Consider the following 113,925-nt stretch of genomic DNA (forward strand, 5'->3'; position numbering starts at 1 on the left):
GCGCACCACCCTCTACGGCCAGGTCCCCGCCGAACGCCGCGCCGCAGCCCTCGCCTCCGACGGACACCTGCCGGAACTGCTGCCGCTGCTGGAGGGCTGAACCGCAGGTCCGCGGCCCGGCCCCGCGCGCCCGGAGCCGGCCGCTGTCCGCATGCGTAGACCTGTACGGCCCCCGCACCGCTCTTCGCATACAGTTCCGCGGGGGCGGCGGCCGCCGGCGGGCCGCGCTGGACGAGGAGGCATCCGACCGTGCAGGCACTCTGGTCGCGCGCGCAGGAGCAGGACTTCCGCAGCAGGGTGCGCGGATGCCTGCTCGGCGGTGCGGTCGGCGACGCCCTGGGTGCGGGGATCGAGTTCGAGTCGCTGGCCGCGATCCGCGCGGCGCACGGCCCGGCGGGCGTCACCGGCTACGTGCCCGCCTACGGGCGGCGCGGCGCGGTCACCGACGACACCCAGATGAGCCTGTTCACCGTCGACGGCCTGATCCGGGCGCACGTGCGGCGCGACAGCGGGGTGTGGCACCCGCCGACCGACGTCCACCGGGCGTACCTGCGCTGGGCCGCCACCCAGCGCGACTGGGGGCCCGACGAGCGCCGCCCCGACCTGGGCTGGCTGGCCCGCGAGGAGTGGCTGTACGCGCGGCGGGCGCCCGGCCAGGCCTGCCTGTCGGGCCTGGAGGACGGCCGGATGGGCACCCTCCAGGACCCCCGCAACCCGCACTCCAAGGGCTGCGGCACGGTGATGCGCTCCGCGCCGTTCGGGCTGCTGGTCGGCTGGGACCCGGTCCTCGTCCTCCAGCTCGCCATGGAGTGCGCCGCCCTCACCCACGGCCACCCCACCGGCTACCTGTCGGCGGGCGCCCTCGCCGTCGTCGTCCACACGGCGGTGCGCGGCGGCACCCTGGAGGAGGGCGTCCACCTGGCGCTGGCGCTGCTCTCGGAGCGGCCCGGCCACGAGGAGACCACGGCGGCGCTGCGCGGCGCGCTGGACGCGGTGCGGGCCGGGCCGCCGTCGGCGGAGCGGGTGGAGTCGCTGGGGGAGGGCTGGGTCGCCGAGGAGGCGCTGGCGATCGCCCTGTACTGCGCCCTGGTGGCGGAGGACGTCCGCTCCGGCCTGCTGCTGGCGGTGAACCACTCCGGGGACAGCGACTCCACCGGGGCGGTCTGCGGCAACCTGCTGGGGGTGCTGCACGGGGAGACGGCGCTGCCGCCGGAGTGGCTGGGGGAGCTGGAGGGCCGCGGGACCCTGCTCACCCTGGCGGACGACTTCGCCCTGGAGATGACCCACGGGCCGGAACTGCACGGGCCCGGCGGCGCGGACGGCTCCTGGGCGCGGCGGTACCCGGCGGCCTGAGCGCCCGGCCGGTGCGGCGGCGGGGCCCCCGGGGGCCCCGCCGCCCTCACGCGTAGCGGTGCTGCAGCGACTCCCGCTCGCTCCGCCGCACGTCCTCCAGCGTCAGCCCCGGCACGTCCAGCTGGGCCAGCGTCACCTCCGCGGAGCTCGGCGCCGCGTCCGCCGGCAGCCACTGCTCCGGCTTCCACGCCGCGCCCCGCAGGAAGGCCTTCGGGCAGTGCGGGTAGACCTCCTCCGCCTCCACCACGATCGCGCTGCGCGGCGGCTTCCCGACGGGGGTGAGCGCCGCGAGCAGCTCCGGGTCGGCGGAGACGCAGGCGCGGCCGTTGAGCCGCAGGGTGGTGTCGCGGCCGGGGACGACGAAGAGGAGGCCGGCGCGGCCGGTCCGCACGATGTTCTGCAGGGAGTCGATGCGCCTGTTCCCGGTGGCGTCGGGGATCGCGACGGTGCGCCCGTCGAGGACGGAGACGAAGCCGGGCGGGCCGCCCCGGGGGCTGACGTCGCAGCGGCCCTCGGCGTCGGCCGTCGCCACCAGGACCAGGGAGGCGCAGCCGACCAGCCGCCGGGCCGCGTCGGTGAGGAAGGAGGTCTCCTTGCGCCGGGCGGCGTCGCCGGGGGCCTCGTAGAGGGCGCGGAGGCCGTCGGCGTCCCGGACGGCACCCGCCTGCAGCGCTTCGAAGGAGCCGCCGGACTCCGGTGCGATCGTCATGCCGGAGAACCTACCGGTGAGCGCGGACCCCTGACGTCCCGGCAGCAGTCAGCCCCTCCGGCCGCGGTCCGCTGCGGCCGGAGGGGCGTGCCGGCCCCGGTTGCTCAGGCGGCGTCGAAGGAGCCGCGGCCGACCGCCGCGACGAAGGCGGACCAGGCCTCGGGGGAGAAGGCCAGCGACGGTCCCCCGGGATCCTTGGAGTCGCGTACGGCCACCGTGGAGACCTGCGGGACCGCGACCTCCACGCACTGGCCGTTGGCGCCGCTGTAGCTGCTCTTGCGCCACACCGGAGCGCTGCTGTTATCCGCGTTCATCTTGTGCGTACTCCCTCGCGTACCTGGCTATCAGCGACCGGGTATCCGTGACGCCGAGCGCCGCGGCCATCAGGTGGTCGTAGAGACCGGTATAGCGACGGACGTCGGCCTCCTTCTCCAGGTAGAGGTCGCTTGTCACTCCTTCGAGGTAAACAACAGCCGTATCTGCTGACTCAGGGAACTCAAGGATGGAGAATGCCCCGGTCATTCCGGGGTGGGCCCCCTTGGCGAACGGGATCACCTGCAGGTTGACATGCGGCTCCTCGCACAGCTCGGCCAGCCGCTCCATCTGGGCGGCCATCACCTCCCGGCTGCCGACCACCCGGGCCAGGGCGGCCTCGTCGACCACCGCCCAGAAGTTGTCCAGCCGGTCCGGCCCCTGCACCCGCCGCTGGCGCTCCATCCGCACCTCGACCCGGCGGCGCACCGCCTCGGCGTCGGTGTCCGGCTGGATCCCGGTCACGACCGCCTGGGCGTACTCCCGCGTCTGGAGCAGGCCGGGCACGAAGGACGACTCGTAGTTGCGGACCGCCGAGGCCTCCGCCTCCAGGCCGATGTAGACGCTGTAGGGGATGTCGCCGAAGGCGTGCCACCACCCCCGCTGCCGGGACTCCCGCGCCATCGCCATCAGGGACTCGCGCATCCGCTCGTCCTCGACCCCGTACACCTCGCACAGGTCGCGGACGTCGCGCTGGCTGATGCTGCGCCGCCCGTTCTCGAGCCGGCTGATCTTCGACTGGGAGACCATCAGCCGGCCCGCCACCTCCTCGGCGGTCATGCCCTTCTGCTCGCGGAGGCGGCGCAGCTCGGCGCCGAGCCTGCGGCGGCGCACGGTCGGATTGATGCTGGCGGACACGGCGACCTCCGGTGGGTCTCGGATTCGTTCCAACCACCTCGACAGGACGAGCATGCCACCGTGGATCATCCGGTGCCGGGGAATCGGTCCGGCTCATCGGATCGGGTGCGCCGCGGACATGCCGGAGGGCGGCCGACCGGCACACTCCCTGCCGATCGGCCGCCCTCCGGACCGCTCCGGCCGTCCCGTTCCGGGACCGGCTCCCGCGGACGCCCCTTCCGGCGGGGCCCCGCCGCGCTAGCGCGCCACCGCGTGCGCCATGCCGGGGCCGACGGCGGCCGCCGCCCCGCGCCCGGGCCGCCCGACGGCCGTCCGCGACCCCGGGCGGCTCGGCCCGCCGGCACCGCGCTGCGCCTGCGCCGGAAGGCCGTTCTGCACGTCCATCACCGCATGGGCCACCATCCCGCCCAGGGGGTCGTACCGGATCAGGTCGCGCAGCCGCGACCTGGACGACCGGCCCTCGTTGCCCGGGTAGAGGTGCTTGCCCAGGCCCACGGCGTGCGCCAGCGCGGCCAGCGCGGCCGTCCGCGGGTCCGGTGGCACGCCCGTCCTGATGGCCGTGTCCAGACGCTGCTTGATCGCACCGTTGGTGCACTCGTCGGACGCCTGGTAGCGCGTCGTCGGCAGCACCCCGCACACCTGGCCCGGCACCGCCGTCACCATGCCGCACCGTTCCAGGTGCGCCAGGTACGTCTGACGCAGCCCCAGCCGGGGCCCGCCGATCCAGTGCACGGCACGCACCGCGCTGCCACGCCTGCGCAGCAGCTCCAGCGCGTGGTCCAGGGTCGGGTCACCCGTCGGCCGCGGCAGCACCACGGCGATACGATCTCCGTCCGGGACTATCCGTCCGGCCAGGGCCAGCTCGACGAGCTGTGCCCCGGCGAGTCCGAGGTCAAGGGTCTGCGGCTGCGCCGTGGTACCCGTGGCCGGGTCCAAAGCGAGCAGCAGCAGTTCCTCGGGAATTGTTCTGCGGCTCCTGCCCATCCAAGCCTCCCCGCGTGGATGAATGACAGAGTGACGCCTCTCACACCCTGCTGTCGAGACCGCCTCTGAATCGTGACCCGGGAACCGGTGTCCGCCCGGGTCTCGTCACCCACGTGTCCGGGGTGTCGGACCCGGGGAAACGCCGGTCGGACGGGGCTTGGACGGGCGACATCATGTTCGTGGCGGAGACTGTCCGCTGTGGGGCGGGACGCCGGTGCGCAGGGCGTTCCGCCAGGTGTGTGAGGAGGTTGGGTCACGTGGGCGAGTCCCCCGGCACGGTCGAGCGCGACGAGGAGCGGCGGCGCGCCGATCCGGACGGTGAGTCTCCGGGCGGTTCCGCCGAGGGCGGTGCGTCACCGGCGGCGGACGCCCGGGACGGCGCCGGCGCGGAGCAGCAGGCGGACGGCGGGACGGCCGTCCGGGCCGAGTCCACCGTGCAGCTGCGGGTGCGGGGCACGGACAGCCCCACCACCATGCTGCGGCTGCCGGCCGACAGCCCCACCCGGACGCTGCGCCTCCCCGCCGGTGCGACGGCCGTCCCGGACCGGGAGGAGCCCGCGGAGGGCACGGAGCCCGCGGAGGGTGCCGCGCGGGGCGCCACGACGGGGGCCGGGGCCGCGGCGGCGGACGACGCCGGGGCCGGGACCGGGACCGCGGGCGGCACTGCGGTGCCGGACGACCCGCGCCTCGCCCTGCGGGCCGACGGGGCGCCGTCCCGTGCCGGCCGGTCGTCCGGTGCCGCCACCGCGAAGGGCGGGACCGGGAAGGCGGGATTCGGGAAGGCGGGATTCGGGAAGGCCGGCGCCGGGAAGGACGAGGAGGCCGGAGCCGGAGCGGAGGCGCCGGAGGAGGCCGGAAAGGCCGAACGGCGCGTCGGCAGTGCCGTGGTGACGGCAGATCCGGAAACCGGGACGGAAGAGGCGGGGACAGAGGCAGGCGCAGAGGCAGAGGTGGAAGAGGGGAGGACCGGCACCGGGACGGAGGCCGGCGCCGCGGGGACCGCGGACCGGCCCGGGACCCCGGCCGGACGGAAGGCCGCGGCCGGTGCCGAGGCGGACGGGGGCACCCCCGCACCCGGCGACGCACCCGGGACCGGGGACGCCCCGGTGACCGAGGTGCCGCTGCCGAAGGTTCCTCAGGCCGCCGCCACCGGGACCACCCCCGCCGGGACCACTCCCACCGGGACCACTCCCACCGGGACCGCCGCCACGGCCGCCGCCGGAGCCACGGCCGCCGGTGCCGTGCCCGCCGGGGCCACCGCCGCCGGTGCCGCACCCGCGCCCGCAGCCGGGTCCGCGCCCTCCGCGCCCGTCTCCGGCGCCTCCGCGTCCTCCGCCGTCCGGCCGGTCTCCCGGCCCGTGACCCGGCCGCAGCCGCACCCCGTCTCCCCGTCCGGGCCCGGGCAGGGCCCGGACGCGGAGCCGGAGCCGCCGCGGACCCCGGAGACCACCTCCGAGGCCATGGAGGTCCTGGCCTCGCTCAGCGCGCGCCCGATGACGCCGCTGCGCCGCGCGGTCCGGCGGATCACGGTCTGGAGCGTCTTCCTGGCCTTCGTCCTCGCCGTCGTCTGCGTCGTCCAGCTGCTGCGTCCGCTGCCCGGCCCCGAGGTGAGGTCCACCGGACCGGCCTCCTACGCGTTCCCCGGGAGCAGGCCGGACCTGCCGTGGCCGACCGACGGCCAGGCCGTGGCCGAGGTCTACGGCCTGGGCGGCCTCGGCGGGTCCGGGGCGGCCGCCCCCGCGCCGATGGCGAGCGTCACGAAGGTGATGACCGCGTACGTGGTGCTCCAGGACCACCCCCTCAAGCCCGGTGAGGACGGCCCCGTGCTCACCGCCGACAAGCAGGCGGTGTCCGACTACTCCAAGGGCGTCACCGAGGGCGAGTCGGTGGTGAAGGTGACGGAGGGGCAGAAGATCAGCGAGTACGAGGCGCTGCAGATGCTGCTGATCCCGTCGGCGAACAACATCGCCCGGCTCCTCGGCCGCTGGGACGCGGGCTCCCAGGAGGCGTTCGTCCAGAGGATGAACGACACCGCGAAGCGCCTGGGCATGACGAGGACCGTCTACACCGACCCCAGCGGCCTGGAGGCGTCGACGAAGTCCACCGCTGCGGACCAGCTGAAGCTGGCGGAGCGGGTGATGCAGGACGACGTCTTCCGGCAGGTCGTGAGCACGCAGAACGTGGTGCTGAGCGACGGCCAGCGGATCTTCAACAACAACCAGCTGCTCGCCACCGGCGACCACGTCATCGGCGTGAAGACCGGTTCCAGCACCCCCGCCGGCGGCTGCCTGATGTGGGCGGCCGAGAAGCAGGTCGGCGGCACCACCCAGCTGATCATCGGCGTGGTGATGGGCCAGCAGGGCGCGGGCATCCTGCAGAAGGCGCTGGACGTCAGCGGCGGCATCATCGCCGCCGCGCAGAAGAGCCTCACCGACCACACCGTGCTGCGGAAGGGCGACGTCGTCGGCTACGTGGACGACGGCCTGGGCGGCCGGGTCCCGGCGGTCGTCTCCCGGGACGTCACGGTCGTCGGCTGGTCCGGCCTGAAGGTGGGCATCGGCCTCGACCCGGTCGGCTCCCTCCCGCACACCGCCGGGGCGGGCACCCGGGTGGGCACCGTCACCGTCGGCAGCGGCCAGGGCGAGGTGAAGGTCCCGGTCGTGCTGCGGGACGCCCTCGCGCCGCCGTCGATCGGCTCGCGCCTGACGCGCCTGCTGTAGGGGCGGGGGCGCCCGGGCCGGAGCGCACGGGGCCGGACGGCACTGCCGTCCGGCCCCGTTTCTGTCTACATTCATGTAGTAGGTTGCCCGGGACCGGCCGCCAGGACCGGCTCACTCCCCGGAAGGACCGTCCCGTGAGTCTCGAGATCATCAACGGGCTGCCCGCCCACGTGCTCTTCGTGCACGCCGTCATCGTGCTCGTCCCGCTGACCGCGCTCGTCCTCGTCGTCGCCGCGCTGCTTCCCCGCGCCGCCCGCCGCATAGGCGTCGCGCTGCCCGTCCTCGCGCTGGTCACCCTGGGCTTCGTCCCGCTGTCCACCCACGCCGGAGAGTGGCTGGAGCGGCACGTCGACAGCGACCCGCTGGTCCGCCGCCACGCGGAGCTCGGCGACGGGATGCTCCCCTGGGCGGCCGGCCTCGTCGTCCTCGCCGCCGCCGTGTGGTGGACGACCCGCCGCTACGCCGCCGGTACCGCCGCCGCCCCGGCCGCCGGCGACGCCGCTGCCCGCCCCCGCACGGCCCCCGTCGCCCTGCGCGCCGTCGTCGCCGTGCTCTGCCTGGCGGTGGGCGCCGGCGCCGTCGTGGACGTCTACCGGATCGGCGACTCCGGGGCGAAGGCCGCATGGCACGACGGCTTCTCCCAGAAGGCCGCCGAGGGCGGCGAGGACGGAGAGGGCTGACGCCGCCGGCCGGCCGTGCCCGCGGCACGGCCGGCCTCCGCCGCCCTCGTCCCCGCCTCCGGCGGAGGCGTCACAGGCGCCTGCGGCGCATCGCGCGGCGGGCCAGCAGCAGCGCCACCAGGATCGCCGCGAGCACCAGGACCAGCACGACCACGAGGACGACACCCGAGAAGAAGCCGTGGCTCCGGCGGCTGCGGTGCCGCTTCCTGATCTTCACCTTGGCGGGCAGGGCCGCCCGGACCGCCTGCGGGGCCCGGTCCGTCCGCACCGCGCCCGTCCGCACCGCGCCCGTCCGCGCCGCCGGGTCCGCGCCCGCGGCCGCCCCGCCCCCCGGTGCGGCGCTGCCGGCCACCGCCGCCCGGACCGGCGCCGGCGCGGCGGAGGCGGCGGTCCCGGCCGCGACCCCTCCCGCGGCCAGCGCCAGCGACAGCAGGACTCCCGTGACAGCCGATCTCATGCTGCTCCCCCTCCGGCCGAGCCGCCCCCGGAACCTCCGGCGGGCGAACGGCTCCTGCCCGCCCTCTCCCGCCGCCGAAACCCGGGCGTCCGTTCCCGGCCGGCGCCCGCGTGCGCCCGCGGACGCCCGCCCTGCCCGTCCGCACCGCGGACACCCCCTGGTCCACTCCGCGGACAGCCGCCACCATGGGCGCATGGCACACGTCCACGAGGGGATCGGCGAACGCCTGCGGGCCTTCGTCGAGGAGCAGTCCGTCTTCTTCGTCGGCACCGCCCCGCTGGCGCCGGACGGGCACGTGAACATCTCCCCCAAGGGCGCCAGGGGGTCGCTCGCCGTCCTCGACGAGCGCACGGTGGCCTACCTGGACTTCACCGGCAGCGGCGCGGAGTCCCTCGCGCACCTGCGGGAGAACGGCCGGATCACCCTCATGTGGTGCTCGTTCGGCGCGACGCCCAACGTGGTGCGGGTCCACGGCCGCGGGGAGCCGGTGTTCCGCGACGACCCCCGGTGGGACGGCCTGATCGGGCACTTCCCGCAGGTGTCGGGGCACCCGGGGGCCCGCGCCGTGGTGCTCGTCCACGCCCAGCGCGTCAGCGACTCCTGCGGGTACGCCGTGCCGTTCCTGGAGTACCGCGGCGAGCGCGACCTCCTCGTCCGGTACTTCGGGCGCCGGGACGAGGCGTTCCACGCCGACTACGTGGAGCGGAAGAACGCCGTCTCCATCGACGGCCTGCCCGCGGTGCCGCTCCCGCTCCCCCCACGCACCTCCTGACGCCGCGTCCGGCCCGCGCCCGGCCCTGCGCCCGCGCCGCACGGTCCCTCCGCATCCTCCGGCCCTCCGGGCCGCCCTCAGCGGACGCGGTGCAGCAGCGCCCGCTCGTCCATGCTCTCCGCCGCCGCGCGGCGGGGCGTGGCCGGCCCCTGGGGGCCGTAGCCGACGCGGACCAGCATCTGCGGGCTGCACACCGCGGCGCCGGGGTCGCGGAGCAGCCAGCGCAGGTCCGGCCACTCCAGTGCCTGGTGCAGCAGGGAGGCGCGCAGGCCGTGGGCGGTCAGCAGCAGCAGGACGTGCTCCAGCGCCTGGCCGGCCCGGAGCCAGTCCACGGGGTGGTCCTGGCGGGTGGTCAGCACCGCGAGGTGCGGGTGGGACTCGAAGTCGGCGGTGGGCAGGTGCCGCCGCAGCGGCCGCCCGGAGAAGTCCCGCATAGGCACCCGGGCCTCCGCGTCCTGCGGGCCCAGCGCCGTGGCGGGGATGCCGTACGGGCCCCCGTCCGGGCCGGTGATCCAGGAGCGGCTCTCCACCCGGCGGGCGGGCTCGCCGGTGTTGCGCTGCTCCGCCTCGGTGGTCAGCGCGAGCAGCCGCACCGACTCCTCCGCGCCGGGGAAGCGCAGGTCCGCGCCCTCGGTGCGGGCGGCGGCGGTCAGCGCCTCCGGCAGCCCCTCCGGCAGCGGCCGGTCGCTGAACGGCATCCGGCTGGAGTGCCGCTGCCAGATCGCCTCGTACAGGCCCTCCCAGCGGGGCCGCGCCGCGTCCGCGGGGCGGGCGGCCCGCGGCGGGCCGGCCAGGCGGACCGCGGCCAGCAGGGCCGGGTCGGCCGGGCGGGGCAGCAGGGCGAGGACCGGCTCCCAGCCGAAGTGGGCGGCGGCCACCCGCAGGTTGAACACCGCCCCGCCCACCGAGACGTGCAGCGCCCGCCCGGTGGGGTCGGCCAGCCGCAGCGCCCGCTCCGGCGCCGCGTACACCTCGACGGCACGGGAGGCGGGGTCCAGGCGGAACCGCCAGGGCTGGGTGTTGTGGATGGAGGGGGCGGCGACCGCGGCCGCGACCAGCGTCTCCAGGGTTCCGGCGTCGAGTACCGGCGTGGTCATGGCCATCCCCTCCTCGGGGCTGTCCGCAGCATCAGGTCACGCCACCAGCGTGCCTCCGGCCCCTCGCGCGGCGCAGGGCCCGGCGGTCCCGGGCGCCAGGGCCGAACGTCACCCCGGCGCCGCCGGCCGGCTGCACCCCGCCGACCGGGCGCACCCCGCCGGGCTGCGGACTGTCGGCCGGCGGCGCGGGGCACGGCGGGCCGCGGGCCGGCGGGCGTGCGGGGCGGCCTCCCCGGTCCCGGGCGGTGCGCCGCGCGTCCGCCGGCGGGCCGGTCCCCCGATTGCACTACGCAGTGACGTGACTACTCGAAGTTGTCGGTGCCGCGTGCCATCGTGATCCGGTCGGACCGCTGTCGACCGCGAGGGAGTGTCCCGGTGACCACGACGGACAGAGCGGGCCGCGTCGGCGCGGAACCACCGCGCGCGGAGCGGACCAGTACCGGAAAGGTGATCGTCAAGTGGGTGACGACCACCGACCACAAGACCATCGGCACGCTGTACCTCTTCACCTCGTTCGCCTCCTTCCTGATCGCCGGGGTCCTGGCCCTGGTGATGCGGGCCGAGCTGGCCCGTCCGGGCACCCAGATCCTCTCCAACGAGCAGTACAACCAGGCGTTCACGCTGCACGGCGGCGCCATGCTGCTGATCTTCGCCACGCCGCTCTTCGCGGGCTTCGCCAACTGGATCATGCCGCTGCAGATCGGCGCGCCCGACGTGGCGTTCCCCCGGCTGAACATGTTCGCCTACTGGCTCTACGTCTTCGGGTCGCTGATCGTGATCTGCAGCCTGCTCACCTCCCAGGGCGCGCCCGACTTCGGCTGGTTCTCCTACACCCCGCTGTCGGACGGCGTCCGCACGCCGGGCATCGGCGCCGACATGTGGATCATGGGCCTGGCCCTCTCCGGCTTCGGCACGATCCTCGGCTCGGTCAACTTCATCACCACGATCATCTGCATGCGCGCCCCCGGCATGACGCTCTTCCGGATGCCCATCTTCACCTGGAACGTGCTGCTCACCGCGGTGCTGGTCATCATGGTGTTCCCGGTGCTGGCGGCCATCTTCTTCGCGCTGGAGGCGGACCGGAAGTTCGGCGCCCACGTCTTCGACGCCGCCAACGGCGGGCCCATCCTGTGGCAGCACCTCTTCTGGTTCTTCGGCCACCCCGAGGTGTACATCATCGCGCTGCCGTTCTTCGGCATCATCACCGAGATCATCCCGGTCTTCGCCCGCAAGCCGATCTTCGGCTACTCCGGCCTGGTGGCCGCCACCATCGCCATCGCGGGGCTCTCCGCGACCGTCTGGGCGCACCACATGTTCGTCACCGGCCAGGTGCTGCTGCCGTTCTTCTCCTTCATGACCTTCCTCATCGCGATCCCGACGGGGGTGAAGTTCTTCAACTGGATCGGGACGATGTGGAGGGGCTCGCTGAGCTTCGAGACGCCCATGCTCTGGGTGGTGGGCTTCCTGGTCACCTTCCTCTTCGGCGGCCTGACCGGCGTGCTGCTGGCCTCCCCGCCGATCGACTTCCACGTCTCGGACTCCTACTTCGTGGTGGCCCACTTCCACTACGTGGTCTTCGGCACCGTCGTCTTCGCGATGTTCGCCGGCTTCCACTTCTGGTGGCCGAAGTTCACCGGCCGGATGCTCGACGAGCGCCTCGGCAAGATCACCTTCTGGACGCTCTTCGTCGGCTTCCACACCACCTTCCTGGTGCAGCACTGGCTCGGCGCCGAGGGCATGCCCCGCCGGTACGCCGACTACCTGGCCGCGGACGGCTTCACCACGCTGAACACCGTCTCGACCATCGGCTCGTTCCTGCTCGGCCTGTCGATCCTGCCGTTCCTCTACAACGTCTGGAAGACGGCCCGGTACGGCGAGAGGGTCACCGTGGACGACCCGTGGGGCTACGGCCGCTCGCTGGAGTGGGCGACCTCCTGCCCGCCGCCGCGGCACAACTTCCTCACCCTGCCGCGGATCCGCTCCGAGTCCCCGGCGTTCGACCTGCACCACCCCGACATCGCCGCCCGGTCCTACTTCGCCGAGCACGGCCTGCCCCTGGAGACGGTCGGCAGCCGGCGGACGATCGGCGAGACGGAGGGCCCGGACCGGTGAGGCGGCCCGGTCCGCGGGGGGAGAGCGACCGGGGGATCCACCAGCTGGAGGGCTACCTGCTCTGGCAGGGTGAGACCGCGGCGGCCCGGGAGCAGGCGGAGTCCTTCGCCGACCGGCTGCCCTGGCTGACCGGGCCGCAGCGCGAGGACGTGGTGCGGGTCTACACGGCCGACCGGCTGGAGGTCTCCCGCGCCACCGTGCGCCGGATCGCCGACCGGGCCCGGGAGCTGCGGCACGAGTACACCGCCCGGTACCGGGCCCTGCGGCTCAGGCTGCTGGCGCTCTCCCTCCTCGGGGTCGCCTGCGCCGCCGGGGCCGCGGCCCTGCTGGGCCTCCTCGGCGACCCGGGCTGACCCGCGCGGCGGCCCGGGGCGCGGGGCGCCGTGCCGGGGCGGCGCCGCCCGCCGTCACTCGGCGTCGGTCAGCAGCACGGCCAGGACGGCGGCCTGGCTGTGCTCGACGTCGCGGGTCGCCGTCAGCAGGGTCAGCCCGCCGTGCTCGGCGATCTCCCGCAGGTGCTCCAGGGCCTGCCGCCGCTCCGGGTCGCGCAGCTCGGCCTGGTAGCGGCGGCGGAACTCGGCGAAGCGGTCCGGCCGGTGGGCGTACCAGTGGCGCAGGTCTGCCGAGGGGGCCACGTCCTGCAGCCACTCGTCGAGGCGGGCGTCCTCCCGGCGCACCCCGCGCGGCCAGATCCGGTCCACCAGCACCCGCACCCCGTCGCCGGGCGCGGCCTCCTCGTAGATCCTCCGGCAGGTGATGCTCTTGGCCATGGCAGCGCTCCTCGGGCCGCCGGACATCGGACCCGTCCATCGTACGTTCGGCGGCCCGCCGGGGCTCAGCGGGACCGCGGCGGTCCGGGGCCGCCGCAGGCCGCCCGGCGGGACGGGGACACCGCCCGCCCGGCCCCTGCCGTCCCGCCCCGTACAACCCCCGCCGTCCCGCCCCGTACAGCCCCGCATGACCGGACCGTCCGCGGGTACCCCCGGCCCGCACGGCCCGCCCGGCCCGTACGGGGGTGCCCCGTACGGCCCTGGCGGCCCCGTCCGCGGACCACCAGGCTCGAGGCGGCGGCTGCCCCGGCGGGCGCCGACGAGCGACGCACTGCGACCGGTCCAGCGACCCCGCGAAGGAGCAGCCATGCACGACGTCCGACCCCCCGCCGGCCCCCCCGTCCTCGCCGACGAGGAGCTGGCGGCCCTGGACGCCCACTGGCGCGCGGCGAACTACCTCTCCGCCGGCCAGATCTACCTGATGGCCAACCCCCTGCTCACCGAACCCCTCCGCCCCGAGCACGTGAAACCCCGCCTGCTCGGCCACTGGGGCACCTCGCCCGGCCTCAACCTGGTCCACACCCACCTCAACCGGGTGGTCTCCGCCCGCGGCCTGGACGCCATCTGCATCTGGGGCCCGGGCCACGGCGGCCCCGCGGTCGTGGCCAACTCCTGGCTGGAGGGCAGCTACACCGAGACGTACCCGGACGTCACCCGCGACGCCGAGGGCATGGCCCGGCTGTTCCGGCAGTTCTCGTTCCCCGGCGGCATCCCCAGCCATGTCGCGCCCGAGACCCCGGGCTCCATCCACGAGGGCGGCGAGCTCGGCTACTCCCTCTCCCACGCCTACGGCGCCGCCTTCGACAACCCCGGCCTGCTGGTCGCCTGCGTCGTCGGCGACGGCGAGGCCGAGACCGGGCCGCTGGCGGCCTCCTGGCACTCGAACAAGTTCCTCGACCCGGTCCGCGACGGCGCGGTCCTGCCGATCCTCCACCTCAACGGCTACAAGATCGCCAACCCCGCCGTCCTCGCCCGCATCCCCGAGCGCGAGCTCGACGAGCTGCTGCGCGGCTACGGGCACCACCCGATCCACGTCACCGGCGACGACCCCGCCCAGGTGCACCGCGCCATGGCCCACGCCATGGACACCGCCCTCGACCACATCGCCGTCATCCAGCGCACCGCCCGTGAGGAGGGCATCCCCGACCGGCCCCGCTGGCCCGTGATCGTGCTCCGCACCCCCAAGGGGTGGACCGGCCCCGCCGAGGTCGACGGCGTACCGGTGGAGGGCACCTGGCGGGCCCACCAGGTCCCGCTCGCCGAGGTCCGCACCGACCCCGGCCACCTGCGGCAGCTGGAGCAGTGGCTGCGCTCGTACCGGCCGGAGGAGCTCTTCGACGCGCAAGGCCGCCCCCGCCCGCAGGTCCTCTCCGGCATCCCCGAGGGCCCGCGCCGCCTGGGCGCCAACCCGCACGCCAACGGCGGCCTGCTGCTGCGCGAGCTGCCCCTGCCGCCGCTGGAGCGGCACGCCGTCCCGGTCGACAAGCCCGGCGGCTCCGTCCACGAGCCGACCCGCGTCCTCGGCGACCTGCTGCGGGACGTCATGGAGGCCACCTCCGACCGCCGCGACTTCCGCCTGGTGGGCCCGGACGAGACCGCCTCCAACCGGCTCCAGGCCGTCTACGACGTCACCGGCAAGGCGTGGGAGGCCGACACCCTCCCCACCGACGAGCACCTGGCCCGCGGCGGCCGCGTGCTGGAGATCCTCTCCGAGCACACCTGCCAGGGCTGGCTGGAGGGCTACCTCCTCACCGGCCGGCACGGGCTGTTCTCCTGCTACGAGGCGTTCGTCCACATCGTCGACTCGATGGCCAACCAGCACATCAAGTGGCTGCGCACCTCCCGCCGGCTGGGGTGGCGGGCGCCGATCGCCTCCCTCAACTACCTGCTGACCTCGCACGTCTGGCGCCAGGACCACAACGGCTTCTCCCACCAGGACCCGGGCTTCGTCGACCACGTCCTCAACAAGAGCCCCGAGGCCGTCCGGGTCTACCTGCCGCCGGACGCCAACACCCTCCTCGCCGTCGCCGACCACGTGCTCCGCAGCCGCGACTACGTCAACGTCGTCGTCGCCGGCAAGCAGCCCTGCTTCGACTGGCTCGACCTGGAGCAGGCCCGGGCCCACTGCGCACGCGGCGCCGGGATCTGGGAGTGGGCGTCCACCGACGGCGACGGCGAGCCGGACGTGGTGCTCGCCTGCGCCGGCGACGTGCCCACCCTGGAGGTGCTGGCCGCCGCCGACCTGCTCCACCGCCACCTGCCCGACCTGCGGGTACGGGTGGTCAACGTGGTGGACATCGCCCGGCTGATGCCGCAGGAGGAGCACCCGCACGGCATGCCGGACCACGAGTACGACGCGCTGTTCACCCGGGACAGGCCGGTGGTCTTCGCGTACCACGGCTACCCGTGGCTGATCCACCGCCTCACCTACCGGCGGGCCGACCACCCGCACCTGCACGTCCGCGGGTACAAGGAGGAGGGCACCACCACCACACCGTTCGACATGGTGCTCCGCAACGACCTGGACCGCTACCGGCTGGTCATGGACGTCATCGACCGGGTGCCGGGGCTGGCGGTGCGCGCCGCGCACGTGCGGCAGGCCATGGCCGACGTCCGCTTCCGCCACCACGACTGGATCCGGGAGCACGGCACCGACCTGCCCGAGGTCGCCGACTGGTCCTGGACCCGCTGACGCCGGCCGGCCCGCGCCGTACGCCGCACCCCGCCCCCGGGCGGCCCGGACCCCGGGCCGCCCGGGGGCGGGCCCCGCACCTCCCGCCCGTGGCCGTGCCTGTGCCCGGGTCCGTACGTGTGCCCGGGTCCGTGACCGTGGTCGGCCGCCGGCTCCCCGCCCGGATCAGGCGGCGCGGGCCGCCAGCGGGACCCGCCACACCAGGCGGGTGCCACCGCCGCGCGGCGTCTCCACCAGCAGGGCGCCGCCCAGCTCCTCGGCGCTGCGCGCGAGGTCCCGCAGGCCGCCCCGGCCGTCCCCGGGGCCCCCGCCGTCCCCGCCGTCCCCGGGGCCCCCGCCCCCGTCGGCGCTCCCGCCGGCACCCTCTTCCGCGGGCAGTCCCGCGCCGTCGTCCTCGACGGTGAGGGTCACCAGGTCGGCGCCGGCCTCCAGGACGACGTCCACCCGGCGGGCCCGGGCGTGGCGGGCCGCGTTCGCCAGCGCCGCGGCCAGGGCCGCCGCCGCCGCCTCGGCCGCGGCCGGCGGCACGGCGGTGTCCAGCAGCCCCTCCATGCGCAGCCGGGGGGCGAAGCCCAGCGCCGACGCGGCCTCGTCCACCAGCCGGGCCGCACGGGCGCGCAGGCCCCGGCCGGAGCCGCGCTCCCGCGCCCGCAGTCCGAAGATCGCCGACCGGATGATCCTGATGGTCTCGTCGAGGTCGTCGACGGCGCGCATGACGCGGTCGGCGGCCTCGGGGTGGTCGATGAAGCGGCCCGCGCTCTGCAGGGTCATGCCGGTGGCGAAGAGCCGCTGGATGGCGAGGTCGTGCAGGTCCCGGGCGATGCGGTCGCGGTCCTCCAGGATCGCGAGCTGCTCGGCGTCCCGCCGGTGCGCCGCCAGCTCCAGCGCCAGCGCCGCCTGGCCCGCGAACCCCAGCAGCGGCCGCACCTCCTCCTCGGTGAACGGCTGCTCACCGGGGCGGCGCGCCAGCATCAGCACCCCCCGGGTGCGCCCCGCCGCGGTCCCCATCGGCACGGCCACCGCCGGGCCCAGACCGGAGCCGCCCGGCGGACCGGCGGTGAGCCGCGGGTCGCTGTGCACGTCGGGGCTGCTCACCGGGGCGGCGCCGGTCAGGGCGGCTCCGGTGAGGGTGCCCTCCAGGGGCAGCACCAGCCCCTCGCGGCCCGCCGCCCCCTCCCCGGCCGCCAGCTCCACGACCAGGTCCCCGGTGCCGGGGAGCGGCACGGCCACGTCGGCGACGGCGGCGCCGGTGATCTCCCGGGCCCGCTCCGCGATCAGGCCCAGGACCTGCCCCTGCGGGCTGCCGGACAGCAGGCTGCCGATGACCTCGCCCCCGGCCTGCAGCCACGCCTGGCGGCGCCGGGCCTCCTCGTACAGGCGCGCGTTGTCGACCGCCACGCCCGCCGCCACCGCCAGGGTGGCCAGCACCACCTCGTCCTCGGCGTCGAACTCGCCGCCGCACTGCTTCTCCGCGAGGTAGAGGGTGCCGAACACCTCGCCGCGGACCCGGATCGGTACGCCCAGGAAGGTCCGCATCGGCGGGTGCCCCTCCGGCAGCCCGTACGCGGCCGGGTGGGCGGACATGTCGGCCAGCCGCAGCGGCCCGGGGCTGCGGATCAGCTCCCCCAGCAGGCCCCGGCCCGAGGGCGGCGGGCCGAGGGCGGCCGCCTCCTCGCCGCCGATCCCGACGGTCAGGAAGCGCGACAGGGTGCACCCGTCGGGTCCGACCACGCCGAGCGCGGCGTAGCGGGCGTCGACCAGGGCGGCGCCGGCCTCCACGACGCGGCGCAGGGCCTGGTCGAGCTCCAGCTCCCGGCCGACCGACAGGACCGCCTCGAAGAGGCCGTGGATCCGGGTGCGGGTGACCCTGGCCGCGTCGACGCGGGCCTGGAGCTCGTCCAGCAGCTCGTCCAGCCGCGACTGCTCGCGGGACCGCGCGGAACGGCCGGGGGTCCGTTGCGGGGGAGCGCTGTCCATGGCTGCCTCGGGGTGGGTACGGGCCGTCCGCACGTGGGGCGGCGTGGCGGGCGCCGTCGCGGCCTCCGCGGGACCCGCGGCGCGGCGACGGCCCGGCACCGCGGGACCGCGGGCGAGTGGCCCGGGCGGTTCCGCGGCGGCCCTGCCATTCCACCGGCGGCGCGGCCGCCCCGCTGGGGCCGAAGGGCCCCGGCCGCCCCTCCGCAGGTCCTTCGCCCGTCCGGTATCGGGTCGTCCACCGGTCCGGGTACCTTGGGAGCGCGGGCGGCCCCACGGCCGCCCGGGACCGAGGAGGACCAACGTGGGCCGCGACGCCGGCGCCGCCCGGCTGCCGCAGATGCGCCTGGACGAGCTCCTCGAGGAGCTCCAGGCCCGCATCGACGCAGCCAGGGGCACCCGTGACCGGGTGCACAGCCTGCTGGAGGCCGTGCTGTCGGTCGGCCGCGAGCTGGACCTCACCCAGGTGCTGCGCACCATCGTGGAGGCCGGCGCGACGCTGGTCGACGCCCGCTACGCCGCGCTCGGCGTGATCGGCCCGGACGGCCGCACCCTGTCGCAGTTCCTCACGGTGGGGCTGTCGCAGGGCGAGGTCGACCGCATCGGCCCGCTGCCGTCCGGGCACGGCCTGCTGGGCGAGCTGATCCGGCACCCCGAGTCGCTGCGGATCGAGGAGCTGTCCCGGCACCCCGCCTCCTACGGCTTCCCGTCCGGCCACCCGCCGATGCGGACCTTCCTGGGCGTGCCGATCCGGGTCCGCGGCGAGGTGTTCGGCAACCTCTACCTGACCGACAAGCAGAGCGGCGCCCAGTTCGACGCCGAGGACGAGGCGGTGATCTCCACCCTGGCGGTGGCCGCGGGCGTGGCGATCGACAACGCGCGCCTGTACGAGGAGGCGCAGCGCCGCCAGGCGTGGCTGCGGGCCAGCTCCGAGATCACCAGCAACCTCCTCTCGGGCGGCTCGCAGGCGCAGGTCCTGGAGCTCATCGCCGAGCGGAGCCTCGAGTTCACCGCGTCCCAGCTGGTCGACATCGCGATGCCCGGCGCCCCGGGCGAGCTGGCCGTGCGGTTCTCCGCGGGGGAGCACGCCGAGCACCGCCGCGGCATGGTGCTGCCGTTCGAGGGGACCCTCTCCGGCGCCGCGTACACCACCGGCGAGCCCGCCTTCAGCGCCGACATCGGCCACGACCCGCGGGTGACGGCCGGTCCGCCGCGCTTCGCGGGCCTCGGCCCGGCGGTGGCCGTGCCGATGGGCACCGCGGAGAAGGAGGTCCGGGGCGTGGTCCTGCTGGCCCGGGGCAAGGACGAGCAGCCGTTCACCGAGGAGGAGGTGCGGCCGCTGCTGGGGTTCGCGGGCCAGGCGGCGCTGGCGCTGGAGCTGGCGGCGCACCGGCGGGACGCCGAGCAGCTCGCGATCCTGGAGGACCGCGACCGCATCGCCCGGGACCTGCACGACCTCGCCATCCAGCGGCTCTTCGCCACCGGCATGACCCTGCAGAGCGCGGGCCGCTTCATCGACCACCCCGAGGCCGCCGACCGCGTCATGCGCGCCGTCGACGACCTCGACGAGACCATCAAGATCATCCGGTCGACCATCTTCGGGCTGCGCGCCCGCGACTCCGCCGGCGAGGCCAGCCTGCGCGCCCGGGCCGCCCGGGCCGCGGAGGAGGCGGCTGCGGCGCTGGGCTTCGCCCCCCGCCTCAGCATGGAGGGGCTGCTGGACACCGACGTGCCCCCCGCCACCGCCGACCACGTGGTGGCCGTGCTCCGCGAGGCGCTCAGCAACGCGGCCCGCCACGCCCGGGCGAACCGGGTGGAGGCCGACCTGCGCGCCACCGACTCCGAGGTGGTCCTGACGGTGACCGACGACGGGGTGGGCATACCCGGAGACGGACGCCGCAGCGGCCTGCGCAACCTGGCCGAGCGTGCGGAGCAGCTGGGCGGCACCCTGCTGCTGGAGGTCCCCCAGGGCGGGGGCACCCGGCTGGTCTGGCGGGCCCCGCTGCAGCGCGCCTGACCGGGGACGCACACCGGCCCGGACCGGGCGCCGCCCCCGGCGGCACCGGTCCGGGCCGGTGTGCGTCCCGTGTGCCCAGTGCGTTCCGCGCGCTCTGTGCGTTCCGGGCGCCCCCGCGGCACCCGCCGCCGGCGTCCGGCTCAGCGCCGGGTGCGCCCCGGCGCCCCGGCGCGGTCCTCCGCGGCCCCGGACGCCGCCTGCGTGGCGATCACCGCGGCCTGGACCCGGCGCTCCACGCCGAGCTTCGCCAGCAGCCGCGAGATGTGGTTCTTGACCGTCTTCTCCGCCAGGTAGAGGCGCTGGCCGATCTGGCGGTTCGTCATGCCCTCGCCGATCAGGGCGAGGATCTGCCGCTCACGCTCCGTCAGCCCGGACAGCAGCTCCTCCTCCGGCTCCGGGTGCTTCTCGTCCCGAAGCCGCGCCATCAGGCGGGTGGTCGCGCCGGGGTCCAGCATCGACTGGCCGGACGCCACCGTGCGCACCGCCGTCACCAGGTCGGTGCCCTTGATCTGCTTCAGGACGTACCCGGCCGCACCGGCCATGATGGCGTCCAGCAGGGCCTCCTCGTCGTCGAAGGAGGTCAGCATCAGGCAGGCCAGTTCCGGCATCTGCGAGCGCAGCTCCCGGCAGACGCTCACCCCGTCGCCGTCCGGCAGCCGCACGTCCAGCACCGCGACCTGGGGGCGCAGCGCGGGGACGCGGGCGAGGGCCTGCGCCGCGGTGGCGGCCTCGCCCACCACCGTCAGGTCGGGCTCGGCGTCCAGCAGGTCGTGCACCCCGCGCCGGACCACCTCGTGGTCGTCCAGGAGGAAGACCCTGATCGGTCCGGACCCGGCGGAACCGCCGTTCTCCGCCATCGCATGCTCCGCCTTCGCCTCGTCCCTGTCCGGCGCACGCCGCGCGGACCCCACGGGGGCATCCTGCCCGCCGGTACGCCCGGCAACCAGGGCCGACCGGCCCCACCGCGCCGGGACCGGGGGCCCGCGGAGGCGCGCCCGGAGCGCGGGGCGGGGCGCCGGGGCGCGGCGCCGGGGTGCGCGGGCACGGCCGGCGGGCCGCCCCCGCGCCGGGCCCCGCGCCGGACCGCTGCTCGGGCGTCCGGCTCGGGCGTCCGGCCCGGGCTTGAGGTTCGGGTGCCAGGCTCAGGCGTCCGGCCCGGGGGTGCGGCTCAGGGGTGCGGCACCACCGCAACAGGGCACCGCGCGTGGTGCAGCACCGCGTGCGCCGCCGGACCCACGTGCATCCCCAGCGGCGAGGAGCGCACCCGCCGGCCCACCACCACCAGCGACGCCTCCCGCGAGGTCTCCGCCAGCACCTCCCCGGCCGAGCCCAGCAGCACCTCCTCCACCGCCTCCACCTGCGGGTACTTCTCCCGCCACGGCCGCAGCACCGCCGCCAGCCCCTGTGCGGCGTCGGCCGACAGGCTCGCGGTCAGGTCGACGCCGAGGGGCGCCGCCGCGTAGCCGTACGTCGACGGCAGGCTCCAGGTGTGCACCGCCCGGACCCGTGCGGAGCGCCGGGCGGCGGTCCTGAACGCGAACTCGACGACCTCCTCGCACGGCCGGTCCAGCTCCACGCCGACCACGACCTCCCGCGGGTCGCCCGCCCCCCGGGCCTCGACCCCCTCCCCGGCCCGCACCAGCACCACCGGGCAGGCCGCGCGCGCCAGGACCTGCAGTCCCACCGACCCCACCAGGAACCCGGCCAGCGCCCCCAGCCCCCGCGATCCCAGCACCAGCAGCCCGGCCTCCCCCGCGGCGGCCACCAGCACCTCCGCCGGGTGGTCGGCGATCCGCTCCGAGGTGATCCCCAGGCCCGGGTGCCCCTCCCGCAGGCCCGACTCGACCTCCTGGAGCATCTCCTGCGCGAGGCCCGTGTCGGAGTCCTCGGCCTTCGGCGGCGCGTTGAACAGCCAGGGCCACGCGAGGACCAGCCGCAGCGGCGCCCCGCGCAGCGCGGCCTCGCCGGCCGCCCACTCGGCGGCGGACAGGCTCTCCGGGGAGCCGTCGACGCCGACGGTGACACTGCGCTCCATGCTGACCTCCGAGGACGAGGGGGTGACGGGGGACGGCCCGGGCTGACGGGGTGTGCCGGGGCCGCCGGCGGGCACGCACCCGGTCCAGCCTGCCGCCTTCCCGGCCGGCGCGCCAGGGACACCCGGCCCCGTCCGCACGACCCGCCGGCCCTTACGCCGGACGGCCGGACGTTGAAGACTTGTGCACATTCGGAGATCCTGAACATCCGGAAGGACGGGAGGGCCGATGGGTGCCTTCGACGAGGAACTGCGCCGGCAGATCGACGACGCCCGGCGCGAGCTCGCCGCGGCCCGCGCCGCCGGCGACGACGACGGCGTCCAGGCCTACGTCGGACGGGTGGCCGGACTGCTCCGGCTCGCCGCCGTCCACGGCGTCAGGGTCCCCCACGAACCGGAGGAAGAAGGAGAGGGCTGACGTGCCCGTCCCGCTGTACCAGGCCAAGGCGGAGTTCTTCCGCACGCTCGGCCACCCGGTCCGCATCCGTGTGCTGGAACTGCTCCAGGAGGGGCCGCGGCCCGTCCGCGACCTCCTCGCCGACCTCGACGTCGAGGCCTCCAGCCTCTCCCAGCAGCTCGCCGTGCTGCGCCGGGCCGGCCTGGTCGGCGCCACCCGGGAGGGCAACACCGTCGTGTATGCGCTGAGCACCCCCGACGTCGCCGAACTGCTGCGCGCCGCCCGCCGCATCCTCACCGAGATGATCACCGACCAGGGCGGCCTCCTCGCCGAACTGCGCGGGTCCGGGGCCCGCGCCGGCTCCCGGACGGCACCGGTATGAGCGGCCCCGGCACCCCCGCCGGGGCACCGCGCGCCACCCCGCCCCGCGGGCCCGGTGCGGCCGGTGCGGTCCCTGCGGCCGGGGCGCCCCTCACCCCCACCCCCACCCCCGACGCCTCCGCCGAGCGGAGCCGCAGGCGCGGCACCGCCGTCCGCGTCTTCGTCCACGTGGCCGTCACCCACCTGTGGGCCGCCCTGCTGATCGCGATCTCCGCCGTCGGCCGCCGCTGACCCCGCCGCCGACCCCGACCCCGACCCCGGCGCCGGCCCGCCGCCGGCGCCCGCACCCCGGCCCCCGCCCCCGGGCGCCCGAACCGCCCCGGGGCCGCACCGCGGAGGAGTGGTCCCGTTGCCGCAGTCCACCTGGGAGTACGAGGGCTGGGACCCGGCGCAGGAGCGGCTGCGCGAGGCCCTCTGCGCCCTCGGCAACGGCCGCTTCGCCACCCGCGCCGCCGCCCCCGAGGCCGCCCCCGGCCCGCTCCACTACCCCGGCACGTACGCCGCGGGCGTCTACAACCGGCTGGAGTCCACCGCCGCCGGGCGGCAGATCACCAACGAGGACCTCGTCAACCTCCCCAACTGGCTGCCGCTGCGCTACCGGGTCCGCCCCGACGGCGCCCCCCACGGCCGCTGGCTCGTCCCCGGCGGCCCCGGCACCCGTGCGCACCGGCTCGTCCTCGACCTGGAGGAGGGCGTCCTGACCCGCACCACCCGGTACGCCGACGACCGCGGCCGCGGCCTGCTCGTGGCCCACCGCGTCCTCGTCCACATGGGCGACCCCCACCTGGCGCTGCTGCGCACCGAGTTCACCGCCGACGGCTGGAGCGGCACGGTCGAGGTCCAGTCCGCCCTCGACGGCCGCATCGCCAACACCGGCGTCGAGCGCTACCGCGCCCTCGCCGGACAGCACCTCACCCACCTCCACACCGGCACCGCCGACGGCGACCCCGGCACCGTCTGGCTGCGCTGCCGCACCACGGCCTCCGACATCCGCGTCGCCCTCGCCGCCCGCACCCGCACCCGCCCCGACCCGGCCGCCGCCGACACCTCCCTCACCGGCCGCCGCGCCGCCCGCCTGCTCACCCTCCCCCTCGCCCCCGGCCGCCCCGCCGTCGTCGAGAAGACCGTCGCGCTCTGCACCTCCCGCGACCCCGCCATCTCCGACCCCCTGCACAGCGCCCTCGACCGCGTCCGGCAGGCACCGGACGCCGACGCGCTCCTCGACTCCCACCGCACCGCCTGGCGGCACCTGTGGCGGCGCGCCGAGCTCGACGTCCCCGGCGAGGCCGGGCGCATCCTGCGCCTCCACCTCTTCCACGTGCTGCAGACCCTCTCCCCGCACACCGCCGACCTCGACGTCGGCGTCCCCGCCCGCGGCCTGCACGGCGAGGCGTACCGCGGCCACGTCTTCTGGGACGAGCTGTTCGTGCTGCCCTACCTGAACCTGCACTTCCCCGAGGTCTCCCGCGGCCTGCTGACGTACCGCCACCGGCGGCTCCCGCAGGCCTGCCTGAACGCCCGCGCGGCCGGCCTCCGGGGCGCCCTCTACCCGTGGCAGAGCGGCAGCGACGGCCGCGAGGAGACCCAGGAGATCCACCTCAACCCGCGCTCCGGCCGCTGGCTCCCCGACCGCTCCCGGCTCCAGCACCACGTCGGCTCCGCCGTCGCCTACGACGTGTGGCAGTACTGCCAGGCCAGCGGCGACACGGAGTTCCTGCACACCCGGGGCGCCGAGATGCTGCTCCAGATCGCCCGGTTCTGGGCCGACCGCGCCGTCCCCGACCCCGCCACCGGCCGGTACCGCATCCTCGGCGTCGTCGGCCCCGACGAGTACCACGACGCCTACCCCGGCGCCGACCGGCCCGGCGTCGACGACAACGCCTACACCAACGTCACCGCCGCCTGGGTGCTCTGCCGCGCCCTGGAACTTGTCCGCTCCCTGCCGCCGTTCCGCCACGACGAGCTGCTGGACCGGACCGCGCTGCACCGGCCCGAGCTGGAACGCTGGGAGGACGTCTCCCGCCGCCTCACGGTGCCGTTCCACGACGACGTGATCAGCCAGTTCGACGGCTACGGCGACCTGCAGGAACTCGACTGGGACGGCTACCGCGCCCGCTACGGCGACATCCGCCGCCTCGACCGCATCCTGGAGGCCGAGGGCGACAGCACCAACCGCTACCAGGCGTCCAAGCAGGCCGACGTCCTCATGCTCGGCTACCTCTTCTCGCCCGCCGAACTCGCCGCCCTGCTGCGCCGCCTCGGGTACGACCTCGACGACCACACCTGGAACCGCACCGTCGACCACTACCTGCGCCGCACCAGCCACGGCTCCACCCTCAGCGGGCTCGTCCACGGCTGGGTCCTCGCCCGCGCCCGCCGCGCCGACGCCTGGCGGTACTGCCAGGAGGCGCTGACCGAGGACGTCGCCGACATCCAGGGCGGCACCACGGGGGAGGGGGTCCACCTCGGCGCCATGGCCGGCACCCTCGACCTCGTGCAGCGCGGCCTCACCGGACTGGAGACCCGCGAGGACGCCCTCTGGCTCGACCCCGTCCCGCTGCCCCCGCTCTCCCGCTTCGGCTTCCGCGTCCGCTACCGCGGGCACTGGGGCGTGCGGGTGCGGATGCACCCCGGGCAGTTGCGCATCGGCGTGCCCGACTCGGACGAGTCGCCGATCCGGGTGGAGATCGGCGGCCGGTCGGCCCTCGTCCACCCGGGGGAGGAGCGGCGCTTCACCGTGCCCCCGGGCCGCTGAGGGCCGCCGGACTGGCCGCCGCTCCTCCCACGCCCCGCCGTGCCGTGCCCCGCGCCCGCCCCGACCGGCCCCCGCCGCCTCCGCCGCCTCCGCCTCCTCCGCCGCCTCCGCCTCTTCCGGCTCCCCGCCTTTTCCGGCTCCCCGCCTTTTCCGGCTCCCCGCCTTTTCCGGCTCCCCGCCGCCTCCGGCCCGTCCGCCGAACCGTGTTTCCGCACCCGCCACCGGGGCAGCGATTCCGGCATGGCGGACATCGTGGCGTACGGCGTGCTCACCGACGAGCGCCCCCTGCTGGAGAAGGCCTTCGCCGGGCAGCACGACCTGCGCTGCCTCGACCTGCTGCTCAACCGCGACACCGCGCCCACCGCCGCCGGGTACGGGATCGTCTGCAGCAGCGTCAACGACGTCCTCGATGCCGAGGTGCTGCGCACCCTCGCCGCCGGGGGCACCCGGATGATCGCCCAGCGGTCCACCGGCTACAACAACATCGACCTCCACGAGGCCCGCCTGCTGGGCCTGACCGTCGCCCGGGTCTCCTGGTACTCCCCGTACTCCGTCGCCGAGTTCGCCTGGGCGCTCGCCCTCGCCGCCGACCGCCGGGTCGTCCGCGCCGTGGGCCGCACCCGCGAGTTCGACTTCCGCCTCACCGGGCTCCTCGGCCGGGACTTCCACGGCCGCACCGCCGGGGTCCTCGGCACCGGCCGGATCGGCACCGCCTTCGCCCGCATCGCGGCGGGCTTCGGCATGCGCCTCCTCGGCTGGGACCTCGCCGAGAACCCCGAGTGCACCGCCCTCGGCATGGAGTACGTCGACCGCGACCGCCTCTTCGCCGAGTCCGACCTCGTCAGCCTGCACCTGCCGCTGACCCCCGCGACGCACCACGTCGTCGACACCGCCGCCCTCGCCCTCATGCGCGACGACGCCCTCCTGGTCAACACCAGCCGCGGCGGGCTCATCGACGCCGCCGCCCTCGTCGAGACCCTGCGCGCCGGGCGGCTCGACGGCGTCGGCCTCGACGTCTACGAGGAGGAGGCGGGGCTCTTCTTCTTCGACCGGTCCCTGGAGGTCATGACCGACGACGTGCTGGCGCGGCTCATGAGCTTCCGCAACGTCCTCGTCACCTCCCACCAGGCGTACTTCACGCAGGACGCCGCCGTGCAGATCGCGGCGGCCACCGCCCGCAACGTCGCCGACCACCTCGCCGGCCGCACGAGCGAGAACACCCTCGTCCCGCCGCCCGGAGCCGGGGGCCGCCCGTCACCCCCGCCGCCCGCCCCGAACCCGTGAGCGCCGTCGTCACCTGGCGCGTGCGGCCCGGCCGCGAGGACACCTTCGAGGAGTGGGCCCGCGGCATCACCCGCGCCGCCTCCCGCTCCTGCGCCGCGACCGGGGCGTCACCTGGCTCCGCCCCCGGGACGGCGGGCGCGACCACCACGCGGTCCTGCACTTCCGCGACGCCCGGCGGCTCTCCGACTGGATGGACTCGCCCGAACGCGCCGCCTGGCACGCCCGCATCTCCGACATCGCCGTCCCCGCCGACGAGCAGCGGCGGCACACCGGACTCGACACCTGGTTCCCGCTGCCGCCCGGCGCCGAGGAGCAGATGCCCCGATGGAAGATGTGCGTCGTCACCTTCTGCGGCGCCTCCCCGTTCTCCCTGCTCTTCCAGGGCCTCGCCGTCCACCACATCGCCGGCTGGCCCTCGCCCTGCGCGCCGCCGCCTTCCCCCCTCCTCCTCGTCCCGCTGCTCACGTACCTGGTCCTGCCGGCCCTCAACCGCCTCCTCCGCCGCTGGCTCTACCCCCTCCCCCCACCCCCACTCGCCGGAACCTGCCGCCCGCCCCGTCCCCCACACCACCCCGGCGACCCGGTACGCTAGCCCTGGCCGTCCCACCGGCGGCCGCGCCTCAGTAGCTCAGGGGATAGAGCACCGCTCTCCTAAAGCGGGTGTCGCAGGTTCGAATCCTGCCTGGGGCACACAGCGCGACCAGCACCAACGCCCCGGAGCCGAGAAGGCCCGGGGCGTCGTCGTGCCGGGTGACATCACCAGGTGACATCAACGAGGGCGGCGCTCGAGCAGCCGGTCCATATGGCTGATCGCCTCCCGCTGAGTGTCCTGCACCACGTGCGTGTAGACATCCATGGTGATGCTGATCTGGCTGCGCCCGAGGATCTCCATCACCACGCGGGGCGCGACCCCGGCCGCGGTGAGCAGGGTCGCGCAGCCGTGCCGGGCGTCGTGCAGCCGGATCACCCGCAGGCTGGCCCTCTCGGCGACCCGGGTGAATGAGCGGTACAGGTTGCGCGGCTCGACCGGTCGACCGGTCCGTGTGGTGAAGACGTAGCCCGACTCCTCCCATGCCCGCCCGGCGCGGTTCCGGATGGCTGCCTGCCGCATGCGATGCCAGCGCAGGGGCGCGATGCACATCGCCGGGAGCGGTACGGCCCGACGACGGCGCCCCTTGGGGTCGTCCTCGTACAGCACACCCCGACGCTGCTGGGTCTGCTTGCGCACCAGCAGGACGCGCTTCTCCAGATCGATGTGCTCCCAGCGCAGACCCAGGATCTCTCCGCGCCGCAGGCCCATCGCGATGGCGAGGACGAACGCGGCGTACAGCGGGTCTTTGCGGGATGCAGCGAGGAAGTCCAGGGTCTCATCCAGCGACCACGGACTCAGCTCCCGCGACTCCGGCCGAGGCGGCTCGACCAGCTTGGCCACGTTACGGGCGATCGGGTCTGACACGAAAATAAAGGGAAGCAGCAGTTCAGGCGGTTGCTAGGGGCTCGAATCGGATGGTGAGTCCGAGGCTGTTCGCCTCCTTGGTCATGCGGCGCATGGCACGTTCGGGATCACGCTTGGCGAAGTAGTCGGCTCCCAGGTCGCGGTACGGGGTCTTGTCGCGCAGTGCGTGCCAGATAGCGATAGCGATCTTGTGCATGACGGCGACCATGGCCCGTCTGCCGCCCCTGCGGGCGGAGATGCGGCGGAAGAACGCGGCCAGGTAGGAGGTCTTGTCCCGGACTGCCGCCATCGCGGCTGTTCCCAGTAGGCGTTTGAGGTTGCTGTTGCCCGGGCGGGTGCGTCCGGACCGGCTCACCCCGGCGGATTCGTTCTGCCCCGGGCAGACGCCGATCCAGGAGGCAAGGTGCTGGGCGGAGGCGAACCGGGTCATGTCCCCGCCGGTTTCGGCGATGACGATCTCGGCGGCGAGCCGGCCGACACCGGGGATGGTGTCCAGGTGGTCCAGGTCCTGTTTGCGGTCGGCCAGTAGTGCGGCGATCCGGGTGTCGAAAGCAGCGGCAGCGGTGTTGAGGCGGTCGATCTCGTCCAGGTAGTGGCGCACCATGAACGCGTGGTGGTCGGTGAACTCGCCGTCCAGGGCCTCGATGAGCGCCGGGATCTTATTGCGGGCCTTGCCGCGGGCCAGGTCTGCCAGGCGTCCAGGGTCGCGTTCTCCGGCGATGAGGGCTTCCAGGATGGCACGCCCGGTGACGCCGACGACGTTGCTCAGCACTGAGGTGATCTTCATCCCGGTGTCCTCGAGTTCCTTCTCCAGCCGCTGAGCCTCCCACCCGGCTGCTCGGGCGATCCCGGTCCGGCGCCGGGTCAGGTCCCGCAACTCGCGGATCTCCCGCTCCGGGACGAAGGAGCCCATTGCCATGCCGGACGCGCCGGCCCGAGCCAGGAAGGCCGCGTCGCTCGGGTCGCTCTTGCGGCCCTTGATCCCCTTCAGGTGAGCGGGGTTGACCAGCATCAGGTTCAGCTGCGGCTGGAGCATGTAGTAGACGCTTCGCCAGTAGTCCGAGGTGGCCTCCATAACGACCACCTCGACGCGGGCTTCGACCAGCCAGGCCAGCAGCCTGCGGATCTCGGCTCTCGTGGTGCCGAACCGCTCGGTCTCCAGGCTCCAGCTTCCCGGGCGGGTCGGGCTGGGGGTGCGGGTGCAGGCGAGCAGGAACCGCTTGCCCAGGTCCACTCCCGCCGACCTCAGGTGGATGACCTCGTCCTTCACGTCCTGCCGGGCCATGGCCCACTTCCTCCCCATCGGCGTGACGGTGCCGGCGGGTGTCCCGGAGGGGCCGGGGAGAAGACGGATTCTGACACGCGTGCTCCGGGCAGCAAGGCTGCCGTGGCGACAAACCGTGGTTCCCTGGTCGGCCCCCATGGCCATCCTGTACGACGAGCTCACTGGCATCGCAGACCCATCGGCTGACCGGGGCACCCGGGCTGATTTTCCTGTCTCCGAGGTGATCAGCGCAGCGTTTCCGGCCTCCCTGTACGGTCTTCGGTGTAACTCCCGGGACCCCGTCCCGCGGACAAGACCGCGGCTCTGGCGCTGGCCGCTGAGCGGCTGGCCGAGGTGCCCGTACTGGTCCCGGTGTTCTCTCATCGGTTCCTGCCCGCGTTCCGGGGAACGACGGGCGATCCGGTGCTGTCCGTGTACCAGACCGACATCATCTACTCCGGTGCGGACCTTGCCGGCTACCTGCTCCGCGAGTTCGGGCCGACGGGGCGCTCCCGCGAAGTCGAGAACGCCAACCGGATCCCCTTCTGGTCGTTCTTCCTGGAGGATGCCGATCCGGTCCCCGAGTACCCCTGCCCGAGCCGTGAGGGATGACGGCCCGAGCTGTCGCGGCAGCGATGGACGCCCCTCGGGGCGGAAGCCCTCCTCGGCGGACGCCGGCCGGCCACGCTGTGGGGGAGCGGGGATCGCGAGGACGTGAAGAGGCCTGTGGCCCGAGGTCGCGACTTGTGCTGCACCGCTCGTCACGGCTACTTGAGCAGGAGGGGGACCCCGCTGTCGCCCTGCAGGTAGGGCCACAGGCCCGCGTCGTCGACGGGGTGGAGGGTGCGGGCGACAGCGGCGAGGTCCGGACGGTGGCCCGGCGAGTTGACGGAGAGGGTGACCAGGACGCCGTCACGCCGCAGTGCGTAACCGCTCCAGGCGCCGTGGGCCAGGGCCCAGGAACGCGCGCCGGTGCGGACGCACCGCTCCGGCCTGGCGCCGACGATGCTGCCGGCGGGCGCCCCGGGACGGTCGTGGGAGGCGAGCTCGGCCAAGGTCGCACAGGGGTCGGTGGCGGGCGGGGAGACGGTGACGACGCCTCCCTGGCCGATGTCGTCCCCCAGGTACCTGACGGTCGTGCGGGCGCCGAACGGGCCGGTGGCCAGGTGCAGTTCCGGTGCGGCGCCGGGCCAGTCGACCGTGGCCAGCAGGGCGCGGTCGACGCCGGGATGGCTGCTCAACCAGCTGCGGACGACAAGGCGCTCCTGCGCGTCGCGCAGCGGTACGGCGGTGCCGGCCACGACCAGCGCCGTCGCCGCAGTGACGATCATCGGCCCCCGGCGGCGGGCCTCGATCAGCAGGTAGGCCAGCGGGTAGGGGACGGTGAGCAGCAGCATGGTCAGCGAACCGAAGGCAGGGCGGGCTCCCCCGGGTGTGACGGCGTTGCTCAGCGCGATGACGCATCCGCTGCCGAGGAGCAGTGTCCGGATGCTCGTGCGGGCCGAGTACTGCGGCAGGGGCGAGAGCCGGAAGAGGCCGTAGTGCAGCAGCCCGAGCGCAGCCGCGTTGCAGAGCACCCACACGCCGAGGGCGATCCCGAGGTGGGCGAGCCCCCAGGTCCGTCCGCTCGGTCCGAGGTCCGCGATCGCCAGACCGGTGATCTCGGCGCCCAGGGCGGAGAGGACGCCCGCCGCCCACACGACGGGCAGGGCGAAGCGCAGCGCTGTGGCCGAACTGCCTGCTTGTCCCTCCTGCACGTCTCCCCCTCGGTCCGAGCGGCTCGCGAGGAGTGATCATGCCATGCGCGGTCGGGGAGCGTACCCCCGGAGACGAGGTGCGGCGTGACCGGCGGCCGACCGCCTCGGTGATCGGGCGCAGCCCCGCACAGCGGTCGTCGGACAGGTGACGTCGGGACGGCCGCGGAGCGCCGGCGACGGTGCAGGCGGCCCGCCCCGGGACCGAGGGGACGCGGCCGTCACGGCGGGGTCCGCCGTACGCGTCGAGGGGACGCCGGACGCCGTGACCACCTCCGGGTCCCTCCACGTCATCGGCCCGAGGGGGCAGCCCGCCGCGGCCGTGCAACCTTCCCGCCGCCCCACGGGTCTTCGCGCTGTACGTCCCTGCCCGCACAAGCGCGAAAGGCCCCCGTGCACCAGAAGAGATCCGTCGCCGTCCTGACCGGCGGCGCTCTGTCCGCCGTCGCCCTCGGCGGTCTGCTGGCCGCCGCCGCCCCGCAGGCGGCGGCCGCCGCCGCCTGCTCGGCCAACGTCTACCAGCGGACGTTCTACAAGAACACCGCGTTCTCCGGCTCCGCGGTGCGGACCGACTGCGACGACGTCATCAGCCAGAGCTGGTCCGGCAGCCCGGCCACGGGTGTGTCGTCGGACAACTTCGGTGTCCGCTGGTCGGTGACGCGCGACTTCGGCTCCGGCGGCCCCTTCACGTTCACCGCCTCCGCCACCGACGGCGTCCGCGTCTACCTGGACGGCGTCCGCAGGATCGACCTGTGGACGGGCACCGGCGACACCGCCCGCTCCAAGGGCGTCAACCTCACCGTCCCCTCCGGCCGGCACACCCTGCGCGTCGACTACGTGAACTGGAGCGGCGCCGCCAAGGTCGCGTTCACGTACACGCCCCGGACGTCGGCCGCGTACGACAGCACGAAGCCGCTCGCCCCCACCGGTGTGAGGACCGCCTACGACACCAGGACCCGCAGGACGACCGTCTCCTGGTCCGCCAACAAGGAGATGGACCTGGCGGGCTACTCGCTCCACCGGCGGCCCGTCGGCTCCGGCACCTGGACGACGGTCGCCACGACCGCCGCCCGCAGCTCCACCGACCCCCTGGTCAACCCGGACGACCGCACGCCCTATTACTACGAGGTGCGCGCCAGGGACAAGGCGGGCAACACCTCGTCGGGCAGCGTGGACACCATCGTCCGCCCCCTGCCCGTGGTGACCTCCCTGACCGGCACGTACGACAGGGCGACCGGCAAGGTCGCCCTGACGTGGCCGCTCAACACGGAGCCGCACTTCGACCACTACACGGTCCTCAGCAACGACAAGGTGGACGGCTCCTACAGGTGGGTCCCGCTCGGCACCACCCGGGGCAGCACCTGGACCGCCGGCCCCGTCGCCGCCGACGGCGAGACCCGTCACTACCGCGTCCTCGTCACCAACGACGGCGGCACCACCACCTACAACCCCGACCGGCTCGACGCCACCGCCGCCAACGAGCTCTGGCTCGGCATCCCCGACGGCATCGCCCCGGTCCGGGCCCCCGAGCTGTCCCTGGGCTCCTGCACGGGCGGCATCCGGGCGACCGCGACCGACGACACGCCGTCCCCGATCCGCGACTTCGCCGGATTCGAGATCGAACGCCGCGAGGCCGGGACGGACACCCGGTCGGTGGTCCTGCACAAGGCGTACGACCCGCGCCTCGACCCCGCCGCCGTCACCGTCTGCGACCCGCTGCCCGCCGACGGGCGCACCTACGAGTACCGGGCCCGCACCTATGACGCGGCCGGCAACTACTCGCCGTACAGCGAGATCCGGGCGTCGACCGCCGGCTGACGGCCACAGGGGGCGGTGCGGCCGGACGGGCCCGGAGGTGATCACGGCACCGCCGGGGCCCCGGTCCGCGCCTCCCGTCCCGTTCCCGCGGGTCTCCCGGCCCCCGCCGGGCACGTCACGGGGACGGGGGCCGGGGAGACCCGTCGCGGGACCGCGGCAGTGCACGCCGTCGGCCCGCGACGGGTCTTCCCGGCTGCCCGGCCGGAGGGTCCGGCGTCCGCCGCGCCGGGAGCCGCAGGACCGCACCGCACCGCACCGTGCCGGCCGGCCGGCTGCCCGTCCTGCACGAAGGTCCCGGGCGCCCCGCTCCGACGCGCTCGTACGGATCGGGGCGGGCGCCGACCGCCGGGGCCGTGCGCCGGCGGCCCTACGACCGGGCGCCCCGGCCGGCCGGCCCGCTCCTGGGGCGCCATCCGGGCGGCGGGTCCTCGCCGACCCGTCCGTCCACGGCCTCGCGGAGCAGATCGGCGTGCCCGGTGTGCCGGCCGTACTCCTCGATCAGGTCGCAGACGAGTCGGCGCAGGCCGGCACGGCGGCCGTCGGGCCAGGTCAGGTGGACGAGCCGGTCGAGCCCGCCGTCGGCCAGGGCCGCGTCGAGCCGCGCGCGGGACCGCTCGACGGCGCCGTCCCACAGCGCGTAGAGCTGCTCGGGGGTGTCGTCGGCGGCGGAGGCGAACGTGAACTCCCAGTCGCCGCTGCCGTCCCAGCCCATGGCGTCCCACGGCGCCCCGATCGGCTCCCCGCTCAGCCGGATGGTGAAGAGGTGGTCCTCCGCGGCGGCGAGGTGCTTGAGCAGGCCGCCGAGGGTCAGCGAGGAGGCCCCGACACGGGCCCGCAGCCCGGCCGCGTCGAGGTCGTCGGCCTTCCAGCGGAAGGTTGTGCGCAGCCGGTCGAGCGCACCGGTGAGGTGCTCGACCTCGCTGCCGGCCAGGGGCGGTTCCCACGGGCGGTCGCTGTCGGTCATGCGTGCCACCGTAGACCCGGCCACCGACATCCGGCCCCGGAAACCGTACGACGGGGGTACGGCGGCGAGGACGCCGACGGCGACGGAGCCGTACCGGCGGGGACCCCCGGCGGCTCCCGGTCCGGCGGCTCCCGGTCCGGCGGCTCCCGTGCTCCCCGGACAGGCGCCGCGCGTCCCCCCGGCGTCGCGGGAGCCGGGCCGTCGGCGGGGGAGGCGGCGGAACCGGAGCCCGGCCCGCCGCCGTCGGCGGGCCCGCCCGCCGCGCACGCACCCGAGGCCGCGCGGTCGGCCCGGAAGCGGGTGAGAATGAGGAGCGGACCGGCGGAGGCGCCGGCCGCCGCAGCCGCGGGACTGTGGAGGTCTCATCGTGCCGGGCCGGGGTCGTACGGCGCGCTGGTGGAGGAGGCGTTCTCCCAGTGCCACCTCCCGGTGGCGATCTACGACCGGGACCTGCGCACCCTGCGGGCCGGCCTCGGCATGGCCCGGGTGCTGGGCGTCCGCGAGGACGGGATGCTCGGCAGGCGGCTCAGCGAGATCATGCCCGGCCCGCTGTGCGAGGGTGCGGAACAGGCCATGGCCGGGGTCCTCGCCTCGGGGGCGCCGACGACGCTGCGGGTGCTGGGGGCCGCCCGCTCCGGCGGCCGGCCCCGGGTCTGGTCGGTGACCCTGTCGCCGCTGCGCGACGGGAGCGGGCGCACGTGCTGGGTGCAGCTGACCGCGCTGGACACCACCGACCAGTACTGGGCCCGGGAGCGCCTCGCCCTGCTGAACGAGGTCAGCGCCCGCGTGGGCACCACGCTGGACGTCGTGCGGACCGCCCAGGAGATGGCCGACGTCGTCACGGGCGGCCTCGCGGACCTCGTCACCGTCGACCTGCTGGAACCGCTCTTCCACGGCGGCGAGCCGGACACCCGGCCCCCCGGTACCGGCCTGGTGCTGCGCCGGGCCGCCCACCAGTCCGTCCTGCCCGGCGTGCCCGAGACGGTGACCCGGGTGGGCGAGGTCGACCACTACCCGGAGTGCGCGCCGCCCGCCCGCTGCCTGGCCACCGGCAGGGCGTCGCTGCACCCCGTCCTCGACCGGGAGATCCGGGACTGGGCCGCGGGCGACCCGGCCCGGGGCAAGCTGATGCGCATCCACGGGGTCCACTCGGTCATGGTCGTCCCGCTGGCCGCCCGCGGTACGGCGCTCGGCGTCGCCGTCCTGGCCCGCCACCGGCGCGCGGAGCCCTTCGACGAGGACGACCTGCTGCTCGCCGAGGAGGTCGGGGCGCGCGCCGCCGTGGCCGTGGACAACGCCCGGCGCTACGCCCGCGAGCACGCCACCGCCTTCGCCCTGCAGCGCAGCCTGCTGCCGCACCGCCTCCCCGCCAGCCAGGCGGTGCAGGCGGCCTCCCACTACCTGCCGGCGCGGAGCAGGGCCCGCGTCGGCGGCGACTGGTTCGACGTCATCCCGCTCTCCGGGGCCCGGGTCGCCCTGGTCGTCGGGGACGTCGTGGGCCACGGGCTGGGCGCGTCGGCGACCATGGGCCGGCTGCGCAGCGCCGTGCGCGCCCTCGCCGACGTCGACCTGCCGCCCGACGAGCTGCTGGTCCACCTCGACGACCTGGTCACCCACCTGGCCGAGGAGGACGCCGGGGCCGACACCGGTCCCGAACCCGGCATCGTCGCCACCTGCCTGTACGTGGTCTACGCCCCCGTCTCCTGCCGCTGCACCGCCGCCAGCGCCGGGCACCCGCCCCCCGTCGTGGCCGGACCCGGCGCGGCCGCCGAGCTGCTCGACCTGACGCCCGGACCGCCGCTCGGCGTGGGCGGCCTGCCGTTCGAGACCACGGAGCGGGAGCTCGACCCGGGCAGTCTGGTGGTCCTCTGCACCGACGGGCTGATCACCGCCGGCGGGCGCCACGTCGACACCGGGCTCGACCGGCTCCGCGCGGTCCTGGACCGCCCCGCCGCCACCCCGGAGGAGGGCTGCGACGCGATTCTCGCCGACCTGCTCGCCGAGCAGCCCACCGACGACGTGGCCCTGCTCGTCGCCCGCACCCGCGCCCTGGCCGCCGACCAGGTCGCCACCTGGGACCTGCCCTCGGACCCGGCCGCCGTCGCCCCGGCCCGCGCCCGGGCGGCGGACCGGCTGGCCGCCTGGGGGCTGGAGGAGCTCGTCTTCACGGCCGAGCTGGTGGTGAGCGAACTGGTCACCAACGCGGTCCGGTACGGGGGCGCGCCCGTCCGGCTGCGCCTGATCCGCGACGCGACGCTCATCTGCGAGGTCTCCGACAGCAGCAGCACCTCCCCGCACCTGCGGCGCGCCCGCACCCACGACGAGGGCGGCCGCGGCCTCCTGCTGGTCGCCCAGCTCTCCGCACGCTGGGGCACCCGGCACACCCCGTCCGGCAAGACCATCTGGGCGGAGATCGCCCTGCCCGGCGGGGATCCGGTGTGACGGCGGCGCGGTCCGGCCCGCCGAGGACCTCCGGCGGACGGCGGCGCCGGCCCGTCCCGGGCGGCGGCGGTCAGATGCCGCCGGCCACCCGGAGGATTGCGCCGGTGGCGTAGGACGCGTCGTCGGAGAGCAGCCAGGAGACCGCCCCGGCGATCTCCTCGGCCTGCCCCGGGCGGCCCAGCGGGATGGTGCCGGCGAGCTTGGCGGGCCGCTCGGGGTCCTGGTGGAACCCGGTCCGGATGATGCCGGGTGCCACGCAGTTGACCCGGATGCCGTCGGCGGCGACCTCCTTGGCGAGGCCGACGGTCATGGCGTCCACGGCGGCCTTGGTGGCGGCGTAGTGCACGTACTGGCCGGGGCTGCCGAGGGTGGCGGCGGCGGAGGAGACGTTGACGACGGCGCCGCCGCCGGTCCGCGCCATGTCGCGGACGGCGCGGCGCGCGCAGAGCAGGTAGCCGGTCACGTTGACGTCCACCGCCCGCCGCATCCCCTCCGCGTCCGCGTCGGCGAGGCGGCCGTTGGGACCGCTGACGCCGGCGTTGTTGACCAGGCCGGTGACGGGGCCGAGCTCCGCCGCGGCGGTGGCGAAGAGGCGGTCCACGGCGGCCTCGTCGGCGGTGTCCACGGCCACGGTCACGCAGCGCCGGCCGGCGGCGCGGACGGCCTCGGCCGCGGCCTCGGCGGCGGCCGCGTCGGCGCGGTAGCCGACGGCGACGTCGTGCCCGTCGGCGGCCAGCCGCACGCAGACCGCCGCGCCGATGCCGCGGCTGCCTCCCGTGACGACCGTGACACGCTGCCGCTGCTGCTCCATGGGTGCCTCCTGTCAGGGGCGGGTCGTCCGTAGCCTGCCACGCGGCGGCGCGGGAGGGGCGTGCGGCCGCCGCACGGCGGGCGCCGGCGGTCCCCCGTCGTCACGGACGGGACCCCGGCACGTGCGGACCCGTCACGGGCGGACCCGTCACGGCCGCATCCCTCACGGGCGGATCCGTCACGGGCGGACCTGGACGACGGCGTGGCGGCCGCTCGTGCGCCACCGGGGGTCGGCGGCCTCCAGGCGGTGGGCGACGGCGGGGTCGAGGCCCGCCGCCACGTCGGACTTCAGGGTGCGCAGGGCCGCCACCGGCGCCGGGAAGTGGGCGGTGAGGCCGGCGAACGGGGCCGTGGCCGGCCAGTGGCGGTCGCCCACCAGGCGCCGGTAGTTGAGGTCGCCCTTGACCACCGCCACCACCGCCTCGGCGAGCTCGGCCCGCAGGTCGTCCGGCATGGCCTCGAAGGGCAGCGGCGCGCAGAGGAAGGGGTGGGTGCGGATCTCCAGCCGGCCCCCGGTCAGCGCCTGCCGCAGGCGGCGGCCGACCGCCCCGGCGGCGCCGGGCGCGGCGAGCAGCCGGCCGGCGGCGGCGAGCACGTCGGCCGTGGTGGCGTCGGAGACGAAGGTGGGCTGCGGCTTGACGTACAGGCGGGCCGAGGCGGCGCGGCCGGTGTGCAGCAGGTGGTCGAGGAGGACCAGGTCGGGCAGCAGCTCCCGGCCCGCGTTGTCGGCGAGCAGGGCGACCGTGCCGGGGGGACCGGCGGCGAGGAGCGCCCGGAACCGGGGGCCGTCGTCGTGGACGAGGCCCCCGTCGTCCTCCGCCGTGCCCTCCCTGCCGGGGGTGAGGCGGAAGGAGAGGTCGGCGCGGTTGCCCCACAGGGCGGAGCGCAGCAGGGCGTCGTCGCGCCGCTCCTCGTCGAGGCGGGCGAGTCCGTCCAGGGCCGCCAGCTCCCCGTCCACCGCCGCGCTGCCCAGCTCGGCGGCCTTGACCGGCCCGAACGGGTCGACGCCCTGCCACGGCCCCGGCCCGAACCAGCCGACCGCGGCGAGCAGCCGCCGGTAGAAGTAGCCCTCCGCCCAGAGGAACGGCAGGTCCGTCCAGCGCTCGCCGAGGCGGCCGGGCAGTCCCCAGGCGTCCCATGCCGCGGCGTCGGGCGCCCCGTCCTCCAGGGGGCCGACCACCCCGTCGGTGCTCTCCTCCAGCAGCCGCTGGACGGCGGTCCGCTGCGCGGGCCCGTACGGGAGGCCGTCCAGGACCTGCCGCAGCAGCACGGGGTGGCGCTCGTGGAAGACCCGCCACGGGAACGAACCCGGGCCGCCGACCGTGATCACCGGCGGCCGGGCCGTCTGCGCTGGGGGCATGGGTGCGACTCCTCGGGGTGGACTGCGTGCGGCCGCCGTCTGCATGGTGCCACGGGCCCTGCCGGGCCGGTGCCGGGGCGCGTCCCGGCACGGGCCCGGCAGGCCGCACCGCCGCACCGCCGCACCGCCGCACCGCCGCACCGCCGCACCGGCCGCGTCCGTCCGGCCGGCGGCCCGGCCCGGCGGTTCAGCCCAGGGGGTCGGCCAGGCGGCGGCCCTCGGCGAGCAGCGCGTCGACCGCCTGCAGGGCGCGGCGCAGCCGGGCGTCCCGGTCGCCGCGCACCTCCAGCCACGGCGTGCCGGACGCGGCCAGGACCTCCCGGAACCGCCCGGTCATCCAGGGGCGCAGGTGCTCCCCGTCGCGCAGCCCGTCGTCGTGGAACGGCACGCCGGCGTCGTCGGTGAGCAGGTACAGGGAGCGCGGCGGCATCCGGTCGGCGGCGGCGCGGACGGCGGGCGTGGACCGCCCGCGGTAGCGCTCCTGCCAGACGGTGGTGGCGAGCGCGTCGGTGTCGCAGACCAGCACCGGCCCGCCGGCCCGGGCGGCGGCCTCCTCGTCGGCGCACTGACGGCGGGCGACGGACTCGAAGTCGGCGTCGTCCCAGTCCAGGTCGGAGACGGCCGGTTCGGGCGCCCCGGCGAGGGCGGCCCGGGCGCGGGCGACGGCGAGCTTGGCGACGGTGACTTCGCGCCCGTACTCGGGGACCCAGCGGGTGAGGGCGTGCGGCCCGCCCCGGGAGCGCAGCGCCGCGGCCAGGTCGCGGGAGAGCGTGGTGGTGCCGGTGGACTCGGCCCCGACCACGGCCACCCGCAGCGCGAACCAGGCCCGGACCGGCGGCTCCAGCGCGTCCCAGAAGGCGGCCGGGTCGGCGCGGACCGCGGTGCCGGAGACGGTGAAGGTGGCCCGTCCCGGGTCGAGCCGCACGTCGGCGGCGCCGAACCGGCGGGCGAGCTCGGCGCCGTAGGGCTCGGAGGTGAAGACGGCGTCCACGGGCCGGGCGCGGTGCGGCCCGGCGGCGACGGCTTTGCTCATCAGGGCGGTGTGCCCGTCCCAGGCCGCGCCGCTGCCGTAGTCCACCGCGAGGTTGTCGGTGACGCCGGTGACGGCGACGTGGGGGCGGCCGGCGTACGCCTCGCGCAGCCAGGCGACCCGGTCGGCGAGCGGCACCGACTCCGCGTCGGCGGCCATGGCGACGACGGTGACCCGGCGGCAGGTGTCGGCGGCGGTGCGGATGAGGAAGTGGTGCCCGGCGTGCGGCGGGTAGAACTTGCCGATGACCAGGCCGTGGTCGAAGTCCCGCCCGGGTCCGGTGCCGGTCCCGGCCGCGGGGACGGGAGCCGCGGCGGGGGCGGGGACGGGGGTGCCGCTCATGCGCGCACCGCCGTGGGGGCGGCCGCGGCCCGGTCCGGCTGCCGCCGCCACGCGCGCAGGCCGGCCGCGCACATGCCGAGGAAGACGACGTACACGGCCGAGGTGAGGACGAGGTCCTTGGCGAGGTAGAGCGGGATGTAGACCAGGTCGGCGGCGATCCAGAACCACCAGTTCTCGTACGCCTTGGTGTTGAGCAGCCACTGCGCGGCGAGGGAGAGGGCGGTGGTGAGCGCGTCCCAGAAGGGGGCGGTGTCGTGGGCGCGGGCGAGCACCGCGGTCAGCGCCCAGGTGGCGGGGACGAGGAGCAGCAGCAGGACGGCCAGGGTCCGCGGCGTGGCCCGCCCCATCGGGCGGGCGGTGCGGTGCTCGCCGCCGCGCAGCCAGGTCCACCAGCCGGCGGCGGCCAGCAGCAGGTAGACGACCTGGAGCAGGGCGTCCGCGTACAGGCGGGCGCTCCAGAACAGGACGAGGAAGAAGAGGTTGTTGGCGATGCCGACGGGGAAGTTCGCGACCTTCGCCCTGACGGTGAGCCAGACGCAGGCGGCGCCGGTGCCGAAGCCGAGCAGCTCGGCCCAGGTGACGGCGTCCGCGCCGGCGTGGAACAGCACGGCGTTGAGGGGTGCGACGAGGTCGGCCAGCGCGTCGCTGACGGCCATGGCGGGCTCCTTGCTCGATAAACGTCAGTTTGACGATAACTGGTCGGCCGACCCCTGCCAAGACCCGCGTGTCAGCCCCGGGCGCCGGGCGGACGCGGCGGGACCGGCCTAGGGTGGCGGGCATGAGCGGACACTTCGACGTCGTCGTCCTCGGTGCCGGTCCCGGCGGGTACACCGCCGCCGTGCGCTGCGCCCAACTCGGCCTCAGCGCCGCCGTCGTGGAGGAGCGCTACTGGGGCGGGGTCTGCCTCAACGTGGGCTGCATCCCCTCCAAGGCGCTGCTCCGCAACGCGGAGCTCGCCCGCATCGTCACCCACGAGGCCGGGACCTTCGGCATGCGGGTCGAGGGCCGGGTCACCTTCGACTACGGCGAGGCGTACGCGCGCAGCCGCCGGGTGGCCGACGGCCGCGTCAAGGGCGTGCACTACCTGATGAAGAAGAACGGCATCCGGGAGTACCACGGCACCGGCCGCTTCACCGACGACCGCACGCTCACCGTGACCGGCGCCGACGGCTCCACCGAGACCGTCACCTTCGGCCACTGCATCCTCGCCACCGGCGCCTCCACCCGGCTGCTGCCGGGCACCTCGCTCAGCGAGCGGGTCGTGACCTACGAGGAGCAGATCCTCAGCGACCGGCTGCCCGGGTCGATCGTGATCGCCGGGGCGGGCGCGATCGGCGTCGAGTTCGCCTACGTGCTCCACAACTACGGCGTGCGGGTGACCCTGGTGGAGTTCCTGGACCGCCTGCTGCCGCTGGAGGACGAGGAGGTCTCCGCCGAGCTGGCCCGCCGCTTCCGCAAGCTCGGCGTGGACGTCCTCACCTCCACCCGGGTCGAGTCCGTCGACGACTCCGGCGGGACGGTGAAGGTGCACGTCTCGACCGGCGGGCAGCGGCAGACCCTGGAGGCCGACAAGGTCATGCAGGCCATCGGCTTCCAGCCGCGGGTCACCGGCTACGGGCTGGAGAACACCGGGGTGCGGCTGACGGAGCGCGGCGCGGTGGAGGTCGACGGCCGCGGGCGCACCGGCGTGCCGCACATCTTCGCCATCGGCGACGTCACGGCGAAGCTCATGCTGGCGCACGCCGCCGAGGCCATGGGGATCGTCGCCGCCGAGACCATCGCGGGGGCGGAGACGATGGAGCTCGACTTCGTGATGATCCCGCGGGCGACCTACTGCCAGCCGCAGGTCGCCAGCTTCGGCTGGACGGAGGCGCAGGCCCGGGAGAAGGGCTTCGACGTCCGGGTCCAGAAGTTCCCCTTCACGGCGAACGGCAAGGCGCACGGCCTCGGCGACCCGTCCGGCTTCGTCAAGGTCCTGAGCGACGGGCGGCACGGGGAGCTGCTCGGCGCGCACCTCATCGGGCCCGAGGTGACGGAGCTGCTGCCCGAGCTCACCCTGGCCCAGCAGTGGGACCTCACCGTCCACGAGGTCGCCCGCAACGTGCACGCCCACCCGACGCTCGGCGAGGCGGTCAAGGAGGCCGTCCACGGGCTCGCCGGACACATGATCAACATGTAGCGGGCCGGTCGGCGGCCGTGTGGGATGCCCCACAGGGCGCCCTTCCGGGGCGTCCTGTCCGCCTATGTTGGGCTTTGGGCGTTCAGCCCGGAATGCGCGTCCGCGCGTTCGCACGTCCGACGGAAGGCGGTCCCGCCCATGGGTGAGCATGTCCACGTACGCGTCAACCGCGGCCTCTCCGTGACCGAGGACGGGCAACTGGTCGAGCTGTCCCGGTGCCCCTGCGGCGAGTCGTGGACCAGGTCCTACCGGCCCGACGAGGGCGCCCCCGAGCGCTGAGCCGCAGGTCCGGCGCGGCCGGCCCGGACCCCCGTCCGGCCGGAGCGGCCGTGCGGGCCCGGCCCGCCGCCTCAGGACCAGTCCACCACCAGCCGGCCGTCCTCGACGGCCACGGCGGTCCCGAACTCCGAGCACGCCCGCGCGAACCGGTCGTGCACCCACTCCCACGCCTCGCCCCGGGCGGCCTCCGTGCGGCCGGTCCCCAGCACCAGCGGCAGCGCCTCCAGCCGCACCGGGCGCGCCCGGACCCCGGGCGCCCGGCCCGGCGCGGCGGTGCCGGCCGGTGCGCCCCCGGCCAGCGTGACCAGGAACAGCAGCCCCAGGTCGTTGCGGAGCACGGGGTGGACGGCGTAGTCGTCGGCGAAGTCGCCCATGTCGTGCAGCACGCCGTGCGCCACCCCGTGGAAGACGTGCGCCGAGTGGCCCGCGACCAGGGCGGCGCCCGCGTCCAGCAGCCCGCAGGCGGCCCGCCGCACGTACCGGGGCGGGCGGGCGGTCATGTTGGGCCCCCAGTGCGGCGTCACCAGCACCGCGTCGGCCGCCGCCGCGGCGCGCCCCACCTCGGCCTCCAGCCACTCGGGCACCCCGGACCGCAGGTCGGCGAGGGCGGTGCCCGGCCGGTCCGGCGCGGCGGCGAAGTCCGGCGGGTGGTCCGCGACCCCGACCACCGCCAGCCGCACCCCGGCCGCCTCCAGCACCTCGAACCGGCGCGCAGCCTCCAGGCCGGCGCCCGCGCCCACCGTGCGGATCCCGGCGGCGGCCAGGTGCGCGAGGGTGTCGGCGAGGGCGGCGAAGCCGTAGTCCAGCGCGTGGTTGTTGGCCAGGGTCACACAGTCCACGCCCAGCTCCGCCAGGATCCCGGCCGCGGCCGGAGGGGCGCGGAAGAAGAACAGCTTGCCCGGCTCCGGCCACGGCTCTCCCCGGTCCGAGACGCAGCACTCCAGGTTGAGCACGAACAGGTCCGCCGACGCGGCGGCGGCCCGCACCTCCGGCCCGAACAGCTCCCGGGCCCGGTCGCCCGCCCCGATGCGGGCGGCGACGCCCCGCCCCAGCATGGTGTCCCCTGCCAGTGCCACGGTGACGGCCATCACCGGTCACCCCGTCCCGTTCCCGCCGCTCGCCCCACCTCCCAGCATGCGGCCCGCGGCGCCCGCCGTCACGCGGCGGCCCGCCGCCGCGCCGCCCCCTCGCCGCCGGCCGGCGCCGCGGGCGGCCGGGGCGCCCCGGGGATACGTTGTCCGGGAACGGCCGTCCAGGAGGCGAGGTGGCGGGGCGCATGGTCCGCAGGCGTGTGGTCGTGACCGGCCTGGTGCAGGGCGTCTTCTTCCGGGACACCTGCCGCAGGACGGCCGTCGGGCACGGCGTGGCCGGGTGGGTGCGCAACCGCGCCGACGGGGGCGTGGAAGCGGTCTTCGAGGGGCCCGCCGAGCGCGTGGAGCAGCTGCTCGCCTGGGTGCGCCACGGGCCGCCCGCCGCCCGGGTGGACCGGGTCGAGGTGGCGGAGGAGGAGCCGGCCGGAGCCGTCGGCTTCGCCGTGCTGCCCACCCGCTGAAACCTGCGCCCGGGCCGCCGTGCGCCGGTGCGCCCGCCCGCGGGTGGTGCGCGCGCCGGGACCGGCGCACCCTGGAAGGGTCAGTGCTCGGAGGTGATTGCCGTGCAGACGCGGACGCAGACCAGGGACCCGGCGCAGACGATCGTCGGGTGGCACGTCGAGATGGAGTTCCGCGAGGAGGGCGCCCGGACCCGGGCCGCGGCCCTGCTCCGGTTGCAGGACGGGTCGGAGCTGAGGGCCCACGGGCACGCGACCCGGCACCCCGACGACCCGGAGCAGCAGCGGGTCGGCGAGGAGGTGGCCGCGGCCCGTGCGCTGGGCGACCTGTCCCGGCAGCTGCTGGCCAAGGCGGGAGGCGAGATCGAGGAGACCACCCACATGCGGGCCCATCTGGCCATGTGAGGCCGGGCCCGGTCGGGCGCCGGGGCGCGGTGCGCGGTTCCCGCCCGGGCTGCGCCCGTCGCCGGGGCCGTGACGCGGGGTGCGTGCGGGCCGTGCCGTGCGGCGTGCGCGAGCCGGGAGGCGCCGTCCGGGGTGCCGGTACGGGTGCCGGCGCACGACGGCCCGCTCCGGACGGCCGGTACGGCGATGTGATCGGGGTCACGCGGAAAAGTCGTCAGGGGCATGTAACCCGGCACCCGCCGGGCTGCGTAGAGGGGGCAAGTCACCAGCCCACGCCCCTGGAGCCGAGCCCCCATGCGCGCTGCAACCCGCACCCCGAAGCACCTCGCCGTCCTCGCGATCGCCGGTGCCGCGGCCCTGAGCCTCTCCGCCTGCAAGTCCGGCACGCCCGCCGCCGCCGGCCTGCCGACCCCGGCGGGTGCGGCCGCCGCCCTGCCCTCGCCCTCGGTGAGCGTCCCCGCCGGCCTGCCCTCCCTCCCGGCCGGGCGCGGCGTGAAGCTCCCCTCGGGCGCGGCCTCGCTGCCGGCCTCCGTCGACGCCGGCAAGGCCGTCGGCACGGTGGGCGGCGTCGCCGGCTCCGCCGCGGGCAGCGTCAAGGGCGCCGCCGGCCGTGCGGTCGGCAGCGCGGTCGGCAGCGCGGTCGGCACCGCCGGCGGCGCCGTCGGCTCGGTCTGCGCCCTGAAGGACCTCAAGGGCTCCGTCGTGGCGCCCGCCGCCACCTCCGGCATCGACGTGGGCAATCTGCCCGCCGACGTCGTCACCACCGTCGTGAAGCTGGTCAACACCACCACCTCGTCCTGCGTGCTCGACGGCTGGACCGGCATCACCCCCCTCTCCGTGGGCGGCCCGCTGGAGGGCGTGAAGCAGACCCGTGTCGGCACCGCCCCCGGCCAGGTCACCGTCGCCGCCGGCGGCAGCGTCTACGTCGGCGTCCGGTTCGTGACCGGCACCGCCTGCCCCGCGCTGGACGGCCTCGACCTCGGCATCCCCGGCCAGAGCGGTCTGCTCCGCCTCCCGGTGCACACCTCCACCGGTGCCGACAGGCCGCTCAACGTCTGCCCGGGCATCCTCCGCACCGGCCCGGTCTCGACCGACGCCCAGAAGGCGCTGAAGGTGCTGAAGGCCGCCGGCTGACGCCGGCGCACCCGAACTCCTCCCGGCGGACGCCTCCCGGCCGGGAGTGAGCACCCTCCCCCGGTCCGGCCGCGGCGCCATCCCCTCGATGCCGCGGCCGGGCCGGGGGAGGGCCCCGCCCGATCCGGCCCCGCCGCTCCCCCTGCCGCGGGACCGGGCCGGGCGGGGCACGGGCCGCGGGGGAGGACCGGGACCGGAGCCGGCGGGGACAGGGCCGCCGGCCCGGCCCCCGGACCGCCCCCGCGGCACACGCACCGGGCCGCCGCCGGCCGGGTCCCCCGCCCGTCCGGGGCGGGGCGCGGACCGGCCGGCGGCGTGCCGGGCGGGGGGACGTACCGGGCAGGGACAGGAAGACGTGGCGGATAGAGTGCGGCACCGGTGCCGCCCCTCGCGGGGCGGCGGCCGCCCCGTGCGCCGGACCCCGGGCGCGCCGGGGCACGGCGGCGCGCGCGTCGTCCGGAGGAGGCCGCACCGGCCGGAGCAAGGAGCGGGGACGCTTGGCGCCTGACGAGTTCGACGCCTTCTACAGCAGGAGCTGGCCACGCCTCGTCGGCCAGCTCTACGCCATGACCGGGAACCTGGCCGACGCGCAGGACGTCGTCCAGGAGGCCTTCGTGCGCGCCTGGGACCGGCGCGAGGAGCTCTCCTCCGCCCACGCGCCCGAGGCCTGGGTCCGCACCGTCGCCTGGCGGCTCGCCGTCAGCCGGTGGCGCCGGGCCCGCAGCACCCTCATGGCCTGGTTCCGCCACGGCGCCCCCGGCGACGTCCGCGAACCCGGACCGGAGCACGCCGCCCTGGTGGCGGCGCTGCGGAGGATACCCGAGGAGCAGCGACGAGCGGTGGTGCTCCATTACCTGTGCGACCTGCCGGTCGCCGAGGTCGCCGCGGAGACCGGTTCGCCGGTCGGCACCGTGAAGGTCCGGCTCTCCCGGGCCCGCGCGACCCTCGCCCGACACCTGTCCGACGACCTCCTGGGAATCTCCGCGCGATGAACGGTTGGGATCAGCAGTTCCGGGACGCCCTGCAGGGCCTCGCCGAGTCGGCGGAGCGCGACGCCGCGCCGCCGCTGCACCCCGCACGGCTGCGCCGCCGCACCGAGCAGTGGCGCCGCAGGCGGATCGTCCTCGTGCCGTCGGCGGCCCTCGCGGGCCTGCTGGCGGGCGGCACCGCGTACGGCCTCGCCGGGGGGTTCCGCGATACGCAGGCGCCTCCCGCCCCCGGGCCCGTCCGCCCGGCGGCCACCGCACCGGCGGTGCCCGCACCCGCGGACACCGGCCCCGGCGCCCCGGCGCCCGGCCGGACGTCCGGGCCCGCCGCCACCGGGTCCGCCTCCGCCGGCCCGTCCCGCGACACGGGCGTGCCCGCCCCGACGGCCGGGTCCCCGACGGCCGGAGGGCCGGCCGGCACCGCGACGGCGCTGCCGCTGCCGCCGCCCACGGCGCAGGCCTCCTGTGCGGCGGCGGGCGCCCGCACGGTGCTGATGCGGGTCCGGGGGATCACCCTGCGCCAGGACCCGCTGCGCGGGCTCGCCGCGGCGGTCGAGGCGGTCCCGCTCTCCTGTGCGGCCGACCCGTCCGCTCCCGGCGGCACCACCCTGGCGCCGTCCGGCGCGGTCCGCCGGATCCCTGTCGCGCCCACGGCAGCGGTCACCACCACCGCCCCGCTCAGCACCGGCAGCCGGCCGGCCGTCGCCTCGCTCGCCGAGCTGGCCGCCGGACTGGCCCGCCACCCCGGCCTGCTCTTCGCGGTCCGGCAGGACGCCGGGGGCCGCGTGGTGCGGATGGACCAGGTGTACGAGCCCTGAGGCGCACGGACCGCGCGCCCCGGACCCCGGGCGTGCGGGGTCCGGGGCGCGGGGGCCCACAGCAGGACCGCCCGGGCGGGGCCGCAGCCGCCCGGGCGGTCCGCCCGGCCTGCGGCCGGGCCGCCCCGGGGGACCGACCGGCACGGCCGCCGGTCCGGGGGCGACGACGCCGGCCGCGCACCCCCGTCGGGGGACGGTGTGTGCGCGGCCGGTGCGACGGGCCGGGCGCCCCGCGGGGCGCCCGGCCCGTCGTCTCACTCGACGACGAGCTCCACGGGGATGTTGCCGCGGGTCGCGTTGGAGTAGGGGCACACCTCGTGCGCCTTCTTGACCAGCAGTTCGCCGGTCTCGCCGTGCAGCTCCTCCGGCAGCTCCACCCGGAGGACGACGGCCAGGCCGAAGCCCTCGCCGACCTTGCCGATGGAGACCTCGGCGGTCACGGAGGCGTCCTTGGTGTCGACCTTGGCCTGCCGGCCGACCAGGCCGAGGGCGCTGGCGAAGCAGGCGGCGTAGCCGGCGGCGAAGAGCTGCTCGGGGTTGGTGCCCTGTCCGTTGCCGCCGAGCGCCGGGGGCATGGAGAGGGGCAGGTCCAGCTGGCCGTCCGAACTGACGGCCCGGCCCTCGCGGCCGTTGGCGGTGGCGACAGCGGTGTACAGCGCGTCCATCGTGCGCGTCCTTCCCGTCCGGGATCCCGTGTGTCCGGGATCCCGCATCTCTGTGGTCCTGCATGTCCGGTGTTCCTGCGTGCGGACATAACTGAAGCACGCAATTGAGTTGTGCGCAACTCTATGGCGCGCTTCAGGCCGCTACCCTGGAGGCATGAGGACCAAGCACGAGGAAGCCCTGCGGCTCGACAACCAGGTCTGCTTCGCCCTGAATGCCGCCGACCGCGCCTTCGGCGCCGTCTACCGCGTCCTGCTCAGGGACCTCGGCCTCACCTATCCCCAGTACCTGGTGATGATGGTGCTCTGGGAGCACGGCGGGACCACCGTCAAGGGTCTCGGCGAGGCCCTCCGGCTGGACTCGGGAACCCTCTCGCCGCTGCTCAAGCGGCTGGAGGCGGCCGGCCTCGTGGAGCGCCGCCGCAGCCCGGAGGACGAGCGGTCCGTCACGGTCACCCCCACCGCGGCGGGGGACGCCCTGCGCGACCGGGCCTGCGAGGTGCCGCTGCGGATCGCCTCCGCCACCGGGATGGGCCTGGAGGAGATCGCCGACCTGCGGACGCGCCTCGACGCGCTCACCCGCGGGCTGGACGCCGCCGCGCTGGCCGTCGGGGCGGAGGCCGGGCCGAGGACCGGGAAGGCGGCCCGGGCGGGGACAGCGGCCGGTGCCGGGACCGCGGCCCGGACGGACAGGGCGGCCCGGATGGACGGGGCGGCCCGGACGGCCGCCCCCGACGAGGCCGCCGCGCCGCCCGGGGAGGGCTGACACCGCCCGAGGGGGCCGACGCCGCGCCCGGCCGGGGCCGGACGCGGCGTGGGGGGACGTGCCCCGGTGCCGTCAGAGCAGTTCGAGGACGGTGGCGTTGGCCATCCCGCCGCCCTCGCACATGGTCTGCAGGCCGTAGCGGACGCCGTTGTCCCGCATGTGGTGCACCAGCGTCGTCATCAGCCGGGCGCCGGAGCCGCCCAGCGGGTGCCCCAGGGCGATCGCGCCGCCGTGCGCGTTGAGCAGCGCCGGGTCCGCCCCGGTCTCCTTCAGCCACGCGAGCGCCACCGAGGCGAACGCCTCGTTGACCTCGAACGCCCCGATGTCGCCCAGCGACAGCCCCGCCCGCTTGAGGACCTTCGCGGTCGCCGGGATGGGCCCCTTGAGCATCGTCACCGGGTCGGTGCCGACCACCGTCGCCGTGTGCACCCGCGCGATCGGCCGCCAGCCCTGGCGGGCCGCGATCTCACCCGTGGTGACCAGCAGCGCGGCCGCGCCGTCGGAGATCTGCGAGGCGTTCCCGGCCGAGACCACCCCGTCCGCGCGGAACGGGGTCCTCAACCCGGCCAGCTGCTCCGGGGTGGAGCCGCGCCGCACGCCCTCGTCGGTGGTGAAGAGGCGCTCCTCGCCGTCCGGGCCGGCGACCGGCACGGGCGCGGTCTGGTCCCGGAAGAACCCCTCGTCGATCGCACGGGCGGCCCGGGCGTGCGACTCCAGGGCGTACGCGTCCAGCTCGGCGCGGCCCAGTCCGTACTCCTCGGCGATCATCTCGGCGCCGACGCCCTGGTTGAACTCGACGCCGCCGTACCTGGCCCGTGCCAGCGGCCCGTACGGCTCCCCGACGGCGCCGCCGCCCCAGGAGGAGCCCATCGGCACCCGGGTCATCGACTCCACGCCGCCGGCGACCGCGATGTCGTACTGGCCGGAGACCACCCCGGCCGCTGCTTGGTGCACCGCCTGCTGCGAGGAGCCGCACTGCCGGTCCACGGTGACGCCCGGCACCTCCTCCGGCCAGCCGGCGGCGAGCACCGCGTACCGGCCGATGCAGGCCGTCTGCTCGCCGACCTGGGAGACGCAGCCCCAGACCACGTCGTCGACCAGTGCCGGGTCGAGCCCGGTGCGGGCGGCGAGGGCGTTCAGCACGTGGGCCGAGAGGTCGGCGGGGTGGATCCCGGCCAGGGCGCCGCCGCGCCGGCCGACCGGGGTGCGCACGGCGTCGACGATCACTGCGTCGCGCATGAGGGGTCCTCCTCGTGGGTTCCCCGCGGCCTACAGGCCGAGGGACTTGGCGATGACGGTCTTCATGACCTCGCTGGTGCCGCCGTAGATGCGGGTCACCCGGGCGTCCGTGTAGAGCCGCGCGATGGGGTACTCCAGGATGTAGCCGTACCCGCCGTGCAGCTGCAGGCACTTGTCGACCACCCGCGCGGACACCTCGGTGCAGAACAGCTTCAGCTTGGCGGCGTCGGCCGGGGTCAGCTCGCCGGTCTCGTGCAGCTCCAGGGCGCGGTCGACCATCGACTGGGCGGCCTCGACCTCGGCGGCGCACTCGGCCAGCACGAACTTGGTGTTCTGGAACTCGGCCACCGTGCGGCCGAAGACCTGCCGTTCCTTGACGTACTGCACGGCGAAGCCGACCGCGGCCTGCGCCGAGGCGTAGCCGCCCACCGCGATGGCCAGCCGCTCCTGGACCAGGTTGCGGGTGAGGTAGGAGAAGGCGCGGCCCTCCTCGCCCAGCAGGTTCTCCACCGGGACGCGGACGTCGGTGAAGGACAGCTCCGCGGTGTCGGAGGTCCGCAGGCCGATCTTCTCCAGCTTGCGGCCCACCGCGTAGCCGGGGGACCTCGTGTCCACACAGAGGATCGACAGGCCGCCGCGCCGGTCCTCGGGGCCGGCGGGGGAGGTGCGGCAGACCACCAGCATCAGGTCGGCCTGCACGCCGCCGGTGATGAAGGTCTTGGCGCCGTTGAGGACGTAGTGGGTGCCGTCGGCGGAGAGCTCGGCGCGGGTGGTGATGCCCGCGAGGTCCGAGCCGGTCCCGGGCTCGGTCATGGCGATGGCGGTCATGACCTCGCCGGAGACGAAGCCGGGCAGCCAGCGCTTCTTCTGGTCCTCGCTGCCGTACTCCAGGATGTAGGGCAGCACCAGGCCGGTGTGGACGCCCGCGCTGCCGAGGCTCACCCCGGCGCGCATCGTCTCCTCGGTGACCACGGCCTGGTACTTGAAGCCGCCCATGCCCGCGCCGCCGTACTCCTCCGGCACCTCGATGCCGAAGACGCCGAGCTCGCCCAGCCTGCGGTAGAAGTCGCGCGGCGCGTGGCCGGCCTTCTCCCACTCCGGGTAGACCGGCACGACCTCCTTGGCGATGAACTCGCGGACGGTCGCCCGGAAAGCCTCGTGGTCCTCGCTGAAAACGGTGCGGCGCACGACGTGGTCCCTTCTGGTGGTCGAACGCTTGTTAAGCTAACCATCGGTCCGGGGGCTGTCCAGAGCCCTTCCTGCCCTCTCCTCGCCTAGAATGCTGAACGTTCGATCAGCTGTCGACCTCGGGGACGGGAAGCGCCCATGGACCTCGACACCCTGCGGCCCGCGGGCCACCGGGCCCTGCTGGAGGCCGCCCGCCAGGAGTTCGCCGAGCGCGGGTACGGCTCCACCTCCATCCGCGACATCGCCCAGCGCGCCGGGGTCAGCCTCTCCGCGCTGTACCACTACTACGGCGGCAAGCAGGAACTGCTCCACGCGCTGCTCGACGAGGGCATGGACCGCTACCGCCGCGCCTGCGACACGGCCCTCGCCGGGGCGGGCGACGACCCGGCCGAGCGGCTGGAGGCCCTGGTCGAGGCCACCGTCCGCTTCCGGGCCGGTCAGCGCGACCGCAGCGCCGTCGAGCTGACCGAGGACCGCAGCCTCAACGACGAGCAGCGGGCGCACTTCCACCGCAGGCGGGCCGAGGCCACCCGGATGTTCCAGGACGTGGTCGAGGACGGCCGGGCCCGCGCGCTCTTCCTCACCCCGTACCCCGACGACGCCCGCCGGGCGGTCATCGCCATGTGCAACGCCGTCGCCCAGTGGTACCGGCCCGACGGCGAGCTGACCGTCGACGACCTCGTCGAGCGGTACGTCTCCCTCGCCCTCACCCTGGTCGAGTACCGTCCGCGCCGCGCCCGGCGGTCCGGACCGCCTGATCGGCTCGCCTGACCGGCCGCGCCGCCTGTCCGCCGACCCGCCTGTCCGCGTGCGCCGCCTGCCTGCGCCGCCCGACCGCCCCCGCCGCGACCCCGGCCGGAGCGGCGGACGTCCCGCGGTGCATGGACCGTCCGGTGCCGGTGTCGAGGCCGTCCGGTGCCGGGGCCGTGCGGTGCCGTGCGGCGGCCCCCGCGCGGGTAGGCTCGGCCCGTGGCTGAGGCAGCGGGCAGCGGACAGGGCTTCGAGTACGGCATGGACGGTCCCAAGACCATCCTGGCCGGGGTGGACGGTTCCGACTCCTCCTGGCGCGCCGCCGCCTACGCCGCGGGCCTGGCCCGCCGACAGGGGGCGCTGCTGGCCCTGGTCTACGTCCAGCCGGTGGCGTCCGCGGTGGCCGCGGGCGTGGGCGGCCCGCTCCTGGAGGCCGGCCGGCAGGTCGCCGACGACCTGCTGCAGTACATCCGGCAGGCGGTGGCGCGCTTCGGCGACCCCGACCACTTCCGCTGGGAGTTCCACACCTTCCCGGGCGACCCCTACACCGGCATCGTGGCGACGGCCGACCGGCTGAAGGCGGACGCCGTGGTCGTCGGCGCCTCCGAGCGGGCCGGGCACCGCATCGTCGGCTCGGTGGCGGTGCGACTGGTCAAGGCCGGGCGCTGGCCGGTCACCGTCGTCCCCTGAGCCGCCCCCGCCGCCGGGCTTGCGCCGCCCGGCGGAGAAGCCCCGTCCGTCCCTACGGGGTCCGGGGCAGCGGCAGGTAGGCTCACACCGATCACCATTGCCGCACGAGGAGCTCGCGACCCATGAGCCTGCGCCTGAGCACCATCAGCCGCGAGGAGCACCTGGCCTACATCCAGAGCCTGCCCTCCGCCAGCCACATGCAGGTGCCCGCGTGGGGCGGCGTGAAGGCCGAGTGGCGTCCGGAGTCCATCGGCTGGTTCGACGAGCAGAACCGCCTCGTCGGCGTCGGCCTGGTGCTGTACCGGCAGCTGCCGAAGCTCAAGCGCTTCCTGGCCTACCTGCCCGAGGGCCCGGTGATCAACTGGTTCGACCCGGATCTGGAGCGCTGGCTGCAGCCGATGCTGGCGCACCTGAAGGCGCAGGGGGCCTTCTCGGTCAAGATGGGACCCCCGGTGGTCATCCGCCGCTGGAACGCCGAGACCATCAAGCAGGCCATCGCGGGCAAGACCGCCAAGCGGCTGCGCGACGTCGAGGCCAGCGCGTACGAGCCGCGCGCCTTCGAGGTCGTCGACCGGCTGCGCCGCATGGGCTGGCTGCAGAACGACGACGAGGACGGCGGCGGCTTCTCCGCCGGCCAGCCCCGCTACGTCTTCCAGGTCCCGATGGCCGGCCGCAGCATGGACGACGTGCTCAAGGGCATGAACCAGCAGTGGCGCCGCAACATCAAGAAGAGCGAGAAGGCCGGCGTCCAGGTCCACCTGGGCCGCTTCGAGGACCTGCCGCTCTTCCACGAGCTCTACCGGGAGACCGGTGAGCGGGACCACTTCATCCCGCGCCCGCTGTCGTACTTCCAGGGCATGTGGAAGGCCATGAACAGCGAGACCCCCGACAGCATGCGGCTCTACCTCGCCTCGCACGAGGGGGAGGTGCTGGCGGCCACCACCATGCTGCGCACCGGCAGCCACGTCTGGTACTCCTACGGCGCCTCGACCAGCCGCAAGCGCGAGGTCCAGCCGAGCAACGCCGTCCAGTGGCAGATGATGCGCGACGCGCACGCCATGGGCGCCCACGTCTACGACCTGCGGGGCATCAGCGACACCCTGGACGAGGACGACCACCTCTTCGGCCTGATCCGCTTCAAGGTGGGTACGGGCGGCCAGGCGGCGGAGTACCTCGGCGAGTGGGACTTCCCGCTGAGCAAGGTCTTGCAGAAGGCCTTCGACATGTATATGACGAGTCGAGCAGTCGCCCGCTGACGGCCGGCGGTCCCGCACCCCGTCTCCCCGCACCCCGTCTCCACCGCAGGAAGGCACACCAGGATGGCGCTCTCGCTCTACGTGGAAACCGCCCGCTGGCGCGCCCACCAGCAGTCCGTGCTGCAGGCGTTCCCCGGCCTCGTGCCGGTGGCCAAGGGCAACGGCTACGGCTTCGGCAACCGCCGGCTGGCCGAGGAGGCCACCCTGCTCGGCGCACCGATGCTGGCGGTCGGCACCGCCTACGAGGCGGCCGAGGCCGTGGAGTACTTCGGCGGCGACGTCCTGGTGCTCACGCCCTACCGGATCGGTGAGGACCCGGTGCCGCTGCCCGGCCGCGTGGTGCGGACCGTCGGCAGCGTCGCCGGGGTGCGGGCGCTGGTCGGCCGCCGGGCCGTGGTGGAGTGCATGACCAGCATGCGCCGCCACGGCATCGGCGAGGACGACGTGGCCAAGCTGGCCACCGCCCTGGACGACGTGCGGCTGGAGGGCTTCGCCCTCCACCTGCCGCTGGACCGTCCCGACGACTACGACCCCGTGCAGGAGTGCTCGGACTGGGTCACGCGGCTCTCCGCCGCCGGACTGCCGATCCCCGCCGTGTACGTCAGCCACCTGTCCGCCGACGAGATCGGCCGGCTGCGCGGACTCCACCCGGGCCTGGACTTCCGTCCCCGTATCGGCACCCGGCTCTGGCTGGGCGACCACGACGCGCTGGACTGCCGCGGCACCGTGCTGGACGTCACCCCGCTGGCCAAGGGCGACCGCTACGGCTACCGCCAGCTCAAGGCGCCGGTCGACGGCCACCTGGTGGTCGTGGCGGGCGGCACCGCCCACGGCGTGGGCCTGGAGGCGCCGAAGTACATGCAGGGCGTCACCCCGCGGGCCAAGAACCTCGCCCGCGCGGGACTCGCCACCGTGAACCGCACCCCGTCGCCCTTCACCTGGGCCGGCCGCAAGGCGGCCTTCGCCGAGCCGCCGCACATGCAGGTCAGCCTCCTCTTCGTGCCCGGCGAGACCGCCCCGCCGACCGTCGGCGAGGAGCTGCGGGCCACCCTGCGCCACACCACGACGCACTTCGACCGCATCGTCGACCGCTGACACCCCGGCCACCGGCCCCCCGTCCGCCGGGAACCAGGCGTACGGTGGGCCGGCCGCCGGTTCCCACGCCGCCGGTTCCCCGGCTGCAGGCATGCCGACCGCCGACGGCGGGCAGCCGCTCGGACCGCCACGCAGACCGGACCGCCGCTGCGGCGGTCCGCAGGAGGAGAGGTGGGGGAGCCCATGCCCGGACTGGTCCTGGGGCCGCTGCTGCGGTACGTCGACCGCGACTCGGCCACCGTGTGGGTGGAGACCGCGGGGCCCTGCGAGGTCGCCGTCCGTACGGACGGGGCGGCCGGGCCCGGGGAGGGCCCCGGGGCCGGGAGAGCGGCGGGACCGGAGGGGACGGCGGGACCGGAGGAGGCGGCCGGGCAGCGGGCGCGGATCGGCGGCGCGGCCGCCGGAGCCGTGACCGCGACCGCCCGCACCTGGGAGGTCGCCGGCCACCACTACGCCCTCGCCGTGCTCCGGGGCCTGCGCCCCGGCACCACCAGCACCTACCGGGTCGAGCTGGACGGCGTGCAGGTCTGGCCGCCGGAGGACTCCGCCCTGCCGCCCAGCCGGATCCGGACCCTGCCGTCCGAGGGCGCCGACCGCCCGCTCCGCCTCTCCTTCGGCTCCTGCCGCTGGGCCTCCCCGCCGAGCACGGACGGCTCCCGGCTCGACCCCGACGCCCTGGACACCCTGGCGCAGCGCCTCGCCGCCCGTCCGGACACCGCGGACTGGCCCGACGGCCTGCTGCTCCTCGGCGACCAGGTGTACGCCGACGAGACCTCCGAGCCCACCCAGGCGTGGCTGGCGGGCCGCCGCGACCTGGCGAAGCCCCCGCACGGCCAGGTGGCGGACTTCGAGGAGTACACCCACCTCTACTACGAGAGCTGGCTCGACCCGGACATCCGGTGGCTGCTCTCCACCGTCCCCAGCTGCATGATCTTCGATGACCACGACATCGTCGACGACTGGAACACCTCCGCCTCCTGGCGCCGCGACATGGCCGCCACCGACTGGTGGGCGGAGCGGGTGACCAGCGGCCTGGCCTCGTACTGGATCTACCAGCACCTGGGCAACCTCGCCCCGGACGACCTGGAGGCGGACGAGCTGTACGCCGCCGTCCGCTCCCACACGGGCGACTGCGCGGAGCTGGTGCGCGCCCACGCCCGCCGGGCGGACGGCGAGGCCGACCTGCCCGACGAGGAGGGGGCCAAGGGCCGGGTGCGGTGGAGCTACCGGCGGGACTTCGGACGCACCCGGCTGCTGATGATCGACTCCAGGGCGGGCCGGGTGCTCACCGAGGGCGACCGCGGCATGGTCGGCCGGGAGGAGCTGGACTGGATCGCCGAGCAGGCCGCCGACGGGGAGTGCGACCACCTGCTGGTCGGCGCCTCCCTGCCCTGGCTGCTGCCGCCCGCGGTCCACGACGTCGAGTCGTGGAACGAGGCCCTGTGCGCGGGCGTCCGCGGACCGTGGTGGGCGGCCCGGTCCGAGACCCTGCGGCGCGCGGGGGACCTGGAGCACTGGGCGGCGTTCCGCCGCTCCTTCGACGCCCTCGCCGGCCTGCTCCTCGAACGGGCCGACGCCGCCGACGGGCCGGCGAGTGTCTGCGTGCTCTCCGGGGACGTGCACCACGCCTACCTCGCCGAGGCGTTCCCCCGGAGCGGCCCGGCGCCCCGGGCCCGGATCCTGCAGCTCACCTGCTCGCCGGTGCACAACAGCGTCCCGACCCCGATCCGGCTGGCCTTCCGCTTCGGCTGGAGCCGCACCGCCCGCCGCATCGGCGCGCTGCTGGCCCGGCACGGCCGGCTCGCCCCCACCCCGGTCCGCTGGGACCGCCTGGCCGGGCCCTACTTCGGCAACCAGGTGATGACCCTGTCCCTGCGGGGCCGCAGCGGAAGGCTGCTCCTGGAACGGGCCCGGCGGGGAGAGGGCGGCGAGCCCCGCCTGGAGCGGGTGACGGCCGCCGACATCGGGGAGCCGATCGGCGGTCGGGAGCCGGACGGCGGCCGGTAGCCGGTCGGTTGCGGGGGCCGGGCCGGCCCCGGGGAACCCGGGGACGGCGCCCGGAGTTGCGCAGAGACCGGCCCCCGCACCCCGCCGACGGGCCCCGACCCCGCAGGGGGAGACGTGCTGCTCGCCGAGGCCCGCGCCCAGGTCGTCCGCCATGCCCGGCGGCTGCGGCCCGACGGCCTGGTCGTCGGCACGGCCGGGAACCTCTCGGTCCGCGAGGGCGGACTGCTGGCGGTCACCCCCAGCGGCGTGGACTACGACGACCTGACCCCCGGACTTGTCGGCGTCCACCGGCTCGACGGGAGCCCCGTGGAGGCACCGCTGCCGCCCAGCAGTGAGCTCCCCTTCCACCTGGCCGCCTACGACGCCACCGGCGCCGGGGCGGTCGTCCACACCCACTCGCCGGCGGCCACCGCCGCCGCCTGCCTCGACGGGCTCTCGCAGCTGCCGCCGGTGCACTACTACACCGCGATGTTCGGCGGCCCGCTGCAGATCGCCCCCTATGCGGTCTACGGCAGCCCCGAACTCGCCGCCGGGGTGGCCGCGGCGCTGGCAGGCGGGCGCCGCGGCTGCCTGCTGGCCAACCACGGCGCCGTGACCGCGGCGGCCGGCCTCCCCGAGGCGTACGGGCTCGCGCTCCAGCTGGAGTGGCTCTGCGACGTGTACCTGCGCACCCGCGCCGCGGGCCTGCCCCGCACCCTGGACGCCGGGCAGTTGGAGGAGGCGGCCGCGAAGCTGGCGGACTACGGCCGCGACCCGTCCGGAAGCTGACGTGCGGTGAGGGCGCCGGGGGTAGGCGCCCCGCGCGGGACGGATCCGGTCGACCGATCGTGAGCGGAAGGTGACTCCGCGTCCACCTTTCCGAGGGAAACCGGCAGCATACTGCATCTCCCCGGGGAATCGGGAACGTTGGGAATGATGTCCGGATTCTGCTCGTTGAATCGTTACGTCGACGCGGGGCCGGGACCGGTCCGCGCCGTCACAGGAAGGCAAGCAGGCACCGGAAGCAAGGGAGTACGCATGGCCACCCGTGCCGTCGTTCGCGACAAGGCCGACCGGGCGCGCACCGCCCGCCCGGCCAACAGTGAGGCCGACCGCGATCTCGTCGGCATGTACCTCGACGAGATCGCCCGGACCCCTCTGCTCGACGCCGCCCAGGAGGTCGAGCTGTCCCTGCGCATCGAGGCCGGCGTCTACGCCGAGCACCTGCTCGACGCGGGCGTCCTGCCGGAGGGCGTCGAGGAGGACGAACTGCGGGCGATAGCCGAGGACGGCGACCGCGCCAAGGACGTCTTCATCCGCTCCAACCTGCGCCTGGTCGTCGCGGTCGCCCGACGCTACCCCCGCAGCGGCCTGCCCCTGCTGGACCTCATCCAGGAGGGCAACGCCGGCCTGGTCAGGGCGGTCGAGAAGTTCGACTACGCCAAGGGCTACAAGTTCTCCACCTACGCGACGTGGTGGATCCGCCAGGCCATCACCCGCTCCATCGCCGACCAGTCCCGCACCATCCGGCTGCCCGTCCACCTGGTGGAGGAGCTCGGCCGGATCCGCCGGGTCCAGCGGGAGAAGTCCAAGGAGCTGGGCCGCGAGGCGGAGCCCGCCGAGGTGGCCGCCGAGCTGGGCTCCACCGAGGAGCGCGTCAAGGACGTGCTGGACTGGGCCCGCGACCCGGTCAGCCTCAACATGGCGGTCGACGACGAGGGCGAGACGCAGTTCGGCGACCTCGTCGAGGACACGGCCGCCGTCTCCCCGGAGGACGCCGTCCTGGTGATGCTGCGCCGGGAGGAGCTGGACGACCTCATCGGCCGCCTCGACGACCGCACCGCGTCCATCATCCGCTCCCGCTACGGCATGGAGGACGGCCGTGAACGCACCCTCACCGAGGTGGGCAAGCAGCACGGCCTCACCCGCGAGCGCATCCGGCAGATCGAGAAGCACGCCCTCGCCGAGCTCAAGCGGATGGCCCACCACTCGGGCTTCGAGGCAGCCTGACCGCCCTGCGGAGAGCCCCGGTGCGCGCCCCGCGCACCGGGGCTCCGCGCTGTCCGGGGCGAGGGGGCGCCTAGGCTGGGGAGCGGAGGGGCCGGGGTGCCCGCGGCGGGCGGCGGCGGGGCGGCCCGCACCGGCGGCCCGGCCCGTACGGGCGGCGACGGCGGTGGTGGGGACGGCACGGACAGCATGGACGACACGAACGACACGAACGGGACCGGCAGCATGAGCGACGACCGCGGCGGGGACGGACAGCAGGGGCAGGAGGAGGCACGGGCGCGCCGGGAGGACCGGTCGCGGCCCCGTCCCCCGGCCGGCCTGGTCTTCGACGACCCGCTGGACCGGCAGACCTCCGACGACACGGACGCCGGTTGGGGCGAGTCGGCCCCGCGCGCCTCCGGCGGCCGCGACCTGGAGTGGTACCTGAGCCAGAAGCCTCCGCACCACGGCGGCTGACCCCGCCCCCGGGGTCCGGAGGGCCCGGACCGCACGACCGGCCGCACCACCCGCCGGCCTCACCGGCGGCCGCCGTCGTGGACGGACCCCGGCGCGGGAGCGCAGGGGGTTCCGCCGCCCGGCGCCGCCGCCCCGCACGGTGCGCCGGACGCCAGGGCCGCCGCCGTGGCGAGCAGGCCGGCCGCCAGCGGCGCGGGACTGCGGCGCACGGCCCGCCCCAGCCGGTACAGCCCGCCGCAGCCCGCCCGGACCGGCGGGAAGCGCGGTACGGGGCGGCGGGGAGGCACCTCGGACGGGGGCCCGGGCACCCCGCTGCGGACGCCCGCGTGGCGCGGGGACGCGGGGAACGTGCCGTGGAACGCGGTCATGGGCCGTCACACCACCTGTTCGCGGGAGGAGCCGGTCCGGGAGGCCGGGCCGGGCGGCCGGTGACGACCGCCCCGCCACCGTGGCCCCGATCGAAGGCCCCCGCATCCCCGTCCCCGGAGCCTGTGGACAGACCCGGGGTGTGGACGACCCGCCTCACCCCTGAGGGTGAGGTGTGGGCCTTCCACTTGACAGGCGTCCCCGAAGGGGAGGCTGGAAGGCCTCGCCGTCCGCCCCGGACCCGGAGCCGCCGGTCCCGAGCCCCGAGCCGCCGGCCCAGCCCCGAGCCGCCGGCCCAGCCCCGAGCCGCCGGTCCGAGCCCCGAGCCGCCGGCCCAGCCCCGAGCCGCCGGTCCGAGCTCCGGCCCCGGAGCCCCGCCCCCGGAGCCCCGGGCTCAGAGCCCCAGGCCGGTCTCCAGCCCGTCCAGCGCGTGTGCGCAGATGCAGTCCCGCGCCGACGGCAGGCCCCTGACCACCTCGGCGAGCACCGTCCGCAGCCGCCCGAGGTTCTCCGCGAAGACGGCCAGCACCTCCTCGTGGGTGACGCCCTCCCCGGTCTCCACCCCGGCGTCGAGGTCGGTGACCAGGGCGATCGAGGTGTAGCAGAGGCCCAGCTCGCGGGCGAGCACGGCCTCCGGGTGCCCGGTCATGCCGATCACCGACCAGCCCTGTCCCGCGTACCAGCGCGACTCGGCACGGGTGGAGAAGCGCGGCCCCTCGATGACGACCAGGGTGCCGCCGTCCACCGGCTCCCAGTCCGAGGCGCGGGCCGCCGCGAGCGCGGCCGCCCGGCCGGCGGGGCAGTAGGGGTCGGCGCAGGAGACGTGGACCACCCGCGGGACGGTGCCGTCGGGCAGCGGCACGCCGTCGTAGAAGGTCTGCAGCCGGCCCGAGGTGCGGTCCACGAACTGGTCGGGGACGACGAGCGTCCCCGGGCCGTACTCGGGACGGAGGCCGCCCACCGCGCAGGGGCCCAGGATCTGCCGTGCTCCCAGGGAGCGCAGCGCCCACAGGTTGGCGCGGTAGTTGATGCGGTGCGGCGGCAGGTGGTGGCCGCGCCCGTGGCGGGGGACGAACGCCACCCGGCGCCCGGCCAGCTCGCCCACGAAGAGGGAGTCGCTGGGCGGTCCGTAGGGGGTGTCGACGACCACCTCGGTGACCTCGTCGAGGAAGGCGTAGAAGCCGGAGCCGCCGAGGACGCCCACCTCGACGGGGGCGATGTCCGCGGGGCGCGCCGCGGCTGTGGGGGTGCTGCTGGTGTCCGCCATGGCGGGAAGCCTATCCGGACGGGCCAGGGGCCCCGCACCGCCCCGGAGGGGGTGCGGGGCCTCGGAGTGCCTGCCGCGCGTGCGGTCCCCGGGCGTGCCGGGACCGCCGTGCCGTGCCGCCGCTCAGGCCGCGGAGGTGCTGCCCGCGGAGGAGGCGCCGGACGCCGGGGTGCTGCTCGCGGCGGGCTTGGCCGCCGCCTTGCCGGACCCGCCGGAGTCGCCGGAGGAGGCCGGCGTCGAGGTGGACGCGGAGCTCACCGAGGAGCTCGACGACGAGCGGCTGTCCGTGCGGTAGAAGCCGGAGCCCTTGAAGACCACGCCCACGGCGGAGAAGACCTTCCGAAGGCGGCCCTGGCACTGGGGGCACTCGGTCAGCGCGTCGTCGGTGAACTTCTGCACCGCCTCCAGGCCGCTGCCGCACTCGGTGCACTGGTACTGGTACGTCGGCACTTGCTTCCTCCTGGCACTCTTACCTGGTGAGTGCTAACGACCCTCAATGATGCGGCATTCCCGGCGATCAGTCCAGCGCGGCAGGTGTGAGCTGCGTCGTGCCGGTGCCCGCGGCCCCGGCGCCCGCCCTGCCGGCCGGCCGCCCCCCGGCACCCGTCCCGCGGGCAACCGTGCGGCCCGGCGCCGGTCCCGGCTCCAGCAGCCCGCGCAGCACCAGCAGCACCGCCAGGGCCGCCCCGGTGCCGGCCACCGGCACCAGGAACCCGGCCCGGGCGCCCACCGCGTCGACCAGTTGCCCGGCCGCCGTCGACCCGGCCGCCAGGCCGAGCCCGATGGCGCCGGTCAGCCAGGTGAAGGCCTCCGTCTTGGCGCCGGCCGGCACCAGGGACTCCACCAGCGTGTAGCCGGTGATGAGGTTCGGGGCGACCGTCAGCCCGCAGACCAGGACGCCCGCCGCGAGCGCGGTGAGGTCCGGCAGCGCCCACAGCGCCGAGCAGCCCAGCACCATCGCCAGGTAGGCGGCCGGCATCCGCCGGTGCGGCGGCCGCCGCCACGGCACGGCCCCGTAGAGGACCCCCGCCAGCATGCTGCCGACCGCGAAGACGCCGTAGACGGTCCCGCTCATGCCGGGCCGCCCCGCCTCGCCCGCCGAGGCCGTCACCGACACCTGCACGGCGCCGAAGACCGACCCCACGCCGAGGAAGGCCAGGACCAGCAGCCGCACCCCGGGGACCGCGAGCGCGGAGGCCCGCCGGCCGCCGCCCGCCGGACGCGGGTGCCGGGCGGGCGCGGAGCGGCGCAGCGAGGCGAAGGCGAGGCCGCCCGCGACGGTGAGCGCCGCCTCGGCGGCGAGCCCGGCGGCCGGGGCGACGCCGGTGCACAGCGCGGTGGCGAGCACCGGGCCGACGACGAAGGTGAACTCGTCCGTCACCGACTCGAAGGCGAAGGCGGTGCCCAGCAGCGGGCCGCCGTCCAGCCGCGCCACCCACCGGGCGCGCACCATGGCGCCGATCTGCGGCACGGTCGCGCCCGCGGGGGCGGCGGCGGCGAAGAGCGCCCACACCGGCGCGCGGCCGAGGGCCAGCGAGGTCAGCGCGGCGGTGGACGCGGCGTGCAGCAGCACCCCGGGGACCAGCACCGCGGCCTGCCCGTACCGGTCGGCCAGCCGCCCGGTCTGCGGCCCGGCCAGGGCCTGGGCGACGGCGGCGGTCGCGGCGACGCCGCCCGCGGTGCCGTAGGAGCCGTGCGTGCGGTGCACCAGCAGCACGACGCCCATGGTGAGCATCGCGTAGGGGAGCCGGGCGGCGAACGCGGGGACGAGGAACGCCCAGGCGCCGGGGGTGCGCAGCAGCGCGCCGTAGCCCGTCCTGCCCGCGCCGTCCGGGGTGCCCGCGCCGTCCGCAGGGCCCGCGCCGCCCGTCCTGTCGACCGTTCGGCGAACCGTCACGGTCGGTCCTTCCTGCCGCCTGGTAGTACGCCCCGGACCCGCGCACGGCGAACCCCCGGGGCGCACCGAGAGCCGTCCTCAGGTGCGTCGACCGGGGTAGATACCGGATCCGTCGAGCGGACCGCGGCCGCCGGGCGGTCGCGCCGGCTCTGCATCAGGCGGATGTTGCAGAGTCCAGTCGTGGTCGTACGTCGGGCCATGGTAACGAACCGCCCGGCCGGGCACGGCCGCCGGTCGGCTGCGGAAGCCTGTGAGCTGCGGTCACCGGTCAGATGCGGACGCCGAGCCAGCCCGCCAGCTTGCCGCCCCGGTCCACGGCCCGCAGCCGCCGCTCGGCGGCGTCGCGGACCTGGTCGGTGGTGACCACGAGCAGCTCGTCCCGGGGGGCCAGCACGGTGGTGCGGCCGGGGACGAAGCTCTGCCCGCCCCGGACGACGAGGGTGACGGCCGCCCCGGTCGGCAGCCGCAGCTCGCCGACCTCGACGCCGACCATGCGCGACCCCTCGGGCAGGGCCACCGACAGCAGGTGGCCGTGCAGCTTCTCCAGCGGTGCGGACTCGATGCCGAGGTCGCGGCCGAGGGTGTCGTCGGAGATCCGCAGCCGTGCGGCGACCCAGGGCAGCGTCGGCCCCTGGAGCAGGGTGAAGACGACGACCAGGATGAAGACGACGTTGAACACCCGCCGTGCGCCGGGCACGTCCGCCACCAGCGGGATGGTGGCCAGCACGATGGGCACCGCGCCCCGCAGCCCGGCCCAGCTGAGCAGCGCCTGCTCGCGCCAGGGCGTGCGGAACGGCGCGGTGGACAGCACGACGGACAGCGGCCGGGCGGCGAAGACCAGCACCAGGCCCACCACGAGGGCGGGCACCACCGCGTCGCGCATGGTGTGCGGGGTGACGAGCAGTCCGAGCAGGACGAACATGCCGATCTGGGCGACCCACGCCAGCCCGTCGGCGAAGCCGCGGACCGCGGGGCCGTGCGGCAGCCGGGAGTTGCCGAGGACCACCGCGGCGACGTACACGGCGAGGAAGCCGGAGCCGTGCAGCAGGGCGCCGCCCGCGTACGCGAGGACCACCAGGGCCAGCACCGCGATGGGGTAGAGGCCGGAGGCGGGCAGGGCGACGTGCCGCAGGCCGAGGGCGCCGAGCCGGCCGACGGCGAGGCCGACGGCGAGGCCGATCGCCAGCTCGGCGGCCATGGTGCCGAGCAGGACGTACCAGGGCTCCAGGGGCTCGGTGGTGGCGAAGGCGACGACCAGGATGACCACGGGGGCGTCGTTGAAGCCGGACTCCGCCTCCAGCAGGCCGGTGACCCGCCGGGGGAGCGGGATGCGCCGCAGCACGGAGAAGACCGCCGCGGCGTCGGTGGAGGAGACCACCGCGCCGATGAGCAGCGCGAGCCGCCAGTCCAGGCCGACCAGCCAGTGCGCGCCCGCCGCCGTCACGAGGACGCTGACGCCGACGCCCGCCGTGGCGAGGACGCCGGCGGCGGGCAGGCTGGGGCGTATCGCCTGCCAGGTGGTGCCGAGGCCGCCCTCCGCCAGGATCACCACCAGCGCGGCGTAGCCCAGGACCTGGGTGAGCGCGGCGTCGTCGAAGCGCACGCCCAGTCCGTCCTGCCCCATCGCGACGCCGATGCCGAGGTAGAGCAGCAGGCTGGGCAGGCCGGTGCGGGTGGCCAGCCGGACGGCCGCCATCGCGACGATCATGATGGCCGCGAAGACCAGGAGCAGCAGGTTGAGGCGGTCGACGGTCACGCAGTGGCACCCCGCTGGTTGTCGTGGGTGTGGGCGGAAGGGCACGCCTGGGAAGAGGATCGTTATACAGCCTAACAGTTTACCTTTCCTTGGCGAAGGGAGGAGTGGTCACGCGGGCCCGGTAGCCTCCCTCTGACCCCGCGTGCGTACCGGTCCGACCGCCCCGCCTAGGGTGGCCCCTGTCCGGCACGCCCGGACGGTACGCCGAAGAGGACCTCTGCCAAGGACACAGATGCCCCGCTCGAAGAAGTTCCGGCGCGCCCGCCTGATCGTGATCGTGCTGGTCCTGCTGCTCGTCGCCGGACTCGGCGCCGGCGGCTGGTTCGGCGTGCGGACCGTCCGCGCCTCGTACCCGCAGGTCTCCGGCAGCGTGCCGGTCCCCGGCCTGTCCGGCCCGGTCGACGTGGAGCGCGACGCCCACGGCATCCCCCAGCTCTACGCCGACAGCCCCGAGGACCTCTTCCGCGCCCAGGGCTACGTCCACGCCCAGGACCGCTTCTGGGAGATGGACGTCCGGCGCCACATCACCTCCGGCCGCCTGTCCGAGATGTTCGGCAAGGGCCAGGTGGACACCGACGCCTTCCTGCGCACCATGGGCTGGGCCCGGGTCGCGAGGGCCGAGTACGACACCAAGCTGTCGGCGACGACCAAGAAGTACCTCCAGGCCTATGCGGACGGGGTGAACGCCTGGCTGGCGAAGCACCCCGGCGGTTCCTCCGCCTCCCTGGAGTACACCCTGCTGGGCGCGGTCAACGGCAGCTACACGCCGGAGAAGTGGACGCCGGTGGACTCGGTCGCCTGGCTCAAGGCGATGGCCTGGGACCTCAGCGGCAACATGCAGGACGAGATCGACCGCTCGCTGCTCAGCCAGGACTTCACGGCGGACCAGATCAAGCAGCTGTACCCGGACTACCCGTACCAGCGCAACGGCACCATCCTGAAGACCGGCACCGTCTCCGCCGACGGCCGGTACCTGCCGCCGGGCACCTCCGCCGGGTCGGAGGCCGGGACCGGGACCGGGGGCGCCACCGGGTCGGCCGGCACCGCCCCGGGCGCGGCGCCGACCGGCACCGCCGGGCAGGGCGCCTCCGGGCAGGGCACCTCCGCGACCGGCACCTCCGCCGCCGGCGCCGCGTCCCGCACCCCCCGGACCCGCACCACCCAGGCCCGCGCCGAGGTCTCCGGCCTGCTCACCTCGCTCTCCGGCGCCGCCGACCGCCTGCCGCAGCTCCTCGGCCCCGCCGGCCAGGGCATCGGCTCCAACTCCTGGGTGGTCTCCGGGAGGAGGACCACCACCGGCAAGCCGCTGATGGCCAACGACCCGCACCTCGGCCCCGGCATGCCGTCCGTCTGGTACCAGATGGGCCTGCACTGCCGCTCGGTGGACGCCTCCTGCCCCTTCGACACCGCCGGCTTCACCTTCTCCGGCATGCCCGGCGTCGTGATCGGCCACAACCAGAGCATCTCCTGGGGCTTCACCAACCTCGGACCCGACGTCACCGACCTCTACCTGGAGAAGATCACCGGCCCCGGCACCTACCTCTACGACGGCAGGGACAGGCCCTTCACCGTCCGCCGGGAGGTCATCAAGGTCGCCGGCGGCAAGGACGTCGAGATCACCGTCCGGGAGACCAACAACGGCCCGCTGATCTCGGACCAGAGCGAGTCCGACCAGAAGGTCGGCAAGTACGCCCCCGTCGGCGACGCGGCCCCCGACCGCGGCGTCACCGGCTACGGCGTCGCCCTGAAGTGGACGGCCCTCACCCCCTCCAACACCATGGACGCCGTCTTCGAGCTGGACCGGGCGCAGGACTTCGCCCAGTTCCGCGCCGCGGCGAAGGACTTCGCCGTCCCCGCGCAGAACCTGGTCTACGCCGACACCCGGGGCAACATCGGCTACCAGGCGCCGGGCCTCGTCCCGATCCGCGCCAAGGGCTTCGACGGCACCTACCCGGCCCCGGGCTGGGACCCGGCCTACAGCTGGAAGAAGGACGCCCGGCAGCAGGACGCCTGGATCCCCTTCTCCGCCCTGCCGTGGGCGGAGAACCCGCCGGAGGGCTACATCGTCACCGCCAACCAGGCCGTGGTCGACCCGACGTACCGGTACCGGCTCACCGAGGACTGGGAGTACGGCACCCGCGCCCGGCAGATCACCGACCTGATCGACGGGAAGCTGAGGAACGGCGGCCGGATCTCCCCGGACGACATGCAGGACATGCAGCTGGACAACACCAGCGTCATGGCCCGCACCCTCGTGCCCTACCTGCTGCGGACCCGCGTCGGCGACTCCTACGTCCGCGAGGCCCAGGACCTGCTCAAGGACTGGAACTACCACCAGGACGCCGGTTCGGCCGCCGCCGCCTTCTACAACGGCGTCTGGCGCAACCTGCTGCTGCGCGCCTTCGGCGACAAGTTCCCCGCCGACCTGCGGGCCGAGGGCGACTGCCAGCTCGTCGAGGAGAAGTCCGACCAGAACCTCCCCGACGACGCCGTGGGCGGCAAGCCCAAGCTCGTCCAGGAGTGCGGCACCCGCGAGCCCTCGCAGGCGCAGCCCGACGGCGGCGACCGCTGGACGGAGGTCGTCCGGCAGCAGCTGAAGAACCCGGACAGCCCCTGGTGGGACTACACCGACGTCTACGGCCGGGTCCACCACGGCCGGGACGCGCTGCTGCTCCAGGCCATGACCGACGCCCGCCAGGAGCTCACCTCCAAGCTCAGCAAGGACGTCTCCACCTGGAGCTGGGGCCGCCTGCACACGCTGACCCTCAAGGAGCAGACCCTGGGCAGCGACGACTCCTCCGTCGCCTCCGGGCTGGTGCACCGGCTGCTCAACCGCGGTCCGTACGAGCTGTCCGGCGGCTCCGCCGCGGTGGACGCGGCCGGCTGGAACGCCGCCGCCGGCTACCAGGTGGACTGGATCCCCTCCATGCGGATGGTGGTCGACCTCAGCAACCTCGACGCCTCCCGCTGGATCAACGTCGGGGGGGCCTCCGGCCACGCCTTCCACCCGCACTACAACGACCAGACCGAGCTGTGGAAGGACGGGCAGCTGCTGCCCTGGGCCTTCTCGGCGGACGCGGTGAAGAAGGCCGCCAAGGACCGCCTGGTCCTCACCCGGGGCTGACGGCCCGCCCGCCCGACCCGCCCGACGCCCGTGGGGGCCCTCCGCCGGAGGACCCCCACGGGCGTCCCCGCCCGGTCCCGGGTCAGCCGAAGGCGTGCACGCCCGACGGCGTCACGGCCGCGTCCACCGCCCGGTCGTGCGGTTCGGCCGGCACCTCGTCCAGCACCTCGCCGTCGTACAGCAGCACCACCGCCCGCGCCCGCGACCCGGACGCCGCCAGCCGGGCCAGCACCCGGTCGTAGCTGCCCCCGCCGCGGCCCAGCCGCAGGCCCCGGCGGTCCACCGCCAGCCCCGGCAGCAGGACGGCCCCGGCCCCGCACACGGCCTCCGGGCCCAGCCGCAGCCCGGCGGGCTCCACCAGGCCGCGCCCCGCCGGGAGCAGCCCGTCCGGTCCGTCGTACAGCGCCCAGTCCAGGTCGTCGTCGGGCAGCAGCACGGGCAGCAGCACCCGCACCCCCCGGCCGCGCAGCGCCTCCAGCAGCAGCCGGGTGCCGGGCTCCGTCCCCGCCGAGGCGTAGGCCGCCACCGTCGGCCGCCTTCCTGTCCCCGCCGTCCCCCCGCCGGCCGCGTCCGCCGCGGCCAGCAGCTCCGGCACCCGCTCGGCGAACGCCCGCGCCGCCGCGCCGCGCTCCGCCGCGGGGATCGCGCGGCGGCGAGCCAGCAGCCGTGACCTCAGGGCGGTCTTCTCGTTGTCCATGGATGGTCCGGTGCTCCTCACCGACGTCCGGGCGTCGTCCGGGCCCAGTCTGCCGCGCCGGCCCGTACGCGGGTCCGTGCGCCGGACGGCCGGTCGGCCGGTCGGCCGGTCGGCAGGCCGACCGGTCTGCCGTTTCGGCGGTACGGCTGCGAAGACGGGGTAGGGGCATCACTCTGGTATGAGCACGACAAGATAGGGCGACTCCGGGAGGCGGCGGTATGAGCACGGCAGTGCTGGTCCAGGCCCTGGCGGCACTCAGCGTGCCCGCGTGCGCCGCCTCCGCCGCCCTCGCCGGGACCGCGCTGCGGCTGCGCCGCGGCCAGCGCCGGGCCGCCGCCCGCACCGCCGAGCTCGGGCGCCGGGTGCTGGACCTGGAGTCCGCCCGCGCCGCACTGGAGCGCACTGCCGCCACCGACCCCCTCACCGGCGTGGGGAACTACCGCCACCTGCAGCTCACCCTCGACCGCGAGATCGACCGCCACCTGCGCAGCGGCCGTCCGATGGCGCTGGTCCTGCTCGAGGTGGGCGGCTTCGGGGCGATCAGCGAGGCCCACGGCCACCCCCGCGCCCACGCAGCGCTGCGCGACCTCGCCCAGCGCCTCGCCGTGGAGGTCCGCCGCACCGACACCCTGGGTCGCTACGGCGGCGAGGAGTTCCTGGTGCTGCTGCCGGACACCGGCAGGGAGGGGGCCGCCCAGGTCGCCGAGCGCCTCTGCTGGACGGTGCGCCGCCACCGGCTCCCCCTCCCCGGCGGCCCCGGCGGCGGGGCCCCCGGGGCGGCCCCCGTCCGGACCGCCGACGGCTCCCCGGGCCGGCCCGGCGACCTCTCTGCCGACGGCCTGTCCGCCGACGGCCCTGTCGGCCGTTCCCGGCTGGGCGGCAGCGGTCTCACCGCCGTCGCCGGCGTCGCGGTGCTGCCGGGTGACGGAGATCACGCCGCGACCCTGCTGCGCGCCGCCGACCGGTCCCTCGCCGGGGCCAGACGTGCCCCCGGCGGTCGCAGACGCCCCCTGCCGCCCACTCCGGCGCCGTCCCGGGGGGGTCTCGCGACCACGGACGGGCACACTCTCATCACAAAATCAGACCATGCTCATCTGGGTGTTTCCGCACCTCAGTAGAGTCTCCGCATGACCAACGCCCGCCCTCACATCACCAAGGCCGTGGTGCCCGCCGCCGGAATGGGTACCCGCTTCCTCCCCGCCACCAAGGCGACCCCGAAGGAGATGCTGCCGGTCGTCGACAAACCGGCCATCCAGTACGTGGTCGAGGAGGCGGCGGCCGCCGGCCTCTCCGACGTCCTCATGATCACCGGTCGCAACAAGCGCGCCCTCGAGGACCACTTCGACCGCAACTACGAGCTCGAGGAGCAGCTCACCCGCAAGGGCGACGAGGCCAAACTGGAGCGCGTCCGCGAGTCCAGCACCCTCGCCACCATGCACTACGTCCGCCAGGGCGACCCCAAGGGCCTCGGCCACGCGGTCCTCTGCGCGGAGCAGCACGTGGCGGGCCAGCCCTTCGCCGTCCTGCTCGGCGACGACCTCATCGACCCGCGCGACCCGCTGCTCTCCCGCATGATCGAGGTGCAGCAGGCCCTCGGCGGCTCCGTCGTCGCCCTGATCGAGGTCGACCCCGAGCAGATCCACCTCTACGGCTGCGCCGCGGTCGAGCCCATAGGGTGGCAGGGCTCCGGCGAGGACGGCGAGGTCGTCCGGGTCACCGACCTCGTCGAGAAGCCCGACACCGCCGACGCACCCTCCGGCTACGCCGTGATCGGCCGCTACGTCCTCGACCCGGCCGTCTTCGAGGTGCTGCGCGAGACCGAGCCCGGCCGCGGCGGGGAGATCCAGCTCACCGACGCCCTGCGCACCCTCGCCGCCCGCAGCGCGGACACGGGCGGCGCGGTCCACGGCGTGCTCTTCAAGGGCCGCCGCTACGACACGGGCGACCGCGCCGACTACCTCCGTGCCATCGTCCGGCTGGCGTGCGAGCGTGAGGACCTGGGCCCCGACTTCCGCGCCTGGCTCCGGGAGTTCGCCTCCACCGAGCTGCAGGCGTGACGGGCCCGGCCCGGCCCCCGGTGCGGGGCGGGGCGCGGGGCGCGGCGCGGGGAGCGGCAGGTCCGCGCGGGACGAGGACGAAGGCATGACGGGCGGCGGGAGCGGCGAGGCGATGACAGGGTCCACGGACGGAACGGCAGGCGCGGCGCACGACGGCCCACGGGGCGGGCGGCAGGCGCGGCGGGACCGGACCGACGGACAGGACCAGGCCCCGCACGCCGCTCCCGCCACCCGCATGTGGTCGGTCGACGAGCACCTCGCCGACGTCCTCGCGTCCGTGCGGCCGCTGCCGCCCGTCGAGCTGCCGCTGCTCGACGCCCAGGGCTGCCGGCTCGCCGAGGACGTGGTGGCGGCGGGCGACCTGCCGCCGTTCGACAACAGCTCCATGGACGGCTACGCGGTCCGCAGCGCCGACACCGACGGCGCCACCGACCGCTACCCGTCCGTGCTCTCCGTCGTCGGCGACGTCGCGGCCGGGACCGGGGAGCTCCCGGCGGTCTCCTCCGGCCGGACCGTCCGGATCATGACCGGCGCGCCCCTGCCGCCCGGTGCGGAGGGCGTCGCCCCCGTGGAGTGGACCGACGGCGGCAGCGGCGGCCCGGAGGCCGCCGACCGCATGGCGGCCGGCCTCTCGGCCGAGGTCCAGGTCTTCCGCCCGGTGCCGCCCGGCGCCCACGTGCGCCGCCGCGGCAGCGACGTGGCGGCGGGCGAGACCGTCCTCACCGCGGGCACCGTGCTCGGCCCCACCGGGATCGGCCTGCTGGCCGCCGTGGGCCGCGCCACGGTCCGCGTCTGCCCGCGGCCCCGGGTGGCGGTGCTGTCCACCGGCAGCGAGCTGGTGCCGCCCGGCGAGCCCGTCGGCCCCGGGCAGATCTCCGAGTCCAACAGCTACGCCCTCACCGCCGCCGCCCGCGAGGCCGGCGCGGACGCCCGCCGCGTGGGCGCCGTCCCCGACGACCCCGCCGCGCTGCGGGCGGTCCTGGAGGAGCTGGCGGGCAGCGCCGACCTGGTCGTCACCAGCGGCGGGGTCAGCGTCGGGGCGTACGACGTGGTCAAGCAGGTCCTCGCCGAGTACGGCGAGGTCGACTTCCGGCGGCTGCGGATGCAGCCCGGCAAGCCGCAGGGGTTCGGCCGGATCGGCCCCGGCGCGGGCGTGCCGCTGCTGGCGCTGCCCGGCAACCCGGTGAGCGCCTACGTCTCCTTCGAGCTCTTCGTCCGGCCGGCCATCCGCACCCTCATGGGCGCCGGCCGGGTGCACCGGCCGGTCGTGCGGGCCGTGACCACGGCCGCGCTGCGCTCGCCCGCCGGCCGCCGGCAGTTCCTGCGCGGCAGCTACCGGCCCCCGGCCGACGGCAGCGGCCGGCCGGGCACCGTGACGCCGGTCGGCGGCGCCGGGTCGCACCTGGTGGGCGCCCTCGCGCGGGCCGACTGCCTGATCGTGCTGGACGAGGGGACCACCTCCGCCGAGGCGGGCTCCCTGCTGGACGTGGTCCTGCTGGAGGAGCCCGCGGATTCCGGCGCCGGAGGCCGGGTACGGTAGCGCCCGCACCCCGCGCGGCCCCGCGCGGGGCAGGACAGGCGCCCCACCCCGCAACCGGAGAACCCGTGACCGCGAACCCGCCCGACGGCCGCCCGGCCGACCGCCTCACCCACGTCGACGACGCGGGGGCGGCCCGCATGGTCGACGTCTCGGAGAAGGCCGCCACCGTCCGGACCGCCCGGGCGTCCGGCCGCGTGCTGGTCTCGCCGCGCGTGGTCGAGCTGCTGCGCGGCGAGGGCGTGCCCAAGGGCGACGCCCTCTCGGTGGCGCGGATCGCCGGGATCATGGGCGCCAAGCGCACCCCCGACCTCGTCCCGCTCTGCCACCCCATCGCCGTCTCCGGCGTGGAGGTGGACCTCGCGGTCGCCGACGACGCGGTGGAGATCACCGCCACCGTCCGCACCGCGGACCGCACCGGGGTCGAGATGGAGGCCCTCACCGCGGTCGCGGTGGCCGGGCTCACCGTGGTCGACATGGTCAAGGCCGTCGACCGGGAAGCCGTCATCGACGCGGTCCGGGTCGAGTCCAAGACCGGCGGCCGCAGCGGCGACTGGCACCGCGGCGGCAGCCGGTGAGCGCCGGGCCGGCGGGTACCGGGACGGGCGCCGGGGGGCCCGCGGGCGAGGCGCGGGGGACCGCCGGACGGGCCCTCGCCGTCACCGTCTCCAACCGGGCCTCGGCGGGCGTCTACGCGGACCGGGGCGGCCCGCTGCTCGTCGAGGGCCTCACCGCGATGGGCTTCGCGGCCGACGGCCCCCGGGTCGTCCCCGACGGCGAGCCGGTGGAGGCCGTGCTGCGGGAGGCCGTGGCGGCCGGGTACGACGTGGTGCTCACCACCGGCGGCACCGGCATCTCGCCCACCGACCTCACCCCCGAGATGACCGCCCGGGTGATCGACCGGCCCGTCCCCGGCATCGCCGAGGCGGTCCGGGCGTACGGGCGCGAGAAGGTCCCGACGTCGGTCCTGTCGCGTGGCCTGTCCGGACTGGCCGGACGTACGCTGATCGTCAACCTGCCGGGGTCGACCGGCGGCGTGCGCGACGGCCTGGCCGTCCTCGCGCCGCTCCTCGCGCACGCCGTGGACCAGGTGCGCGGGGGCGACCACCCCCGCCCCGACCGGGACGGGCGGCACCGGCACCACTCCCAGCCCAGGAGCACCCCCTGAACCCCGTCTGGCCCGTGACCCTCGACGAGGGGGACGTCGGCCTGCGGCCGATAAGGGTCCGGGACCAGAAGGCCTGGCGCGAGGTCAGCAGCCGCAACCGGGACTGGCTGCGGCGCTGGGAGGCCACCACGCCGCCGCCCCCGCCCGGCCGGCTCGCCGGGCCCCGGCCGACCTTCCGGCAGATGGTCCGCTACCTGAAGGCGGAGGCCACGGCGGGCCGGATGCTGCCGTTCGTGGTCACGTACCGCGGCCGGCTGGTCGGCCAGCTGACCGTCGGCGGCATCACGTGGGGTTCCATGTGCTCCGCCAACATCGGCTACTGGATCGACCAGGCGGTCGCCGGCCGGGGCATCACGCCCACCGCCGTCGCGCTCGCCGCCGACCACTGCTTCGGCGCCCTCGGACTGCACCGCATCGAGATCTGCATCCGCCCCGAGAACACGCCGAGCCGGCGCGTCGTGGAGAAACTCGGATTCCGCGAGGAGGGGCTCCGCCCCCGCTACCTCCACATCGACGGCGACTGGCGCGACCACCTGGTCTACGCGCTGACCTCGGAGGAGGTGCCGGAGGGCCTGCTGGGCCGCTGGCGGGCCTCCCGTGCGGGCCGACCGGCGAATTGAATAAGCGTTCGAAATCGATCCCGAAGGCCCGCAAAGGGAACGTCATTCCGTCATGCGAGCCCACAAAATAGTCGGAGAATCAGCTTGATCATGCGACACACCGGCAGTAAACGGCGACAGGCGCCGCTTCCCACCCCTACGGTGTGACACGTGAGCAGTAGTGGCCTCATCTACGCGGCGATCGTAGGGGCCTGGGCTGCCTACCTGGTGCCGATGTGGCTCCGCAGGCAGGACGAGCTCAACGAGGCGCGCCCGACGGAACGCTTCAGCACCGCCATCCGCCTCCTGTCGGGGCGGGCGGCGATGGAGCGTCGCATCACCCGGTCCCTGGACGGTCGGAACGACGACACCGGCGCCCCCGGCGCCGACGCTCCCGACGACGGCGCCCCCGGCGCGGACGGCCCCGGCGCGGACGGCCCCGGCGCCGGCGCCGCGGCGGACGGCGCGCCCGCCGTGACCCGTGCGTCCGCACACGACCGGATGCCCGCCCCCCGCACCCCGGCGCCCGCCCCCCGCACCCCGGCGCCCGCGCCGCGGTCCACCCGCGCCGAGCGCGAGGCCCGCGCCGGAGCCCGCCGCCGGGCCCGGCTCCTCGCCCGCCGCCGCCGCATCGTCACGGCCCTCTTCGCAGCCTTCACCCTCGGCACGATCGCCGCCGCCGTGGGCGGCCTGTCCCTGCTCTGGGCGCCGGCGGCCCCCGCCGTGCTGCTCTCCCTCTACATCGGGCGCCTGCGCCGCCAGGAGCGCCTGCGCTACGAGGTGAAGCTCGACCGCCGCCGCGCCGCCGAGGCCGCACAGCGGCTGCGCGAGCGCCAGGGCCACCAGGGGTACCGGGGCCACCACCGGTCCGAGGCCCGCCCCGCGGCGCCCCAGGCCACCGCCCGCCACCCCCAGCCGGGCCCGGCCCGCCGCCCCGCGGCGCCGGACCGCCCCGCCGCACCCGGCCACCGGGACGGCGCGGGACACCGGGACGGTGCGGGCCACCGGGACGGCGCGGACACCGCGGCGGACGCGGGCCACCGGGCCGGGGCCGACCGGGAGCACCCGGGGGCCGACCCCGCCGCCGAGCGGCCGGCCCTCGTCGAGGCCACTGAGGCCACCGACCACGAGGAGTGGGTCGACGGGCTGCGCGAGCGCTCCGCCGAGGCCGACCCCGACTCCTGGGAGCCCGTGCCCGTCCCGCTCCCCACCTACGTCACGGCTCCGGTCGCCCCCCGCAGCACCGGCAGCCTCGACCTCGGCGCCCCCGACGCCTGGAGCGCCGGCCGGGCCGCCGCGCCCCCGGCCGCCGAGGAGCCGCGCGGGCGCACGCCGCTCTTCGACCAGTACGCCGCACCCGAACACCCCGCCCCGGACATCGCCGCCGAGCAGCCCCGGCCCCGCGCCGCCAACGAGTGACGCCCGGCGGATAACCGCCGGTCCCGGCGCCGGGGCGTGCGCGAGCACCCTCCCAAGGATGCTAGAGTTCTTTCTCGTTGGGGCTGTGGCGCAGTCCGGTAGCGCACCTCGTTCGCATCGAGGGGGTCAGGGGTTCGAATCCCCTCAGCTCCACCCAACAGAGGCCCTGCCCGGGGAACCGGGCAGGGCCTCCGGCGTTGTGCGGGGCGGCAGGGCTCCGCAGCCTGGGCGGACCTCCCCGGCCTCCCCCACGCCCTGCGGACCGCCCCGGACCTCCCTCGCGGACAGGCGTCGGCCACGTTCTCCTCGGCGGGCCCGAGCGAGGTGAAGGTGAGGGCGAGGCAGCCGCGGGCGGCGCAGGGGGAGACCATGGGGGCCCATGCGCACACGGTCTCCCCGGCCGTGTGCGCGAACACGATGCCGACCGTGCCCTTCCCGGCTGCGGAGGCGTCGGCCGTGACCGGCTGCCCTGTCAGCTTGAGCGGGAAGGAGCCGGCCGCCTGGCCGGACGTCAGGCAGCCGTGGTCGTCGGGGTCCGCCGAGGCGTCGGCGTGCGGGGCGGACGCGCCTCGCCGGAGCGGCCGGTGGGCAGGAGGAGCGTGCCGAGCAGGGCGGCGGTCGCGGGGAGGCGGCGTGCACGGGTGGTCCCTTCCGGGGGCGGTGTGCGGATGGGCTCCTCCGGGTTCGCCAGGGCAGGCAGGGAACGGCCGCACCGCCCTCCCGTGACCGGGCGTCACACGGTCGGCTTCCGGGCGTCCGGGCGGCTTGCGGGCTGCGGGCCGCCCGAGGCGCGCCGCCCCGGTCGCGCCGGCCGCCACGGCCGGAGGGGTGCGCCTCGGAGGCGCGTCTCCGCAGCCGCAGCCGGGGCAAGGGCCTGCGGTCGAGGGGCGGCCGGTTCCCCGGCGGCCGGCCGCCCGGTTGACGGGTGCGGCCGGACGTGGCCACGGTGGAGGGGGGACGTCGCAGGGAGCAGGTCCATGAGCTGGTTCAACGTCCTGTACTACGTGGTGATGATCCTGGCCTTCCTGGGGTGCCTGGGGATGGCGCTCAGGTCGCGGAGGGAGCCCCTGAAGGCGACCGTCTGGGCGGCCTCCTCGCCGGTCGTCGCCTTCGCCGCCCCGATCGGCATCGTCTTCGCGCTCATCGCCGGCGCGGTGTGGCTGCTCTTCGTGGCCGCTCCGCACCTGGTCTCCCGCCACCGGGCGGCCGGCCGGGCCGAGGTGCTCCCGGTCGGACCGCGTCCGGCCGGGGTGTGACCGGCCGGGGGCGACCGGACGGCAAGGGTCCGCGGCCGGGCGGGCCGCCTGCCCGACGGGGTGCGGGCGGGGGGATCGCGAGGCGCCCGGAGGGCGGGCGCCCGTGCGGTGGTGCGCCCGCGCGCCCGGGGGAGGACGGCCGTCCGGCACGTGACGTCGCAGGTCGGAGGGACACTGCCGCTGGGCCGTCGTGGTCCCGCGGCGTGCGTTCGGCGGCTGCGGGGCATGCCCGATAGCGGATTGTTCGTCACATCGGCATGCTTTACTTACGGTGAGTGATGACATCCTGTGTCGGGAGGGGGTGGCCCGTGCCGTTCGCCGCTGCGCGCACGACCGTGCGGACGGCCGTCGTCCTCCTGCTGGCCGCCCTGCTCGCCCTTGCCGGTACGGGCCCGGCCGCTGCGCAGGCCGCCGGGCCGACCGCCCCGGCCGTGCAGCCGTCGCTCGTGCAGCAGCCGCCGGGGGAGCAGCCGCCGGGGGAGGAGGAACCGCTCCCGCAGGGCGCCGGGCGGTCCGAGTCCCCTCCGACCCGCCGCGGCCAGGCCCCCGGCGGTCCCGTGTCCGGCCGCTCCACGGGATGCCGGACGCCCCTGCCGGACCCTCCGGCCGGACCCGGTGCCGGACGCCGCGCCGCCGGGCGCCCGGCGGCAGCCGCACCACCGGCCGCACCCGATCCCGTCCGTCTGCGTGTTCTCCTCTGCTGACGCCTGACGCCTGACGCCTGACGCCTGACGCCCGCGGCCCCTGCCGCCGCCCGGCGGTCCCGCCCGGCCCCGGGGCGGCGCGGCCGCCTGCCCGCAGTCCTGTTCCACCCGTCCCGGACACCCGTCCGCGAGCACTCCCAGTGAGGACCTGATGACTCGTCGTCCCGCCCTCCGTCCTGCCCTCCTCCGGTCCGCGTTCCTCCGGCCCGCCGTCCTCCGCCGCGACCTCGCCGCCTCCCTGGTGGTCTTCCTGGTCGCCCTCCCCCTCTGCGTCGGCATCGCCGTCGCCAGCGGCGCCCCCGCCGAACTGGGCCTGGTCACCGGCATCGTGGGCGGCCTGGTCGCCGGCGTGCTGCCCGGCAGCAGCCTCCAGGTGTCCGGACCGGCGGCGGGCCTGACGGTCCTGGTGCACCAGGCCGTCACCGACCACGGCCTGCCCGCGCTGGGCGTGGTCGTGCTCGCCGCCGGACTGCTGCAGACGGCCATGGGGGCGCTGCGGCTCGGCCGCTGGTTCCGCGCCGTCTCCGTCTCCGTCGTCCACGGCATGCTGGCCGGCATCGGGCTGGTCCTGGTCGCGGGCCAGCTGTACCCGATGCTCGGTGCCCAGGGGCACGGCAACGGCCCGGCCGACCTGGCGGGCCTGCCCGCCCTGGCGGCCGCCACCGCCGGCTCGCCGCAGGCCCTCACCACGGCCGCGGTCGGCGGCGGCACCCTGCTGCTGCTCCTGGTGTGGCCGCGTCTGCCGTACCGGGTGCGCACCGCCGTGCCGGGCCCGCTGGCGGCGGTCGCCGCAGCCACCGCCGTGACCGTCCTCGCCGGGGTGGACACGCCCAGGGTCGAGGTCCGCGGCCTGCTGGAGGCCGTGCGGCCGCCCGGCCTGTCCGACCTGGCGGGACTGGCCGAGGCGGGGCTGCTCGGCACCGCCGTCGCCTTCGCCCTGGTCGCCTCCGCCGAGTCGCTGTTCTGCGCGGCTGCGGTGGACCGCCTGCACGACGGCCCGCGCACGCACTACGACCGGGAACTGGTCGCGCAGGGCGTCGGCAACACCGTGTGCGGGCTGCTCGGGGCGCTGCCCATGACGGCGGTGATCGTGCGCAGCGCCGCCAACGTCCAGGCGGGCGCGCGGACCAGGGCGTCCCGGGTGCTGCACGGCTGCTGGCTGCTGCTGTTCGCCGCGCTGCTCCCGGGGGCCCTCGGCGTGATCCCGCTGGCGGCGCTGGCCGCCGTCCTCGTGCACGCGGGGGCCAAGCTGGTACCGGTCTCCACCCTCCCGCCGCTGTGGCGGGCGCATCGCGGGGAGGCCGTCGTCCTGCTGGCGACGGCGGTGGCGGTCGTGGCGGCCAACCTGCTGGAGGGGGTGCTGCTGGGGCTGCTGCTGGCGGTCCTCAAGAGCGCCTGGGAGATCTCCCACCTCCAGGTGGAGGTCGTCGACCCGGCGCCCGCGGCCGACGGGCGCGGGGAGGGCGGTGCGGACGGGCCGGACGTGCTCGCGCCGGACGTGCTCGGGACGGACGTGCTCGGCACGGGCGCGCCGGTGCTCGTGCGGCTCTCCGGCAACGCCACCTTCCTGCGGCTGCCCAGGCTGCTGGCCGCCCTGGAGGCCCTGCCGCAGGACCGTCCGGCCACCCTGGACACGTCCGGCCTGCGCCACCTGGACCACGCCTGCCGCACCGCGCTGGAGGACTGGACCGCCCGGCACGGCGGCCAGGGGCTGCACGGCGGCGAGGGGGCGGAGCAGGTCCGGGTGCCCGCCTGACCTCCGGCGGGCGTCCGGCGCCGCGGGCGGCGGACGCCCGCGGCGCGGCCCCGGCGGGTCACGGAGGCCCCGGCGGGTCACGGAGGCCGGACGGCGGAGGTCACGCCCCCACGGCCGGGGCCGGCACCCGGGCCGGCGCGAAGGGCCGGATCTCGTAGCGGCCGTGCTCGACGACCGCGTAACTGGACTCGGGCACCTCGTTCCAGGCCCCCGGCACGTCGCCCAGCGGCTCGGAGACGACCAGCCTGGCCTCCTCCGAGGCCCTCCGGACCAGCGGGCTGTCGGGGTACAGCTCCTTCAGGCCCTCGATGTCCGTGCTGTGGAAGAGCGACCGCGACCGGTGCTCCGTGGAGTACCGGAACGCCCACATCCGCGTGCCGTCGCAGACCGCGACGGTCATCTGCACGGGGTGCTCGACACCGTGCCGCCATCCCACCTCCTCCACGAGCCCGGCCATCCGCGCCACCGCGCCGGGCGGGTCCTCGGCGAGGCCCAGGCCCAGCGCGAGGAAGAACATCACCTCGGAGTCGGTGGACCCCTCGATCGAGGGGAAGAGCGCGGGGGCGACGGCGAGGGCCAGCTCCCGCCTGATCGCGGAGAAGCCGTCGATCATGCCGTTGTGCATCCACAGCCAGCGCCCGTACCGGAAGGGGTGGCAGTTGGTCTGCTGGGTGGCCGAGCCGGTCGAGGCCCGGATGTGGGCGAAGAACATCCGGGAGCGGATGTGGCTGGTGAGCTCCCGCAGGTTGCGGTTGCTCCAGGCCGGACCCACGTCGCGGAAGACCGCCGGGGTGGAGCGGTGGCCGTACCAGCCGATGCCGAACCCGTCGCCGTTGGTGGTCTCCACGCCGAGCCTGGCGTGCAGGCTCTGCTCGATCAGCGAGTGGGAGGGCTTGTAGACGATGTCCTCGAGCAGGATCGGCGAACCCGAGTAGGCGAGCCATCGGCACATGCGCTCTGCTCCCCTCGTGGCGGCTGGGGCTGCGGCGGGAGGCGCCCACCGCCAGTATGGGCACACTCCGGCCCAGGTTTCTCTGCGGGGCGCTCCCTCGCGGGGCGTCCCTCGCAGCGCGTTCCGCCGCGAGCCGCCCGGGGGCCCGTCTCCGGGCCCCGCCTCCCGGACCCTTCTCCGGGGCCCTGCGGCCCCGGCCGCCGAGGGGGCCCGGGCCCGGTACGGCGGCCGGGGGAGGGGACGCCCCCCGGCCGCCGTGCCGGGTCAGCCGGCGGAGGGCCGGCGGCGCGGGTGCCGGGTGAGGCTGTACCCGGCCACGCCCAGCAGGGCGGCGAGCACGCCGCCGCCGACCGTCCAGATCCAGCGCGAGGAGATCCCGGAGAACCACCCGCGGGCCTTCTCGACGGGCCGGGCCGCGGAGGGCCCGGACGGCGCCGAGGGCGCCGCCGACGGGACGGCGCCCGGCGCGAGGGTGGCACCGGGGTGGACGGCCGGGACCAGCGGCGCCCGCAGGCCGCCGCCCTCGGGCTCGGCGTCGCCGTCCTCGGACGCCACCCGCGCCTCCACCCGGACTGGCAGGCCCAGGTCGGGCTCGGGCAGGTCGGTGGCCGAGAGCCGGACGTAGTACGTCCCGGGCAGCGGGTCGCCGGACCACGGTTCGGCCCAGGACCGCACCTGCCGCAGCGTGCAGTCCAGGGACACGGTCGCGGCGTCGGCCGCGGCGGCGGCCGTCTGCGTCCCGGCCGTGCACGCCTGGCGGCGGCGCAGCCCGTCGAAGACGTCGACGGTCCAGGTGGCGGCGCCGTGGCGGTTCGCCGCGGGCGGCAGGGAGACGGTCACGCCGACGGTGGCGGTCTGCCCGGCGGCCGCGCCGAACGCCCAGTACAGGTAGTCGCCGGTGGAGGCGGACAGCTGGATCGGGGCGCCCCGGCCCAGGGCGGCGGCGGTGAGGAAGGACGTCCCCGCCGTGCCGGGGACGGCGTGGCCGGACGTCCCGGGCGACGCGGTGCCGGTGTCGGCCGGTGCGGCGGACGCGGGCGCGGACGCCCCGGCCAGCAGGGCCGCCCCGGCGGCGGTCAGGCCGGCGGCGGTGCGCAGGAGGTGTGCCGTACGCATGTCAGTTCTCCCTCCAGACGGCGATCCGCCAGCGGGCGAGCCAGCCCGCGACCAGACCGGTGAGCAGGCCGGCGAGGGCCAGGACGCCGAGCAGCACCCAGCCGCGGCCGAGGTCCGGGCCACCGGGGGCGGGGGAGGCGTCGACCACGTCGACGGTCAGCTCGACCGGCATGCCCGGGGCGCGCCGGACGGCCGCCGGCACGGCGAAGGAGTTGCTGACGACCAGGCAGACGCTCTCCGCGGCCTGCGCGGTGCCGTCCGTCCCGGCACCCGTCCCGGTGCCCGTCCCGCCGTCCGCGGCCGCGGCGGGCGCCGACGCACCGTCGCCCTGCGCCGGGGACCAGCGCAGGCCGGTCGAGAGCACGTCGGTGCGGCCGCTGCCCGCGTCGCTGCCGCGGACCAGCTCCTGCCCGTCCGGGGACAGGGCCCGCAGCAGCACGCCGCGGTCCCGGCCGAGCGGCCGGTCGAGGGCGACGCTGACGGAGGCCCGCAGCTCCTGGCCCGGCCGGACCGGCACCCGGTAGGCCCGGTGCTCCTCGACCTGCTCGCGGTCGCTGTAGACGCCCGGCGAGAGCAGCGGCGCGGTCGCGCACTCGGCGGCGCCGGAGATCCGCTGCGGGGTCTGGTCGTAGGTGTCGCCGGCCCGTTTGACCAGCTGCTTGATGCGGCCGGTCAGCTCGTTGCCGCTCTGCACGGCCGTGTAGGTGCCGCCCGTGGCGGAGGCGATGCAGGTGAGCTGGCGGCGCACCCTGTCGTCCAGGGTCAGGCCGAGGGTGTCGACGACCAGGTGGGTGCCCTGGGCCGCGAGCTCGCGGGCGACCTCGCAGGGGTCGGGCGGGGCGCAGGTGTCCTCGCCGTCGGTGATGAGGACGATCCGCCGGGTGGTCTCGCCGGTGCCCAGGTCCTTCGCGGCCTCGCGCAGGGCGAGGCCGACCGGGGTGAAGCCGGTGGGGCGCAGGGTGGCGATGGCGGTCTTGGCCTCGGTGCGGTCGGGGTGGCCGACCGGCACGATCTGCTGGGTGTCCTTGCAGCCCAGCCGCTTGTCGTTGCCCGGGTAGGAGGCCCCGAGCACGCGTATGCCGAGTTCGGTCTCGGCCGGGAGCGAGTCCACCACCTCCCGGAAGGACTGCTGGGCGACCGAGATGCGGCTGCGGCCGCCGAGGTCGGCGGCACGCATCGAGCCGCTGACGTCGAGCACCAGCTCGACCTTGGGCGGTTCCTTCGCGGGGGTGGTCTCGTCGGCGGCGGCCGGTGGCGCGCCGAGTGTCGTCAGGGCGGCGAGCACGCCGAGCAGGACCGCCGCCGACCGTCGTCTGGTGATCACCCGCAGATCCTAGTGATCGTCAGACTGTCCGATCGTCAGGGGAGGGGCGGCCGCGGTCCCGGACCGGGAACGGTCAGGCCTTCCCCGGGCCGGGAACGCCCAGCCGGGCGCGGTCGGCGGCCTCGGTGCCGTGCTCCCACCCCGCCAGGTCGCGGCCGCGCAGGCGGTGCCGGACGGTGCCGGGGAACATCCGCTCCGCCGCGTCCTCCACCGCGACCTCCCGGGCGGCGAGTACCGGGAGCAGCGGAGGGCGCGCAGCGGTGCCGGACGCCCCCGCGGCCGCCTCCCGAGCCGCCTCCGCCTCGGCCTCCCGCGCCGCCTCGCCGGCCGCGTCGGCCAGCCGGGTGCGGATGCGCCCGGCGAAGGCGACCAGGAAGGTCTGCCGGAAGTCGCGGGTGCGCCGCGAGCGGCCGCTGCGGTGGTGCCGGTCGGCGGCCCGGTTCATCCCGCCGGTGGCCTGGGCCAGCAGGGAGGCGTGCAGCAGCTCGACGGCGTCCAGGTCGGGCCCGTACCCGACGACCGTGGAGAAGCCGAGGTCGGACGACCAGACGCTGCGGCAGCGGTTCGCGGCCGCCACGGCGTCGAGCAGCACCGCCTTCGCCGCGGCGTACGGCTCCTCCACCCCGATCCGGCGGGCCTCCGGACCGCCCGCCGGGTGCGCCGGGTCGGCGTCGAGCAGGGCCTCGTCGATGCTGTACCGGGCGGCCAGCTGCTGCGCCTTGGCGGTGAAGGCGTCGGCCTCCTCGGCGTACGGGGTCGCCTCGGCCTTGGCGAGCAGCGCCCGCACCCGGGCGAGCATCCGGGGCGCCGCTGCCGCCGGTGCGGAGCCCGGCCGCGGGAAGCGGCTGCCCGGGGGCGGGGCGACCGGCGTGATCCGGGGGAGCCGGACCAGCAGGCGCAGCAGCTCCAGCCAGGCGCCGACCGCACCGAAGCGGTCCAGGCGCCACTGCGCGGCGAAGGCCGCGAGGTGGGCGCCGCCGCCGTCCCACCGGACGGCCGCGTCCAGGTCGGACAGCTGGGCGGCCCAGCGCGGCGGCAGCTCGCCGTCGCCGTAGCGGAGGCCCTCGGCGGCGACCGCGTCCACGGCGAGGGCGGCGTGGTGCGGGGCGAGGTCGCGGCGCACGACCCGGACCAGGTCGGCGGGCTGCCAGCCGTTCTCCCAGGCCCGGCGCACCGCCCGTCCGGCGGCGGCGAGCAGGGCCGTGCCCACCGCGTCCGCCCCGTCCCGCGGCTCCGCCCCGTCCCGCGGCTCCGCCCCGGCCCGTCCCCGGGCCCGGTCCGCCGCCGGGGCGCCCGCGGCGGCGGCGAGGGCGGACGCGGCCGCGTCCACGGCGTCCTCCGCGGCGTCCGCCGGGGCTCCGACGGCGCCGCCGATCAGCTGGTCCAGTTCCTGCGCGCGGGTCACGGCCGCCACGGTAGCCGCCGCGGGTGCGCCGCCGGCCGGGCGGGGCCCGCATGCGGCTCCGCCCCGGCCCGGTTCGGCCCCGTCCGCCGCCGCTGCCGCCCGAGTGGACCAGCACACCGGGCGGGAACGGCCCGCCTCGCCGAGGATGGCTCGTGGGGCAGGGCCGCCCGCCCCCCCGGAAGGAGCAACTCCCGTGAGCAACCTGTTCGCCATCTCCTACCCCGACCTTCCCACCGCCCAGCAGGTCCGCACCGAGCTGGGGAACCTGCAGAAGCAGAAGCTCATCGACATCGAGGACGCCGTCGTCGTCGAGCGCCGCCAGGACGGCCGCATCAAGCTGCACCAGGCGGTCAGCACCACCGGCATGGGCGCCGCCTCCGGCGCGCTGTGGGGCGGGGTGATCGGCCTCCTCTTCTTCATGCCCTTCCTCGGCGCCGCCATCGGCGGTGCGACCGGTGCGGCGGTCGGCGCCGCCACCGAGGTGGGCGTGGACGACGACTTCATGCGCAAGGTCGGGCAGAAGCTGCAGCCCGGCAGCGCCGCCCTCTTCGTGCTGGTCCGCCAGGCCACCCCGGACAAGGTGCTGCCGGAGATCGCCCGCTTCGGCGGCGAGATCATCCAGACCTCGCTCTCGGCCGAGGCCGAGGAGCACCTGCGGGAGACCCTCAAGGCCACGAAGGTGGCGCACCCCGCGTAGCGACGGGCTGGTTCCGCAGAGGGACGGACGGGCAGCGGCCCGTCCGTCCCGCTGTCCGTCCCCGGGGCGCCTCCGCCCCGGGGCGCTCCCCGTTCCCGGGAGGCAGCCGCCCCCTCCGGGCGCCTCCGTCCGGGCGTCCCAGCCCGGGCGGCCGTCCGGACCGTCCCTCCGCCGCGCCCCTCCGCCGAGAGGACGGACCCGCCCATGGCCCCACCGCCCGCCGTCCGCGTCCCCACCGGGCGCACCACCGAACTGCTGCTGCTCGCCGCCGCGGTCGGGGTGTCCGTCCTCGGGTACGTCGCGGTCGGCGCGGCCATCGACAGGGGCGTGCCGGCCGGCGCGGGCGGCTACGGCGCGGCGCTCGGCGTCCTGGCCCTGCTGGCGCATGCGACCGTGCGCTGGCGCGCCCCCTACGCCGACCCGCTGCTGCTGCCGATCGCGCTGCTGCTCAACGGCATCGGACTGGTGGTGATCTACCGGCTCGACCGGGCGACGCCCGGCGACCAGGCCGCCCCCACCCAGCTCCTGTGGTCGGCGACCGGCGTCGCCCTCTTCGTCACCGTGCTGCTCGCGGTGCGCGACCACCGGCTGCTGCGCCGGTACGCCTGGATCAGCGCCCTGGCGGCGCTGGTCCTGCTGGTCCTGCCGGTCTTCTTCCCGACGGTGTACGGGGCGCACATCTGGATCACGGTGGGCTCCTTCTCGATCCAGCCCGGCGAGTTCGCCAAGGTGCTGCTGGCGGTCTTCTTCGCGGCCTACCTGGCGGCGTTCCGCGACGCGCTGGCGCTCACCGGACGGCGGATCTGGCGCTGGCAGCTGCCCCGGGGGCGGGTGCTGGGGCCGGTCCTGGTGGTGTGGGCGGTCTTCGTCGGCGTGCTGGTGCTGGAGACCGACCTGGGGACCTCGCTGCTCTTCTTCGGCCTCTTCGTGATCCTGCTGTACGTCGCCACCGCCCGCAGCGGCTGGATCGCGATCGGGCTGCTGCTGTCGGCCGCGGCCGCGGTGGCGGTGGGGCTGCTGGAGCCGCACGTGCACGGCCGCGTCGAGGACTGGCTGCACCCGACGGCGTCCATCGAGGCGGGGCGGGGCGCGGGGCAGCTGGCGCAGTCGCTCTTCGCGTTCGCCGCGGGCGGCCTGCTGGGGACGGGCCTGGGCCGCGGGCACTCGATCCTGATCGGCTTCGCCGCCAAGTCCGACTTCGTCCTGGCCACCGTCGGCGAGGAACTGGGCCTGGCCGGCCTCACCGCGCTGCTGCTGCTCTACGCGGTGCTGGTGGGCCGGGGCTTCAAGACCGGCATCGCGCTGCGCGACCCGTTCGGCAGGCTGCTCGCCATCGGGCTCGCCGGGATCGTCGCCCTCCAGGTCTTCGTGGTGGCCGGCGGCGTGCTCGACCTCATCCCGCTCACCGGGATGACCATGCCGTTCCTGGCCCAGGGCGGCTCGTCGGTGGTCACCAACTGGGTGATGGTGGCGCTCCTGGTGCGGATGAGCGACGCCGCGCGGCGCCCGGCGGTGCCCCGGTGAGCCGGCCGGGCATCTCCGTCACGGGCCGGCGGGCCGGCACCTTCTGCCTGCTGCTGATCGTGGCGCTGCTGGTGCAGGCCACCCGGGTGCAGGTGCTCCGGGCGCAGCGGTACGACGACAACCCGGCCAACCGGCGCGCGGCGATCGCCCGCTACGCGCAGCCGCGGGGGGACATCCTGGTCGACGGCCGCCCCGTCACCGGCTCGCGGGCGGACGGCCGCATGTTCCGGTACGAGCGCACCTACCGCGACGGCCCCGTCTACGCGGCGGCGACCGGCTACTCCTCCCAGATCTACGGCAACACCCTGCTGGAGGGCGTGGAGGACGACGTCCTCGCCGGGACCGACCCCCGCCTGGCGGTCTTCGCGCCCTGGGACGCGGTCACCCGCGCCCCGCAGCGAGGCGGCGACGTGGTGACCACCCTCGACGGGGCGGTGCAGCAGGCCGCGTACCGGGCGATGGACCGCAAGCGCGGTGCGGTCGTCGCCGTCGAGCCGGCGACGGGCCGCATCCTCGCCCTCGTCAGCACGCCGTCGTACGACCCGGGGAGCCTCGCGGGGTCGTCGGCCGCCGTCCGCCGGGCGTGGGCCGCGCTCCAGGCCGACCCGCTGCAGCCGATGCTGGACCGGGCGCTGCGGCAGACGTACCCGCCGGGCTCCACCTTCAAGGTGGTCACGGCCGCGGCGGCGCTGACGGCCGGCGCCGACCCCGACGTGCCCACCGACAGCCCGGAGCCGCTGCGGCTGCCGGACACCGACCGGGAGCTCACCAACGAGGCCCCCGGCTGCCTCGACGCCACCCTGCGGCTGGCCCTGGCCCGGTCCTGCAACACCGTCTACGCCAAGCTCGGCGTCGACCTCGGCCTGGACCGCATGGTGGCCGCGGCGGAGGCGTTCGGCTTCAACGACCCCCGGCTGCGGGTGCCGGTCGCGGTCTCCCGGAGTGTCTTCGACACCCGCATGGACCCGGCCCGCCTGGCCCTCTCCTCCATCGGCCAGTACGACACCCGGGCCACCCCGCTGCAGATGGCCATGGTCGCCGCCGGGATCGCGAACGGCGGCCGGATCATGGCGCCCCGCCTGGTCGACCGGCTCACCCGGGCCGACGGGACCGCCGTCGCCATCGAGTCGGAGCGGACGTACCGGCAGGCCGTCGACCCGCGGGTGGCCGCCGAGCTGCGCTCGATGATGGAGGACGTGGTCACCGAGGGCACCGGCACCAGGGCGCAGATCCCGGGGGCCGTGGTCGGCGGCAAGACCGGCACCGCGCAGAACGGCGTGGCCAACCGGGGCACCCCCTACGCCTGGTTCATCGGGTACGCGGGCCGGGAGGGGGCGGCGCCGCGGGTCGCCGTCGCGGTGGTGGTCGAGGACAGCGGCGCCCGGCGTGCCGACATCAGCGGCGGCGGGCTCGCCGCGCCCATCGCCCGGGACGTGATGCAGGCGGCCCTGCGGGGCCGCTGACGCGAGGTCATCCACCGTCGGACGCAGCCGTTTCCGTGCGGCGCCCGGGCCCGTCCGCCGTCGCGGCGCGGGAATTCCGGGAATTCCGCCGCGGCGTCACCCGGGCCCCCGCCAAGGGAATTCCCGGATTCCCCCGCGCCGTTCCGGACGCCGCCTTCCCCGGAATTCCGGGAGGCCGCGGGAAAGGGGGCCGCGCCCTCCCGCGGGCCCGCCGCGGCGGCCGGGGCGTCCGCCCGGCACGGACGCCGGCGCACCGTCACCCGGTCCCGGTCCCGGTCCCGGTCCCGGTCCCGCCCGGACCCCGGACCCCGGCGCCCGCACCCGGGCCGGCTCACCCCCGGAAGAGGTTCCTCCCCACGTCCGGCGGGACGACGTCCCGCACCGGCCCGCCGGAGGCGGGGTCCCGCATGCCGGGGATGGGCTCGGTCCGCGTCCGGCGGAGCAGGACGACGCCGTCCCCGCTCCACACCGTCTCGTACCCGTGGGCCAGCAGCAGGCGGATCCGCTCCTGCTGCTGCCCGACGTCGGCGAACGGGAAGGCCCGCACCCCGCTGCGGATCACCACGTACTCCCGGCCGTGCGGCACGGCGTCGACGAGGACGACGTCGGTGCGCGGGGTCAGGTGGGGGGCGACGTTGTTGTCCGCCTCCACCGAGGCGCCGTCGGGGATGAGCGCGGCCGCCCGGACGAGGGCGCTGCGGTCCGGCCGCGGCTTCCAGATCCGCGGGTTGGCCAGCCCGTACAGGCCCATGCAGCAGGTGGCGGCGAGGTTGCAGGCGACCGCACCGGCCGCGAGCGCGCGGCCCGCGCGCCGCAGCCGCGGCCGTCCGGCGCCGGCCAGCCGCCCGAGCACCTCCACCGAGGCGACCAGCAGGATCGGCCAGACGAAGGCGTCGTAGTGGTGGGTCGCCGGCCAGTGGTTGGGGTTGTCGGAGAGCACCCGCTCGGCCAGCAGCGGCACGGCCAGCAGGGCGGTCGCGGAGCCCAGCGGCAGGAGCAGCAGCGTGCCGAGCAGCCACAGCAGCAGGGCCGGCTTGATCAGCGGCGTGGTGGCGGTGTGCAGGAGGACGCCGGGGTCGGCGAGGATCCGGGCGAGCGCCGAACCGCCGTCGGGCCCCAGGCTCCCGTAGCTCCAGTAGTAGTCGGGACGGCCGCCGAAGGCCGGCACCGCCCAGCGGATGGCGGCGGCCGAGCAGAGCGGGCCCGCGGCGAGGAGGACCGCCCCGGTGGCGGTGCCGCGCCGGTCCCCGCGCCGGTGCGCCCGCGCCGCCAGCACCAGGCCGTACACGCCGACGACCAGTCCCAGGTCCTCCTTGGTGCACGCCAGCAGCGCGGCGCAGAGCAGGACGGACCGGTACCGCCGGGCCAGGCCGCGCTCCAGGAGCAGGAGGGTGAGCGGGACGGCGAAGGCCACCTCGTGGAAGCCGACGCTCGCGGCCGTGCACAGCGGCCAGCCCAGCGCGTAGACCAGCCCGGCCGTGTCGGCGGCCGCGGACACCGCCCCCGGACGCGCCGCCAGGCAGTGCGCCGCGATGCGCCGCACCACCGGGACGCCGGCGGCGAAGAGCGCGGACTGGGCGAGGACCAGCATGCGCGGGTCGTCCCAGACCCAGTACAGCGGGGTGAGCAGCGCCAGGACGGGGGAGAAGTGGTCGCCGAGGAGGGAGAAGCCGGCCGGGAACCCGTGGTGGACGTTCTTGATCGCCGAGTGCGGCAGCTGCAGGTGCGCGTAGCTGCGGACGCCCTGGTCGAAGATGCCGAGGTCGAAGCCGCCGACCCGGCCGGTCAGCCAGGACTGCAGGCCGATCGCCGCGGTCAGGGCGAAGCAGAGCGCCGCCGTGGCGGCGGCCCGCCGGGCCGACGGCGCCGGTGCGGGCCCGGGCGCGGGCCGCGCCGCCGCCCGGGGGCCGGGGCCCGCCTGCCGCGGCAGGCGTACCGCGGTGCGGCCGGGCACGGTGCTCTCAGCAGGCAGGGACATGCCGTCCCCCGCCCGGGCCCGCGCCGTTCCCGCCCCGCACGTTCCGCTCGCCCATGCTCCGGTGCCTTCTCCCCGCAGGTGGCTGCCCCATCGGCCTCAGAACCTAGCAGCCGCCTTTTCCGGCTTTCCCCGTCTCCCGGGCGCCCGGCGGGGGAGCCCTGCACGGGCCGCCGTGTTTTCATGCAATGATTCGTATAATAAAAACATCTGCACTGTTCATGGACGACAGTGCCGATTTCTCCGGGTACCGCCCCCGCGACCCGGCCGGCCCCGCCCCCCGTGCGAAGGAAACACGTCGTGCCCAGCACCACCCCCCTCGGCGAGCGCATGCTGCGCAGGAAGCCCGTCTCCGCACTCGTCGCCGAGGGCGGCGTCACCACCGGGGGCAGCCTGCGCCGCTCCATCGGGCTGTGGCAGCTCACCTCCATCGGCATCGGCGCCACCGTCGGCACCGGCATCTTCTTCGTGCTCGGCTCGGCGGTGCCCGAGGCCGGGCCCGCCGTCGTGCTCTCCTTCGTCATCGCGGCGGTCACCGCAGGCCTCACCGCGCTCTGCTACGCCGAGCTGGCCTCCGCGATCCCCGTCTCCGGCTCGTCCTACTCCTACGCCTACGCGACCCTCGGCGAGGCCGCCGCGTTCGGCGTCGGCGCCTGCCTGCTGCTGGAGTACGGCGTCTCCGCCTCGGCGATCACGGTCACGTGGGGGCAGTACCTCAACGAGTTCCTCCACGACGTCCTCGGCGTCACCCTGCCCGACGCGGTCGCCCAGCCGCCCGGCCACGGCGGCTACGTCAACCTGCCCGCCGTGGTCCTCGTCGCCCTGTGCTGCGTGCTGCTGGTCCGCGGCGCCCGGGAGTCCGCCCGCGTCAACGCCGCCATGGTCGCCGTCAAGCTGGCCATCCTGGTGCTCTTCGTCTGCATCGGCCTGACCGGCTTCCACTCCGGCAACCTCAGCGACTTCGCGCCGCTGGGCATCGGCGGCATCGGCGCCGCCGCCTCGTCGATCTTCTTCTCCTTCATCGGCCTGGACGCGGTCTCCACCGCCGGCGAGGAGGTCAAGGACCCCCGGCGCACCATGCCGCTGGCGATCCTCATCTCGCTGGGCGTCGTCACCCTGCTGTACGTCGGCGTCGCCCTCACCGCCGTCGCCGCGCAGCCCTGGCAGCGGTTCGAGGGCCAGGAGGCGGGCCTCGCCCAGATCCTGCGCGACGTCACCGGCAGCACCTGGCCCTCCACCATGTTCGCCCTCGGCGCCATCGTGTCGATCTTCAGCATCACGCTGGTCGTCCTCTACGGCCAGACCCGGATCCTGTACTCCATGGGCCGCGACGGCATGCTGCCCGCCCGCTTCGCCCGGGTCTCCCCCCGCACCGGCACCCCCGTGTGGAACACCGTCGTCGTCGGCGCCGGCGTCGCCCTGCTCGGCGCCTTCGTCCCACTGGACGTCCTCGCCGACCTCACCAGCATGGGCACCCTGGTCGCCTTCGCCGTCGTCTCCGTCGGCGTGATGGTGCTCCGCCGCACCGCCCCCGACCTCGACCGCGGCTTCAAGGTCCCCGGCTACCCCGTCGTGCCGCTGCTCAGCGTCGCCTTCTGCGCGTACCTGATCTACGGGCTGCACGGCCTCACCTTCACCCTCTTCGGGGTCTGGCTGGCCGGTGCCGCCCTGCTCTACTTCGGCTACGGCATCCGGCACTCCCGCCTCGCCCGCCGCGGGGCGGCCCCCGCCGCGCCCGCCCCGGCGCCCCGCCGCTGAACCCCCTCCCGCACCCGGACCCCGCGCGCCCGGGGCGCCCCCCGCGGCCGCCCCGGGCCCTACGCTGACCCCACCATGGACACCACCGGCGCAGCCCCCCGTCCGCCGCACGCCCGCGCCCTGCGGCGGGCGGCCCGCGTGCTCGACCTGGTCCGGCAGGCCGCCTGGTCCGCCCCGGACCGGCCGATGCGGCTGGCCGGGCCCGCCTTCCCGTTCTGGCGCAAGGCCCTCTCGGTGCCCGCCGCCGCCGGCGTCCTCCTCCTCGCCGTCGCCGCCGCCGCCCAGCTCTCCACCCTGGTGCCGGCCGGCCTCGCCTGGGCCCTGTGCAGCCTGCAGGTCCTGCCGCTGCTCGTCGCCCCCGTACGGCCGCTCACCGCCTGGCGGATCGCCACCGCCGGGATGCTGCTCACCGTCCTCGCCGAGTCGCCCCGCATCCCCGAGCCGTTCTGGCCGTGGCCCGCGGCCGGCTGCGCCGCCTACCTGATGCTGGTCTTCGGCTGCGCCATCACCTACGGCCGCCGCATCTCCCTCGGCGCGATCGCCGTGGTCCTCCTCGTCGTCCTGCTGCCCGCCGTGCCGCTCACCGGCCTGTCCTGGCTGGTGCTGGCCGTCGCCGTCTTCATCACCACGCTCGTCCTGCTCCTCGGCGAGGCCATCCACTCCCGCCGCGAGGCCGAGCGCAGCCTCGTCCAGGCCGAGGAGCAGCGCCGCCGCGACCTCGCCCGGCAGGCCGTGCTGGAGGAGCGCTCCCGCATCGCCCGCGAACTGCACGACGTCGTCGCCCACCACATGTCGATGGTCGCCATCCAGGCCGAGGCCGCCCCCTACAAGACGCCGGGCCTGCCGCCGCAGGCGCTGCGCAGCTTCACCGCCATCCGGGAGGCGTCCACCACCGCCCTCACCGAGATGCGCCGGGTCATCGGGCTGCTGCGCGAGGAGGACGAGGACCTGGAGCTGGCCCCGCAGCCCGGCATCGGGCAGATCCCCGACATGGTGCAGACCGCCCGCACCGCCGGCATGCAGGTCGACCTCTCCCTCACCCTCGCCTCCGGCACCCCGCCCGCCGGGGTCGACGTCTCGGCCTACCGCATCGTGCAGGAGGCGCTGTCCAACGCGGGCCGCCACGCCCCCGGCGCCCGGGTCGAGGTCGAGGTCGTCCAGCGCGGCGACGCGGTGGTGGTGCGGGTCAGCGACGACGGGCGCGGCCACGGCCGCCCGCCCGTCCCCGACGCCGCCTGGGGCGGCCACGGCCTGGTCGGCATGCGGGAGCGGGTCGCCATGCTCGGCGGCACCCTGCGCGCCGGGCCGCGCGGCGGCGCCGGCGGCGGTTTCGAGGTGCGGGCCGAGCTGCCCGTCGACCTGGCCGCCGTGCGCCGCCACGGCCCGCTGCCCCGGCGCCCGCCGCGGCCCGAGCCCCGCGAGCAGACGGGCCTCCCCGGGGAGGGAGACTGAGAGCCGCAGAAGGCGGACCGCAGCAGGAGGACCCCGTGGGGCAGACGATCAGAGTGGTGCTCGCCGACGACCAGGAGATGGTGCGCGACGGCCTCGGGGCACTCCTCTCCTCCGCCCCCGACATCGAGCTCGTCGGCGAGGCCGGCGACGGCCTCCAGGCCGTCGAGGCCGCCGCCCGGCTGCGGCCGGACGTCGTCGTGATGGACATCCGCATGCCCGGCATGGACGGCCTCACCGCCACCGGCCGCATCATCGGCGACCAGACCGACCCCGGCGCCCCGCGCATCCTCATCCTCACCACCTTCGACCTCGACGAGTACGTCTACGAGGCGCTCGCCCTCGGCGCCAGCGGGTTCCTCCTCAAGGACGCCCCCGCCCGCGACCTCATCGACGCGGTGCGGGTGGTCGCCCGCGGCGAGGCCCTGCTCGCCCCCTCCGTCACCCGCCGCCTGATCGCCGACTTCGCCCGCCGCCGCCGGTACGGGGCGCTGCGCCCCGAGGCCGCCGCCGCGCTCACCCAGCGCGAGCTGGACGTGCTCCGCGAGGTCTCCCGCGGCCTGTCCAACGCCGAGATAGCCGAACGGCTGGTGCTCTCCGAGCAGACCGTGAAGACCCACGTGGGCCGCATCCTCGCCAAGCTCGGCCTGCGCGACCGCACCCAGGCGGTGGTCTTCGCGTACGAGAACGGCCTCACCCCGCCCCCGGGCGGCGAGTGCTGAGCCGACCGCCGCGGCCGGGCGGGGCGCGCCGGGACCCGCCGAGGTCCGCCGGGCCGGGACGCGCCGTGGCGCGCCGGGACGCGGACCGGGCGCGGGCCGGCCGCAGGCCGCCGGGAGGGGCGCCGCCGTCACGCGGCGCGACGGCGGGCGGACGCACAGGCACGGAACCGGACGCACCGGGTCCGGTGGGACGCCCCGGGTCAACCCGTAGGGGTACAGCCGATACCCCCTCCAGCGGGACGACGCCGCGGCCGCCCCCTGCATAGCGTGACCGGCTATGGTGACCACCCGACTGCCAGGCCGCCTGCACGCCGCCGCCCTCCGCAGGCCCGGGACCGGCCGCACCCCGCACCCCGCGGCCCTCGAATCCCTCGAATCCCTCGCGGCCCTCACGGCCGCCCGCACCGCACCGCCGCGCCGGATGCCCGGCCCCTGGCTCCCGGGGCCCGCACCGGTGGTCCCCTCCCCCCGCGCCGCCGGCGGCGCCCGGCCCGGCCCGGCCCGCCCCGCCCCGCGGACCGTGCCCGCCCCGGCCGCCGCGCGGGCGCTGCCCGCCGTCCTGCGGGCCGTGGCCGCCGTGCGGGCCCTGCCCCTCCCGCGGACCCCGGCCGTGCGGGCCGCGTCCCCCGCGGTCCGCTCCGCGCTCGCCGCCTGCACCCGGGCGGCCGGCGGCCGCCGCGCCCGTGTCCTCGCCTGTCTGGCCGCCGCGGCCTGGGCCGCCGCCTTCCCCCTGACCTCCCGCCTGGCCAACCAGCGCACCTGGGGCCTGCTCGCGGCGGCCGCCTACCTGGCCGCCGCGCTCGCCGTCGGCCTGCTGCCCCGCGCCCGCGGGGCCCGCACTGCCGCCCTGACCGCGTTCGCCGGGGCCGTCGTCCTGCCCCTCGCCGTGCTGGCGCTCCAGGGGCACCGGCAGTCCGAGGTCGGGGTCGTCGAGCGGTCGGCCCAGCTGCTCCTCCACACCGGCAGCCCCTATCTGGCGGACCCCGCCGTGGTCACCGACTACAACCCCTACCTGCCCGCGATGGCCCTCTTCGGCCTGCCCCGGGCCCTGCTCGGCGGAGGGGACGCCACCACCGACGTCACCGCGGGCGACGGCGGCCTGACCGGCCTGCTCGGCGACGCCCGGCTCTGGTTCGCCGCCGCCTTCCTCCTCTGCGCCGTCGCCGCCTGGCGGCTGCTGCGGCCGCACGGCACCCCGGCCGCCGCGGCCGGCGCGGCCGGCGCCCCGCGCCCCGCCTCGCCCCTGCTCGTCCTCACCGCCTCCCCGCTGGTCGCCCTCCCGCTCGCGGTCGGCGGCGTCGACCTGCCCCTGACCGGCTTCTGCGTCCTCGCCCTCGCCCTGGCGGCCCGCGGCCGCGCCGCCGCCGCAGGCCTGGCCCTCGCCCTGGCCTGCGCCCTGAAGTGGACCGCGTGGCCGGCCCTGCCGGTCGCGGCCGTCCTGCTGCTGGCCGCCCACGGCCGCCGGGCCGCGCTGCGCTGCGCCGCGATCGCGGTGGCGGGGGCGGCGGCGACCGTGCTGCCGACGGCGCTGACCCACCCCGGCGCGATACTGGAGCAGGTGGTCCGCTTCCCGCTGGGACTCACCGCCGTCCACACCCCTGCCGCCAGCCCGCTGCCGGGCCGGCTGATCGCCGCGTACGCCCCCGGCGGCAGCGCGACCTGCCTGGTGCTGCTCTGCCTGGGCGGCGGCGCGGTCGCGGCCCGGCTGCTGCTGCGGCCCCCGCTCACCGCCGTGCAGGCGGCCGACCAGCTCGCCGTCGGCCTGGCCACCGCCTTCCTGCTGGCCCCCGCCGGCCGCTTCGGCTACCTGGCGCTGCCCGCGCTCATCGCCCTGTGGCCGCGCCTGGCGGCCCGCGCCGGACGGCGGGCCGCCGTGGACCGGGCCGTCCCCGAGCGGCCCGTCCCCGGGCGGCCCGTCCCCGGGCGGCCCGTCCCCGGGCGGCCCGTCCCCGGGCGGGCCGCCGCGGAGGACGCGGCGGCGGTGGTCCCGGTGCCGCGCCCGCCGCTGGACCTGCGCGCCCCCGCCGCCCCGTAGCCCCGCAGCCCCGACCGGTCCGCCCGGCGCGCGGCTCCCGCCGTCGCGCCCGGCATCCGGCGCAACCGCGACCCGCAGGGGTGACGTCGCGGGGCCCGCGGGACACGTCCTGTCCGACCCGGTGCGACGGTGTCCCGGGAGGCCCCCGCGGGCGGACACGGAAGGCGGCAGCGGCGGTGGACGGGCGGGCCGAGAACGGACGGGCGCCGGACGGACCCGCGGGGAACGGGCGGCACGACGACGGCGGCGACGCCTCCCGCGCGGCGGACCGCCGCCGCTTCCTCGGTCCGGCGGCCGGAGCGGGCCCGCACCGCCCGCGCGCGCGACGCCGGGGCGAACCTCGCGGTGCTGGGCGCCAACTCCTGCTTCCGCCGCATCCGCCTGGAGCCCACCGCCGCGGGCCCGCACCGCCTGGCCGTCTGCTGCAAGGCCGACTACCGGCAGGACCCGGCCTACGCCTGCGGCGACCACGCCCTGGTCACCAACGACTTCCGCCGCGACCCGGCGCCCGACCCGGAGAGCTCGCTCACCGGCGTCCTCTACGAGGGCTACCCGGTGGAGGCCCCGTACGTGGTCTCCCGCCCGGACCACTGGGTGCTCGAGGGCACCGGCGTGCGCGCCGGGGACTCCTTCCGGGCGCTGGTCGGCGTCGAGTACGACCGGGTGACGCCGCAGGCGCCGACGCCGCGCCCGCTGGAGGTGCTCGCGCACTCCCCGCTGGTCTGCAACGGCACCCGCAGCCACAGCGACTCCGCGTACGGCGCCCGGCCGGGCGGCTCCGGCCTCTCCGCGACCGGCACCATGCGGTGGGTGGAGTCGCTGGACGCCTCCGGGCCGGGCGTGCCCGGGGTGCGGCACGGCCTGGACGGGCGCACCGGCGCCTTCACCACCCGGGTCACCGCCAACGTGCTGCGGGCCTTCGCCGCCGGACCGGCCGGCCGCACCCACCCGGCCGCCGACAACCTGCACGAGGTTTACGGCGCCTGACCGCGGCGGCCGCCGGCCCCTCGGGCCGGCCTCCCGGCCGGTTCAGCGGGACGCCGCCAGGACGGCGCGCACCGCCGGGCCCGCCGCGGCCGAGCCGTGGCCGCCGCCCTGCACCATGGCCGCCGCGGCCACGCCGTCCCGGTAGGCCGTGAACCAGCTGTCGGTCGCCCGGCCCACCTCGGCGGTTCCGGTCTTGGCGCCGACGGTCCCGCCGAGGCCGGCCATCACCCCGGCGGCGGTGCCGCGCACGGCGGTGGCCCGCATCATGCCGCGCAGCTGCGCGGCCACGCGGGCGGGCAGCGGCCGGGCGGCCGGCTGCTGGGGGAGGTCCGGCAGCAGGACCGGCTCGTGGAAGACGCCGGAGCGGACGGTGGCCGCGACCGACGCCATGGCCAGCGGGTTCATCTGGACCCGGCCCTGGCCGATCATGTCGGCGGCCTTCTCCACCTCGTCGCCGCCGGTGGGGGGGACCTGCCCGTCCCGGTTGGGCACGCCGGTGTGCCAGGTCATGCCGAGGCCGAAGACGTCGCGGGCCTCGGCGGCGAGGTCGCCGTCGCCGAGCCGGTCGCGCAGGGCGATGAAGCCGGTGTTGCAGGAGGCGGCGAAGTCGTCCCGCAGGGTGGCCCCGGGGATGGCGCTGCCCTCGACGTTGTGGAACTCCTTGCCGTCCACGTACAGGTGCGCCCTGCAGGGGGCGGCGGCGCCGGGGGAGACGCCGTGCTCCAGCAGCGCGGCCGCGGTGACGATCTTCATCGTGGAGCCGGGGGCGGTGGCGCCCTGGAAGGCGGCGTTGAAGGGCTGGGAGTTGGCCACCGCGAGGATGCGCCCGGTGGAGGCCTCGACGGCCACGAGGGAGGCGAGCCGGCTGCCGCCGCGGCCCTGCTCGGCGACCGCGCGCTCGGCCGCGGCCTGCAGGCGGCCGTCGACGGTGAGCCGCAGCCCCCGGCCGGGCCTCGACTTCCGGAAGGTGTGCAGGACCGCCAGGGTGTCGCCGCTCTCGGCGCCCGCGATCACCACACCCTTGCCGGGGGTGCCGTCGTCGGGCCGCGCACGGAGCGCCTCCTGCAGGTCGCCCGCGAGGGCCATCAGGGAGGGGTAGGCGTCGACCGGCCTCCCGTCGCGGTCGGTGATCCGCGGCGGGGCGGGCGGCAGGTCCCGGGCCCGCAGGGCGGTCTGGCCGGTCAGGCGGGGGTGGAGCACCGAGGGCGACCAGTGCACCTTCGCCCCGCCGTCGGTGGTCCGCACCACCCGCACCGTCCCGTCGTACGCCCAGGTGCCGAGGCCGGACAGCCGGGCCCCGGCGTGGAAGCCGACCGCGACCGAGCCCGGCAGCGGGGTGGCGGCGGGGGTTCCGGCCGTGAGGGCGAGGGTGAGGGAGTCCAGGTGCAGGTCGTCGTGGTAGCCGGCCAGGCCGTCCGCGGCGGCGGCGGGGTCGTCGGTCAGTCCGGCGGCGTCCGCGGTGTCGCCCTTCGCCCAGGCGGCGAGGAAGGACTGCGCGGCCTGCCGGGCCTGGCCGGCCGAGGGCGCCTCGCCGGACGCGGTCTGCCGGCCGTCGCCCGTGGCCGTCGCCCGGGCGGCGGGAGCGCTCCCGCGGTGGCCTCCGGTCAGCGCCCCCGCGATGTTCGCGACCCCGTACCCGGCGACCGAGAGCATCCCGGCGCAGACCGCCCCGACCGTGACCTTCGCCGCTCTGCCCACGGCTGCTCCCCCTGCGAACCAACGGTGACCCGGCGATCGTAGGCGTGTTCGTCCGTGGGCGCAGCAGTTCCCTTGAACGCGTTCAACAGGCCCGCCTGCGAAACCGCGCGAACCCCGGCGGACCCGTACGGACCCGGCCGCCGGGTCCGCAGGGCTCAGATCCAGGCGTTGAACCACATCCGGTCGCGCCAGTCGTCCATGGGGAGGGTCTGCCCGGTGAAGATCGGATAGAAGTACAGGAAGTTCCACGCGATCGCCAGGACCAGCAGCCCGGCCACCACCCCGCCGGCCATCCGCCGCTCCCGGCTCGCCCGCGGGGGCCCGACCATCGCGCCGATCATCATGGTGAGCGCCAGCACCAGGAACGGCACGAAGATCACCGCGTAGAAGAGGAAGATCGTGCGGTCCTGGTACAGGAACCACGGCAGGTAGCCCGCGGCCAGCCCGCACAGCACCGCCCCCGCCCGCCAGTCGCGCCGCAGCGCCCACCGGTAGAGGCAGTACACCAGCGCGACCAGCCCCGCCCACCACAGCAGCGGCGTGCCGATCCCCAGCACCTCGCGCGCGCACTCCTGGACGCGGCAGCCCGCCTCGCCGCGCTTCGGCGACTCGTAGAAGAACGAGACCGGCCGCCCCAGCACCAGCCAGCTCCACGGGTTGGACTGGTAGGTGTGCGGCGAGTGCAGGTTGACGTGGAAGCCGTACACCTCGGAGTGGTAGTGCCACAGGCTCCGCAGCGGGCCCGGCACCCAGGTCGCGCCGCCCGGGTGCTGCGACGCCCAGTCCCGGTAGTAGCCGCCCTTCCCCGGCGCCGCGCTGCTCGCGAACCAGCCCGCCCACGAGGCGAGGTACACCCCCACCGTCACCACGACCAGCGAGGCGAACGCCGGCAGCGCGTCCCGGCGCAGCACGGACAGCAGCGGGCGGCGGGCGCCGGCCGTGCGGCGCGCGCCCAGGTCCCAGAGCACCGCCATGACGCCGAACGCCGCCACCACGTACAGGCCGCTCCACTTGGTGGCGCAGGCCAGGCCCAGGCTCACCCCGGCCAGCAGCCGGTACGGGCGCCACCCCAGGTTCAGCCGGGCGGCGACCGCCGCGTCGGGGTCGGCGTCCGGGTGGTCCGCCGTGGCGCCCAGTGCGTCGGCGATCCGCGCCCGCGTCCGGTCGCGGTCCACCAGCAGCAGGCCGAACGCCGCCAGCACCCAGAACATCGCCACCAGGTCCAGCAGCGCGGTGCGGCTCATCACGAAGTGGAGGCCGTCCACCGCCAGCAGCAGCCCCGCCGTGCAGCCCAGCAGCGTGGACCGCAGCAGCCGCCGGGCGATGCGGGCGACCATCAGCACCGACAGGGTGCCCAGCACCGCCGTCGCGAACCGCCAGCCGAAGGGGTGCAGGCCGAAGGCCCACTCGCCCAGCGCGATCACCCACTTGCCGACCGGCGGGTGCACCACGTATGCGGCCTGCGAGGAGAGCGGGACGGTCTGCGGCGAGGCGATGATGTCCTTGTTGGCGTCCTCCGGCCAGTTCGCCTCGTAGCCCAGGTGCAGCAGCGACCAGGCGTCCTTGGCGTAGTACGTCTCGTCGAAGATCACCGCGTTGGGGCTGCCCAGGTCCGCGAAGCGCAGGACCCCCGCGAACAGCGCCACCGCCAGCGGCCCCAGCCAGCCCGACCAGCGGCACAGCCACAGCCACAGCCCCGGCGGGATCCGGGCCGCGAGCAGCGCCGCGCCGGAGGAGGGGAGCGCGGCCGCGTCCCCGGCGGGCGCGCCGCCGGGCATGGGCGGCACCAGCCGGTGCCGCAGCGGGACGCGGTCCGGCCCGGAGTACCCGTGCCGGGCCAGGGCCCGCCGCCAGGCCGGGCCCGGCCCCCCGCCGTCCTCGGCCCCGGGCCCGCCGTCCTCGGCCCCGGGCCCGCCGTCCGTACCGGGCCCGCCGTCCGCGCCGGGCGCGCCGGCCCCGCCGGACCGCTCGCCGGTGAGCAGCGCGCCGCCGGGCGCGCCGCCGCCGGACGCGGCCCGGCCGTCCGCCGGGAGTGCGCCCGGCGTGCCCGCGCCGCCGCCGGTGGGGTCACCGCCCGCTGGGGCTCCTGTCGCCTTGTCACCGCTCACCCGCACATCGTAGGGGTGGGCCGCCGCGGGCGGGCCGGTCCGGTGCGCACGGAGTCCCGGCCCGGCCCGGGGTGCCGCGCCGCCCCGGGCCCGCCGCCGGGCTGCGAGGATGGGGCGGTGACAGGTCTACTCGTACTGGCAGGAACCCCCATCGGCGACGTGGACGACGCGCCGCCCCGCCTCGCCCGGGAGCTCGCCGCCGCCGACGTCGTCGCCGCGGAGGACACCCGGCGGCTGCGCCGCCTCACCCAGGCCCTCGGGGTGGCCCCGGCCGGCCGGGTGGTCTCCTACTTCGAGGGCAACGAGGCGGCCCGCACCGGCGAGCTCGTGGAGGCCCTGACCGGCGGCTCCCGGGTGCTGCTGGTCACCGACGCCGGCATGCCGTCCGTCTCCGACCCCGGCTACCGGCTCGTCGCGGCGGCCGTCGAGGCCGGGGTGCCGGTCACGGCCGTGCCCGGCCCGTCGGCGGTCCTCACCGCGCTGGCCGTCTCGGGGCTGCCGGTGGACCGGTTCTGCTTCGAGGGCTTCCTGCCGCGCAAGGCGGGGGAGCGGGCCGGACGGCTGCGCGAGGTGGCGGCCGAGCCCCGCACCCTGGTCTTCTTCGAGGCCCCGCACCGCCTCGCCGAGGCGCTGGCCGCGATGGCGGAGGCGTTCGGCGCGGACCGGCCCGCCGCGGTCTGCCGGGAGCTGACCAAGACCTACGAGGAGGTCCGCCGCGGACCCCTGGCCGACCTCGCCGCCTGGGCGGCGGACGGCGTGCGCGGCGAGATCACCGTGGTCGTGGCCGGCGCGCCCCCCGCCGCGCCCGAGCAGCTCGACCCGGCGGAGCTGGCCCGCCGGGTGGCGGTCCGGGAGGAGGCGGGGGAGCGGCGCAAGGAGGCCATCGCGGCGGTGGCGGCCCAGGCCGGGCTCCCCAAGCGGGAGGTGTTCGACGCGGTCGTGGCGGCCAAGCACGCGCCGTCCGCGGAGCCGGGCCGGGGCTGAACCGGGCGGGGCCCGACCGTGGCCGGGCCGGGGCCGGGAGCGGCCCGGCGCGGGACCGGCCCGGCGCAGGTCCGGGCCGGTGCGGGCGCCTGCCGGGCGTCTCCCGTCCGCCCTGCCGCCCCGCCCCGGGGCGGCGTACGGTGGACGGACAGGGCGTCCCGCGCGGGCGCCACCGGCGCGCCGCGCCGGCGCACCGCCGCCGGTCCGCGCGCGGGCGGTGGCGACCGGGCGCGCGCAAGGTAAAGCGGAGGCCTGGAAGGCCAAGGAGCGACGGGGACCGCGCCGCGGTCCGTACAGGAATCCCCAACAGCGGGCCAAGACTCGGCAACCCGGGAGTCCGCAGGCCCGCCCCGGGAATTCCCTGGAGAGGAAAGACCCGTACCGGACGGACGTCCGGAGGGCACCGGGAGACCGTCATGAGCGAGACCATCGGTAACCCTGTGAGCAGGCCGGGCACGGACCCGTCGTCGGCGACCGCCACCGCCGGGAACCCGGCCCCGGCCGTCCACGAGGCCTACTCCTTCGCCTGCCTCAGCTGCGGGTACGGCTGGGAGCAGGACTACGCCATCGAGCACCACACCGACCGCGACGGCCGCACCGTCTGCCAGTACCGGGCGAACGGCGTGCGCGTCCCCTCGCCGCTGCTCAAGCCCACCTGCCCCGGCTGCGGCGGCCACACCGTCCGCATCATGCGCGCCGGGCGCGTCGCCGCCGTCGGCCGCTCCTGGACCCGCAACCCCGGCGCGCCGGGCCCCCACCCGGCCGGGACGGAGCCGGAGCGCCACGAGCCCGGCCACCACGACCCCGGCCACCACGACCCCGGCCACCACGAGCCGGGACACCACGAGGCCGGGCACCACGAGCCCGAACCCCGCGCCGCCGCCCCCCGCCGCGACGAGTACGCCGGACGGAAGCGCCCCCGCCGCCGCCTCCACCTCCCCTTCCACCTCCACCTGCGCCGCCGGCACGGCGGCCCGCAGGACTGACACCGCCCGCTCCCGGGCGGCCGCCCCTCCCGTGCGGCGGTGAGGGGCGGCCGCGCAGGCGGCCCGGGCGCGCCGGGGCAGCCCCGCCCGGCGGATAGGATTCCTGCATGGCGGCCACTGGAACCAACAGCAACGGGGCGTCGGCGTACTACGTCACCACGCCGATCTACTACGTCAACGATCGCCCCCACCTGGGCCACGCCTACACGACCGTCGCAGGCGACGTGCTCACCCGCTGGCACCGCCAGCGCGGCGAGAAGGTGTGGTACCTCACCGGCACGGACGAGCACGGCCAGAAGATCATGCGCACCGCCGACGCCAACGGCGTCACCCCCCAGCAGTGGTGCGACAAGCTCGTCGAGGAGGCGTGGAAGCCCCTCTGGGAGCACCTGGAGATCGCCAACGACGACTTCATCCGCACCACGCAGGAGCGGCACACCCACCGGGTGCAGGAGTTCGTCCAGGACCTGTACGACAAGGGCGAGGTCTACCAGGGCGGCTACGAGGGCCCGTACTGCGTCGGCTGCGAGGAGTACAAGAGCCCCGGCGACCTGCTGGACGGCGAGGACGGCGCCAAGCTGTGCCCGATCCACAAGCGGCCCGTGGAGATGCTGAAGGAGGAGAACTACTTCTTCAAGCTCTCCGCCTACGGCCCGAGGCTGCTGGAGTTCTACGAGGCCAACCCCGGCTTCATCCAGCCCGAGTCGGCCCGCAACGAGGTGCTGCAGTTCGTCCGCCAGGGCCTGCAGGACCTCTCCATCTCCCGCTCCACCTTCGACTGGGGCATCCCGATCCCCTGGGACCCCAAGCACGTCATCTACGTCTGGGTCGACGCGCTCCTCAACTACGCCACCGCCGTCGGCTACGGCGCGGACCCGGCGAAGTTCGACGCGACCTTCCCCGCCGACGTGCACCTCGTCGGCAAGGACATCCTCCGCTTCCACGCGGTCATCTGGCCCGCCATGCTCATGGCCCAGGGCCTGCCGCTGCCGAGGAAGGTCGTCGCCAACGGCTGGCTGATGGTCGGCGGCGAGAAGATGAGCAAGTCCAACCTCACCGGCATCGCCCCGCAGGACCTCACCTCGCACTTCGGCGTCGACGCCTACCGCTGGTACTTCCTGCGCGCCATCCAGTTCGGCCAGGACGGCTCCTTCTCCTGGGAGGACTTCACCGCCCGCTACACCTCCGAGCTGGCCAACGACTTCGGCAACCTCGCCTCCCGCGTCGCCGCCATGGTCGGCAGGTACTTCGACGGCAAGCTGCCCGCCGCCGAGGCCCCCGGGGACGCCGAGCAGGCGGTCGCCGACGGCCTCGCCCGGGCCGTCGCCGAGGCCGACCGCAGGATCGGCGACGAGGTCGACTTCTCCGGCGGCATCGCCGCGGTCTTCGACTTCATCAAGCAGGTCAACGGCTACCTCACGGAGCAGGAGCCGTGGAAGGTCGCCAAGGACGGCTCCGCGGAGAGCCGGGCCCGGCTCGCCACGATCCTGTACACCGCCGCCGAGTCGCTGCGGGCCGTCGCCGTCCTGCTCAACCCGGTGATGCCGGCCGCCGCCGCCAAGCTGTGGGACTCCCTCGGCGCCGAGGCGTCCCTCGGCGCCCTCGCCGACCAGCGCGTCGGCGAGGCCGCCGACTGGGGGCGCCTGCCGGCCGGCTCCACCGTCACCAAGGGCGACATCCTCTTCCCCCGCCTGGAAGAGAAGAAGGACGCCTGACCTCCATGAGCAGCGGAAAGTCCGGACCGCCGCCACTGCCGGAGCCCCTGGCGGTGGCGGTGGCCGACTCCCACACCCACCTGGACATGCAGGAGGGCACCCCGGAGGAGGGCCTCGCCAGGGCCGCCGCCGTCGGGGTCGCCACCGTCGTCCAGGTCGGCTGCGACCTGCCCGGCTCCCGCTGGGCCGCCGACCTCGCCGCCGCCCACGAGCAGGTGTGGGCCGCCGTCGCCCTCCACCCCAACGAGGCGCCCCGCATCGTCCTCGGCGACCCCGACGGCTGGAGCGGGCAGCGCCGCGCCCCCGGCGGCCTGCCCGCCCTGGAGGACGCCCTCGCGGAGATCGACGCGCTCGCCGCCCGGCCCGAGGTCCGCGCCGTCGGCGAGACCGGCCTGGACCACTTCCGGACCGGCCCCGAGGGCGCCGAGATCCAGGAGGAGTCCTTCCGCCGCCACATCGCCATCGCCAAGCGGCACGGCAAGGCCCTGGTCATCCACGACCGCGAGGCCCACGACGACGTCCTGCGCGTGCTGGAGGAGGAGGGCGCGCCCGAGCGCACCGTCTTCCACTGCTACTCCGGCGACGCCGCCATGGCGAAGGTGTGCGCCGAGCGCGGCTACTACATGTCCTTCGCCGGCAACGTCACCTTCAAGTCCGCCCAGCCGCTGCGCGACGCCCTCGCCGTCGCCCCCCTGGACCTGGTGCTGGTCGAGACCGACGCGCCGTTCCTCACCCCCGCCCCCTACCGGGGACGCCCCAACGCCCCCTACCTGATCCCGGTCACCCTCCGGGCCATGGCGCAGGCCAAGGGCGTCACCGAGGACGAGCTCGCCGCCGCCGTCGCCGCCAACACCGCCCGCGCCTTCGACTACTGAGCCCCGCCCGCTGCCGGGCCCCGCCCCGCGGCGAGGTGTGCGTCACACGCGCGGGGCCGGTGCGGCCGGGCCCCCCGCGGGCCCCTAGGATCGGCGGTGCTCGACGGCTGATCACCACGGGGGAGTCCAGGACCGGCATGAGCAGTGACTTCGCACGCCTGATGGCGCAGGACTTCGGCGACCTGGAGGCCGCGGCCGAGGCGTGGACTCGGGTCTCCGGGGAGATGGACGAGGCCGCCGGGCGCCACCGCGGCCGCGTGACCGGACCGCTCCGGCACGGCTGGAAGGGGGAGGACGCCGACGCCGCCTTCTTCTACCTGGGGGACGTCGAGGCCAGGATGGACGTCGTCCGGACCGAGGCCATGACCATCGGCAGCGTCCTGGAGACCACCCGGTTCTGGATGGAGCAGGCCCGCACCGACCTGCGCAACGCGGTCCGCCGCGCCGAGGACGACGGCTACGCCGTCGGCCACGACGGCACCGTCACCGACCCGCAGAGCGCGTCGCTGCCGCACAACGACCCCGACGCCCAGCAGATCGCACGCGAACGCGGCGGGCGGCGCCACGAGTTCCAGGAGCGGATCGACGCCGCCCTGCGCGACGCCCGCAAGGCCGACGCCGACGGGGTGCGGGCCCTGTCCTCGCTGGACGGCATGATCATGGACCGTTTCAACGACGCCGCGTCCGCCGAGTCGGCCCACGACGTGCGGGACGCCATGAAGGCGATCGGGCAGCAGGGCCCGCAGATCCCCGACGACCCCCGGGACGCCGCCGCGTGGTGGAAGGCCCTCGGCCCCGAGGACCGCGCCGAGTACGCGGCCCTCTACCCCGCCCGGATCGGCGGCACCGACGGCCTGCCCAGCGACGTCCGCGACCACGCCAACCGGCTCGCCATGGAGCAGGAGCTCAACGACCTGGAGTTCGGCGGGCCCGAGGACTTCACGGACATCTCCCAGGACGAGCGGAACAAGCGGCTGCAGAACCTCCACGTCCTCCAGGACCGCCTCGACCAGGGGGCCGGGGCCCCGCGCGGCAAGGAGCTCTACCTCCTGGACTACGACCCCGCGGGCGACGGCCAGGCCGTCATCGCCATGGGCAACCCCGACACCGCCGCCCACACCGGCGTCCTCGTCCCGGGCACCAACACCACCATGGACTCGGTCGACGGCCAGCTCGACCGGATCGGCAGGCTCCAGAACGCCGCGACGAAGCAGAGCCGAGGAGAGGACGTCGCGATGGTGATGTGGCTGGGCTACGACGCGCCCGAGGCGTCCGGCGGCGACCTCGACGCGGGCGTGGCCGGCCAGGGCCGGGCCCAGGACGCCGCCCCCGACCTGCGGCACTTCATCGCCGGGACCCGCGCGGCCCAGGGCGACCGCCACGGGCACATCACCGTGATCGGGCACAGCTACGGCTCCACCGCCGTCGGTGCGGCCGCAGCGGGCGGCCACGGCCTCGGCGCCGACGACATCGCGGTCGTCGGCAGCCCGGGCATGACGGTCGACCACGCCCGCGACCTCCACATGGACCCCTCGCACGTCTGGGTGGGGGCGGCCTCCGACGACGCCATCATCGACGACTTCTCCGACCTCAGCCTCGGGGACAACCCCGCCGAGGAGCCCTTCGGCGGGCGGAACTTCGAGGTCGACACCCACGGCCACAGCGGCTACTGGGACCAGGGGAGTCAGAGTCTCGCCAACCAGGGGCGGATCATCGCGGGGAGGCCCCCCACGGAAGTCCCCAAGCAGGACAACGACGTTCCCCTGTTCCCCGGGTGACCCCCCTCGCCCTGACCACCGGGAGTCCCCATGGCCGACGCCAGGTCCGCCTGGTGCGCGCTCGGCGTCACCCTTCTCCTCCTCACGACGGGAGCCTGCATGTCCGACGACGGGAAGAACGACCCGCTGCCGCGCCTGAGCCGGGAGCGTGCGACGCGGTGGGCCGAGGAGCACACCGCGCGCATGGCCGAGGCTGCCGGGGTCGAACTCGACCGGAAGAGCGCGGAGTCGATCTTCGAGGAGTGCGTCGGCAGGAACGACGAGGTGGTGCGCGACGGGCGCTACTCGCTGTACTACACCGTCTACGCCCCCGCCCCCAAGGAGCGCCACACGGAGGTGGTCCGCAAGGTGCGTGCCGATTTCGAGAAGGAGGGGTACCGGATCACCGGCTACCGGGAGTACCAGGACGACTACTACACCGCCGTGGTCGACGCGGTGGACGACGACACCCGCTTCTCCCTCAGCGCCGAGTCCGCGGGGCCGGCCAGGAAGCCCAGCAGGACCATCCTGTTCTCCGTGCGCAGCCCCTGCATGATCCCCCCGGGCGCCACCCGGCAGCCGCAGTAGCGAGAGGAGCCCCCGCCATGACCCGGGACATCGAGGTCACCCCCGCCGAGCTGCGGGCGTCCGCGCACGCCGCCGACGGGATCGCGCAGGACATGAAGGAGCCGACCGGCAGAGCCGTCAGGGAGACCACCGCCGCGGCGGAGTCCCTGACCGGCTGGAACCTCGCCGCCGCCCTGCGGACCGTCGCCGAGACCTGGGGGCCCGCCCTCCAGGGGCTGCACGACCGGACCGCGGCGGGCGCCGCCAACCTCCGCAGCTCCGCCGACGGCCACGAGTGGAACGACGACCTCGTCGGCCGGAACTTCGAGCACGTCCAGGACGTGCCCCAGTGAGGCGGCCGCGCGGCACCGGGCCCGGCCGGGCCCGCCGCCGCGCGGCCGGTACCCGGTGCGCGCCGGGCGCACGCCGGAGGTCCGTACCCTAGGGGGGTGAGCACCCCTTCCGGTACCGAACGGACCCCCCACGACCAGCAGCCCGGCGAGGGCCGGCCGGCCGGCGACAGCCACCTCCTCGGCCCCGCCGACGTCCGCGAGCTGGCCCGGGTCCTCGGCGTCCGCCCCACCAAGCAGCGCGGCCAGAACTTCGTCATCGACGCCAACACCGTGCGCCGCATCGTCCGCGCCGCCGAGGTGCGGCCCGACGACACCGTGGTGGAGGTCGGCCCCGGCCTCGGATCGCTCACCCTCGCCCTGCTGGAGGTCGCCGACCGCGTCACCGCCGTCGAGATCGACCCGCTGCTGGCGCAGCACCTCCCCGCCACCGTCGCCGCCCGCATGCCCGACCGCGCCGACCGGTTCGCGCTCGTCCACGCCGACGCCATGGACGTCACCGAGCTGCCCGGCCCGGCCCCCACCGCGCTGGTCGCCAACCTCCCGTACAACGTGGCCGTCCCCGTGCTGCTGCACATGCTGGAGGCCTTCCCCAGCATCGAGCGCACCCTGGTCATGGTGCAGTCCGAGGTCGCCGACCGGCTCGCCGCCGGCCCCGGCTCCAAGGTCTACGGCGTGCCGTCGGTCAAGGCCAACTGGTACGCCGACGTCAAGCGGGCCGGCGCCATCGGCCGCAACGTCTTCTGGCCCGCCCCCAACGTCGACTCCGGCCTGGTCTCGCTGGTCCGCCGCGACCCGCCGTCCACCACCGCCACCCGCAAGGACGTCTTCGCCGCCGTCGACGCCGCCTTCGCCCAGCGCCGCAAGACCCTGCGCGCCGCCCTCGCCGGCTGGGCCGGCTCGCCCGCCGCCGCCGAGCAGGCCCTCGCCGCCGCCGGCGTCGACCACCGGCTGCGCGGCGAGGCCCTCACCGTCGAGCAGTTCGCCGCCATCGCCGAGCACCGCCCCGGCCGGGCCTGACCCGCGCCGGGACCCCTCGCACCGCCTCCGCAACACCCCCACCGCCCGACCGCCCGTACCGCCCACCGCACCGCAGCAGACCCCGCAGGAGCCATGACCGTGACCCCCGCCGCCCCGCCGCAGTCCGTCACCGTGCGCGTGCCCGCCAAGGTCAACGTCCAGCTCGCGGTCGGCGGCCGCCGGCCCGACGGCTTCCACGACCTGGCCAACGTTTTTTTCGCCGTCGCCCTCGGCGACGAGGTCACCGCCACCCCGGCCGACACCCTGCGGATCACCGTCTCCGGCCCCGACGCCGACCAGGTCCCCCTCGACGGCTCCAACCTCGCCGCCCGCGCCGCCCGCCTCCTGGCCCACCGCCACGGCCGCACCCCCGACGTCCACCTGCACATCGCCAAGGACATCCCCGTCGCCGGGGGCATGGCCGGCGGCAGCGCCGACGCCGCCGCCGCCCTCGTCGCCTGCGACGCCCTGTGGGGCACCGCCACCCCCCTCGACGTCCTCCTCGACCTCGCCGCCGAACTCGGCTCCGACGTCCCCTTCGCCCTCCTCGGCGGCGCCGCCCTCGGCCGCGGCCGCGGCGAGATCCTGGAGCCGCTGCCCGTCGGCGCCGACGTCCACTGGGTCTTCGCCGTCGCCGACGGCGGCCTGTCCACCCCCGCCGTCTTCCGCGAGTGCGACCGCCTCCGCGACGAGGCCGGCACCGGCTCCGACACCGACGCCGTCCCCGACCCCCAGCCCGACCCCGCCCTCCTCGACGCCCTCGCCGCCGGCGACACCGCCGCGCTCGCCGCCGCCCTCACCAACGACCTCCAGGCCGCCGCCCTCTCCCTGCGCCCCGCCCTCGCCGACACCCTGCGCGCGGGCGCGGACGGCGGCGCCCTCGGCTCCCTCGTCTCCGGCTCCGGCCCCACCTGCGCCTTCCTGGCCAAGGACGCCGACTCCGCCGCCGCCGTCGCGGACGCCCTCGCCGCCTCCGGCACCTGCCGGGCGGTCCGCGTCACCCACGGCCCGGTCCCCGGCGCCCACATCACCTCCGTCGTCCGGTAACAGGCCCGCCGCCCCCTTCCGCCCGCCCGCCCCCTTCCGGCCGCCCGCCCCCGCCCGCCCCCTTCCGGCCGCCCGCCCCCTCCCGGCGTCCGGCGGGCCCCTCCACGCCCGCCCGCGGCGAAAGCCGGCCGTCCCGGCTGCGGCCGCGCCCCGCCGCGCCCGCCTGCGGCGGAGCGCCTCCATGCCCGCCCGCGGCCGCGGCCCGCCGCGCCGCCGCCGTCCACAGCCTGTGGACGGCGGTCGGGCACATGCGCCCCGGGAACCGCGACTCCCCCGCCCCCGCACCGGGGCCGGACCCACGCGAGGACCGGCGGCCGCACCGGCCCCGGGGACCGCCCGGACCGGAGGACGCCGGACGCCCACTACCCTGGGAGACCGGTACCCCACCACCCCTGGAGAGCAGCGCACGTGGCCGTCAACCTCGCCACCCTCGAATCCGTCGGCAAGGTCTACGGCACCCGTGCCCTCCTCGACGGCGTCACCCTCGGCGTCAGCGAGGGCGACCGGATCGGCGTCGTCGGCCGCAACGGCGACGGCAAGACCACCCTGATCCGCATCCTCGCCAAGCTGGAGGACCCCGACGACGGCCGCGTCACCCACGCCGGCGGCCTGCGCCTGGGCGTCCTCACCCAGCACGACTCCCTCGACCCCGCGGCCACCGTCCGCCACGAGGTCGTCGGCGACCGCGCCGACCACGAGTGGGCCGGCGACGCCCGCATCCGCGACATCCTCACCGGCCTCTTCGGCGGACTCGACCTCCCCGGCTTCCCCCAGGGCCTCGACACCGTCATCGGCCCCCTCTCCGGCGGCGAGCGCCGCCGCATCGCCCTCGCCAAGCTCCTCCTCGACGAGCACGACCTGATCGTCCTCGACGAGCCCACCAACCACCTCGACGTCGAGGGCATCGCCTGGCTCGCCGCCCACCTCGGCGCCCGCCGCTCCGCGCTCGTCTGCGTCACCCACGACCGCTGGTTCCTCGACCAGGTCTGCACCCGCATGTGGGACGTCCAGCGCGGCGACGTCCACGAGTACGAGGGCGGCTACTCCGACTACGTCTTCGCCCGCGCCGAGCGCTCCCGCATCGCCGCCACCGAGGAGACCAAGCGGCAGAACCTCGTCCGCAAGGAGCTCGCCTGGCTGCGCCGCGGCGCCCCGGCCCGCACCTCCAAGCCGCGCTTCCGCGTCGAGGCCGCCAACGAGCTCATCGCCGACGTGCCGCCGCCGCGCGACCGCAGCGAGCTGATGAAGTTCGCCAACTCCCGGCTCGGCAAGACCGTCTTCGAGCTGGAGGACGTCACCGTCCAGGCCGGCCCCAAGACCCTGCTGGAGCACCTCACCTGGCAGCTCGGCCCCGGCGACCGCGTCGGCCTGCTCGGCGTCAACGGCTCCGGCAAGACCTCCCTCATGCGCGCCCTCGCCGAGGCCGCCGCCACCCACGGCGAGGCGCAGCCCGCCGCCGGCACCGTCAAGGTCGGGAAGACCGTCAAGCTCGCCTACCTCTCCCAGGAGGTCGCCGAGCTCGACCCCGACTGGCGCGTCCTGGAGGCCGTCGAGCGCGTCCGCCAGCGCGTCGACCTCGGCAAGGGCCGCGAGATGTCCGCCGGCCAGCTCTGCGAGCAGTTCGGCTTCGGCAAGGACAAGCAGTGGACGCCCGTCGGCGACCTCTCCGGCGGCGAGCGCCGCCGCCTCCAGCTGCTGCGGCTCCTCATGGACGAGCCCAACGTCCTCTTCCTCGACGAGCCCACCAACGACCTCGACATCGAGACCCTCACCCAGCTGGAGGACCTCCTCGACGGCTGGCCCGGCTCCATGGTCGTCGTCAGCCACGACCGGTACTTCGTCGAGCGGACCACCGACAACCAGTACGCCCTCCTCGGCGACCGCCGCATGCGGATGCTGCCCGGCGGCGTCGACGAGTACCTCCAGCGCCGCGCCCGCATCGCCGAGACCGCCGCGGCCCCCGCCGCCGCCCCCGCGGCGGCCGCCAGGCCCACCGGCGACACCCGCGCCGCCAAGAAGGAGCTGCAGCGCATCGAGCGGCAGCTCGCCAAGCTGGACGAGCAGGAGGCGAAGCTCCACGCCGAGATGGCCGAGCACGCCACCGACTTCTCCCGCGTCGCCGGGCTCGACACCCGCCTGCGCACGCTCAAGGACGAGCGCGAGGAGCTGGAGATGCGCTGGCTCGAACTGGCCGAGGACGCCTGACCGCAGGCCCTCCGGCGCGTTCGCACCGACGCGCCCGTACCGGCGCTCCTGTATCAACTTCGTACCAGGAGCGCCGGTACGGAACCGGCCCCCTGACCCGATGACACCCGCGCTCGGTAAGCTGGGGCGGCTGCGTGCCCCTGCGTGCGGGCCGCGGCAGGACGAGCGAAACCGACGAGGTGTGACGGCGCGGTCCCGGTGTGCAGGCACCGCGCACGGGGGAGGTGCAGTGCTGTGCTGATTGCTGACGGCGGAGGCGGGATGCCCGGCCTGGCGGCGGCCGTCGGGCGCCAGGCGTTCACGGCGGAGGTCGAGAACCTCAAGACCTTCAAGTCGAAGGTCGACCAGATGCTCCAGGACCTGGAGGGCTCCGCGGCCTCCCAGGAGCAGATCTCCGACCAGCGCCTCGCCAGCGGACACCTGGGCACGGGCTTCGGCGAGGCCGAGGACCTCTTCTCCGCGTACGCCAAGGTCCACGACAACCTGGAGACCCTGTCGAAGACGCTCTCGCAGCAGATCGAGGCGATGAGCATCACGGTCGACGTCTCCACCAAGGGCTACCAGAACGTCGAGGAGTCCCGGCTCGCCGAGCTCTGGAAGATCCGTGACCAGGCCGAGGCCGCGCAGAAGCCCCCGGCGGCCGGGGGAGCGCCCGCGCCCGCCGCGTCCCAGGGCACCAAGCAGGGCGCTTTCTGATGCTGCGTCCACTGCGTCCCGCCGTGACGGCGGACGCGTGCAGCAGTCACAGTCCACGGGGAAGGTGAGGAATGCAGGACGCTGGTGGGGCGAACCCCTACAGCCCCAAGTCGAACTTCGAGGGCTACGACCACGCCGCCCTCAAGGCCATGGTCCACCGCGCCGACGCCGGCTCCGTCATCGACGTCGGCACACGCCTGACCAACGCCCACACGGTCATGGACTCGATCGGCAACGAGCTCATGTCCCACATGTCCAACCTCGACTGGGCCGGTGACGCCGCCGACTCCTTCCGGGAGTGGGGACGGCAGGTCGCCAAGGCCACGCTCGAACTCTCCGAGTACTCGCGGGTCGCGGGCGACTTCATGACCAACGCGGGCTCGACGCTCTGCGATGTCAAGAAGGCCATCCCCGACGTGCCCGCCAAGGACATGGAGACCGTCGCCAGGCACCGGGCGCAGCCCTCCGCCGCCACGGCGATCACCGGCACCGTCGTCGGAGCCGCCCTCGCCGGCCCCCTGGGCGCCGCGGCCGGCCCCAGCGTCGCCGACCGGGCCATGAAGGCCGTCAACCCCGACTGGGTGACCGCCAGTGAGGCCGCCGCCGCCCAGAAGCGGATCGACGTCGCGCACCAGCAGGCCATCGCGCAGATGGAGAAGCTGGGGCAGTCGTACGAGATGTCGACGGACGTCATGAAGAGCGCCAAGACTCCGACGTTCCCGCCGACGCCGGAGACGCTGATGCCTCCGCGCAGGTATGCCGAGGACGGCATCACCGATGTCAATGTCGGCGGCGCCGGATCCACCGGGTCGTCCGGATCGCGCACCGGCGGCGGCGGCACTGTCCGCGGCTCCTCCGGTGTGACGGGCGGCGCTTCGATCACGCATTCCGGTGGAGGGGGCTCCGTCACCGGTGACGTGAGGACCCCTCACACCACTCCGGTCACCGGCGGCACCGGCTCCCACGTCGGCACGGGCATCGACGGCGTGGCCGTCCTCCCGACCTCACCCAGCGGCTCCACGCCCCTTCCGGGCGGTGGCCAAGGCACGGCGCCGGGGGGCACGGCCGTCCCGCCGACCGGAGGCCTGCCCGGCGGCGGGCTGCTGCCCGGCGGGGGACGGCTCGGCGGGTCGCCCGGCTCCGGTGGCGTGCGCGTCCCCGGCGGCCGTCCCGTTGCGGGCGGCGGTCTCCGCCCTGGAGGCAAGGCCGTCGGCGGGGTGTTCGGCGAGGGCGAGCCCGGACTCGGCGCTGGTGCGGGCAGCCGCCGTCCCGGCTACGGCGGCACCACCGTCGGGGCCGAGGAGGGCGCCGGGACGACCGGGTCGGCCCGCACGGGCGCCGGGGCCGGCCGGGGCGGCGCGGTCGCCAGGCGTCCTGCCGGCGGTGCGGCGTTCGACGGACTCGAGGAGGGGCACGGCGCTGCCGGCGGCACCGGCGCGGGCGGCGCCGGCGGCCGCGGCTACCGCGGCGGCCAGGGCTCTGCCGGGCGCCGTCTCGCGACGGAGGAGGGCGGCATGGTCGGCGGCCGCCGTGGTCCGGGCGCGGGCGGGGAGTTCACCCCGGGCGGCTCCGGGCTGCGCAACCGCGGCGCCGCCGGTGCGGACCCCGACGGCCACGGAATGCCCGTCGGCTCCGCCGCAGGCGGCCGCAGCTCCCGCGAGCGGCGGGGCCGTCGACCTGACTACCTGGTGGAGGACGAGGAGACCTGGGGCTCCTCCGCTTCCGAGAGCAATCCGACCGTGATTGAGTAGGAACGAGTTCCGGCTGCCCGGTCCGCACCCGCTGCGGGCCGGGCAGCCCCATGTG

At 76.2% G+C, this 113,925-nt stretch carries 96 protein-coding genes, 2 tRNA genes and 2 pseudogenes; 65 read left to right on the plus strand and 35 right to left on the minus strand.

Annotation, left to right across the window (positions count from 1 at the left end):
- The first annotated feature begins 249 nt into the window (after positions 1–249).
- The gene (locus ACFY07_RS14345; protein WP_230653234.1) at positions 250–1,353 is read left to right on the plus strand and encodes an ADP-ribosylglycohydrolase family protein; all 1,104 of its coding nucleotides are present in this window, start codon (positions 250–252) and stop codon (positions 1,351–1,353) included.
- A 46-nt stretch (positions 1,354–1,399) separates the two neighbouring features.
- Here the strand turns inward: ACFY07_RS14345 and ACFY07_RS14350 are convergent, their stop codons facing one another.
- From ACFY07_RS14350 to ACFY07_RS14365, 4 genes are all read right to left on the minus strand, one after another.
- Positions 1,400–2,062, minus strand: coding sequence for an MSMEG_1061 family FMN-dependent PPOX-type flavoprotein (locus tag ACFY07_RS14350; RefSeq protein WP_390868934.1), 663 nt, complete (start codon positions 2,060–2,062; stop codon positions 1,400–1,402).
- A 104-nt stretch (positions 2,063–2,166) separates the two neighbouring features.
- Positions 2,167–2,376, minus strand: coding sequence for a DUF397 domain-containing protein (locus tag ACFY07_RS14355; protein ID WP_390868935.1), 210 nt, complete (start codon positions 2,374–2,376; stop codon positions 2,167–2,169).
- On the minus strand, positions 2,363–3,232 hold the full coding sequence (locus ACFY07_RS14360) for a helix-turn-helix transcriptional regulator (protein WP_230653228.1): 870 nt from the start codon (positions 3,230–3,232) through the stop codon (positions 2,363–2,365). Before ACFY07_RS14360 ends, ACFY07_RS14355 begins: the two co-directional genes overlap by 14 nt.
- Positions 3,233–3,469: 237 nt before the next feature.
- A complete protein-coding gene (locus ACFY07_RS14365; RefSeq protein WP_230653226.1) occupies positions 3,470–4,216 on the minus strand; it encodes a GPP34 family phosphoprotein in 747 nt (248 codons plus the stop codon).
- A gap of 257 nt (positions 4,217–4,473) precedes the next feature.
- On the opposite strand from ACFY07_RS14365, the gene ACFY07_RS14370 reads away from it, so the two are divergent.
- Together ACFY07_RS14370 and ACFY07_RS14375 are read left to right on the plus strand one after the other, a co-directional pair.
- A complete protein-coding gene (locus ACFY07_RS14370) occupies positions 4,474–6,936 on the plus strand; it encodes a D-alanyl-D-alanine carboxypeptidase (protein WP_390868936.1) in 2,463 nt (820 codons plus the stop codon).
- Positions 6,937–7,070: 134 nt separating this feature from the next.
- A complete protein-coding gene (locus ACFY07_RS14375) occupies positions 7,071–7,616 on the plus strand; it encodes a DUF2231 domain-containing protein (protein WP_390868937.1) in 546 nt (181 codons plus the stop codon).
- 70 nt (positions 7,617–7,686) lie between these two features.
- Here ACFY07_RS14375 and ACFY07_RS14380 read toward each other — a convergent pair whose 3' ends face one another.
- Entirely contained in the window at positions 7,687–8,073 is a 387-nt protein-coding gene (locus ACFY07_RS14380; protein WP_390868938.1) for a hypothetical protein, read from the minus strand.
- A gap of 193 nt (positions 8,074–8,266) precedes the next feature.
- Here ACFY07_RS14380 and ACFY07_RS14385 point away from each other — a divergent pair, with 193 nt between their 5' ends.
- Positions 8,267–8,845, plus strand: a complete 579-nt coding sequence (locus tag ACFY07_RS14385) for a pyridoxamine 5'-phosphate oxidase family protein (RefSeq protein ID WP_390868939.1) — start codon at positions 8,267–8,269, stop codon at positions 8,843–8,845.
- A gap of 77 nt (positions 8,846–8,922) precedes the next feature.
- Here ACFY07_RS14385 and ACFY07_RS14390 read toward each other — a convergent pair whose 3' ends face one another.
- The gene (locus tag ACFY07_RS14390; protein ID WP_390868940.1) at positions 8,923–9,942 is read right to left on the minus strand and encodes an Acg family FMN-binding oxidoreductase; all 1,020 of its coding nucleotides are present in this window, start codon (positions 9,940–9,942) and stop codon (positions 8,923–8,925) included.
- A 375-nt stretch (positions 9,943–10,317) separates the two neighbouring features.
- Between ACFY07_RS14390 and ctaD the strand changes: the two genes are divergently transcribed.
- Positions 10,318–12,054 (plus strand): cytochrome c oxidase subunit I, encoded by a 1,737-nt coding sequence (gene ctaD / locus ACFY07_RS14395; protein WP_390868941.1) that lies wholly within the window; start codon positions 10,318–10,320, stop codon positions 12,052–12,054.
- Positions 12,051–12,407: a hypothetical protein gene (locus ACFY07_RS14400; protein WP_390868942.1), complete on the plus strand. Its 357-nt coding sequence runs from the start codon at positions 12,051–12,053 to the stop codon at positions 12,405–12,407. The genes ctaD and ACFY07_RS14400 overlap by 4 nt, the downstream gene beginning before the upstream one ends.
- Before the next feature lie 54 nt (positions 12,408–12,461).
- Here ACFY07_RS14400 and ACFY07_RS14405 read toward each other — a convergent pair whose 3' ends face one another.
- Complete coding sequence (locus ACFY07_RS14405; protein WP_390868943.1) at positions 12,462–12,824, minus strand: DUF488 domain-containing protein; 363 nt, start codon at positions 12,822–12,824, stop codon at positions 12,462–12,464.
- A 367-nt stretch (positions 12,825–13,191) separates the two neighbouring features.
- On the opposite strand from ACFY07_RS14405, the gene ACFY07_RS14410 reads away from it, so the two are divergent.
- Entirely contained in the window at positions 13,192–15,576 is a 2,385-nt protein-coding gene (locus tag ACFY07_RS14410; RefSeq protein ID WP_390868944.1) for a phosphoketolase, read from the plus strand.
- Positions 15,577–15,741: 165 nt separating this feature from the next.
- Here the strand turns inward: ACFY07_RS14410 and ACFY07_RS14415 are convergent, their stop codons facing one another.
- Complete coding sequence (locus ACFY07_RS14415; protein ID WP_390868945.1) at positions 15,742–17,553, minus strand: GAF domain-containing protein; 1,812 nt, start codon at positions 17,551–17,553, stop codon at positions 15,742–15,744.
- Positions 17,554–17,890: 337 nt separating this feature from the next.
- Between ACFY07_RS14415 and ACFY07_RS14420 the strand changes: the two genes are divergently transcribed.
- Positions 17,891–19,567 (plus strand): GAF domain-containing protein, encoded by a 1,677-nt coding sequence (locus ACFY07_RS14420; RefSeq protein ID WP_390869108.1) that lies wholly within the window; start codon positions 17,891–17,893, stop codon positions 19,565–19,567.
- Between the two features lie 140 nt (positions 19,568–19,707).
- Here the strand turns inward: ACFY07_RS14420 and ACFY07_RS14425 are convergent, their stop codons facing one another.
- Positions 19,708–20,424: a response regulator gene (locus ACFY07_RS14425; protein ID WP_390868946.1), complete on the minus strand. Its 717-nt coding sequence runs from the start codon at positions 20,422–20,424 to the stop codon at positions 19,708–19,710.
- Between the two features lie 311 nt (positions 20,425–20,735).
- Positions 20,736–21,602: a universal stress protein gene (locus tag ACFY07_RS14430; RefSeq protein WP_390868947.1), complete on the minus strand. Its 867-nt coding sequence runs from the start codon at positions 21,600–21,602 to the stop codon at positions 20,736–20,738.
- Between the two features lie 226 nt (positions 21,603–21,828).
- Between ACFY07_RS14430 and ACFY07_RS14435 the strand changes: the two genes are divergently transcribed.
- The 7 genes from ACFY07_RS14435 to ACFY07_RS14465 all read left to right on the plus strand — a co-directional run bounded on the left by ACFY07_RS14435 (position 21,829) and on the right by ACFY07_RS14465 (position 27,106).
- Positions 21,829–22,017: a hypothetical protein gene (locus ACFY07_RS14435; RefSeq protein ID WP_230653200.1), complete on the plus strand. Its 189-nt coding sequence runs from the start codon at positions 21,829–21,831 to the stop codon at positions 22,015–22,017.
- Position 22,018: 1 nt separating this feature from the next.
- Entirely contained in the window at positions 22,019–22,378 is a 360-nt protein-coding gene (locus ACFY07_RS14440; protein ID WP_230653198.1) for a helix-turn-helix transcriptional regulator, read from the plus strand.
- Entirely contained in the window at positions 22,375–22,608 is a 234-nt protein-coding gene (locus tag ACFY07_RS14445; protein WP_390868948.1) for a DUF6126 family protein, read from the plus strand. The genes ACFY07_RS14440 and ACFY07_RS14445 overlap by 4 nt, the downstream gene beginning before the upstream one ends.
- A gap of 118 nt (positions 22,609–22,726) precedes the next feature.
- Entirely contained in the window at positions 22,727–25,132 is a 2,406-nt protein-coding gene (locus ACFY07_RS14450; RefSeq protein ID WP_390868949.1) for a glycoside hydrolase family 65 protein, read from the plus strand.
- Between the two features lie 240 nt (positions 25,133–25,372).
- Positions 25,373–26,416 carry a 2-hydroxyacid dehydrogenase gene (locus tag ACFY07_RS14455; RefSeq protein ID WP_390868950.1) on the plus strand — a complete coding sequence of 348 codons (1,044 nt, stop codon included), beginning with the start codon at positions 25,373–25,375 and terminating at the stop codon, positions 26,414–26,416.
- Between the two features lie 52 nt (positions 26,417–26,468).
- A complete protein-coding gene (locus ACFY07_RS14460) occupies positions 26,469–27,008 on the plus strand; it encodes an antibiotic biosynthesis monooxygenase (RefSeq protein WP_390868951.1) in 540 nt (179 codons plus the stop codon).
- Positions 27,009–27,033: 25 nt separating this feature from the next.
- Positions 27,034–27,106 (plus strand) — tRNA-Arg (locus ACFY07_RS14465).
- A gap of 79 nt (positions 27,107–27,185) precedes the next feature.
- Here ACFY07_RS14465 and ACFY07_RS14470 read toward each other — a convergent pair.
- Positions 27,186–27,860 (minus strand): annotated as a pseudogene (locus tag ACFY07_RS14470) (tyrosine-type recombinase/integrase); the annotation flags it as partial.
- Positions 27,861–27,894: 34 nt separating this feature from the next.
- On the minus strand, positions 27,895–29,157 hold the full coding sequence (locus ACFY07_RS14475) for an IS110 family transposase (protein WP_390868952.1): 1,263 nt from the start codon (positions 29,155–29,157) through the stop codon (positions 27,895–27,897).
- A gap of 333 nt (positions 29,158–29,490) precedes the next feature.
- On the opposite strand from ACFY07_RS14475, the gene ACFY07_RS14480 reads away from it, so the two are divergent.
- A complete protein-coding gene (locus tag ACFY07_RS14480) occupies positions 29,491–29,748 on the plus strand; it encodes a hypothetical protein (protein WP_390868953.1) in 258 nt (85 codons plus the stop codon).
- A gap of 155 nt (positions 29,749–29,903) precedes the next feature.
- Here the strand turns inward: ACFY07_RS14480 and ACFY07_RS14485 are convergent, their stop codons facing one another.
- Positions 29,904–30,893, minus strand: coding sequence for a hypothetical protein (locus tag ACFY07_RS14485; RefSeq protein ID WP_390868954.1), 990 nt, complete (start codon positions 30,891–30,893; stop codon positions 29,904–29,906).
- 390 nt (positions 30,894–31,283) lie between these two features.
- Here ACFY07_RS14485 and ACFY07_RS14490 point away from each other — a divergent pair, with 390 nt between their 5' ends.
- Positions 31,284–32,708, plus strand: coding sequence for a PA14 domain-containing protein (locus ACFY07_RS14490; protein ID WP_390868955.1), 1,425 nt, complete (start codon positions 31,284–31,286; stop codon positions 32,706–32,708).
- 367 nt (positions 32,709–33,075) lie between these two features.
- On the opposite strand, the gene ACFY07_RS14495 is transcribed toward ACFY07_RS14490, so the two are convergent.
- Positions 33,076–33,672 carry a DUF664 domain-containing protein gene (locus tag ACFY07_RS14495; RefSeq protein WP_390868956.1) on the minus strand — a complete coding sequence of 199 codons (597 nt, stop codon included), beginning with the start codon at positions 33,670–33,672 and terminating at the stop codon, positions 33,076–33,078.
- 306 nt (positions 33,673–33,978) lie between these two features.
- Here ACFY07_RS14495 and ACFY07_RS14500 point away from each other — a divergent pair, with 306 nt between their 5' ends.
- Complete coding sequence (locus ACFY07_RS14500; RefSeq protein WP_390868957.1) at positions 33,979–36,114, plus strand: SpoIIE family protein phosphatase; 2,136 nt, start codon at positions 33,979–33,981, stop codon at positions 36,112–36,114.
- Between the two features lie 70 nt (positions 36,115–36,184).
- Here ACFY07_RS14500 and ACFY07_RS14505 read toward each other — a convergent pair whose 3' ends face one another.
- The 4 genes from ACFY07_RS14505 to pnuC form a co-directional block, all read right to left on the minus strand.
- Positions 36,185–36,925 carry an SDR family NAD(P)-dependent oxidoreductase gene (locus tag ACFY07_RS14505; protein ID WP_390868958.1) on the minus strand — a complete coding sequence of 247 codons (741 nt, stop codon included), beginning with the start codon at positions 36,923–36,925 and terminating at the stop codon, positions 36,185–36,187.
- Between the two features lie 177 nt (positions 36,926–37,102).
- Complete coding sequence (locus ACFY07_RS14510) at positions 37,103–38,284, minus strand: damage-control phosphatase ARMT1 family protein (RefSeq protein WP_390868959.1); 1,182 nt, start codon at positions 38,282–38,284, stop codon at positions 37,103–37,105.
- Positions 38,285–38,471: 187 nt separating this feature from the next.
- Positions 38,472–39,656: an AAA family ATPase gene (locus ACFY07_RS14515; RefSeq protein ID WP_390868960.1), complete on the minus strand. Its 1,185-nt coding sequence runs from the start codon at positions 39,654–39,656 to the stop codon at positions 38,472–38,474.
- On the minus strand, positions 39,653–40,312 hold the full coding sequence (gene pnuC, locus ACFY07_RS14520) for a nicotinamide riboside transporter PnuC (protein WP_390868961.1): 660 nt from the start codon (positions 40,310–40,312) through the stop codon (positions 39,653–39,655). The genes ACFY07_RS14515 and pnuC overlap by 4 nt, the downstream gene beginning before the upstream one ends.
- A 122-nt stretch (positions 40,313–40,434) precedes the next feature.
- Between pnuC and lpdA the strand changes: the two genes are divergently transcribed.
- Complete coding sequence (gene lpdA / locus ACFY07_RS14525) at positions 40,435–41,835, plus strand: dihydrolipoyl dehydrogenase (protein WP_390868962.1); 1,401 nt, start codon at positions 40,435–40,437, stop codon at positions 41,833–41,835.
- A gap of 138 nt (positions 41,836–41,973) precedes the next feature.
- Positions 41,974–42,114 carry a hypothetical protein gene (locus ACFY07_RS14530; RefSeq protein WP_230653163.1) on the plus strand — a complete coding sequence of 47 codons (141 nt, stop codon included), beginning with the start codon at positions 41,974–41,976 and terminating at the stop codon, positions 42,112–42,114.
- Positions 42,115–42,185: 71 nt separating this feature from the next.
- Here ACFY07_RS14530 and ACFY07_RS14535 read toward each other — a convergent pair whose 3' ends face one another.
- The gene (locus ACFY07_RS14535) at positions 42,186–43,202 is read right to left on the minus strand and encodes a CapA family protein (RefSeq protein WP_390868963.1); all 1,017 of its coding nucleotides are present in this window, start codon (positions 43,200–43,202) and stop codon (positions 42,186–42,188) included.
- Positions 43,203–43,390: 188 nt separating this feature from the next.
- Here ACFY07_RS14535 and ACFY07_RS14540 point away from each other — a divergent pair, with 188 nt between their 5' ends.
- The 5 genes from ACFY07_RS14540 to ACFY07_RS14560 all read left to right on the plus strand — a co-directional run bounded on the left by ACFY07_RS14540 (position 43,391) and on the right by ACFY07_RS14560 (position 47,006).
- Positions 43,391–43,666: an acylphosphatase gene (locus ACFY07_RS14540; RefSeq protein WP_390868964.1), complete on the plus strand. Its 276-nt coding sequence runs from the start codon at positions 43,391–43,393 to the stop codon at positions 43,664–43,666.
- Between the two features lie 102 nt (positions 43,667–43,768).
- Complete coding sequence (locus ACFY07_RS14545; protein ID WP_390868965.1) at positions 43,769–44,068, plus strand: DUF1876 domain-containing protein; 300 nt, start codon at positions 43,769–43,771, stop codon at positions 44,066–44,068.
- Positions 44,069–44,362: 294 nt separating this feature from the next.
- Entirely contained in the window at positions 44,363–45,202 is an 840-nt protein-coding gene (locus tag ACFY07_RS14550; protein ID WP_390868966.1) for a DUF4232 domain-containing protein, read from the plus strand.
- 497 nt (positions 45,203–45,699) lie between these two features.
- The gene (locus ACFY07_RS14555; RefSeq protein ID WP_230653155.1) at positions 45,700–46,194 is read left to right on the plus strand and encodes a SigE family RNA polymerase sigma factor; all 495 of its coding nucleotides are present in this window, start codon (positions 45,700–45,702) and stop codon (positions 46,192–46,194) included.
- Positions 46,191–47,006 carry a hypothetical protein gene (locus ACFY07_RS14560; RefSeq protein WP_390868968.1) on the plus strand — a complete coding sequence of 272 codons (816 nt, stop codon included), beginning with the start codon at positions 46,191–46,193 and terminating at the stop codon, positions 47,004–47,006. Before ACFY07_RS14555 ends, ACFY07_RS14560 begins: the two co-directional genes overlap by 4 nt.
- Before the next feature lie 254 nt (positions 47,007–47,260).
- Here the strand turns inward: ACFY07_RS14560 and ACFY07_RS14565 are convergent, their stop codons facing one another.
- Positions 47,261–47,671: an organic hydroperoxide resistance protein gene (locus ACFY07_RS14565; RefSeq protein WP_390868969.1), complete on the minus strand. Its 411-nt coding sequence runs from the start codon at positions 47,669–47,671 to the stop codon at positions 47,261–47,263.
- 154 nt (positions 47,672–47,825) lie between these two features.
- Between ACFY07_RS14565 and ACFY07_RS14570 the strand changes: the two are divergent.
- Positions 47,826–48,281 (plus strand): annotated as a pseudogene (locus ACFY07_RS14570) (MarR family winged helix-turn-helix transcriptional regulator); the annotation flags it as partial.
- 225 nt (positions 48,282–48,506) lie between these two features.
- On the opposite strand, the gene ACFY07_RS14575 reads toward ACFY07_RS14570, so the two are convergent.
- A complete protein-coding gene (locus ACFY07_RS14575; protein ID WP_390868970.1) occupies positions 48,507–49,673 on the minus strand; it encodes a thiolase family protein in 1,167 nt (388 codons plus the stop codon).
- Positions 49,674–49,703: 30 nt separating this feature from the next.
- A complete protein-coding gene (locus tag ACFY07_RS14580) occupies positions 49,704–50,861 on the minus strand; it encodes an acyl-CoA dehydrogenase family protein (RefSeq protein WP_390868971.1) in 1,158 nt (385 codons plus the stop codon).
- A 138-nt stretch (positions 50,862–50,999) separates the two neighbouring features.
- Between ACFY07_RS14580 and ACFY07_RS14585 the strand changes: the two genes are divergently transcribed.
- From ACFY07_RS14585 to ACFY07_RS14620, 8 genes are all read left to right on the plus strand, one after another.
- Positions 51,000–51,632 (plus strand): TetR family transcriptional regulator, encoded by a 633-nt coding sequence (locus ACFY07_RS14585; protein WP_390868972.1) that lies wholly within the window; start codon positions 51,000–51,002, stop codon positions 51,630–51,632.
- 240 nt (positions 51,633–51,872) lie between these two features.
- Positions 51,873–52,301 carry a universal stress protein gene (locus ACFY07_RS14590; RefSeq protein ID WP_230653282.1) on the plus strand — a complete coding sequence of 143 codons (429 nt, stop codon included), beginning with the start codon at positions 51,873–51,875 and terminating at the stop codon, positions 52,299–52,301.
- A gap of 122 nt (positions 52,302–52,423) precedes the next feature.
- Positions 52,424–53,557: a peptidoglycan bridge formation glycyltransferase FemA/FemB family protein gene (locus ACFY07_RS14595; RefSeq protein ID WP_230653143.1), complete on the plus strand. Its 1,134-nt coding sequence runs from the start codon at positions 52,424–52,426 to the stop codon at positions 53,555–53,557.
- 63 nt (positions 53,558–53,620) lie between these two features.
- A complete protein-coding gene (locus ACFY07_RS14600) occupies positions 53,621–54,652 on the plus strand; it encodes an alanine racemase (RefSeq protein ID WP_230653141.1) in 1,032 nt (343 codons plus the stop codon).
- 183 nt (positions 54,653–54,835) lie between these two features.
- Entirely contained in the window at positions 54,836–56,659 is a 1,824-nt protein-coding gene (locus tag ACFY07_RS14605; RefSeq protein ID WP_390868973.1) for an alkaline phosphatase D family protein, read from the plus strand.
- Positions 56,660–56,773: 114 nt separating this feature from the next.
- Entirely contained in the window at positions 56,774–57,427 is a 654-nt protein-coding gene (locus ACFY07_RS14610; RefSeq protein WP_390868974.1) for a class II aldolase/adducin family protein, read from the plus strand.
- Between the two features lie 249 nt (positions 57,428–57,676).
- The gene (locus ACFY07_RS14615) at positions 57,677–58,648 is read left to right on the plus strand and encodes a sigma-70 family RNA polymerase sigma factor (protein ID WP_390868975.1); all 972 of its coding nucleotides are present in this window, start codon (positions 57,677–57,679) and stop codon (positions 58,646–58,648) included.
- A 186-nt stretch (positions 58,649–58,834) separates the two neighbouring features.
- Positions 58,835–59,101: a hypothetical protein gene (locus ACFY07_RS14620; RefSeq protein WP_390868976.1), complete on the plus strand. Its 267-nt coding sequence runs from the start codon at positions 58,835–58,837 to the stop codon at positions 59,099–59,101.
- A gap of 59 nt (positions 59,102–59,160) precedes the next feature.
- On the opposite strand, the gene ACFY07_RS14625 is transcribed toward ACFY07_RS14620, so the two are convergent.
- The 5 genes from ACFY07_RS14625 to ACFY07_RS14645 all read right to left on the minus strand — a co-directional run bounded on the left by ACFY07_RS14625 (position 59,161) and on the right by ACFY07_RS14645 (position 64,339).
- Positions 59,161–59,469: a hypothetical protein gene (locus ACFY07_RS14625; RefSeq protein WP_390868977.1), complete on the minus strand. Its 309-nt coding sequence runs from the start codon at positions 59,467–59,469 to the stop codon at positions 59,161–59,163.
- Between the two features lie 392 nt (positions 59,470–59,861).
- On the minus strand, positions 59,862–60,734 hold the full coding sequence (locus ACFY07_RS14630) for an S-methyl-5'-thioadenosine phosphorylase (RefSeq protein WP_390868978.1): 873 nt from the start codon (positions 60,732–60,734) through the stop codon (positions 59,862–59,864).
- Between the two features lie 123 nt (positions 60,735–60,857).
- Positions 60,858–61,184, minus strand: a complete 327-nt coding sequence (locus ACFY07_RS14635; protein WP_390868979.1) for an FmdB family zinc ribbon protein — start codon at positions 61,182–61,184, stop codon at positions 60,858–60,860.
- A gap of 67 nt (positions 61,185–61,251) precedes the next feature.
- Positions 61,252–62,535, minus strand: a complete 1,284-nt coding sequence (locus ACFY07_RS14640; protein WP_390869109.1) for an MFS transporter — start codon at positions 62,533–62,535, stop codon at positions 61,252–61,254.
- Positions 62,536–62,899: 364 nt separating this feature from the next.
- The gene (locus ACFY07_RS14645) at positions 62,900–64,339 is read right to left on the minus strand and encodes a potassium/proton antiporter (RefSeq protein WP_390869110.1); all 1,440 of its coding nucleotides are present in this window, start codon (positions 64,337–64,339) and stop codon (positions 62,900–62,902) included.
- A gap of 280 nt (positions 64,340–64,619) precedes the next feature.
- Here ACFY07_RS14645 and ACFY07_RS14650 point away from each other — a divergent pair, with 280 nt between their 5' ends.
- A complete protein-coding gene (locus ACFY07_RS14650) occupies positions 64,620–67,511 on the plus strand; it encodes a penicillin acylase family protein (RefSeq protein WP_390868980.1) in 2,892 nt (963 codons plus the stop codon).
- Between the two features lie 82 nt (positions 67,512–67,593).
- On the opposite strand, the gene ACFY07_RS14655 is transcribed toward ACFY07_RS14650, so the two are convergent.
- A complete protein-coding gene (locus ACFY07_RS14655; protein ID WP_390868981.1) occupies positions 67,594–68,208 on the minus strand; it encodes a 5-formyltetrahydrofolate cyclo-ligase in 615 nt (204 codons plus the stop codon).
- A gap of 218 nt (positions 68,209–68,426) precedes the next feature.
- Here ACFY07_RS14655 and ACFY07_RS14660 point away from each other — a divergent pair, with 218 nt between their 5' ends.
- From ACFY07_RS14660 to ACFY07_RS14705, 10 genes are all read left to right on the plus strand, one after another.
- Positions 68,427–69,326: a GGDEF domain-containing protein gene (locus ACFY07_RS14660; protein WP_390868982.1), complete on the plus strand. Its 900-nt coding sequence runs from the start codon at positions 68,427–68,429 to the stop codon at positions 69,324–69,326.
- 9 nt (positions 69,327–69,335) lie between these two features.
- Positions 69,336–70,265, plus strand: a complete 930-nt coding sequence (locus ACFY07_RS14665) for a UTP--glucose-1-phosphate uridylyltransferase (RefSeq protein ID WP_390868983.1) — start codon at positions 69,336–69,338, stop codon at positions 70,263–70,265.
- A gap of 112 nt (positions 70,266–70,377) precedes the next feature.
- Complete coding sequence (gene glp, locus ACFY07_RS14670) at positions 70,378–71,805, plus strand: gephyrin-like molybdotransferase Glp (protein WP_390868984.1); 1,428 nt, start codon at positions 70,378–70,380, stop codon at positions 71,803–71,805.
- A gap of 137 nt (positions 71,806–71,942) precedes the next feature.
- Positions 71,943–72,380: a cyclic pyranopterin monophosphate synthase MoaC gene (moaC, locus tag ACFY07_RS14675; protein WP_230653274.1), complete on the plus strand. Its 438-nt coding sequence runs from the start codon at positions 71,943–71,945 to the stop codon at positions 72,378–72,380.
- Entirely contained in the window at positions 72,377–72,970 is a 594-nt protein-coding gene (locus ACFY07_RS14680) for a molybdenum cofactor biosynthesis protein B (protein ID WP_390868986.1), read from the plus strand. The genes moaC and ACFY07_RS14680 overlap by 4 nt, the downstream gene beginning before the upstream one ends.
- 14 nt (positions 72,971–72,984) lie before the next feature.
- On the plus strand, positions 72,985–73,590 hold the full coding sequence (locus tag ACFY07_RS14685) for a GNAT family N-acetyltransferase (RefSeq protein ID WP_374228184.1): 606 nt from the start codon (positions 72,985–72,987) through the stop codon (positions 73,588–73,590).
- A 150-nt stretch (positions 73,591–73,740) separates the two neighbouring features.
- A complete protein-coding gene (glpR, locus tag ACFY07_RS14690; RefSeq protein WP_390868987.1) occupies positions 73,741–74,988 on the plus strand; it encodes a gephyrin-like molybdotransferase receptor GlpR in 1,248 nt (415 codons plus the stop codon).
- Between the two features lie 79 nt (positions 74,989–75,067).
- Positions 75,068–75,141: transfer RNA gene (locus ACFY07_RS14695), tRNA-Ala, on the plus strand.
- Positions 75,142–75,965: 824 nt separating this feature from the next.
- A complete protein-coding gene (locus ACFY07_RS14700) occupies positions 75,966–76,244 on the plus strand; it encodes a hypothetical protein (protein WP_390868988.1) in 279 nt (92 codons plus the stop codon).
- A gap of 855 nt (positions 76,245–77,099) precedes the next feature.
- A complete protein-coding gene (locus ACFY07_RS14705; RefSeq protein ID WP_390868989.1) occupies positions 77,100–78,704 on the plus strand; it encodes a SulP family inorganic anion transporter in 1,605 nt (534 codons plus the stop codon).
- A 100-nt stretch (positions 78,705–78,804) separates the two neighbouring features.
- On the opposite strand, the gene ACFY07_RS14710 is transcribed toward ACFY07_RS14705, so the two are convergent.
- The 4 genes from ACFY07_RS14710 to ACFY07_RS14725 form a co-directional block, all read right to left on the minus strand.
- Positions 78,805–79,656, minus strand: coding sequence for a class II glutamine amidotransferase (locus ACFY07_RS14710; protein ID WP_390868990.1), 852 nt, complete (start codon positions 79,654–79,656; stop codon positions 78,805–78,807).
- 264 nt (positions 79,657–79,920) lie between these two features.
- Complete coding sequence (locus ACFY07_RS14715) at positions 79,921–80,772, minus strand: peptidase (RefSeq protein ID WP_390868991.1); 852 nt, start codon at positions 80,770–80,772, stop codon at positions 79,921–79,923.
- 1 nt (position 80,773) lies between these two features.
- Entirely contained in the window at positions 80,774–82,096 is a 1,323-nt protein-coding gene (locus ACFY07_RS14720) for a VWA domain-containing protein (protein ID WP_390868992.1), read from the minus strand.
- A gap of 73 nt (positions 82,097–82,169) precedes the next feature.
- A complete protein-coding gene (locus tag ACFY07_RS14725; RefSeq protein ID WP_390868993.1) occupies positions 82,170–83,501 on the minus strand; it encodes a DUF2786 domain-containing protein in 1,332 nt (443 codons plus the stop codon).
- A gap of 193 nt (positions 83,502–83,694) precedes the next feature.
- Here ACFY07_RS14725 and ACFY07_RS14730 point away from each other — a divergent pair, with 193 nt between their 5' ends.
- The 3 genes from ACFY07_RS14730 (at position 83,695) to ACFY07_RS14740 (ending at position 87,185) form a co-directional block, all read left to right on the plus strand.
- Positions 83,695–84,198, plus strand: coding sequence for a DUF1269 domain-containing protein (locus ACFY07_RS14730; RefSeq protein ID WP_230653105.1), 504 nt, complete (start codon positions 83,695–83,697; stop codon positions 84,196–84,198).
- Positions 84,199–84,402: 204 nt separating this feature from the next.
- Entirely contained in the window at positions 84,403–85,722 is a 1,320-nt protein-coding gene (locus ACFY07_RS14735; protein ID WP_390868994.1) for an FtsW/RodA/SpoVE family cell cycle protein, read from the plus strand.
- A complete protein-coding gene (locus ACFY07_RS14740) occupies positions 85,719–87,185 on the plus strand; it encodes a penicillin-binding transpeptidase domain-containing protein (protein ID WP_390868995.1) in 1,467 nt (488 codons plus the stop codon). Before ACFY07_RS14735 ends, ACFY07_RS14740 begins: the two co-directional genes overlap by 4 nt.
- 331 nt (positions 87,186–87,516) lie before the next feature.
- Here ACFY07_RS14740 and ACFY07_RS14745 read toward each other — a convergent pair whose 3' ends face one another.
- Positions 87,517–89,163, minus strand: coding sequence for a DUF2079 domain-containing protein (locus ACFY07_RS14745; protein WP_390868996.1), 1,647 nt, complete (start codon positions 89,161–89,163; stop codon positions 87,517–87,519).
- A gap of 327 nt (positions 89,164–89,490) precedes the next feature.
- Between ACFY07_RS14745 and ACFY07_RS14750 the strand changes: the two genes are divergently transcribed.
- The 5 genes from ACFY07_RS14750 (at position 89,491) to ACFY07_RS14770 (ending at position 96,111) form a co-directional block, all read left to right on the plus strand.
- Positions 89,491–90,918: an APC family permease gene (locus ACFY07_RS14750; RefSeq protein ID WP_390869111.1), complete on the plus strand. Its 1,428-nt coding sequence runs from the start codon at positions 89,491–89,493 to the stop codon at positions 90,916–90,918.
- Between the two features lie 75 nt (positions 90,919–90,993).
- Positions 90,994–92,370, plus strand: a complete 1,377-nt coding sequence (locus tag ACFY07_RS14755) for a sensor histidine kinase (protein WP_390868997.1) — start codon at positions 90,994–90,996, stop codon at positions 92,368–92,370.
- Between the two features lie 35 nt (positions 92,371–92,405).
- Complete coding sequence (locus ACFY07_RS14760; protein ID WP_390868998.1) at positions 92,406–93,089, plus strand: response regulator; 684 nt, start codon at positions 92,406–92,408, stop codon at positions 93,087–93,089.
- Positions 93,090–93,366: 277 nt separating this feature from the next.
- On the plus strand, positions 93,367–95,124 hold the full coding sequence (locus ACFY07_RS14765) for a hypothetical protein (RefSeq protein ID WP_390868999.1): 1,758 nt from the start codon (positions 93,367–93,369) through the stop codon (positions 95,122–95,124).
- A gap of 129 nt (positions 95,125–95,253) precedes the next feature.
- Positions 95,254–96,111 (plus strand): N,N-dimethylformamidase beta subunit family domain-containing protein, encoded by an 858-nt coding sequence (locus ACFY07_RS14770; RefSeq protein WP_390869000.1) that lies wholly within the window; start codon positions 95,254–95,256, stop codon positions 96,109–96,111.
- A gap of 42 nt (positions 96,112–96,153) precedes the next feature.
- Here ACFY07_RS14770 and ACFY07_RS14775 read toward each other — a convergent pair whose 3' ends face one another.
- Together ACFY07_RS14775 and ACFY07_RS14780 are read right to left on the minus strand one after the other, a co-directional pair.
- Positions 96,154–97,809 (minus strand): penicillin-binding transpeptidase domain-containing protein, encoded by a 1,656-nt coding sequence (locus ACFY07_RS14775; RefSeq protein ID WP_390869001.1) that lies wholly within the window; start codon positions 97,807–97,809, stop codon positions 96,154–96,156.
- A 155-nt stretch (positions 97,810–97,964) separates the two neighbouring features.
- Positions 97,965–99,917: a dolichyl-phosphate-mannose--protein mannosyltransferase gene (locus ACFY07_RS14780; protein ID WP_390869002.1), complete on the minus strand. Its 1,953-nt coding sequence runs from the start codon at positions 99,915–99,917 to the stop codon at positions 97,965–97,967.
- Positions 99,918–100,034: 117 nt separating this feature from the next.
- Between ACFY07_RS14780 and rsmI the strand changes: the two genes are divergently transcribed.
- The 12 genes from rsmI to ACFY07_RS14840 all read left to right on the plus strand — a co-directional run bounded on the left by rsmI (position 100,035) and on the right by ACFY07_RS14840 (position 113,870).
- Entirely contained in the window at positions 100,035–100,901 is an 867-nt protein-coding gene (gene rsmI, locus ACFY07_RS14785; protein WP_390869003.1) for a 16S rRNA (cytidine(1402)-2'-O)-methyltransferase, read from the plus strand.
- 416 nt (positions 100,902–101,317) lie between these two features.
- Positions 101,318–101,887: a hypothetical protein gene (locus ACFY07_RS14790; RefSeq protein ID WP_390869004.1), complete on the plus strand. Its 570-nt coding sequence runs from the start codon at positions 101,318–101,320 to the stop codon at positions 101,885–101,887.
- 107 nt (positions 101,888–101,994) lie between these two features.
- The gene (gene metG / locus ACFY07_RS14795) at positions 101,995–103,602 is read left to right on the plus strand and encodes a methionine--tRNA ligase (RefSeq protein ID WP_230653085.1); all 1,608 of its coding nucleotides are present in this window, start codon (positions 101,995–101,997) and stop codon (positions 103,600–103,602) included.
- Between the two features lie 5 nt (positions 103,603–103,607).
- Entirely contained in the window at positions 103,608–104,477 is an 870-nt protein-coding gene (locus ACFY07_RS14800; RefSeq protein WP_390869005.1) for a TatD family hydrolase, read from the plus strand.
- 137 nt (positions 104,478–104,614) lie between these two features.
- A complete protein-coding gene (locus ACFY07_RS14805) occupies positions 104,615–106,255 on the plus strand; it encodes an alpha/beta hydrolase (RefSeq protein WP_390869006.1) in 1,641 nt (546 codons plus the stop codon).
- Between the two features lie 30 nt (positions 106,256–106,285).
- Positions 106,286–106,822 (plus strand): hypothetical protein, encoded by a 537-nt coding sequence (locus ACFY07_RS14810; protein WP_390869007.1) that lies wholly within the window; start codon positions 106,286–106,288, stop codon positions 106,820–106,822.
- A gap of 17 nt (positions 106,823–106,839) precedes the next feature.
- Positions 106,840–107,154 carry a type VII secretion target gene (locus tag ACFY07_RS14815; protein WP_390869008.1) on the plus strand — a complete coding sequence of 105 codons (315 nt, stop codon included), beginning with the start codon at positions 106,840–106,842 and terminating at the stop codon, positions 107,152–107,154.
- Between the two features lie 201 nt (positions 107,155–107,355).
- Positions 107,356–108,171, plus strand: coding sequence for a 16S rRNA (adenine(1518)-N(6)/adenine(1519)-N(6))-dimethyltransferase RsmA (gene rsmA, locus ACFY07_RS14820; RefSeq protein WP_230653263.1), 816 nt, complete (start codon positions 107,356–107,358; stop codon positions 108,169–108,171).
- 93 nt (positions 108,172–108,264) lie between these two features.
- Positions 108,265–109,218: a 4-(cytidine 5'-diphospho)-2-C-methyl-D-erythritol kinase gene (locus tag ACFY07_RS14825; protein ID WP_390869009.1), complete on the plus strand. Its 954-nt coding sequence runs from the start codon at positions 108,265–108,267 to the stop codon at positions 109,216–109,218.
- 408 nt (positions 109,219–109,626) lie between these two features.
- Complete coding sequence (locus ACFY07_RS14830; RefSeq protein ID WP_230653071.1) at positions 109,627–111,423, plus strand: ABC-F family ATP-binding cassette domain-containing protein; 1,797 nt, start codon at positions 109,627–109,629, stop codon at positions 111,421–111,423.
- A 234-nt stretch (positions 111,424–111,657) separates the two neighbouring features.
- The gene (locus ACFY07_RS14835) at positions 111,658–112,119 is read left to right on the plus strand and encodes a hypothetical protein (protein WP_390869010.1); all 462 of its coding nucleotides are present in this window, start codon (positions 111,658–111,660) and stop codon (positions 112,117–112,119) included.
- 71 nt (positions 112,120–112,190) lie between these two features.
- Entirely contained in the window at positions 112,191–113,870 is a 1,680-nt protein-coding gene (locus ACFY07_RS14840) for a WXG100 family type VII secretion target (RefSeq protein ID WP_390869011.1), read from the plus strand.
- The last annotated feature ends 55 nt before the right edge of the window (positions 113,871–113,925 follow it).

The organism is Streptomyces sp. NPDC001380 (assembly GCF_042895785.1).
Taxonomy (GTDB): Bacteria; Actinomycetota; Actinomycetes; order Streptomycetales; family Streptomycetaceae; genus Peterkaempfera.

What these genes read in the sequence shown, in the direction of transcription:
- ACFY07_RS14350 (WP_390868934.1), bottom strand. Translation starts at nt 2,062, where the DNA reads ATGACGATCGCACCGGAGTCCGGCGGCTCCTTCGAAGCGCTGCAGGCG.
- ACFY07_RS14355 (WP_390868935.1), bottom strand. Translation starts at nt 2,376, where the DNA reads ATGAACGCGGATAACAGCAGCGCTCCGGTGTGGCGCAAGAGCAGCTAC.
- ACFY07_RS14365 (WP_230653226.1), bottom strand. Translation starts at nt 4,216, where the DNA reads ATGGGCAGGAGCCGCAGAACAATTCCCGAGGAACTGCTGCTGCTCGCT.
- ACFY07_RS14380 (WP_390868938.1), bottom strand. Translation starts at nt 8,073, where the DNA reads ATGAGATCGGCTGTCACGGGAGTCCTGCTGTCGCTGGCGCTGGCCGCG.
- ACFY07_RS14385 (WP_390868939.1), top strand. Translation starts at nt 8,267, where the DNA reads ATGGCACACGTCCACGAGGGGATCGGCGAACGCCTGCGGGCCTTCGTC.
- ACFY07_RS14390 (WP_390868940.1), bottom strand. Translation starts at nt 9,942, where the DNA reads ATGACCACGCCGGTACTCGACGCCGGAACCCTGGAGACGCTGGTCGCG.
- ACFY07_RS14405 (WP_390868943.1), bottom strand. Translation starts at nt 12,824, where the DNA reads ATGGCCAAGAGCATCACCTGCCGGAGGATCTACGAGGAGGCCGCGCCC.
- ACFY07_RS14410 (WP_390868944.1), top strand. Translation starts at nt 13,192, where the DNA reads ATGCACGACGTCCGACCCCCCGCCGGCCCCCCCGTCCTCGCCGACGAG.
- ACFY07_RS14415 (WP_390868945.1), bottom strand. Translation starts at nt 17,553, where the DNA reads ATGGACAGCGCTCCCCCGCAACGGACCCCCGGCCGTTCCGCGCGGTCC.
- ACFY07_RS14420 (WP_390869108.1), top strand. Translation starts at nt 17,891, where the DNA reads ATGCGCCTGGACGAGCTCCTCGAGGAGCTCCAGGCCCGCATCGACGCA.
- ACFY07_RS14425 (WP_390868946.1), bottom strand. Translation starts at nt 20,424, where the DNA reads ATGGCGGAGAACGGCGGTTCCGCCGGGTCCGGACCGATCAGGGTCTTC.
- ACFY07_RS14430 (WP_390868947.1), bottom strand. Translation starts at nt 21,602, where the DNA reads ATGGAGCGCAGTGTCACCGTCGGCGTCGACGGCTCCCCGGAGAGCCTG.
- ACFY07_RS14435 (WP_230653200.1), top strand. Translation starts at nt 21,829, where the DNA reads ATGGGTGCCTTCGACGAGGAACTGCGCCGGCAGATCGACGACGCCCGG.
- ACFY07_RS14445 (WP_390868948.1), top strand. Translation starts at nt 22,375, where the DNA reads ATGAGCGGCCCCGGCACCCCCGCCGGGGCACCGCGCGCCACCCCGCCC.
- ACFY07_RS14455 (WP_390868950.1), top strand. Translation starts at nt 25,373, where the DNA reads ATGGCGGACATCGTGGCGTACGGCGTGCTCACCGACGAGCGCCCCCTG.
- ACFY07_RS14475 (WP_390868952.1), bottom strand. Translation starts at nt 29,157, where the DNA reads ATGGCCCGGCAGGACGTGAAGGACGAGGTCATCCACCTGAGGTCGGCG.
- ACFY07_RS14495 (WP_390868956.1), bottom strand. Translation starts at nt 33,672, where the DNA reads ATGACCGACAGCGACCGCCCGTGGGAACCGCCCCTGGCCGGCAGCGAG.
- ACFY07_RS14500 (WP_390868957.1), top strand. Translation starts at nt 33,979, where the DNA reads ATGAGGAGCGGACCGGCGGAGGCGCCGGCCGCCGCAGCCGCGGGACTG.
- ACFY07_RS14505 (WP_390868958.1), bottom strand. Translation starts at nt 36,925, where the DNA reads ATGGAGCAGCAGCGGCAGCGTGTCACGGTCGTCACGGGAGGCAGCCGC.
- ACFY07_RS14510 (WP_390868959.1), bottom strand. Translation starts at nt 38,284, where the DNA reads ATGCCCCCAGCGCAGACGGCCCGGCCGCCGGTGATCACGGTCGGCGGC.
- ACFY07_RS14515 (WP_390868960.1), bottom strand. Translation starts at nt 39,656, where the DNA reads ATGAGCGGCACCCCCGTCCCCGCCCCCGCCGCGGCTCCCGTCCCCGCG.
- pnuC (WP_390868961.1), bottom strand. Translation starts at nt 40,312, where the DNA reads ATGGCCGTCAGCGACGCGCTGGCCGACCTCGTCGCACCCCTCAACGCC.
- lpdA (WP_390868962.1), top strand. Translation starts at nt 40,435, where the DNA reads ATGAGCGGACACTTCGACGTCGTCGTCCTCGGTGCCGGTCCCGGCGGG.
- ACFY07_RS14530 (WP_230653163.1), top strand. Translation starts at nt 41,974, where the DNA reads ATGGGTGAGCATGTCCACGTACGCGTCAACCGCGGCCTCTCCGTGACC.
- ACFY07_RS14535 (WP_390868963.1), bottom strand. Translation starts at nt 43,202, where the DNA reads ATGGCCGTCACCGTGGCACTGGCAGGGGACACCATGCTGGGGCGGGGC.
- ACFY07_RS14540 (WP_390868964.1), top strand. Translation starts at nt 43,391, where the DNA reads ATGGTCCGCAGGCGTGTGGTCGTGACCGGCCTGGTGCAGGGCGTCTTC.
- ACFY07_RS14550 (WP_390868966.1), top strand. Translation starts at nt 44,363, where the DNA reads ATGCGCGCTGCAACCCGCACCCCGAAGCACCTCGCCGTCCTCGCGATC.
- ACFY07_RS14560 (WP_390868968.1), top strand. Translation starts at nt 46,191, where the DNA reads ATGAACGGTTGGGATCAGCAGTTCCGGGACGCCCTGCAGGGCCTCGCC.
- ACFY07_RS14565 (WP_390868969.1), bottom strand. Translation starts at nt 47,671, where the DNA reads ATGGACGCGCTGTACACCGCTGTCGCCACCGCCAACGGCCGCGAGGGC.
- ACFY07_RS14575 (WP_390868970.1), bottom strand. Translation starts at nt 49,673, where the DNA reads ATGCGCGACGCAGTGATCGTCGACGCCGTGCGCACCCCGGTCGGCCGG.
- ACFY07_RS14585 (WP_390868972.1), top strand. Translation starts at nt 51,000, where the DNA reads ATGGACCTCGACACCCTGCGGCCCGCGGGCCACCGGGCCCTGCTGGAG.
- ACFY07_RS14590 (WP_230653282.1), top strand. Translation starts at nt 51,873, where the DNA reads ATGGACGGTCCCAAGACCATCCTGGCCGGGGTGGACGGTTCCGACTCC.
- ACFY07_RS14595 (WP_230653143.1), top strand. Translation starts at nt 52,424, where the DNA reads ATGAGCCTGCGCCTGAGCACCATCAGCCGCGAGGAGCACCTGGCCTAC.
- ACFY07_RS14600 (WP_230653141.1), top strand. Translation starts at nt 53,621, where the DNA reads ATGGCGCTCTCGCTCTACGTGGAAACCGCCCGCTGGCGCGCCCACCAG.
- ACFY07_RS14605 (WP_390868973.1), top strand. Translation starts at nt 54,836, where the DNA reads ATGCCCGGACTGGTCCTGGGGCCGCTGCTGCGGTACGTCGACCGCGAC.
- ACFY07_RS14615 (WP_390868975.1), top strand. Translation starts at nt 57,677, where the DNA reads ATGGCCACCCGTGCCGTCGTTCGCGACAAGGCCGACCGGGCGCGCACC.
- ACFY07_RS14620 (WP_390868976.1), top strand. Translation starts at nt 58,835, where the DNA reads ATGGACGACACGAACGACACGAACGGGACCGGCAGCATGAGCGACGAC.
- ACFY07_RS14625 (WP_390868977.1), bottom strand. Translation starts at nt 59,469, where the DNA reads ATGACCGCGTTCCACGGCACGTTCCCCGCGTCCCCGCGCCACGCGGGC.
- ACFY07_RS14630 (WP_390868978.1), bottom strand. Translation starts at nt 60,734, where the DNA reads ATGGCGGACACCAGCAGCACCCCCACAGCCGCGGCGCGCCCCGCGGAC.
- ACFY07_RS14645 (WP_390869110.1), bottom strand. Translation starts at nt 64,339, where the DNA reads ATGATCGTCGCGATGGCGGCCGTCCGGCTGGCCACCCGCACCGGCCTG.
- ACFY07_RS14650 (WP_390868980.1), top strand. Translation starts at nt 64,620, where the DNA reads ATGCCCCGCTCGAAGAAGTTCCGGCGCGCCCGCCTGATCGTGATCGTG.
- ACFY07_RS14655 (WP_390868981.1), bottom strand. Translation starts at nt 68,208, where the DNA reads ATGGACAACGAGAAGACCGCCCTGAGGTCACGGCTGCTGGCTCGCCGC.
- ACFY07_RS14660 (WP_390868982.1), top strand. Translation starts at nt 68,427, where the DNA reads ATGAGCACGGCAGTGCTGGTCCAGGCCCTGGCGGCACTCAGCGTGCCC.
- ACFY07_RS14665 (WP_390868983.1), top strand. Translation starts at nt 69,336, where the DNA reads ATGACCAACGCCCGCCCTCACATCACCAAGGCCGTGGTGCCCGCCGCC.
- glp (WP_390868984.1), top strand. Translation starts at nt 70,378, where the DNA reads ATGACAGGGTCCACGGACGGAACGGCAGGCGCGGCGCACGACGGCCCA.
- moaC (WP_230653274.1), top strand. Translation starts at nt 71,943, where the DNA reads ATGGTCGACGTCTCGGAGAAGGCCGCCACCGTCCGGACCGCCCGGGCG.
- ACFY07_RS14700 (WP_390868988.1), top strand. Translation starts at nt 75,966, where the DNA reads ATGAGCTGGTTCAACGTCCTGTACTACGTGGTGATGATCCTGGCCTTC.
- ACFY07_RS14705 (WP_390868989.1), top strand. Translation starts at nt 77,100, where the DNA reads ATGACTCGTCGTCCCGCCCTCCGTCCTGCCCTCCTCCGGTCCGCGTTC.
- ACFY07_RS14710 (WP_390868990.1), bottom strand. Translation starts at nt 79,656, where the DNA reads ATGTGCCGATGGCTCGCCTACTCGGGTTCGCCGATCCTGCTCGAGGAC.
- ACFY07_RS14715 (WP_390868991.1), bottom strand. Translation starts at nt 80,772, where the DNA reads ATGCGTACGGCACACCTCCTGCGCACCGCCGCCGGCCTGACCGCCGCC.
- ACFY07_RS14735 (WP_390868994.1), top strand. Translation starts at nt 84,403, where the DNA reads ATGGCCCCACCGCCCGCCGTCCGCGTCCCCACCGGGCGCACCACCGAA.
- ACFY07_RS14745 (WP_390868996.1), bottom strand. Translation starts at nt 89,163, where the DNA reads ATGTCCCTGCCTGCTGAGAGCACCGTGCCCGGCCGCACCGCGGTACGC.
- ACFY07_RS14750 (WP_390869111.1), top strand. Translation starts at nt 89,491, where the DNA reads ATGCTGCGCAGGAAGCCCGTCTCCGCACTCGTCGCCGAGGGCGGCGTC.
- ACFY07_RS14755 (WP_390868997.1), top strand. Translation starts at nt 90,994, where the DNA reads ATGGACACCACCGGCGCAGCCCCCCGTCCGCCGCACGCCCGCGCCCTG.
- ACFY07_RS14765 (WP_390868999.1), top strand. Translation starts at nt 93,367, where the DNA reads ATGGTGACCACCCGACTGCCAGGCCGCCTGCACGCCGCCGCCCTCCGC.
- ACFY07_RS14790 (WP_390869004.1), top strand. Translation starts at nt 101,318, where the DNA reads ATGAGCGAGACCATCGGTAACCCTGTGAGCAGGCCGGGCACGGACCCG.
- metG (WP_230653085.1), top strand. Translation starts at nt 101,995, where the DNA reads ATGGCGGCCACTGGAACCAACAGCAACGGGGCGTCGGCGTACTACGTC.
- ACFY07_RS14800 (WP_390869005.1), top strand. Translation starts at nt 103,608, where the DNA reads ATGAGCAGCGGAAAGTCCGGACCGCCGCCACTGCCGGAGCCCCTGGCG.
- ACFY07_RS14805 (WP_390869006.1), top strand. Translation starts at nt 104,615, where the DNA reads ATGAGCAGTGACTTCGCACGCCTGATGGCGCAGGACTTCGGCGACCTG.
- ACFY07_RS14810 (WP_390869007.1), top strand. Translation starts at nt 106,286, where the DNA reads ATGGCCGACGCCAGGTCCGCCTGGTGCGCGCTCGGCGTCACCCTTCTC.
- ACFY07_RS14815 (WP_390869008.1), top strand. Translation starts at nt 106,840, where the DNA reads ATGACCCGGGACATCGAGGTCACCCCCGCCGAGCTGCGGGCGTCCGCG.
- ACFY07_RS14825 (WP_390869009.1), top strand. Translation starts at nt 108,265, where the DNA reads ATGACCGTGACCCCCGCCGCCCCGCCGCAGTCCGTCACCGTGCGCGTG.
- ACFY07_RS14840 (WP_390869011.1), top strand. Translation starts at nt 112,191, where the DNA reads ATGCAGGACGCTGGTGGGGCGAACCCCTACAGCCCCAAGTCGAACTTC.